We start from the raw sequence: 112,541 nt of genomic DNA on the forward strand, positions 1-112,541 counted from the left end.
AATGAAGTCAAGTTCGTTGACTTCCGTTTCACCGATACCCGTGGCCAAGAACAGCACGTGACCGTGCCTGTTTCGCATTTTGATGAAGACAAGTTCACCTCAGGCCATGCCTTTGACGGTTCTTCTATCGCGGGTTGGAAGGGTATTGAAGCGTCGGACATGCAACTCATGCCGGATCCCAACACCGCCAACATTGACCCTTTCTTTGAAGAAACCACCCTGTTTCTCAGCTGCGATGTGGTTGAGCCAAGTGATGGCAAGGCCTACGACCGCGATCCGCGCTCAATCGCCCGCCGCGCTGAAGCCTATTTGAAAGCCTCCGGTATTGGCGACACCGCCTTCTTCGGTCCTGAACCAGAATTTTTCATCTTCGATAACGTTCGCTGGAATACCGACATGTCGGGCACCTTCTTCAAGATCGAAGAATACGAAGCCCCCTGGAACAGTGGTGCCAAGCTCGAAGGCGGCAACCGCGGCCACCGTCCTACCGTGAAGGGTGGCTACTTCCCGGTGCCCCCAATTGACAGCACGCAAGACATGCGCGCCGAAATGTCGTTGATCCTCGAATCTCTCGGCATCCCGGTCGAAGTGTTCCACCACGAAGTGGCGGGCGCTGGTCAAAACGAAATTGGTACCAAATTCAGCACGTTGGTAGAGCGCGCTGACTGGACCCAAGTCATGAAGTACGTGATCCAGAATGTGGCCAACGCCTATGGCAAAACCGCCACCTTCATGCCCAAGCCCATCGTTGGTGACAACGGTAGCGGTATGCACGTGCACCAGTCCATCTGGAAAGATGGCAAAAACCTGTTTGCCGGTGACGGTTATGCAGGCTTGAGTGATGTTGCCCTGTACTACATCGGCGGCATCATCAAGCACGCACGCGCACTGAACGCTATCACCAACCCGGGTACCAACAGCTACAAGCGTTTGGTCCCTGGCTTTGAGGCGCCAGTGAAACTGGCTTACTCTGCCAAGAACCGTTCTGCCTCCATCCGGATTCCATTTGTGGCAAATCCCAAAGGCCGCCGCATTGAAGCGCGCTTCCCTGATCCGCTGATGAACCCGTACCTGGGCTTCTCCGCTTTGATGATGGCTGGTTTGGACGGCATTGAAAACAAGATCCACCCAGGCGAAGCCGCCACCAAGGATCTTTACCACCTGCCGCCCGAAGAAAACGCATTGATCCCGACCGTTTGCCACAGCCTGGATCAGGCTTTGGAATGCCTAGACGCAGACCGCGCCTTCCTGACCAAGGGTGGCGTGTTCACCGACAGCATGCTGGATGCCTTCATTGAGCTGAAGATGGGTGAAGTCACGCGCCTGCGTATGGCCACCCACCCGATCGAGTTTGAAATGTATTACTCGCTCTGATCGGGCAAGTAGCCTGGGTGGTCAGCCATGACACCCTCGCTCAAAAAAAGGACGGCCGGTGCCGTCCTTTTTTATTATGGGAAACTATGACGATGGGGTGAGCGGCCAAGGTTTGGTTGTGCACCATGTCTGGATACGATTGATAAAGTGAAATTCCTATGAAACACCTGTGGCTGCTGATGGCGTTGGTGGGGGCAGTCGCTGCACCAAGCTGGGCGCAAGACGCGATTTACCGTTGTGGCAACGAATACACCAATACCAAGCCCGATGCGCGCTCCAGCAAAGGCTGCAAACTGGTGGAGGACGGTAATGTCACGGTGGTTCAGGGCACGGCTGTCCCCAAGTCGTCAACGCCGAAGCCGAACGCCGACTCAGTCAGCAAAATGCCGCGAGTGGATACCGCGCAACAAAAGGCACGCGACTCCGATATGCGCCGGATTCTGCAAGAAGAGCTAAACAATGCCCAGGCCCGCCTGGAAGAGCTCAAACGGGAATACAAGAATGGCGAGCCCGACAAGTTGGGCCCGGAAACCCGCAACTATCAGAAGTATCTGGACCGTGTGGCTGAACTCAAGGCCAGCCTAGCGCGCACCGAGAGTGACATAGCGGGCATTCGGCGCGAGATTGATCGCCTGCCTGCCGCCGCTAGGCCCCAATAGGTTCACCTTTTTCTTATGAACGGAGCCGCCCTCACGAACGCCGAGCGTTACAAGGCTTTTGATTTGCTGGCCACGCTGGTCGCCGTTGTGCGCAGCGATGGCATCATTTTGTTTGTGAATGCCGCCATGGAGGATGCACTGGGCATGTCGCGGCGCATCATGGTGGGGGCGCACTTTCCGGATTGCTTTACCCAGCCTGAGTATTTGCGAACCATCCTGAAAGGTGTGGGTGGTAATGACTTTTCGGCCCTGCGTTACGACGCTGCGTTGTTGCGTGTCAATCGCGACGCCCTGCCGGTGCATGTGATCGTGACCTTGAACGAAGGCCCGGAGATCATTGTGGAACTGCTGCCGCTGGAGCAGCAGGCGCGGCAAGACCGCGAGGAACGACTGGCCGAGCAGGCGCTGGCCAATAAGGAACTCATCCGTAACCTGGCACACGAGATCAAGAACCCACTCGGGGGTATTCGCGGAGCGGCACAGTTGCTGGAGATGGAACTGGCCCCGCCCGACCTCCACGAATACACCCAGGTCATCATTCACGAGGCAGACCGCCTGCAGTCACTGGTAGACCGGTTGCTGGCGCCTCACCGCAAAGCGCATGTGGTCGGGGATGTGAATATTCATGAGGTCTGTGCGCGGGTGCGCTCACTGATCATGGCCGAGTTTCCCCAGGGTCTGCAGGTGGTGCAGGACTACGACTCGTCGATTCCTGAATTTCGCGGCGATCGTGAGCAACTCATCCAGGCATTGCTCAACATCGCCCAGAACGCCTGTCAGGCACTCTGTGAGCGCATCATCCAGGGCGATGCGCGCATCACTTTTCGAACGCGCGTGGCACGTCAAATCACCTTTGGCAAACAGCGCTACCGGTTGGCACTGGAATTGCATGTGATCGACAACGGGCCTGGCGTGCCAGACGCGATCAAGGAGCGCATTTTTTACCCGCTGGTGTCCGGACGGGACGGGGGGTCCGGACTGGGGCTGACATTGGCGCAAACCTTTGTCCAGCAACATCAAGGTCTGATCGAGTGTGACAGCCTGCCCGGACTGACGGATTTCAAATTACTGATTCCTCTACCCTGAGCTGCAGAACGGCGCGCCGCAAGGTGGGCTTTACCCGGCCCAAACCTGAGGTACTTAACGAGGTGACCACACGATGAAGCCCATCTGGATTGTTGACGATGACCAGTCGATCCGCTTCGTGCTTGAAAAGGCGCTGCTGCGTGACAACCTGCCGACCCGCAGTTTCACCAACGCGCGCGACGTGTTGACCGCACTCCACGACGAGAACGACTGCGGTCCGCAGGTGCTGGTCAGCGACATCCGCATGCCCGGTGGCTCCGGGCTGGACCTGCTGGAAAAAGTCAATGCCAAGCTGCCCGGCCTGCCAGTCATCATCATGACCGCTTACTCTGATCTGGACAGCGCGGTGTCGGCCTTTCAGGGTGGCGCGTTTGATTACCTGCCCAAGCCTTTTGATCTGCCCAAAGCAGTGGCGCTGATTCGCCGCGCAGTGGAAGAAAGCCAGCGTGAGGAAGTGGCGGAAGAACACCTTGCCGACGCGCCTGAAATGCTCGGCCAGGCGCCCGCCATGCAGGATGTGTTTCGGGCCATTGGCCGGCTGAGCCAGAGCCATGTCACGGTGATGATCACCGGTGAATCCGGTTCTGGCAAAGAGCTGGTGGCCAAAGCACTCCACAAGCACTCACCCCGCGCCAATGGGCCATTTATTGCTATCAATACCGCAGCAATCCCGAAAGATCTGCTGGAGTCGGAGTTGTTTGGCCATGAGCGCGGCGCCTTCACCGGGGCACAAACCATGCGCCGCGGACGTTTTGAGCAGGCCGACGGCGGCACGCTGTTCCTCGACGAAATTGGTGACATGCCATTTGATTTGCAAACCCGCTTGCTGCGCGTGTTGTCGGACGGGCACTTTTACCGAGTCGGCGGGCACAGCGCGGTCAAGACCAATGTGAGGGTGATTGCCGCTACGCACCAGAATCTGGAGCAGCGCGTCAAGGACGGCATGTTCCGCGAAGACCTGTTTCACCGCCTGAACGTGATTCGCCTACGCCTGCCCGCGTTGCGCGAGCGCCGCGAAGATATTCCGGCGCTGACCCGGCACTTTTTGCAGCAAAGTGCTGCGCAACTTGGCGTGGACCCGAAGCGGATTTCCGAGGCAGCGCTGGCGGACTTGAGCGAATTTGGCTTTCCCGGCAACGTGCGCCAGCTTGAGAACATTTGCCACTGGTTGACCGTGATGGCGCCAGCACAGTTGATTGAGCCCAAGGATTTGCCGCCTGAGGTGGAGGTGGCCCAGGGTGTCAACCGGCCTGCGCCCGTGCCCATCAGCCGTGCGAGCGAGATAGCCCAAGCTTTTCCTGCCGGTCTGGCAGAAGTGGTCGCCAAGTTGAGTGGGAATCATGGTGCCAGCCAAGCCCCTTCGCTCACAAGTGCCCATCTGGATGACGTCGAGTTGCGTGTGGGTGAGGCCATGGCAGCGCTCACCAAGCCGTCTGACTGGGAGTTGGGCCTGGAAGCCAATGCCCATGCCCTGCTGGCCACCGATCGTTGCGATGTGTGGGATGAGCTGAGTCGCCGGTTCGAGGCGCGCCTCATCCTGGCGGCCTTGGCCAGCACGCGTGGGCGGCGGATTGAAGCGGCGCAAAAACTGGGTATCGGGCGCAACACCATTACCCGCAAGATTCAGGAACTGGGCCTGGAGTAGCCGCTGGGGCGCTGCGGTACAGGTGCTTTTGGGGTTTCTGCGGATGTGTGCACAATGAAGCTAGTCACCATTCACCCAAACGGAGCATTGCATGACGACACAACATCAAACCATCACGCTGGGCGGCGGTTGTTTTTGGTGCACTGAGGCGGTTTACGTCAAGGTCAAAGGCATCATGGATGTGGAGTCCGGCTACTGCAACGGTCGGGTCGAGCGGCCCAGCTACGAGCAGGTCTGCACTGGCCGCACTGGGCATACCGAGGTGGTCAAACTGGTGTTTGATCCCGCCCAGATCAGCCTGCATGAGATTCTGGAAATATTCTTTGTCATCCATGACCCCACCACGCTCAACGCGCAAGGCAATGACCGGGGCACGCAATACCGCAGCGCAATATATGTCTGCAGCCCGGATCAGCAGCAAGTGGCGCAGCAGGTGATCAGTGAGCTGGCTGCCAGTGGCGTCTACCGCCGACCCATCGTCACCGAGGTGCTGCCCCTGAGCAACTATTCGCCAGCCGAAGACGAGCATCAGGATTTCTTTGCGCGCAACCCGTACCAGGGCTACTGTGTGGCGGTGGCGGCGCCCAAGGTGGCCAAGTTCAAAAAAACGTTTGCCCAGTTGGCGATGGATTAGAGAAGGTGACCCATGGACCTCAAAAGCCTAATTGATGAACCCAGCAAGCTGCCCACCATATCCAAGGTGACCCAGCAGCTTATCGCCAGCTTTGGCTCCGATGATGTCTCGGTGACCGAGATCGGCCATCAATTGGCGGCTGACCCCGCCTTGAGCGCTAAGCTGCTCAAACTGGCCAATTCGGCTTACTTTCAGGTCTCGCGCACCATTGGCACGGTTGATGCGGCGCTGCAGATGCTGGGTATGGTGATGGCTCGCAACCTGGTGCTGGGCAGCAGCGTGGCGGGTGCGTTTCGCAGCACCATCGGCATCGATCTGCCACAGTTTTGGCGCTACAACCTGTATACCGCCTGTGTTGCACGCTGGCTAGCCCAACGCACCGATGTCAGTGCTGACAGGGTCTTTACGCTGGCCTTGCTGCACGCCATTGGGCAGCTGCAAATGCACGCCATCATGCCGCAAGCCATGGTCCCTTTGGACCAGCAAATGAATGTGTTGGACCCTGGCCGTGCGCAGCTTGAGCAGCAGATTTTTGGCTTCAATTACGGTGATGTGTCCGCCGAACTGGCTTTGGCCTGGAAACTTCCGCTACCGCTGACCGAGGCGCTGCGGCACATTGCGCGGCCGCTGGCGGCGCCTGAATTTCTGGAAGCTTCAGCGCTGGTGCATCTGGCTGCCTGGCGCGCCCGCGCCGAGGTGCTGGGCTGGAGCGACGCCGAGCAGGTGGCCAGTTACCCTGGCGAGGTCGGGCAGCGGCTGCACCTGCAGCCCACTTGGACGCCTGCGCTGGCGGCCCTGGCGCAGCTAGATAGCCCCCAGCCAGTATTGCCGCCACTGGGCGAACTGACCGCAGGTCTGGAGGCTATGTTTGACTGAAGGAGCCTGCTGCCGGACGCAGTGTTGACTGGATTAATTGACCTGTATCAACCCACAGCAGTTCTAGAATCGAGCGGCTGGACTGCTCTGCCTGCACCCTCTGCCAGCCAACTTGTTCATCCACCCATCGCGCCCGTAAGATCGGGTTCGACCCTGCCACCGAAAGCTCGCCATGACCACTGTTTGCCTCAGCATTTTTCATTTTGACGCTCCCCTGGACCGACTGTGGGTGATTGGCCAGATGGCCTATGCGCGCGCCCCTTTGTCGCGCATGCCCGACCTGCAGTTCTACAAACTGCTGGGCTCAGGCACTGGCGAGGGCTTCACGCCCAAGCCAAATACTGCCGTCTGGGGCATCTTCACCGTCTGGCCGGATGAGGCCACGGCGCGCCGGCATCTGGCAGATGAGCCGCTGTTCAAAAAATGGCGTGCCAAGTCCGATGAGCACTGGACGGTTTATTTGAACCCCATCGCCTCCAAAGGTATGTGGGGGGGCAAGGTGCCGTTTACTTCAGAAAAATACGAGTCCAACGCCACGCCAGAGGGCCCGATCGTTGCGTTGACGCGTGCGCAGGTGAAGCTGGGTGCGGCCACCCGTTTCTGGCGCCGGGTGCCCAATATCTCGCAGATGGTGGGATCAGACCCCAATGTGGTGTTCAAGATCGGCATGGGCGAGTTGCCGCTGATTTATCAGATGACGTTTTCCATCTGGCCCAACGGTGAGAGCATGTCGGCCTTTGCGCGCGGAAACACCTATCACGGCAATGCCATCAAGTCCGCGTTTTCCGAAAAGTGGCTGGTGGAGTATTTCTTTGCCCGCTTCAGGTTGCTGGGCAGCGAGGGGAGCTGGCAGGGCAAAGACCCGCTGGCTGGGCTGGCCAAGGCGGCGCCTGTCAAAACGGCCCAAGTGGCCAGGGAGCTTGAACCTGCTTGAGCCTTTTTGAGTGTTGCCGAATCACTGAGGGTTTTATAAGCTTTTTAGGCCTCTAGCCCTTATGGATAAAGCGTAGGCAGCTATTAATTAAATAGTGGATGGTGTGGCTGGGTGGTGCGCGTTGCCACCCAAACCGCCGAACTCGGATGGTTGATTCAACCGCCCCAGAGCATGCAAACCCTCGTCATTGCGAGGCGCGTGGCGACGTGGCAACTCACGCGTTGCTCCACCATGGATCGCTTCACTTTGTTCGCAATGACGGCTGTGTTTCACCTTGAATTCAAAGCTTAGAACCCGAACTGTGAACGGCTACCAAAAAGCGCCTAAATCTGGCGGAGGGGAAAAACGGGCACGGAAATCGCCGTTCCGTAGCTGGGTCAAGGGCGGGCGTGAGCCCGGCGAAGCGTACCCTTGAAGCGGCGTAGGAACCCGACGTTTGGACGTGACTGTAAGCGCTGCAGTTTTGCGCTTACAGCCTTGGCAGACTGCGGTTTCTTGCCGCCAGATTTCGGCGGATTTGCGAAGCCGGTAACGCCCAAACCTCAAAACCTTGAGCGTCCTGGCTCAATGGTTCAGCTTCATCCCCGCCACCAGTTGCGTCACGTTGTGGCGCATCATCAACAGATAGCTGCTGCCCGGCTCGGTCGGGCCAGACAAAGCGTCCACATACAGTTTGGGGCCGAGGGTGACGTCGGTGTCCTTGGTAATTTGCGCCAGCAGTTGCGGGTTGCTCATGTTTTCCACAAATACCGCGCGGATCTTGTCCTTTTTGATCTGGCGAATGAGTTGCGCCACCTCTTTGGCGCTGGGTTCGCCGTCGGGATGGATGCCTTTTGGCGCCAGAAACTTGATCTGGTAGCGTGCCCCCAGGTAGCCGAACGCATCGTGTGAGGTGATCACCTGGCGCTGCGCTGCGGGCACAGCGGCAAATTGGGCTTGCGCAAAGGCGTCCAGCGCTTGCAGTTCCTTCAGGTAGGATTCGCTATTACGTTGATAGCTGTCAGCGCCTGCTGCGTCAAGGCTGGAGAGCGATTTGGCGATATTTTTTACATACACCATCACATTGCGCGGATCTTGCCAGGCGTGCGGGTCGGTGTTGCCGTGATCGTGGCCGTGACCGTGGCCAGCTTCTTGCGGCAACGCACGGGTAGCAATGCCGTCGCTGGCGATCAGGGTGGCACCTGTGTAACCGGCTGACTTGGCCAGCTTCTGCGCCCACGGCTCAAAGTGCAGGCCGTTGAGCACCAACAGGCGCGCACCCAGAATGATCTTGGCATCGGCTGGGGTGGGCTCGAAGGCGTGGGCATCGGCATCCACACCGACCAGCGTGGTGACCGTGACGCGATCGCCGCCCACCACTTTCACCAGGTCACCGAGGATGCTGAAGCTGGCCACCACCGGCAGCGGCTCGGCCGCGTGGCTGGCCGTGGGCAGCAGCAGTGGCGTGGTCAGGACGGCGCAGGCCAGCCATTTCAGGGTTAAACGTTTCATTAAAAGATACCTTTCAGGTGAGGTTGGGACAAAAAAAGTTAGCCGACGCGATGCGGGCGCATCATCAGGCGGGGCAGCCAGCCACCGGGCGACACCAGCAGCGACAGTGCATACAGCACCCCGGCGCAGCCAATGATGGTGGGTCCGCTGGGTGTGTTCAGGTGGTAAGACAGCAGCAGGCCCGCCATGCTGGCCACCACCGCCTGGGCGCTGGCGTTGATGAGTTGGGCGCTTAAGTGGTCGTGCCAGAGCCGGGCTGAGACGGCGGGCAGCATCATCAGGCCAACCGCCATCAACGTGCCCAGGGTCTGAAAACCGGCCACCAGATTCAGCACCACCAGCACCAGAAAGCCTTGCTGCCAGATCCAGCCCCGGCTACCGGAGGCGCGCATGAACACCGGGTCAAAGGTCTCTAGCACCAGCCCGCGGTAGCCTGCGGCCAGCACCAGCAGGCTCACGCTGGACACTGCGGCCACCATCAGCAGCCCGGGGGCATCTACCCCCAGCGCACTGCCGAACAAGATATGCAGCAGGTCCAGCTGGCTGCCCTGGCGTGAGATAAGCGCCACCCCAAGGGCCAGCGCCACTAGGTACAGCGCGGCCAGGCTGGCGTCTTCTTTCAGGCTGGTGGCACGGCTGACCATACCGGCAATGCCGGCGACCAGCAGTCCGGCCACCACGCCGCCCAGCGCCATGGCCGGCAGCGACAGGCCAAACAGCATGAAGCCCACCGCCACACCCGGCAGCACCGCATGGCTGAGCGCGTCGCCCAGCAGGCTCATGCGTCGTAGCGTCAAAAACACGCCCAGCGGCGCGGCACTCAGCGACAGCGCCAGCGTGGCCACCAGCGCGCGGCGCATGAAGGCGAATTCTGCGAATGGGCCAACCAACGTGTCCCAAAGGGCGGCCATGGCGCTCATCATGCGGCGCGCCTGAGCGCAGGTGCCGGGGCAGGTGCCTCGCCGATGTGGCAGATGTCGGCGTTGTCGTCCCAAGCTTCGGAAAGGGCACGGGCACGCCGCAAATTGGGTTGGGACAGCGCGCTAGCGGTGTCACCCCAGGCCACCAGCTCGCGTGCCAGCAGCACGGTTTGGGGAAAGTGCTGGCGCACCTGCTCGTCGTCATGCAGCACAGCCATCACCGTGCGGCCCTCGGCGTGCCAGCGGTGGATAAGTGCCAGCAGTGCCTCGGTGGTGCGGCTGTCCATGGCGTTGAAAGGCTCATCCAGCAGGATCAGATCGGCCTCTTGCACCATCAGCCGGGCAAACAGCACCCGCTGCAGTTGCCCGCTGGACAGCGAGCCCACGCTGCGCTGCTCAAAGCCTGCCAGACCCACGCCCACCACCGCCGCCTGCACCCGCTGTAGCAGCGCGGGCGTGACCCGGCCCCAGGCGCCCACCGCGCTCCAGCAGCCCAGCAGCACGCAGTCTTGCACCGACAGCGGAAAACTCCGGTCAATCTCGGTGAGCTGCGCCAGATACGCGATGCGCGCGCTGGGCACCTGCACGCTGACCCGCCCACCCTCCGGGCGCAGCAGGCCCATCACACTTTTGAGCAGGGTACTTTTTCCCGAGCCATTGGGCCCGATCACCGCCGTGAGCGAGCCGCGCGCAAATTCTCCACTGATGTGGTGCAGCGCCGGGTGCTGGCGGTAGCTTACCGTCAGGTTGTCCAGCTTTACCATGGTGTCACCTCGGCGCTGGCCCAGGCCACGGCCAGCCACAGCAGCAGCAGCACCGGCAACACCGCCAGCACCCGCAGCCAGGCCGGCCAGCCCAGCACGCTGGTGATGAGCGGCGCATTTAGCAGGGCCGGGTTGGCTGACGTGCCTTCTGCAAGGGCATGCGCTGCGTGCGTAGGGTGACTTTGGCTATGTGAGTCGTATCCGGGTGCGCCGCGGCTGTGTTCGTTATGGCTGTCTTCGTCGTGTATGTGTCCGCCATACCTGTGACCCGCATGCGCTGTTTCCACAGGCGTGTGCACGGCTGCGCTGGGCGCTGGCTTGGGTGTGAGGTGGGGTTTGTTCATGTTGCAACTCAATTGCGTTATAGTTTATCGCAATCCAGTTGCATCAAATTCTTAACGCAACTGGATTGCGATTAAAAGTTATTTCAAGGCGGTACATCCCCATGGTCAATCCTGCAAACCCAGCGCAACTTGAGCCGATCGATGCCTTGTTGTCGGCACACGGTCTGCGTCGCACCGCCACGGCGCGGTTGGTGCTGAGTTGGTTTTTGGCGCACGTCGACACCAGTTACACCCACGCGCAGTTACTCGCAGCCTTGCAAGGTGCCGAACCTGATGACGGCCTCACGCTGGACCGCGTCACCCTGTATCGCCTGATCGACCGGCTGACGCAGGTGAGTCTGCTGTTGTGCCGGGTCGATGCCAACCGGGTGCGCCGTTACCAGGCGATGCCAGAGAGCGTCAAAGCCATGCCGCATTTTGAGTGCCAAACCTGTCACCGCGACAGCCCGCTGACCGGCGAGTTGCAGGGCAACGCGCTGGACCTGGAAGCGGCTGCGCAAAACGCCTTGCAGACGCTCAAGGCGCTGGGTTACGAAGGCCTGAGCCTGGATTTGGCGGTGCGCGGCGTGTGTGCTGACTGCGCTGCCAGCGCCGCCGCACAAGCCAAGGCGGACACATGATCCACAAATAGCGCCGCCAGACGCGCGCGCCTGCTGCCATGAATATCTGCCAGAGTTGATTCATGTCAGGTTTAATGGGGCCAGGTTGGTGCATAGTTGCACTCTAAAGCCGTATTCATTGACCAGTTGAACTTCAAGGACCCGCAATATGAAAGCATTTCAAGACCTTATTTCTACCGACTACGGCATCATGAGCCTGATTGGCATCCTCATGATGGTGGGCGGCTTGGCCTATGCCTACGTGGTGTTGAGAAGGAAAATGGCCGAAACCAGCGACGAGCCTGGCAAGTAACCCCTGCACCTGACCAGCGGGCAGACTGCCCGTGATGGTCTTCCTGTATCACTAAGAACCACCTTTGTTTGAGCGAAGGTGGTTTTTGTGTTTTCTAAGCCACCTGCCTAATCCAACCGCGCCTGCCCGATGACGAACCCTGTTGTTTCTGCCTTGTTTCCGGTGGTATTTCTAATTGCTATTGGTTTCATAGCTGGAAAAGCAAGATTCATCAGGGCTGAGGCCACCAAAGACCTGTCAAACCTGGTCTTCATGGTGCTCGCGCCAGCGCTGCTGTTTCGCACCATGAGCACGGTACATGTGGAGCAGCTCAACTTCAAGCCGGTGGCCATGTACTTTGTGGCGGCGCTCTTGCTGTTTGCCAGCCTGATGGCCTGGCAGGGTTTGAACCGCCGTGCCGCCGTGCTGGCGCTGGCCGCCACCTTCAGCAATACGGTGATGATCGGCATCCCGCTGGTTGGTCTGGCCTACGGGCAGGCGGGTTTGGTTACGCTGTTTACCTTGGTCTCGGTGCATTCCTTGGTGCTGCTGTCCATTGCCACCTTGGTGCTGGAAATGGTCAGCGCGCGTGAGGAGCGTTTGGCGGGTCGGGGCGGCGCGCGGCACATGGTGCTGACTGTGCTGTCGGCCATGAAGGCAGGCATCATTCACCCGGTGCCGCTGCCGATCATCATCGGCTTGCTGTTCGCGCAGACCGGGTGGGTTCTTCCCGAGGTGGTGGACCGCCCCCTGCACCTGCTGGGCAGTGCCTTTGGGCCGGTGGCGCTGGTGCTGGTGGGGGCAATGCTGACGCAGGTGCGGGTCGGTGCTCACCTGGGCAGCGCACTGGGCATCAGCCTGCTGAAAAATATGGCCCTGCCGACGCTGATGGCTGGCCTGGGCTTGGCTTTTGGCATGACCGGGCTGCCGCTGACAGTGATGATCGTCACCGCCGCACTGCCGATGGGCGCCAATGTGTTTTTATTTGCCCAGCGCTATGAGGTGGCGCAGGCGCTGGTGACCGCCAGCATGGCGGTGTCGACCGTGCTCGGGCTGTTGACCGTGTCGCTGGTGATGGCGCTGGTGGACTGGCTGGGGTGACTCTGGCGGCTAAGTGGGAGCCGGTGGCTGGGATGATTTCCAACGCTTCACAAGTTCAATTTGTCACGGGGGATTGCCAGCTTCCCAGTACTTAGGTTGAATATTAATAGCTGCTCGCGCTTGCTGTGTAAGGGCTGGAGGCCTATTTGACTTGTAAGAGGCTTGTCGGAGGGTGAGGTGGTCGAGGTATTGCTGGCACGGTGCATGGCGTGCGCTAAGGCGGGTGGCGGGGCTTGCGTTCTCCGGCCTGCTCGTGGGTCACGGCTTGAGGTGTGCTACTTGCTGTGTCTCGCTATTGGCGTTGGTGCGCAATCTGTCGCGCCACGCGAATCTTGCCTGCGCCCGCAAACTCTACCACCCGTCTTCAATGACTCTTGATGGGCTGGTGTTCTGAAAATTCAGCAGGCTGATCGTTAAGCTGGCTGGCTACCCGTTCGTTGTTGCAGCCTCATTCAAAGAAGCGAGCCAGCCCGCTGCTAATGAGTCATCAGGTGATAGTATTTACTGATGAGCAAACCCAAAAACGACAAGTCCAACAAGTCTGAAAAGTCTGGCAAATTGAGCAAGAGCGATTATGAAGATCGTCTTGAGCCAATGCAGCATGAGCTCAACGATGTGGCGCGCTGGTTGCAGCACACGGGCAAACGGCTGGTGGTGATCTTTGAAGGGCGTGACACCGCTGGGAAGGGCGGGGTGATTGCCGCCTTGTCGGAAACCCTCAACCCGCGCCAGTGCCGCACTGTGGCGCTGGCCAAGCCCAGCGAGCGCGAGGCCACGCAGTGGTATTTCCAGCGTTATGTGACGCATCTGCCCGCCGCAGGGGAGATGGTGTTTTTTGACCGCAGCTGGTACAACCGCGCCGGTGTTGAAACCGTCATGGGTTTTTGCACCCCGCAGCAGACGCAGGCGTTTTTAAAGCAGGCACCGGTGTTCGAGCAGCAGTTGGTGGCCGACGGCTTGCTGCTTTTCAAGTATTGGCTGACGGTGGACCAGGAGAAGCAGGAAGAGCGCTTTGCCGAGCGCCTGTCAGACCCGCTCAAGCGCTGGAAACTCAGCCCGATTGATCTGCAGGCGCGTGAAAAATACGCGCAATACGGCCTTGCGCGTGACGCCATGTTCCAAGCCACGCATCAACACGAGGCACCCTGGGTGCTGGTGGACTTCAACGACCAGCGCCTAGGCCGCCTGATGCTGATCCGCCACTTGCTGGACCAGATTCCCGAGCGACAAGTGCCCGTGCCTGCGTTCGAGTTTCCACCGCTGGGCCACGCACCGCTGAAAGAACAGTTTGGCACCAAGCTGAAACCGATCTGACCCAAGGCCGCAGCGCCCCAGCCGTTAGTTCAGGGTGCCAAGCGCTCTCGAATCCATAGTGGTTCACCCTTGTCCTGATTGGGCTGCAGGCTATATTTCAGCCTGTCATGCAAGCGGCTTTTACGCCCTTGCCAGAACTGCCAGGTGTCTGGCTTGAGGCGGTAACCGCCCCAGTGCGGTGGGCGTGGCGGTTGCAGCAAAAACTGCGCACCGTAGCGCGCCGCGTTGGCCACCAGCACGCCGCGGCCGCTGATCACCTGGCTTTGCGGGCTGGCCCAGGCGCCGATGCGGCTGTCCAGCGGGCGGCTGTGAAAGTAGGCCTCGCTCTCGGCGACGCTGACTTTTTCCACCACACCTTCAATGCGCACCACGCGCTCCAGCTCTACCCAATGGAATTGCAGCGCGGCATACGGGTTGCCGGCCAACTCCAGGCCTTTCTGCGATTCGTAATTGGTGTACCAGACGATGCCGCGCGCATCCAAGCCCTTGATCAACACCACCCGGGTGCTCGGGCGCAGGTTGCTGCCCACGGTGGCCAGTGTCATCGCGTTGGGCTCAGGAACCTGGGCGGTCATCGCCTCGTTGAGCCATTGTTGGAATTGTTTCAGTGGGTCGGCACGCGAGGCGTCTTCGCTGAGTTCGGCACGCTCGTAGCTTTTGCGTAAATTGGCAAGTTGGGTCATATGGGCAGTATAAAGAGAGCGCACAAGCCAGCCCGCTGGTGCTGGTTAGGGGTGGGTCGGATGCCGCGTGATGCCGCGTGATGCAGGTTTGCCATGTCGCCAGTTCATTGGATCGGCGTGTTCTGACGTCTACAACGGCTGGCGTCCTTTGTAGCCGGACGCGGGCTAAGCTTAAGTCGCCTGCGTTAAGATGATGTAACTTAGTTACATAAAATTTAGGAAATCATGAAACTCAATACCACCGTTCACGCCGTCACCCAGCGCATCATCGAGCGCAGTCAGCCCACACGCGCCGCCTATTTGGCGCAGCTGCACGCCGACGCTGCCCGCCCACCGGGCGCGCAGCGCTTGGGTTGCGCCAATGTGGCGCATGCCTTTGCCGCCATGCCGGCCAACGACAAGCTGCGGGTGGTGGCCGAGAAAGCGCCCAATATCGGCATCGTCACCGCTTACAACGACATGCTGTCCGCCCATGCGCCGCTGGGGCATTACCCGGATCTGATCAAGAGCGAGGCGCGCAAGCATGGCGCCACCGTGCAGGTGGCCGGTGGCGTGCCTGCCATGTGTGACGGTGTGACCCAGGGGCAACCGGGTATGGAACTGAGCCTGTTTTCGCGTGATGTGATTGCCATGGGCACGGCAGTAGCGCTTAGTCACGATGTGTTTGAGGGTGCGCTGATGCTCGGCGTGTGCGACAAGATCGTGCCCGGCCTCTTGATTGGGGCGCTGCAGTTTGGTCATTTGCCCACGGTGTTTGTGCCAGGCGGACCTATGACCACCGGCTTGTCGAACAATGACAAGGCCAAGGTGCGCGAGCTTGCGGCGCAAGGTCTGGTCGGGCGTGAAGAGCTGCTGGCCGCAGAGTCGGCGGCCTACCACGGCGAAGGCACCTGCACCTTTTACGGCACCGCCAACAGCAACCAGATGTTGCTCGAAGCCATGGGGTTGCATGTGCCCGGCACCGCGTTCATCAACCCCGGCGCCGCCATCCGCGACGAGCTGACCCGTGAAGCCTTGCGCACCGTGCTGGGCTCTGCCGACTTCAAGTGCCCGCCGATCGGGCTACTGGTGGACGAGCGCTGCATCGTCAACGCCATGGTGGCCTTGCTGGCCACCGGCGGCTCGACCAACCACCTGATCCACTGGGTAGCGGTGGCACGCGCGGCGGGCATTTTGATTGACTGGAGCGATTTCTCGGCACTCTCAGACGTGGTGCCGCTGCTGACACGGGTCTACCCGAATGGCAGTGCGGATGTGAACCAGTTTCAGGCCGCCGGTGGGCCAGGCTTTGTGATCCGCGAGCTGCTTGATGGCGGCTTCATGCACGCCGATGTGCTCACCGTGCGTGCCGGTGGTTTACGCGAATACACCTGCAAGCCTGAAGCGGCCGAACCGCGTGGCATTGCGGTAGAAAAGTTAGAGGGAAAAGTGCCTCAAGCCCTTGTCTGGCAAGCGGTAGGTGCTAGCAAAGATGAAGCGGTGGTGCGTCCGGCCAGCAACCCGTTCAGCGTCAGCGGTGGCCTGAAACTGCTGCTGGGCAACCTGGGGCGTAGCGTCATCAAGATCTCGGCCGTGCCCGATGACCGACATGTGATCGAGGCACCTTGCCGGGTGTTTGACTCGCAGGATGCGCTACATAAGGCATTTTCCGCCAACGAGCTCAATCGCGACGTGGTCTGTGTGGTGCGCTGGCAGGGCCCACAAGCCAACGGCATGCCCGAGCTGCATAAGCTCACCCCACCGCTGGCGGTGCTGCAAGGCAAGGGTTTCAACGTGGCGCTGGTGACCGATGGACGCATGAGCGGTGCCTCCGGCAAAGTGCCCGCAGCCATTCATGTCTCACCCGAAGCGTCGGCAGGCGGCCCACTGGCCCGTGTGCGTGATGGTGATGTGATCCGGCTGGACGCCCCGGCAGGCACGCTGCAGGTGCTGGTGCCGGATGATGTCTGGGTGGCCCGTGAAGCGGTGACCATGCCCGAGAGCCTGCGCGCTGCCAATGGCGTGGGCATGGGCCGCGCGCTGTTTGCCAGCATGCGCCGCAATGCCAGCAGCGCCGAAGAGGGTGCCTGCAGCTGGTTGTGAGCCTGCCGCCAAGCCAGGCCAGCCTGCGCGGCATCGCTGTACAGTCAACAACGTTTTATCTTTTTGAAAGCAGCCATGAACGCGACAACCCCTTTGACCGCTTTGCAGGTCATGCAAGATTCCCCGATGATTCCGGTGATTGTGTTGAACGACGTGGCGCACGCAGTGCCTCTAGCGCGGGCGTTTCTGGCAGGCGGCATCCGCATGCTGGAAGTGACGCTGCGTACACCGCAGGCGCTGGCCTGCATTGAGGCGATCGCGCGCGAGGTGCCTGAAGCCGTGGTCGGCGCGGGCACGGTGCGCTCCAAGGCAGATGCCAAAGCAGCTGCCAACGCCGGGGCGCGTTTTGCCGTCAGCCCCGGCTACACCGGGGCGGTTGGGCAGGCCTGCCGTGATGCCAGTCTGCCACTGCTGCCCGGTGTGGCCAGCAGCAGCGACATCATGATGGCCACGGAAGACGGCTTCACCGAACTCAAGTTTTTCCCGGCCGTGCAAGCAGGTGGCGTGGGCATGCTCAAGGCCTGGAGCGGGCCGTTTTTTGATGTGAAGTTTTGCCCCACTGGGGGTGTCACTTTGCAAAATGCGCCAAATTTTCTGGCGCTGAGCAACGTGGTGTGTGTGGGCGGTTCTTGGCTGGTACCAGCCAATGTGCAAGAGTTGGGCGACTGGGGCCGTGTCACCCGCTTGGCGATGGAAATCCAGATCTTGCGCAAATAGACCGCCGGTGCTGCCGCGCGGGCAGTTCGGTTGTATTTTGATGCGCCCTCAGGCGGGGCTCAGCGCAAACCGGTGCCCTCGCTGTGGTGTTCTGCGCGCTCGATCAATTCCACCTTGTAACCATCCGGGTCGGTCACAAAAGCGATTACGGTGTTGCCGCCTTTGACCGGGCCCGCTTCACGCGTGATATTGCCGCCGGCCGTGCGGATTTTGTCGCAAGCGGCTTTGGCGTTGGGCACTGCCAGCGCAATGTGGCCGTAGGCGGTGCCCATCACATAGTCCGTCACACCATAGTTGTAGGTCAGCTCGAGTTCGGCGTGATCCGGGTTGCTGCCATAGCCGACGAATGCCAGCGTGTAGCGGTATTCGGGGTTGTCGGAGGTGCGCAACAGAGTCATGCCCAGCACTTGGGTGTAAAAATCAATCGAACGTTGCAGGTTGCCAACGCGCAGCATGGTGTGAAGAAGTCGCATGGTGATGCCTTTTCTGAGAAGTTTTTGGGGGTGCAGCCGCGTTGCTCGCTACGCCGTGACTGGCTGCCACACTGATCATTAAGCACTTTACCGGCCAGCACCTTGGCGGACAAGGCTTGGGGAATAATCCGGGCAATCACTACCAGCCCGAGCCGATCATGCCCACATTCACCCAAGTTGTTTTGCTCACCGACACCGATGGCCGAGCGCGTTTTCGCGAAGAAAGCCTGGCGCTGGACCAGGGCACGCCGCAGTCCGCGCTCACCCGTTTGATGCCCAGCGGCGGTTTTCAGCTGCGTCAAAGTCCGACGGGGTTTCGCAGCAGCTTTCACTGCACCACCGAACCGCAGTGGGTGTTTATTTTGCAGGGGCAGATGGAAATCAGTCTGCAAGACGGCAGCTCGCGCATTTTCAAGCCGGGCGAGCATTTTTATTCGGCAGACACGCTGCCCAACGGACAAAGCTTTGACGCGCAAGTCCACGGCCACTGGAGCCGTCAGGTTGGGCCTGAAGCCTTGGTCACGCTGTTTGTGCTGGGCTAAAGCATTGCCGCTTCAGACAATCATTTGCTATTCATATAGAAGCTACTAGCGCTTGTATTTAAAGGGCTAGAGCACTAAAAAGCTTATGAAATTTGTGGCGCGGCGAAGCGCCACGGCAGCAAGTTTTAGCGGCTGCTGGGCCCCCGCGGACCACCGCTTGGGCCGCCAGAGCGTCCACGGCTGCCAGACCGGTTGCCGCTACCAGATCGGCTCGGACCACTGCCACCGCCAAAGCTGCCACTCGGAGCGCCTGCACTGCGGTTACCCCCGCCACTGAAGCCGCCACTGCGGCGCGCGCCGCGGTCAGCCATCATGTCGACGCTGGTGCGCATCGGATCCGGCTGACCACCCGCACTACGCGAAGGTGCGGGTGCAGGGCCGCCGTAGCCGCCACCATTGCCGCCACCGTAACCACGCGCTTGCCGCTGGCCTGGGCCACGCGCCGCTTGTTCTGCGGCTGACAAATGGCTACGCGGCTCGGCTTCGCGACCACCACCCAGTTCTAGTTCGATACTGCCTTCAGTGCGCAGACCTGCCGGGCGACGCTCACCACCAGCGGGTCGTGGGCCGCGCGCACCGCCACCGCCACCCGTAGAACTGCGGCCTCGGCCTGCACCGCCACCGTTGCCAGCACCGTTGCCGGGTCGGGCTGCGCCCGGGCCCTTGCTTTCGCGCACCCGCGTCAGCATCTCTGAGCGTGCGGCCTTGCCTGCGGCCATCATCACCTCACGGCTCGGCGGCTTGCCGGCACCGCCCCAGATGGTCTGGCGGCCCATGGCGATGGGCTCGGCCTTTTCGCCGGGCTCAGGCATGAAGCCTTCCTTGATTTCAACCGGAATGTCTTGTTTGGTGAAGCGCTCAATGGCCTGCATGAAGCCTTCTTCGTCCAGACTCACCAGGCTGACTGCCTGACCTTCGGCGCCTGCGCGGCCGGTGCGGCCAATGCGGTGCACATAGTCTTCGCAGACGTTGGGAATGTCGTAATTCACCACATGTGGCAGGTCGTCAATGTCGATCCCGCGCGCAGCAATGTCGGTGGCCACCAAGGCGCGAACGTCGCCGCTTTTGAAGTCGGCCAGCGCTTGCGTGCGGGCGGTCTGGCTCTTGTTGCCGTGCAAGGCCATGGCGTTGATGCCGTTTTTGGTTAAAAATTCGGCCACATTGTTGGCGCCAAACTTGGTGCGGGTGAACACCAGCACCTGGCTCCAGTTGTGTTCTTGCACGATGTGGGCCAGCAAGGCCTTTTTCTTGCCGCGACCCACCGGGTGAATCAGCTGGGCAATGCGTTGCACCGTGGTGTTGCGCGGCGTGACCTGCACGCTTTGTGGGTTTTTCAGCAGAGTGGCAGCGAGATCGCGAATTTCGTCGCTGAAGGTGGCCGAGAACAACAGGCTTTGTTTGTCTTTGGGCACCGCGGCCAGCACTTTTTTCACATCATGGATGAAGCCCATGTCGAGCATACGGTCAGCTTCGTCGAGCACCAGAATCTGCACCTGGCTCAGATCGACCATGCCTTGTTGCATCAGGTCCAGCAGCCGACCCGGGGTGGCCACCAGAATGTCCACGCCTTTTTTCATGCGGCTGATTTGCGGGTTCATGCCGACGCCGCCAAACACGGCGGCAGAGGTGATGTCCAGGTATTTGCCGTAGGTTTGCACTGATTCTTCAACCTGCGCTGCGAGTTCGCGGGTGGGGGTCAGCACCAGGGCACGCAGGGCGATGCCGCCAAATTTGTTGCGCGGGGCCTCAGCGCTGCTTAGCTTGTTGAGCATGGGCAACACAAACGCCGCTGTTTTGCCGGTGCCGGTTTGCGCGCCACCCAATAGGTCATGCCCGTCAAGCACCAGCGGTATCGCCTGGGCCTGAATCGGCGTGGGGGTTTCGTAGCCTTGTTCAAGCACGGCTTTGATGATGGCCGGAGCCAAATTGAGTTCTTCAAATTTCATTGTGAAATGCACCCCATCCAGGGCGCCAGGACATCAGCCCGTTTTGCCGCGTTGTCGCGTCAATTCAGTCAAAGGCAGATGGGATCAAAAACGGAACCTCAAAGTGTTAAGGCTCCCAGCAAGGTGCTGACGTCGTGGGTAACTGAAGTCCCACAACAGGTGCATTGTCGCACGGCTGCGTGAAGTCGCGCGGTCAAGGACCGATAATGGTGTTTTTTGACTGACACAACATCACAGGTGCTATGGCTCAATACGTATATTCGATGAACCGCGTTGGCAAGATCGTGCCGCCCAAGCGGCATATCCTGAAAGACATTTCTCTGAGTTTTTTCCCCGGTGCCAAGATCGGGGTCTTGGGGACCAACGGTTCGGGCAAGTCAACCCTGCTGAAGATCATGGCTGGGCTGGACAAAGACATTGAAGGCGAAGCCATCCCCATGGCGGGTTTGAATATCGGTTATTTGCCGCAGGAGCCCCAGCTCGATGCCACGCAAACCGTGCGCGAGAGCATTGAGGCCGGCATGGGCAAACTGTTTGCTGCTAAGGCGCGCCTCGAAGAGGTGTACATCGCCTATGGTGAAGAAGACGCCGACTTTGATGCCCTGGCAGCCGAGCAGGCCGAACTGGAGGCCATCATTGCCACAGCTGGTACCGACTCCGAACACCAGCTTGAAATCGCCGCTGACGCGCTGCGCCTGCCACCCTGGGATGCGGTGATTGGTGTGCTGTCTGGTGGTGAAAAGCGCCGCGTGGCGCTGTGCAGCTTGCTGCTGAGCCACCCCGAGATGCTGTTGCTCGATGAGCCGACGAATCACCTGGATGCCGAGTCGGTGGACTGGTTGGAGCAGTTCCTGCAACGCTACTCCGGCACGGTGGTGGCCATCACCCACGATCGCTACTTTCTGGACAATGCCGCCGAGTGGATTCTGGAAATGGACCGGGGTTCAGGCATCCCCTACAAGGGCAATTACAGCTCTTGGATGGAGCAAAAACAGGCCCGGCTGGAGCAGGAGAAGAAGGGTGAAGAGTCCCGCGCCAAAACTTTGAAGAAAGAGCTGGAATGGTCGCGTCAGAACCCCAAAGCGCGCCAAGCCAAGAGCAAGGCGCGTTTGGCACGTTTTGAAGAACTGTCTGACTTTGAATACCAAAAGCGCAACGAAACCAATGAAATCTTCATTCCGGTGGCAGACCGCTTGGGCCAAGAGGTCATCGAGTTCGTCAACGTCAGCAAGTCGTTTGGTGACCGGTTGCTGATTGACAACTTGAGCTTCAAGGTGCCGCCAGGTGCCATTGTGGGCATCATCGGCCCCAACGGTGCCGGCAAGTCGACGCTGTTTCGCATGATCTCCGGCCAGCAGCAGCCTGACTGTGGTGAGGTCAAGATTGGCCAGACCGTCAAGATGGCTTTTGTGGACCAGAACCGTGATGACCTGGCCAACGAAAAAACGGTCTGGGAAGATGTCTCGGGCGGGCTTGATATGCTCAACATCGGCAAGTTCACCATGGCTAGCCGCGCCTATTGCGGACGTTTCAACTTCAACGGTGCCGATCAGCAAAAACGTGTTGGTACGCTCTCAGGCGGTGAGCGTGGTCGGCTGCATCTGGCCAAAACGTTGATTGCTGGCGGCAATGTGCTGATGCTCGATGAGCCTTCCAACGATCTGGACGTGGAAACCTTGCGCGCGCTGGAAGATGCGTTGCTGGAATTTGCCGGCTCCATTATGGTGATTAGCCACGACCGCTGGTTCCTGGACCGTATTGCCACACACATTCTGGCCTGCGAGGGTGATAGTCAGTGGACGTTCTACAACGGCAACTACCACGACTACGAAGAAGACAAGAAGAAGCGCCTGGGTGAAGAGGGTGCCAAGCCCAAACGCATGCGTTTCAAGGCCCTGAAGTAAGCCCCTAACGAGCTGTCCGGCAAGTTACTGCCCCACCCCACATGGTTGCTCCATCTCTCTACCAACACTTGCTGGAACAAGCCACCCAGGCGGGCGCGTCTTTGGTGTCAAAGGTGGCTTTAGCAGCCCGCCAGTCAATGCGCGTTGAGGTGCAACTTGTGCGCAACGTCATGGAGCGTGATCATTTGGAGCTCAGCTTCAGGTTGCTCGAAACGCAGGCAGCGCAGCTAAGTGAACGTTTTCCGGTGGTTCTGTCGGCGGTTTTTCTGCGCTACCAGGGCTCAGACTCGGGCCTGGGCCAGCTGGTCAGTAGGCCTTTGCGCCTGGACCAACTTGAGCTGATGGATGAGGGCCAGGTTCAGGAGCGGGTAGAGCTTGCGCGCATGCTGCAGCATGTGATGCAGGAGGCCGAAACGGCGTTGACCGACCTCAACAGTTATGTGAGTGCCCTGGTGGGGCTGCAGCGCGTCTGCCCCGAGCGTAATCCGCTGCGCCCGGATTCTTACGTGACGGCGCTACAGCAGGTCATGACTGATTTGATGGTGCCAACCCGGGTGCGTGCCACCTGGCTGCACCACATGGCCTCGGCTTTGGGGCGTGCCTTGGGGGCGGCTTACCAGGTCTGGGTTGATGACTTGCAGCGTCAAGGTGTGCGGCGTGCCGGTTTTACGGTGATCCGTACACCCGATACAGCGTCGGCGGTGACCCAGGGCGGATCCACTCGCGCGCAGCGGGCAGTGTGGACGCAGCCCTACCGACAAACCGTACTTACCCTGGATAAGTTGCGGCGTTTGATGGCGGGTGAGCTTGATGCGCCGCTGGATGATCCCAAAGCGGCATTTGCACAGCAGTTCAGCCGGGAGTTTGAGTCAGGCGCGCCCGAGGTGTCAGCTGCAGGTGCAGCGTCGGTAGATATTGGTTTTCAGGCCACGGTGCCTGCGGCATTAGAGGCTTTACAGGAGATGCAACAAGTAGATGTTGTCATGCAGCGTATGCAGCAGCGGCCCGCCGCGCCCGTTGGACGCGCTGGCCCGCGGGCATCGGCAGACGCTTTGCGCGATGAGTTGGCCCGCGCCGCCACGTCCATGAGCCAAGTGCTTAGTCTTGAAGTGGTGTCGCTGATGGTGGAGACCTTGGTGCATGACAAACGCTTGCTGGCGCCGGTGAGAAAAGTCATTGAGCGGCTGGAGCCCGCGCTGTTGCGGCTGGTGATCATTGACCCGCGTTTCTTCATCGACCAAACCCATCCAGCGCGCCGCTTGTTGCAAGAGATTTCCCAAAGAGGTTTGGCGTTTGTGGCAGAGGAGGGCGCTGAATTTCAGGCCTTTCTGATCGCTTTGCAGCGCCATGTCAGTCCGCTGGCTGTTCTCAATGTCGACAGTGCCAAGCCGTTTGAGGCAGCGCTAAAACAACTTCTACAAGACTGGGACGACCCGAAAGTCCAGGCGAATCTGAGCAGCCAAATCGACAGCGCGGCTGCGGTATTGGGCTATGCCGAAGCGCGAAACCTACGCGCCGCCCAGATGACAGACAGCCTGAAAGCCATTCCCGACATGGGCCGGGTACCTTTGGAGGTGTCTGATTTTTTATGTGGCCCTTGGGCTCAGGTGTTGGCACAGGCCGAACTCAAAGGCAGCGCTGGACTGGACGATCCGGGTGGCTACAAAATGCTGGTCAATGAATTGCTCTGGAGTGCCCAGCCTGGTCTGACCCGGCAAGATGTAGGCCGCTTGACCAAATTAGTGCCCCGGCTGTTATCGGGCTTGCGCGAGGGTCTGCGCCTGATTGGTTACCCATCGACCAAGACCAGCATGTTTTTCGACGCACTGATGAAACTGCATCATCAGGCCTTCAAGGCGCCCGCGCAGGATGCCCCAGTGGCAGCCGCTGTGGAGGCGAGTTTGCTGGGCAATCAAGACCATTGGGTGGCACCATCTGAAGCCAAAGCATCGGGCTTCATGGCGTTTCCCGATGATCAGGCGCAAGACCCCGTGTCGCCTTCGGTTGTCGAGGTGATGCCTGCGCTCGTGCCCGTGACGCTGAAGCTCGGTGCCTGGATCGAAATTCGGCTTAAAGACACTTGGCAGCGGATGCAGTTGTCATGGATCAGCCCGCACCAGACCCTGTTTTTATTCACCACGAATGGTGGCAAAACGCAGTCCATGACGCAGCGATTTTTCGAGCGCATGCTGGCCGAGGGCAAATTGCGGGTGGTGTCCGATCAGGCGTCGATGCTGGACGGTGCGCTGGAAGCGGTGGTACACACCGCCATGCGCAACAGCATCGACAGCAGGGCCTGATCTCAGCCTGCCAGTGCGGTTTTAACCGCTTGGGACACCAGAGTCATGTCTGCCTTACCCGCCAGTTTTGACTTCACTGCCGCCATCACCTTGCCCATATCGCCCGGGCCTTTGGCACCAAGAGCGCTCACAATGGCAGCGACGGCGGCAGTGATCTCCTTGCTGCCCATACGTTGCGGCAGGTAAGCCTCCAGCACCTTGATCTCGTCGCTCTCCTTGTCTGCCAAGTCTTGCCGTTGTGCCTGCAGGTAGGCTGCCACCGAGTCTTTGCGCTGTTTGATCAACTTGTCGACGATGCCTACCAGCATCAAGTCGTCAACCACCACGCGCTCGTCAACCTCTTTCTGTTTGACGGCTGACAGCAGCAGTCGAATCGTGCCCAAGCGGACGCTGTCTCTGGCACGCATGGCGTTTTTCATGTCTTCGGTGACTTGGTCTTTGAGTGACATCGTGGAGCTCCTGATGGCAAAAGGTCAGTGAATTGTGAGTAAGAGAAATCAGTTGGCAATAAAAAAGCCCGCCTGAGCGTCCCCGGCGAGCTTTTTTAAGGTTTAAACCTTCACCGCCTGAAAAAAAACTGGTGCGCTTGGCAATCAGACCTTTAATCAGGCGAAGCGAATGGCTTAAAACAGCTTCTTGGGCAACTGCATCGCGCGAATGCGCTTGTAGTTGCGCTTAACCGCCGCTGCCTTCTTGCGCTTGCGCTCGGCGGTGGGCTTTTCGTAGAACTCGCGTGCACGCAAGTCAGTCAGCAGGCCCAGTTTTTCGATAGTGCGCTTAAAGCGACGCAGAGCGACGTCAAAAGGCTCGTTTTCTTTAACACGAATGGTTGTCATGAAGGTGAAGTTATCCGAATTGTGCAGACTTCAAAAATTGGAAGATCGGGCCAAAATTTGATCTTGCGAATTTCTCCGCTATAAAGTTGATCAGGCAGCGGAGTTTTGCCAGCAAAGCCAAGCATTATAACGACCTGTCCAGTGACGTTGTAGGCCGTGTGGCGCAGAAATCACATGGCCTAACAATGGGTGGCGGAAGGCGCGCGAGTTGCTTTTGTAAAAATGTCGACTCTGGACAGGGGAAAATGTCGTCCGCTGGGCTGCTCTCCTCAGCCGGTCGGGTTGCGATTCTGCACTGTTGGCCGTCGCGGGAGAGCCAAGGGCGCAGATAGACAGCAATTTTTTTTGAATTCAGGAGCATAGTTTTGGAGAAACAAAGAATGCACGTCAAGCAAACCGGACTCAAACGTCTGTTGCTGGCATTTGGTTATTCTGTTCAAGGTTTTCGTTCAGGTTGGTCGGAGCCTGCCTTCAGACAGGAGGCTATGGCGGCGTTCTTTTTGCTGCCTTTGGCCTGGTGGCTGGGCAACACCTGGCTGGAGCGCGCCGTTCTGGCTGGAACCGTGGTGGCGGTGATGGTGGTGGAACTGCTCAACACCGCCATGGAAGCCACGGTGGATCGGGTCGGGTTTGAGTTGCATCCGCTGTCAAAAAAAGCCAAGGACCTGGGTAGCGCTGCGGTGCTGCTGAGCCTGTGTTTTGGTGGCGTGGTCTGGGCGGGTGCGCTTTGGCAGCGTTTTTTGGGTAGCTGACGAACCAGGTCTTGTGGCCGTCAAAGGCGTGAGGCTTAGCTTGGTTGCACGGCGCGCCTAGCTAGCCGCTCGAAAGCCATGTCTGTCGCAACGGCCAGCAAGCCCACCAGCAAGGCGCCCTGCAACACATAGGCGGTGTTAAAGCCGCTCAAGCCGACGATGATGGGAGACCCCAGTGTTTTGGCGCCCACTGTTGACGCAATGGCAGCGGTCCCGATGTTGATGATGACCGAGGTGCGCACGCCCGCCAGCCAGACGGGCCAGGCCAAAGGTATTTCGATCTGGCGAAGCACTTGCCAGGGCGTCATGCCCATAGCGCGCGCCGATTCCAGTGCGGCTTGTGGCACGCCTGCTAGGCCAGCCAGTGTGGCCTGCAAGACGGGCAACAAGCCGTAGAGGGCCAGGGCAATCAAAGCGGGTAGCTCACCAAATCCCACTGCGGGTACCGCCAGCGCCAGCACGGCAATGGGCGGGAAGGTCTGGCCCGCAGCTGCCAGGGTCTGCATCATCGGCTCGAAGGCGCGTCCAGACGGGCGCGTAACGCCGACGCCAACACCGATGCCGATCAGGATGGCAATGCTGCTCGACACCACGACCAGTGCGATATGGCGCCACAGCAGTTCTGAAAAAGGCTCTTGGAGGTAGACAGGGCGATCCTGTTGTGGAAACAGTGCGCCAAACATTGCGCCGGTATGCGGCAGAGCATAGGCAAGGCACAGCAGCGCCATCACCACCCACGGTAAGGGGTTCTGAAACCAGCGGGCTGAAGCCACTGGCTTGGTTTGGGCCTCAGGCAGGCGTGTTGGCATGGCTAACAAAGATGTCGGATGCATACAGGCTACCCACCGGCTGTTGCTGAGCGTTCAGCACCGACAACACACTCGCGCCCTGCGCTGCCAGAATGGCCACCGCTTCGCGCAATGACGCCGTTTGCGGCAGGGTGGGTGACCCGGGGGGCGCTGGATCGTGCCGTACCAGCGGCTCGACCGCTTTGAGTGACAGCAGCTTGATACCCAGGTCGGATCGGCCCACAAAGTCGAGAACAAAATCACTCGCCGGACTCGACAGCAGTTCCAACGGCGTGGCCACCTGCACGATCTGGCCCTGGTTCATGAGGACGATCCTGTCGGCCAGCAGCAGGGCTTCGTCGATGTCGTGGGTGACCAGCACGATGGTTTTGCCAGAGGTCTGATGCACGCGCTTCAACTCCAGTTGCAACGCCGTGCGTGTCACCGGGTCAAGCGCGCCAAAGGGCTCGTCCATCAGCAGCACGGCTGGGTCGGCCGCCAATGCGCGTGCCACCCCCACACGTTGCTGCTGGCCACCCGAGAGCTGGTGTGGGTAGCGCTGGCGAAACAGCTCGGGTGCCATGTCAAACAGGGTTAGCAATTCGGTCACCCGCTGGCTGATGCTCTCCTTGCTCCAGCCCAGCAGGTGCGGCACGGTGGCAATGTTTCGCTCGACCGTCCAATGCGGAAACAGACCGACCGACTGAATGGCATAACCCATGCGCCGGCGCAGGTCACGCACATCAAAGCTGTAAATCTCCCGCCCTTCGAACAGGATGCGACCCTGATCATGGTCAACCATACGGTTGATCATCTTCAGCGCGGTGCTTTTTCCCGAGCCTGAAGGGCCGATCAATACAACGAGTTCACCAAGCTCAATGTGTAAATTCAGGCCCTCGACAGCCCTGACCCCACCGTACGACTTGCCAATGTTTTGAAACTCGATCATCTGATACGCCCTGAAACCTGCGCTAACGGGGTGGCGCTTGCATCAGCTTCAGAAAATCCGATTGGCTGTACCCAGGCGATCATGGCCTTGAAAAGTGCGTCAGCCAGCATCGCCAGCAGCACGATAGGCAGCACGCCCAGCAGAACCAGGTCGTTGGCGGCACTGAACAGCCCGTCAAACATCAGGGAGCCCAGCCCACCGGCGCCGACCAAAGCCGTTACTGCCGTCAAACCAATGGTTTGCACCACGGCTGCGCGCAGGCCTGGCAGCAGCACCGGCAGCGCCAGCGGCAGTTGAACCTGCCAAAAGATCTGGCGCTCTGACATGCCCATGGCCAGCGCTGCCGTTTTGGCGGCAACAGGCACTTGCTCCAGGCCAGCGAGTCCTGAACGGACGATGGGCAGCAGGCTGTACAGCACCAGCGCCAGCACAGCGGGTGCCAGCCCAACGCCGCTGACACCGGCTTTTGCCAGCCCTGGAAACTGCAGCGCCAACCAAGCCAGTGGCGCCATGAGCAGACCAAAAAGTGCGATTGAGGGCACTGTCTGGACAATGTTGAGCAGCGGGAAAAGCCATTGACGCAAGCCTGCGCGCCGTGTACACGCCCAAGCCAGCGGCAGGCCAAGCAGGATTGAGGGCACGATGGCCGTTGCGACAATTTGCAAATGGCGCAGCAGTGCCAGCCAAAAGACCTCTTCGCGATTGACGTACTCTTTGAGAAGCGACAGATCCTTGCCCACGCCCAGCGCCAGCAGCAGCAGGGTGGGCGCAGCCACCAGCGCCAGAACGCCGCTGCGCGCAGTGCTGGAGGCGCTCAGGCGCTGTACAGCGTCCAGGCTCATCAGCCAGGCCAGGGCGACCAGGCACCAGAATCCAGCACCCAAAGAAGTTCGTGTCAGGCTGGATTGGGTTTGTGCCACCTGCTGTGCGTGCGTCGCCGCCAGCCAGAACAGGCTTGCCAGACCAAGTGCCATCAATAAGGGCAGGGCCGCCACCCTGAGCTGGGAGGAAATCGCATTTGGCGGCTGCTTGTTAAAAGTCCCGCCTGTCGAAGACGGCTGAATAAGCAGGACAAACACCGGCAAAACCAGCGACCAGCCCCAACCAGGCAAGACACTGGCAAGGTAAACCGGCTCGCCCGACATCAGCCGATTCGGCGCGACGCGCAATAGGGGCAGCAGCCAAGCCGCACCCAAACCCAGCAAAGCGCAGACCGCCAGAACCGGATGGACTTGCAGCCGCACGTCAGACTACTTGAGGAAACCTTTGCTGCGCAAATAGTCACCGGCCACTTTGCGTGCGTCTACCCCTTCAAGCTGGATGCGGGCGTTGAGCTGCTGCAGCGTTTCGGCATCCAGTGACTTGAAAATAGGCGCCAACGTGGTTGCAACCACCGGGAAGCGTTTCAGCGCTTCTTCGCGGATCAGCGGCGCGGGGGCGTATACCGGCTGGGCGCCTTTGGGGTCTTGCATGATCACCAGACCCAACGCAGCCACCGGGCCGTCCGTGCCGTAAGCCATGGCCGCATTGACCCCCGAGGTTTTCTCGGCGGCAGCGCGGATGGTGGCCGCGGTGTCGCCACCCGCCAGGACCAGGGTTTGGTCTGCCCGCAACTTCAGGTTGTAGGCAGCAGTGAACGCTGGCATGCCGTCTGGGCGTTCCATGAATTCGGCAGACGCTGCAAGCTTCAAAGGGCCAGGGCCAGCGGCGAACTTGGCCAGGTCATCGAGCGTGCGCAGCTGGTTGGCAGTGGCGACGTCTTTGCGCACCGCAATCGCCCAGGTGTTGTTGGCGTTGGCTGGCTCAAGCCAGACAATTTTGTTGCGCTCAAAATCCATCTTTTTGACCAGCTCGTAGCCGGCGCGCAAATCTTTCCAGGCCTTGTTGCTCTCGTCGCCCAGCATGAAGGCGCCGTTGCCGGTGTATTCTGGGTAGATGTCAATTTCGCCCGCAACCAGGGCAGTTCGCACGACCTTGGTGTTACCCAAGGCGACCCGGTTGTCCACCTTCACGCCTTGAGCTTGCAGTGCCAGAACAATGATGTTGCCCAGCAATTTGCCTTCGGTATCGATCTTGGAGCCCACACGCAGAGTGTCAGACTGCGCCTGTGCCATCAGGGGTGCGGCCAGCAGGGCACTCAGGCCGGCAGCCAACAGCAGGGAACGTCGCTGAATCAAAAACATCATGTAACCTTTCAAAAAAGAGACCAACACACACCACCGGCGCCAGGAGCGCGTCAAAGGGCTCAAAGGATAAGCCAAAACCGATTGCCCTGACGAGCCCGGTTGCATGGTGCGCCGTGGTGCAATGCAGGCTCTGAAATCCAAGGAGTTCGTCATGAAAGCAGTTTGGAACGGCGCAGTGATTGCGCAGAGCGACGACACGGTGCTGGTTGAGGGTAACCACTATTTCCCGGCCGCTTCGCTTGACCGCGATCTGGTGCGCTTTAGCAACCATAAAACGTCATGCGCCTGGAAAGGCCAGGCGAGTTATTACTCGCTGATGGTCAACGGCGACGTCAATACCGATGCTGTCTGGTATTACCCTGATCCCAAACCAGGGGCCGAGGCAGTGCGTGACCGTGTGGCGTTCTGGAAAGGCGTCAAGGTGACCGAATGACGCCAGCCTTGCCAGAGGTTGTGGCGCTGTTTCGGGCTTAGCGCTGGCGAACGTTCGCGATGTCGAGCGGGTTGGCCCCGCCGCCTAGGCTTTTGAACAGGGAGATTTGATTTTGTAAAAAAGACAGGCGCGTCTGCACCAGCGCTTGCTGCGCCACAAACAGCGAGCGCTGCGCGTCAAGCCAGTCGAGCTGGCTGGCGGCTCCGTGGTCAAAACGCATTTGGGTCAGATGGGCGCGTTCGCTCTCGGCCTCCAGCAAGGCCTGGCTGGCTTGGAGTTGCTGGTCGAGGGTGCTTTGGCTTGCCAAAGCGTCGGCCACCTCGCGAAAGGCGCTCTGGATCGCCTTTTCGTACTGCGCCACGGCAATCGAGCGCCCGGTTTGCGCTGCATCCAGATTGGCCTGGTTTCGACCCGCATCAAAAATCGGCAGAATCAGCTGCGGTGCCATCGTCCAGCCCCAGGAGCCGCTCTTGAACAAGCCCGACAGTTCGCTGCTGGCCGATCCGGCACCGGCCGTCAGGCTGATGCGCGGGAAAAACGCCGCCCGGGCCGCACCGATATTGGCATTGCTGGCCAGCAGCAACTGCTCGGCTTGACGGATATCCGGCCGATCTGTCAGCAAATCTGAGGGCAGCCCGGCGGCGATGCGGGTCAATTGCACGGTTTCCAGTTGACCCCTGGCGAGTTGCGTACGGGCCGATGCGGGCAGGCTTTGGCCCAGCAGCAAGGCCAGCGCGTTTTCGTCCAGCGCGCGCTTCTGCGTTTGTTGCGCCAGCGTGACGCGGGCGCTCTCCAGCAGGGTCTGAGACAGGCGCCAGTCCAGGTCTGAGGCCGCACCGTTTTCGCGCTTGAGGTTCACCAGCTTCAGCGAATCCTCGCGGGTGGCAAGTGTCTGGCGCGAGGCGCGCAGCAGTTCTTCGTCAGCCAGCAGGCTCAGCCAGCTTTGTGCCACCGCAGACATCAGGGCGATGCGCGCCGTCTGGCTGGCCTCGGCGGTGGCCAGGTATTGCGCCAGCGCCTGTTCCTTGAGGCTGGCAACGCGCCCAAAAAAGTCCAGTTCGTAAGCGGTGAAGGTCAGCCCGCCGGTGTAGGTGCTGCTGATGCCGGCGCCGCTGGCGGGCACGCGCGAGCCTGTGATACCGGCATTGAGCGAGGGGAACTGATCAGCGCGACGCAGGCCCAGTTGTGCCCGCGCCTGCTCGATATTGAGCACTGCTACCCGCAAATCGCGGTTGTTGGCCAGGGCGATCGTGATCAACTCTTGTACTGTTTTATCGGTATAAAAGTGCCCCCAGCCCTTATCGGACAAGCGCTGATAGCTATCTTTATAAGAGCTATCAATACCCGCGCTGGCAGGCCACTGGCTGTCGATAGGCGCAATCGGGCGCTCGTAGGTCGGCATCAGCGAACACGCTGACAGGGCGCTGGCACAGGCCAGCGTCAGGATGGACAACTTAATCATCTGAATGCACTCCCATGTGCGCGGCCTGTTCGGCGTGCACTTGCTGCTGGCGTTCACTGTCCGTGAACAGACCGCGCACCACCACAAAAAAGATCGGCACAAACACCACCGCCAGGATGGTGCCGGTCAGGATGCCGCCAATCACGCCGGTGCCAATTGCCCGCTGGCTGGCTGAACCTGCGCCGGATGACAGGGCCAGCGGCAACACCCCCAGCGTGAAGGCCATCGAGGTCATCACAATCGGGCGGAACCGCAGGTGCGCTGCTGCCAGCGCGGCGGCGATGACTGTTTTGCCTTGCGCCTGCAGGTCCTTGGCGAATTCGATGATCAAAATCGCGTTTTTCGCCGACAAGCCAATGATGGTGATCAGGCCGACCTGAAAGTAAACATCGTTGGCGTAGCCGCGCAGCAGCGTTGCCAAAATCACGCCCAGCACGCCCAGCGGCACCACCAGAATCACCGCCATCGGAATGCTCCAGCTTTCATACAGCGCAGCCAGGCACAAAAACACCGCCAAAATCGCAAAGCCGTAAAGGATCATGGCCTGCGAGCCCGCCAGCTTTTCCTCGCGTGAGGTGCCGGTCCACTCAAAACCAAAGCCCTGCGGCAGTTTGGCTGCGAGTTGCTCCATCTCGGCTAGCGCCGCACCGGTGCTGTAGCCTGGGGCCGCGCTGCCGCTCAGGCGCATGGCCGGGTAGCCGTTGTAACGCAGGGCTTGCATCGGGCCGGTGACCCAGCGGGTGGTAGCAAAGGCAGACAGCGGCACCATCTGACCCCGGCTGTTGGCCACGTTGAGCCGCAGCAGGTCGTCAGGCTGCATGCGCGCTGGCGCATCGGCCTGCACCACAACGCGCTGTAGACGGCCCGCGTTGGGAAAGTCGTTAACGTAGCTGGAACCCAGGGCGGTGGAGATCACGCTGTTGATGGCGTCGAACCCAACTCCCATGGCACTGGCCTTATCGCGGTCGATGTCCACCTTCAGTTGCGGTGCGTCTTCCAGACCTTCGGGCCGAACCTGAGTAATCACCTTGCTCTGAGCCGCCATGCCCAGCATCTGATTGCGCGCTGCCAGCAAAGCCTCATGACCCAGCCCGGCTCGGTCTTGCAATCGGAAGCTGAAGCCGCTGGAGGAGCCCAGCTCGGGGATCGGGGGTGGACTCAGCGCAAAGATGAAGGCATCACGAATGCCGGACAAGGCACCAAAAGCGCGCCCGGCCAGGGCTTGCGCCGAACTGCCTTCACCCTCACGTTCATCCCAATCTTTGAGCGTCACAAATGCCAGGGCCGCGTTTTGCCCTTGACCGGAGAAGCTAAAGCCCAGCACGCTGACCATGCCTTCGACTTCGGGCTGCTTGAGCACGTAACCCTCCACCTGCTGCATCACCGCCAGGGTGCGGTCTTGGGTCGCCCCAGGAGGCAACTGCACATTAACCAGCATGGTTCCCTGGTCTTCACTGGGTAGAAACGAGGTGGGCAGGCGCTGGTACAGCAGTGCTGCCACGCCGACGATGGCCAGGTAAATCACCAGATACCACGCAGCACGCGGCAGGAGCTTGGCCACGCCACGCTCGTAACCTTTGGCGGTGCTGGCAAAACCCCGGTTGAACCAGCCAAAAAAGCCGGTTTTGGCATGGTGGTGCCCGGCCTCAACCGGCTTGAGCAGGCTGGCGCATAAGGCAGGCGTGAGCGAGAGTGCCAAGAAAGCCGAGAAGGCGATTGACACCCCCATCACTGCAGCAAACTGGCGGTAGATATTGCCGACGGAACCGCTGAAAAACGCCAGTGGCACAAACACCGAGATCAGCACCACGGTCACGCCGACAATCGCGCCCTGAATCTGGCCCATGGCTTTGCGGGTGGCCATGAGCGGTGACAAACCTTCCTCGCTCATGATGCGTTCGACGTTTTCCACCACCACAATCGCGTCGTCCACCACGATGCCGATCACCAGCACCATCGCAAACATGGTCAGCACGTTGATGGAAAAACCCATGGCCAGCAAGCTGGCAAAGGTGCCCAGCAGCGCCACCGGTACCACCAGCGTCGGGATCAGCGTGTAGCGCCAGTTCTGCAGGAACAGGAACATCACCAGAAACACCAGGATGATGGCTTCCACCAGGGTTTCAGCCACCTGGGCCAGCGACGTCTCGATGAACTTCGAGCTGTCGTAGGGAATCGACCAAGTCATACCTTTGGGGAAAAACTTTTCCAATGTCTGCATCCGTGCGCGCACTGCTTTGGCAGTGGCCAGCGCGTTGCCGCTTGTGGACAACTGCACACCGATGCCGGTGGCGGGTTTGCCGTTCAGGCGTGCCGAGGTGGCATACGACTGGGCGCCCAGCTCGATACGCGCCACATCTTTCAGGCGCACGCTGGAGCCGTCGGTATTGGCACGCAGCACCACGTTGCCAAACTGTGCCACGCTGCCCAACTGACCGTTGACCACCACGGTGGCCGATATCCCTTGCCCAGCCACATTGGGCAGACTGCCGATTTCACCCGCCGATACCTGGGCGTTTTGTGCCCGGATGGCCGTGGTGACATCGGCCGCAGACAGGTTAAAGCTCACCAGCTTGGCCGGGTCAATCCAGACGCGCATGGCGCGCTCGGTGCCAAAGAGTTGCGCTTGACCGACGCCGTCCAGGCGTTGAATTTCAGGCACGATGGAGCGCGATGCATAGTCACCGAGCGCCACCGGCGTCAGGTCCGGGTCATCAGACGAGAGGATGGCAAACAGCAAAAAGTTGCTGCGCGCCTTGTCCACCCGCACGCCTTGCTGTGTCACCGCAGAAGGCAAGCGCGGGCTGGCGCGAGACAGCCGGTTTTGCACGTCCACCTGCGCCAGCTCGGGGTTGGTGCCCGGCTGAAAACTCAGTGTGATGCTGCCCGAGCCGTTGGACTGGGCAGTGGATTCCATGTAGATCAGCCCTGGCGAGCCGTTCATCTCTTGCTCGATGATGGACAGCACGCTGTCTTCCAGCGTTTGCGCCGAGGCACCCGGATACACCGCCGAGATAACGATGGACGGTGGTGCCACCGGCGGGTACTGCGCAATCGGCAGCTGGGTGATGGACACCGCACCCATAACCACGATAAACAGCGCAATGACCCAGGCAAAAATGGGTCGATCAATAAAAAACTTGGACATCTCAGGCGCTCCTTATTGCGTAGCGCTTGACGCAGCACTGGCTGGGCTGGAGGCCGGTTTTGATACTGAATCTGCAGACGCTGCCGGGCCTGCTGGCAGCCCCGCGCCCGAGCCGCCTGCCGCCGGTGCGCCCGGTTGCCACGGCACGGGCTTGACCGGCCCACCACCGCGCAGCTTTTGGAAACCGTCCACCATCACCTGTTCACCGGCTTGCAAACCACCCAGCACCACCCACTGGCCATTCTGCTGGCCACCAATCTCGATGGGTCGTGGCACGGCTTTGCCGTCAGCGCCCACCACCAGCACCGTATCGCCCTGTGGCGAACGCGTCACCGCTTGCTGCGGCAGGGTGATGGCATTGCTGGCCTGGGCTTGCTCGAGCCGCGCGCGAACAAACAGGCCGGGCAACAGTGCACCGGTCGGGTTGGGCACCTCGGCGCGCAGGGTGATCTGGCCGCTGGTGGCGTCTACCGTCAGGTCTGAAAACAGCAGCTTGCCAGGCAGGGCGTATTCACTGCCGTCTTCCAGCACCACGCGCACGCTGGCGCCCTTTGTGCCTACGCGTTTAAGCTGGTCGGCTTCGAATGCTTGGCGCAGTTTCATCACCTCAATGGCAGACTGGGTGAAGTTCAGGTACAGCGGGTTGGTCTGCTGGATGACTGCCAGCTGCGTGGCTTCACCCTGACCCACCAGTGCGCCTTCGGTCACCAGCGCCCGGCCAATGCGGCCAGAAATGGGCGCTGTGATGCGGGCGTAACCGAGGTTGATGCGTGCGCTCTGCAGCGCAGCACGGGCTACTGCCACGTCAGCCTCGGCCTGCTTTTGCGCGGCTTGGGCGTTGATGAATTCCTGCTGGCTGATGGCCTTGGCTTCAATCAACGGCTTAAAGCGCTCAGCCTGGGCACTGGCCTGCGTCAGGTTGGCTTCGGCCTTGGCCACGCTGGCCTGGGCGCTGGCAGCCGTGGCTTCATAAGGACTGGCATCAATGGCAAACAACGCTTGCCCCGCTTTTACCTCACTGCCTTCGGTAAACAGGCGTTTTTGCAAAATACCGGCCACTCGGGCTCGCACCTGCGCCACGCGTGACGCCTCCAGGCGGCCGGGCAACTCGGTGATCAGCCTTACATCCCCCAGCGTGACAGTGACCACCCCGACTTCAGCCGGTGGCATGGCGCCGCCTGGCCCACCGGCACCTGCGCCGGGCGCGTCACTTTTCCCGCAAGCGGCCAGCACCAATGTCAGGCTCAAAGCCAGCACAGTGGGTTGAAAACGTGCGCGCAAGGCGGGCTGCCGCGCCAGAAACGGTTGAGCAAGCAGGCTGCGAAGATGGGTCATGGTGAGAGTCTCAAAAAGAAGGAACGCGCCGGGAGGTTATCGCGAGCGCGTCGAAGGGGAATTTATTTTTCCAAAATTGTACATACAATCATGAATGTATGTTGATTACCCTTTGAAAGTTTTGTATGGCCCGAAGAACCAAGGCAGACGCCCAAGCCACCCGCCAACAGTTGTTGCAGGCGGCGGTGCGGGTATTTGCCGAGAAAGGGGTGTCGCGTACCTCGCTGCAAGACATTGCCGAGGCGGCGGGCACCACCCGTGGGGCGATTTACTGGCACTTCAAGAACAAGGCCGATTTGTTCAACGCCATGATGGACGATGCCCTGCTGCCCATGGAGCAGGCCATGCAGCACATTGGCCACGACCCGGCCCAGGACCCGCTGGCCGAGCTGGAGTACGCGCTGCTGCAAACCATGCGCGACATCGTCAGCAACGCCAGCACCCGCGCGGTGTTCGAGATTGCCATCATGAAAGTTGAATACGTCGACGAGCTGCTGGGCATCAAGGAGCGCCATATCCAGGCTTTTGCGGACGGCACGCGGGAGATCACCCGCAGCCTGCGCGAAGCTGCCGGGCGCCGGGGCATCCACCTGCCGGTGAACCCCGAGGTGGCGGCCCACGGCCTGCATGCGCTGATGGTGGGCTTGATTCATTCGTGGATGCTCTCGCCAGAGGCGTTTGATCTGGTGGTGGTATCGCAAAGCGCCGTTCGGGCGCAGCTGGCGGGGCTGGGCTTGCATTTGAGCGTTTAAGGCTTGTGCGCCGGCCCTGGGAGCATCGCCTAAACTCGTTTGCTATGTTCAAAGAAGTCTGTGTTCTGGGGATCGAATCCTCTTGTGATGAAACCGGTGTGGCGCTGGTCAACATCCCGGCGCAGGGTCTGCCGGTGTTGCTGGCGCATGCGCTTTACAGCCAGATTGCCATGCACCAGGCCTATGGCGGCGTGGTGCCCGAGCTGGCCAGTCGCGACCATATTCGCCGGGTGTTACCGCTGACCGAAGAGGTGCTGGCCGACTCGGGCCGCTCGCTGGCCGATGTGGATGTGGTGGCATTTACCCGTGGCCCCGGTTTGGCGGGCGCGCTGCTGGTGGGCGCGGGCGTGGCTTGCGCTTTGGCGGCGGCGCTGGGCAAGCCGGTGCTGGGCGTGCACCACCTGGAAGGGCATTTGTTGTCGCCTTTTTTAAGCGCCGACCCGCCGCAGTTTCCGTTTGTGGCGCTGTTGGTGTCCGGCGGTCACACGCAACTCATGCGGGTGGACGGGGTAGGGCGCTACCAAATTCTGGGCGAAACCATTGATGACGCAGCTGGCGAGGCGTTTGACAAGTCTGCCAAGCTGCTCGGGCTGGCTTACCCAGGCGGTCAGGCACTGTCCCAACTGGCGGAGCAGGGCAACCCGAAAGCCTACAAGCTGCCGCGCCCTTTGTTGCACAGCGGCGACCTGGACTTTTCGTTTGCAGGCCTGAAAACGGCGGTGATGGTGCAAACCGGCAAGTGCGCGCAGGCACAAGGCTGCGCCGGGCCAGACTTGCCGCCCGGCGTTCTGGCTGATCTGGCGGCCTCCACCCAGGCGGCGATTGTCGAGGTGCTGGTGAAAAAATCACTCACCGCATTGAAACAAACCGGCCTCAAACGCCTGGTGGTGGCGGGTGGCGTAGGTGCCAACCGCTTGCTGCGCGAGCAGCTCAACGCCGAGTGCGCCCAGCTTGCCATAAAGGTGCATTACCCCGAGCTGCATTTGTGCACCGACAACGGCGCCATGATCGCCATGGCTGCAGCCATGCGCTTGCAGTCGGGCGAGCAAGCGGCCACTCAAACCTATGGGTTTGACGTGAAACCACGCTGGCCGCTGGACGCCATCACCGCCTGAAATATATAAGAAATAAGCCTCTAGCCCTTATCTATCAAGCGCGAGTAGCTATTGTTTTTTAAGTTATGCGGGCGTCGCGATGCGAGACACCTGTGGCATGCGCACCGCTGGCTGCGCGGCAGGACAAGCTGACGTAGCGGCGCGCCGCGTTGGCCCGTTTCAAGTTCAGCGCGTCGTTCTCCACAGGCCAGAACGCCTTGTAAACTGCGCAACCTTCACAACGACCCTGCCGCAAGCCCCTTGGCTGTGAACTGCGGCGCGGCTTTTTTTGAGAAATTCCCTGATGCTTATTCTTCTTCGACGAGCTTTGCAATGCCTGGTTTTCGCGCTGTGTCTGCCCCTTTTGGCTGTTGCACAGCCAGTGCAAGCGCCGATCAAAATCGCGCTGATCGAGGCTTTAAGTGGCCCGTTTGCCAATACCGGTGAGGCGGTGTTTCGCAATCTGCTGTGGGCCACCGAGCGGGTCAACGCAGCGGGCGGGGTCAAACTCGCAGGCGGCGCCAGTGCGCCGCTGCAACTCGAGCGCTTTGACAGCAAAGGCCAGACCGAAGAGGCGCTGACGATGCTCAAGGCAGCAGTGGACCAAGGCGCACGCTTCATCACCCAAGGCAATTCGTCAGCGGTCGCGGCCGGCCTGATCCATGCCATCAACAAGCACAACGAGCGCGAGCCCACCAAGCGGGTGATTTTTCTGAATTACTCGGCGGTCGATCCGATCCTGACCAACGAAAAGTGCAGCTTTTGGCACTTCAGGTTCGACGCCCATGCCGACATGCGCATGAGCGCGCTGATGTCGGTCATCAGGGACGATGCGTCGCTGAAAAGCGTCTACATCATCGGCCAGGACTACAGCTTTGGTCACGCCGTGGCCAGCGAGGCACGCCGCCAGTTAAGCGCTTTGCGCCCAGACATCCGCATCGTCGGTGACGAGTTGCATGCCATCGGCCGGGTCAAAGACTTCATGCCCTACATGACCAAAATCAAGGCCAGTGGCGCCCAGGCGGTCATCACCGGCAACTGGGGCAATGACCTGACGCTGCTGGTGAAGGCGGCGAAAGATGTGGGTTTTGTAGGCCGGTTCTATACCTTCTATGGCAATGCGCTGGGTGCGCCAGCCGCCATTGGCGAGGCTGGTGTCGGCAAGGTTCTGGCGGTGGCAGACTGGTTGCCTAATGTTGCCTCGGCCCCAAGCGAAGCGTTTTACCAATCGTTTCGTCAACGCTTTCCCAAACCCGAGGACGACTATGTGCACATGCGCATGCAACTCATGGTGCAGGCACTGGCGCAAGCGATAGAGGCTGCAGGGACTACGGATTCTGTAGCTGTAGCCACACAGCTGGAAAGGGCTAGCGTCACTTTTCATGCACAAAATGGCAGCATGCGTGCCAGTGATCACCAGTTTCAGCAACCGCTGGTGGTGGGGGTGATGGAGCGCAAGGGCGCCCCCGGCGTGAAGTTTGACGTCGAAGGCTCGGGCTATGGCTTTCGGGTGGTCAAAACCATTTCCGCAGCCCAGGCTCAGCAACCCAGCACCTGCCAGATGCAGCGCCCCTAAACCCAAGACCGAGGTGGCGCTTTGGCACGGATAAATGGCCCCGGCTATACTTGGCGGCTCTGCTCTTTTTGCAGGGGTTGCACGTTAGGGGCAGTTCCAGCGCCTGACGCAAGTTGTTTACACAGGAAAAAATCATGATCGCATCCAGTATCAAGGCCGCTGTCGTCAAAGACAACGCACGTTCTGCCGGTGACACCGGTAGCCCTGAGGTTCAAGTGTCGCTGTTGACCGCCCGCATTAACGAACTCATGCCCCACTTCAAGACACATGCCAAAGACCACCACGGTCGTCGCGGCCTGCTGCGCATGGTGAGTCGGCGTCGCAAGCTGCTGGACTACCTGAAGAGTCGGCACGCTGAACGTTATTTGGCGTTGATCGCCAAACTGGGTCTGCGCAAGTAATTGGTTGCAAAAATTTGACAAACGCCTGAGTTAGGGAACTAGCTCAGGCGTTTCTTACTTCGGAGACGGCAAAAACACGAGCGAAGCTGTGTCATTCCAAAGCCTGCTGCACCCTAAGGCTCGGCATTTTCTGGAATGGCATCGTGTTCTGTTTGGCAGTTTCCAGGCTTAGGTGGGGTGGCCTGCACCCCCCGAATTCTCAGGAGAAAAGAAAAATGACAATGTTCAAAAAAGTTAGCAAAACCTTCCAATGGGGTCAAAACACAGTCACCATGGAAACTGGCGAAATCGCCCGTCAAGCCAGCGGCGCAGTGAAGCTTGACATGGACGGCACTGTGGTGTTGGCTACCGTGGTGGCCAGGACCGAAGGCAAAGCCGGTCAGGATTTCTTTCCACTGACCGTTGATTACCTTGAAAAAGCCTACGCTGCAGGCAAGATTCCGGGCAGCTTCTTCAAGCGTGAAGGCCGCCCCAGCGAGTTTGAAACACTCACCAGCCGCCTGATTGACCGCCCAATACGCCCATTGTTTCCCGAAGGCTTCTTCAACGAAGTGCATGTGGTGGTGCACACCCTGTCGCTCAACCCTGAAGTCGACGCCGACATTGCCGCCATGATTGCGGTGAGCGCAGCGCTGTCGATCAGCGGCGTGCCGTTCAGCGGCCCGATTGGTGCTGCCCGCGTGGGTTACATCAACGGCGAATATGTGCTTAACCCGGGCCAAACCCTGCGCAAATCCAGCCAGATGGAATTGGTGGTGGCAGGTACCGAATCTGCCGTACTGATGGTCGAGTCTGAGGCTGACCAGTTGTCCGAAGAAATCATGCTCGGCGCGGTGGTGTTTGGCCACACCCAAGGTGCGATTGCCATCAACGCGATCCACGACCTCGTGCGTGATGCTGGCAAGCCGGTGTGGGACTGGAAGCCCGCTGCCAAAGACGAAGCGCTGATCGCCAAGATCGACGTACTGGCCAAGGACAAACTGGTGGCCGCCTACCAAATCCGCAATAAGCAAGCCCGCACCCAAGCCTGCCGCGCGACCTACGCTGAAGTCATGGCCGCACTGAAGGCCGAAGGCGTGGCGTTTGATTCGGTGGCTATCGAAGGCCTGCTGTTTGAAATTGAAGCGAAGATTGTTCGTGGCCAGATTCTGGCGGGCGAGCCGCGTATTGACGGTCGTGACACACGCACCGTGCGTGCTATCGAAATCCGCAACGGCGTGCTGCCGCGCACCCACGGTTCCGCCCTGTTCACGCGGGGTGAAACCCAGGCGCTGGTGGTGACCACGCTGGGTACCGAGCGTGATGCCCAGCGCATTGACGCCTTGAGCGGCGACTACGAAGACCGCTTCATGCTGCACTACAACATGCCTCCCTTTGCCACCGGCGAAACCGGCCGTGTGGGCACGCCCAAGCGCCGCGAAATTGGTCACGGCCGTCTGGCCAAGCGCGCGCTGATTGCCGTGTTGCCGAGCAAGGAAGACTTCCCCTACACCATGCGTGTGGTGTCTGAAGTGACCGAATCCAACGGTTCGTCGAGCATGGCCTCGGTGTGCGGCGGCTGCCTGAGTCTGATGGACGCTGGCGTGCCTTTGAAGGCGCATGTGGCCGGCATTGCCATGGGCCTGATCAAGGACGACAACCGCTTTGCCGTGCTGACTGACATCCTGGGTGATGAAGACCACCTCGGCGACATGGACTTCAAGGTGGCCGGTACCACCAACGGCATCACCGCGCTGCAGATGGACATCAAGATCCAGGGCATCACCAAGGAAATCATGCAAGTCGCTTTGGCACAAGCCAAAGAAGCGCGTATGCATATCCTGGGCAAGATGACTGAAGCCATGGCAGAGGCCAAGACCGAAGTCTCCAATTTCGCGCCGCGTCTGTTCACCATGAAGATCAACCCGGAAAAGATCCGCGACGTGATCGGCAAGGGCGGCTCGGTGATCCGTGCGCTGACCGAAGAAACCGGCACCCAGATCAATATCGACGAAGACGGCACCATCACCATCGCATCAAGTGACCCGGCCAAAGCCGAAGAAGCCAAGCGCCGCATTGAGCAGATCACCGCTGAAGTTGAAATCGGCAAGATTTATGAAGGCCCGGTGGTGAAGATTTTGGACTTCGGCGCGCTGATCAACCTGCTGCCCGGCAAAGATGGCCTGCTGCACATCAGCCAGATCGCCCATGAACGCGTCGAGAAGGTGACTGACTATTTGTCAGAAGGCCAGATCGTTAAGGTCAAGGTCATGGAAACCGACGAAAAAGGCCGTGTCAAGCTGTCGATGAAAGCCTTGCTGGAGCGCCCAGTCCAAGGCGGCAACGATAATCGGGCTTGAGCTTGTTATCACTTTAATAGCTGCTTGCGCATATAGGACAAGGGCTAGAGGCCAAAAAGACCATGAAAGTCATTGACATCACTGGGCACGGCGGTACCGACGTATTGCATCTGGGGCAGCGACCCGTGCCCGTGCCGGGCGCGGGTGAACTGCTGATTCGCGTCGCCGCCAGTGGGGTCAACCGTCCGGACGTTTTGCAGCGCTTGGGGAATTACCCGGTGCCACCAGGTGCTTCGGACATTCTGGGTCTGGAGGTGGCGGGTGTGATTGAACAAGGTGACCCGGCTGAACTGGCTGCTGCTGGTTTCAAGCTGGGTGATCGCATTTGTGCGCTGGTGGCGGGTGGGGGTTATGCGGAGTATTGCGTGGCACCTATCGCGCAAACTTTGCCCGTGCCGGAAGGTTTGACAGACGTTGAAGCGGCCAGTTTGCCTGAGACGTTTTTTACCGTCTGGAGCAACATGATGCAGCGGGCTCGCCTGCAGCCGGGTGAATCCGTGCTGATCCAGGGCGGCTCCAGCGGCATTGGTGTGACCGCCATTCAATTGGCTAAATACATTGGCGCCAAGGTGTTCGTCACCGCAGGTAGCGATGAAAAGTGTGCTGCGTGCCTTGAATTGGGTGCAGACTTTGCTATCAATTACAAAGCGTTAGACTTCCAGGAAGAGCTGATGCGCCTGACCGATGGTCAGGGTGTGGATGTGATTCTAGATATGGTGGCGGGGAGTTATGTCGCCAAAGAGGTTCAATGCCTGAAGGAAGATGGCCGCTTGGTCATCATCTCGATTTTGGGGGGATCCCGAAGCGAGTTCAACGCCGGGCTGGTTTTGCGCAAACGCCTGACCATCACCGGCTCGACCTTACGGCCACGGTCCGTGGCGTTCAAGGCGGCAATTGCCCAGGCCTGCCTGGAAAACATATGGCCAGCGCTGACTGCCAAACGCATCAAGCCGGTGATTTTCCGGACCTTCGCAGCAGAGCAGGTTGCACAGGCACACGCTTTGATGGAATCGAGCCAGCACGTTGGAAAAATTGTTTTGACTTGGAGCTAACCATGATGAAAAAACTGATCGCCGGTAACTGGAAGATGAACGGTAGCCTGGCTGCCAATGACAAGCTTCTCAAAGACATCCTTGCCGGCATGGGGCAGGCTACCTGTGAGGTGGCGGTGGGTGTGCCAGCGGTTTATCTGGCGCAGTGCCAAATTTTATTGGCAGGCACGTCGATCGATCTGGCTTCGCAGGACATTTCTGCCCAGGAAAGCGGTGCCTATACCGGTGAAATTTCGGGTGCGATGCTCAAGGAATTCGGCGTACGCTATGCCATCGTTGGTCACTCCGAGCGCCGTCAGTACCACGGTGAAACCGACGAAGTGGTGGCGTGCAAGGCGCAGCGCGCCCTCAAGTGCGGCATCACCCCGATTGTTTGCGTCGGCGAGACTCTGGCAGAGCGCGAAGCGGGCAAAACCGACGAAGTGGTCAAGCGCCAGCTGGCAGCGGTGATTCACACCAATGGCCATTGCATCAGCGAAGTGGTGGTGGCTTATGAGCCTGTGTGGGCGATTGGTACCGGCAAGACCGCGACGCCTGAGATGGCGCAGCAGGTGCACGCGGTGCTGCGAGCGCAGCTCAAGGCGGCCTCGGAGCATGCTGACTGCATCAAACTGCTGTACGGCGGCAGTATGAACGCGGCCAATGCCGCGCAACTGCTGGCGCAACCGGATATTGATGGCGGGTTGATTGGCGGTGCTGCGCTGAAAGCCCAGGATTTTTTAACGATTATTGCTGCAGCCGCCTGAAAATCAGGCGTGTCTTGCTATTAAACGAGGAGTGATGAATGAATGTGATGTTGACAGTTTTGCTAGCGGTACAAATGTTGTCGGCGGTGGTCATGATTGGTCTGATCCTGGTGCAGCACGGTAAAGGTGCCGACATGGGCGCAGCCTTTGGCAGCGGGGGAGCGGGCAGCCTGTTTGGTGCCAGTGGCAGTTCGAACTTTTTGTCGCGGACCACGGCAGTTTTGGCAACGGTGTTTTTTGTCAGCACCCTGGCGCTGGCTTACTTTAACTCGGCGCGCCCTGAGCCGAGCGCTGGCGGTAGCGTGCTTGAAAACGCTGCTTTGGTCGCCCCAGCGTCGGCTCCGGTGGCACCTGCTGCATCGGCATCTGGCGCAGCGCAAATCCCGTCTAAGTGACCTTGGTCGCAAAAGCCCCTGCACCCTCAGTTAGCTGGGTAATTCAGGGTAAACTTCGGGTTCTCTCACCGAGCGAAAGACAACACCTAAGAGTGTGTTCGGTGATGATGTCAAACAGGCCGTCGTGGTGAAATTGGTAGACACGCTATCTTGAGGTGGTAGTGGCGAAAGCTGTGCGAGTTCGAGTCTCGCCGACGGCACCAGGTAAACAACATGAATGCATGTGAATGCATCCATGACACAGGGGATCTCAACTTCTATGATGGACCTTGAACAGTATTTGCCAGTACTTTTGTTTATTCTGGTGGGCATTGCAGTGGGCATTATTCCTCAAGTCCTCGGGTATGTACTCGGTCCCAACCGGCCTGATCCGGCCAAAAATTCCCCTTATGAATGCGGCTTTGAAGCCTTTGAAGATGCGCGGATGAAGTTCGACGTCCGCTACTACTTGGTGGCGATTCTGTTCATCTTGTTTGATCTGGAAATTGCGTTCCTGTTGCCTTGGGCGGTGGCGCTCAAGGATGTCGGCATCGTCGGATTCTGGGAAGTGATGATCTTTCTTTTTATTCTGATCCTGGGTTTTATCTACATGTGGAAAAAAGGTGCCCTTGATTGGGAGTAATTGGGAAAAAAGCATGATTGAAGGCGTTTTTAAGGAAGGGTTTGTCACCACCAGTTACGACTCGGTGATGAATTGGGCAAAAACAGGCTCGCTGTGGCCTATGACCTTTGGTTTGGCGTGCTGCGCGGTGGAAATGATGCACGCGGCTGCGGCACGCTACGACATCAGCCGCTTCGGCGCCGAGGTGTTCCGGGCGAGTCCACGGCAGTCTGATCTGATCATCGTGGCTGGAACTCTGTGCAACAAAATGGCCCCGGCTTTTCGCAAGGTGTACGACCAGATGAGTGAGCCGCGCTGGGTCATCTCCATGGGGTCGTGTGCGAACGGTGGTGGCTATTACCACTACAGTTATTCTGTGGTGCGCGGTTGTGACAGGATCGTTCCGGTTGACGTCTATGTGCCGGGTTGCCCGCCAACAGCAGAGGCTTTGCTGTACGGCATCATCCAGTTGCAGACCAAGATTCGGCGCACCCAAACCATCGCGCGTGCCTAAAAGGGAAGCCATGACTTTATATGCTGTCCATATTCAAACCGTCAAGGCGCGGGTTGATGCCGCCTTGGGCGACCTGCTGCAAAGCAGCAACGTCCGGTTAGATGAGCTGACGGTGGTTGTGTCGGCTGCCAACTACCATCAGGTCGCGCAGACATTGCGCGACCACCCTGATTGCCGTTTTGAGCAGATGATGGACTTGTGCGGTGTCGACTACTCCACCTACAAAAATGAGCCTTTGCAGGGGCCGCGCTATTGCGTGGTGCTGCACCTGCTGTCTGTCAGCCTGAACCAGCGGGTACGGCTTAAAGTTTTTGCCCCTGATGACGCGATGCCAGTGGTGACTTCGGTGTGCAACATTTGGAGCGCCGCGAACTGGTTTGAGCGCGAGGCTTTTGACCTTTTTGGTATTGTTTTTGAGGGGCATGACGACCTGCGTCGAATCCTCACAGACTACGGCTTTATTGGTCACCCTTTCCGCAAAGATTTCCCTTTGTCTGGCCATGTTGAAATGCGCTATGACGCTGAACAGCGTCGCGTGGTGTACCAGCCAATCACAATTGAGCCGCGCGAAATCACGCCGCGCATCATTCGTGAGGAAAACTACGCCGGCATGCAGCAGGTGCACTGAGTCATGGCTGAAATAAAAAACTACACCCTTAACTTCGGACCTCAGCACCCGGCGGCGCATGGCGTGCTGCGCCTAGTGCTGGAGCTCGACGGCGAAGTCATCCAGCGCGCAGATCCACACATCGGTTTGCTGCACCGTGCGACGGAAAAACTCGCAGAAAGCAAGACCTACATCCAGTCATTGCCCTACATGGATCGGCTTGATTACATGTCGATGATGTGCAACGAGGATGCTTATTGCCTGGCCATCGAAAAGATGCTGGGCCTGGAAGTTCCCATTCGCGCCAAGTACATCCGGGTGATGTACTCGGAGATCACCCGCATGCTCAACCATCTGCTGTGGGTGGGTGCGCATGGTCTGGATTGTGGCGCCATGACGGTCATGCTTTATGCCTTTCGCGAGCGTGAAGACCTGTTTGATATGTATGAGGCGGTCAGCGGCGCGCGTATGCACGCGGCTTATTTCCGCCCAGGTGGTGTTTACCGTGACTTGCCTGACAGCATGCCGCAGCACCAGCCTAACAAGGTGCGCAGCGCAAAGTCCATCGAAGAGCGCAACCGCAATCGCAAGGGCAGCTTGCTCGATTTCATCGACGACTTCACCAAACGCTTCCCCACCTACCTGGACGAGTACCACACGCTCTTGACCGAAAACCGGATCTGGAAGCAGCGCACCGTCGGGATTGGCGTGGTGACCCCTGAGCGCGCACTTAATCTTGGCTTCACCGGACCGATGTTGCGTGGTTCGGGTATTGCCTGGGACCTGCGTAAACAGCAGCCTTACGACGCCTATGACCAGATCGAGTTCGATGTGCCTGTGGGTAAAACCGGCGACAGTTATGACCGTTATCTGGTGCGAATGGAAGAAATGCGCCAGTCCAACCGCATCATCAAGCAATGTGTTGACTGGTTGCGGGTTAATCCTGGCCCGGTCATTACCGACAACCACAAGATCGCACCGCCCGACCGTGAGTCTATGAAAACCAACATGGAAGAGTTGATTCACCATTTCAAGTTGTTCACCGAAGGTTTCTGTGTGCCTGAAGGCGAGGCATATGCCGCCATTGAACATCCGAAGGGCGAGTTCGGCATCTATCTAATCAGCGATGGTGCCAACAAACCCTATCGTTTGAAAATCCGCCCACCGGCGTTTGTGCATCTGGCTGCCCTCAACGAAATGGGCAAGGGGCACATGATTGCAGACGCGGTAGCGATTATTGGCACGATGGACATTGTGTTTGGGGAAGTTGACCGATGATTTCTGAAAAGTCCCTTGCTGCTTTCGCAATGGAAGTGGCCAAGTACCCCGCTGACCAGCGGCAGTCAGCAGTGATGGCTTGTTTGAGGATCGTTCAGCAAGAGCTGGGTTATGTCAGCCTTGATTCAGAACGCTTCGTTGCAGACTATTTAGGCATGGCCCCGATTGCGGTTCATGAAGTCACCAGTTTTTACAACATGTACAACCAGAAGCCGGTTGGCAAGTACAAGCTCAATGTTTGTACCAATCTGCCGTGTCAGTTGCGTGACGGTGGCAAGGCTCTGGCGCATTTGAAGAGCCGCCTGGGTATCGATGCCAATCAGACGACGTCTGACGGTTTGTTTACCCTGCAGGAGTGTGAGTGTCTGGGCGCCTGTGCTGATTCACCGGTGATGCTTGTCAACGACACCAGCATGTGCAGTTTCATGACCAATGACAAGCTCGACCAGTTGGTCGGTGGCTTACGCTCTCTGGAGGCCAAGGCATGAATGCGCACAGTTTTCTGCGGCAATTTCAGGCGACGGGGACGCAGACCTGTTTTCATAACCGTCATATCCAACCGCAAATCCTGGCTGGGCTCAATGGAGCCAATTGGCGTCTGAAGGACTACGAGGCGCGCGGTGGCTATCAGGCTTTGCGCAGAATGTTGGGTCAGGACGGTGGCGAAGGGCTGACGCAGGATCAGGTGATTGCTATGGTGAAAGAGTCAGCGCTGCGTGGTCGTGGTGGTGCCGGCTTTCCTACCGGGCTAAAGTGGAGTTTTATGCCACGGCAGTTTCCTGGACAAAAGTATCTGGTTTGCAACACAGACGAAGGTGAGCCTGGGACCTGCAAAGACCGCGACATCATGGAATTTAATCCACATGCGGTCATTGAGGGCATGATCATTGCGGCCTTTGCGATGGGTATCACCGTGGGTTACAACTACATCCATGGTGAAATTTTTCACACCTACGAGCGTTTCGAACAAGCCATCGAAGAGGCGCGCGCGGCTGGGTTCCTTGGAGACAATATTCTCGGGAGCAGCTTCAGTTTCCAGTTACATGCTGCGCATGGCTTTGGGGCCTATATCTGTGGTGAGGAAACTGCTTTACTGGAATCCTTGGAGGGTAAAAAAGGCCAACCGCGCTTCAAGCCACCGTTTCCAGCAAGTTTTGGCCTGTACGGCAAACCCACCACCATCAACAACACCGAAACCTTTGCCGCGGTTCCCTGGATCATTCGCCTTGGTGGCAAGGCCTATCTGGAAAGTGGCAAGCCGAACAACGGTGGCACCAAGATTTATTCCGTCAGCGGCGATGTGGAACTCCCCGGAAACTACGAGGTGCCCATGGGTACCCCGTTCGCGACGCTGCTGGAGCTGGCCGGTGGTGTCCGTCAAGGTCGCAAGCTCAAAGCTGTGATCCCCGGTGGGTCATCCTCTCCCGTGTTACCCGCAGACATCATGATGGACTGCACCATGGATTACGACTCCATCGCCAAGGCGGGCTCTATGCTGGGCTCTGGGGCAGTGATTGTGATGGACGACTCGCGCTGCATGGTCAAGAGCCTGCAGACTTTGAGCTATTTTTATATGCATGAGTCCTGTGGTCAATGCACGCCTTGTCGCGAGGGCACGGGCTGGTTGTTCAGGGTGGTCGACCGGATTGAGCACGGGCTTGGTCGTGAGGCAGATATGGCGCTGCTGAACTCAGTCGCTGAAAACATTCAGGGGCGCACCATTTGCGCTCTGGGTGACGCTGCAGCCATGCCAGTGCGCGCCATGCTCAAGCATTTCCTGCCTGAATTCGAGTACCACGTGGCGCACAAAACCTGCATGGTTCCAGTTTACGTTTGAGCGAGCTCCAGATGATTGAAATTGAACTCGACGGTAAAAAGGTGAGTGTTGCTCAAGGCAGCACAGTGATGCATGCGGCTGAGCAAGTTGGCACCTACATCCCTCACTTTTGTTATCACAAAAAGCTCACCATCGCCGCCAATTGTCGTATGTGCCTGGTCGAGGTGGAGAAAATGCCTAAGCCCATGCCAGCCTGCGCCACCTCAGTCACGCAGGGGATGGTGGTGCATACCAAGACAGTCAAGGCTATCCAGGCGCAGCAGTCAGTTATGGAGTTCCTTCTGATCAATCATCCGCTGGATTGTCCTATTTGCGACCAGGGAGGGGAGTGCCAGTTGCAGGATCTGGCGGTGGGATATGGCGCATCTGCCTCGCGCTACGATGAGGAGAAGCGGGTCGTTCACGTCAAAGACGTTGGTCCTCTGATTTCGATGCAGGAAATGACGCGGTGTATTCATTGCACGCGCTGCATACGCTTTGGGCAAGAGATTGCCGGCGTGATGGAGTTAGGCATGACGCACCGTGGCGAGCATGCTGAGATCGAAACTTTTGTTGGACAGACTATCGATTCAGAACTGTCTGGCAACATGATTGATATCTGCCCGGTGGGTGCGTTGACCAGCAAACCATTCCGTTACAGCGCTCGCACCTGGGAGTTGTCCCGCCGCAAGTCGGTGAGCCCGCACGACTCCACTGGCGCAAATTTGGTGGTGCAAGTGAAGGGTAGCCGAGTGATGCGTGTGGTTCCGTTTGAAAACGAAGCGATCAATGAATGCTGGATTGCAGACCGCGACCGTTTTTCCTACGAGGCACTCAACAGTGACCAGCGCTTAACGGCGCCCATGCTGAAACAAGGTGGTGTTTGGAAGACTGTCGACTGGCAAACTGCCCTGGAATACGTTGCCAACGGGCTTCAGCAAGTCATTCGCGAACACACCGCAACAGGTGTTGGCACCTTGGTCAGTGCGCACAGCACTCTTGAAGAGTTGCATCTCGCCAGCAAGCTGACGCGCGCCTTGGGCAGCGGAAATATCGACTATCGCTTGCGCAACGCTGAGTTTCCGGTCTTTGAGGGCGTGCGCTATCTGGGCACGTCGATTGCATCGCTGTCAGACTTGCAAAGCGTGCTGGTGGTTGGCTCCAATTTGCGCAAGGATCACCCATTATTTGCCCAACGCATACGTCAGGCTGTACGAAAAGGTGGCACCGTAAATGCCATTACCAGCCAGCGTGCTGACTGGGCCATACCAGTAGTCAATACCGTTGTTGCCAGATCCGTACATTGGGTGCGGACGCTGGCAGGAGTGGCGGCAGCGATAGCGCAGACGAAAGGTGTCATAGCGCCTGTTGCCGCCGAAATCACGCCAAACCTTCAGGCTATGGCCGATGCATTGACGAAGGATGGTGAGCGAAAAGCGGTTCTGCTGGGCAATGCTGCTGCTCACCATGCAAGTGCGACCAGTCTTTTGGCACTTGCCAATTGGATTGCCGCCCACACCGGGGCTTCTGTCGGGTACTTGACCGAGGCTGCCAATACCGTCGGGGCGCAGTTGGTTCGGGCGCAACCAGATGCTGACGGGTTGAACGCTGGGCAGATGCTGAGCGGTGGACTAAAGGCGCTGCTGTTGCTCAATACTGAGCCCGAGTTTGACTCGGTAGCTGGTGCATCGGCATCCAGTGCGCTGTCGACTGCAGAGATGGTGGTCACGTTGAGCCCGTTCAAGGCCAACATGGCTTTCAGTGATGTGCTGTTGCCTATAGCGCCTTTCACAGAAACTTCTGGCACCTTTGTCAACGCTGAAGGGTGTGCGCAGTCTTTCCATGCTGTCGTCAAGCCCTTGGGTGAGACCCGGCCAGCTTGGAAAGTGCTGCGGGTTTTGGCCAATACATTGGGCTTGGCGGGTTTTGATTTTGATTCTTCGGAGGCCGTTCGCGCGGATATCGCTGGTTTGGCCCTCCAAGAACATGCTGCATTTGTAGAGCGTGCATTGCTCAGCAACCAGACCGCAGAGCGGGTTCATTTGACCGACGTTTCTGGCACTCCCTGCGTGGCCGACATTTATGCGCTGGACAGTATCGTCAGGCGTGCCAGCAGCTTGCAGATGACAGCCGATGCCCTTCACGAATCGGCTGGTGAAAAGGGGCAGCATGATTGACACGATTTTCAACGCGGGGGCCGGGTTGGTTTCTGCTGACTGGTGGGTGAACGGCGCCTGGCCTGTGCTGTGGGTCTTGATCAAAATTGTTGTGCTGGTGGCGCCTTTGATGGGTGCGGTCGCTTATTTGACCTTGTGGGAGCGCAAACTGATCAGTTGGATACAAAATCGGATTGGCCCGAATCGCGTGGGTCCCATGGGATTGTTGCAACCGATTGCCGACGCCATGAAGTTGTTGACCAAAGAAGTTTTGGCGCCGGCTGCCGCCAATAAGGAGTTGTTTTTTTTGGGTCCGGTGTTGACGATCATGCCGGCACTTGCCGCCTGGGTGGTTGTGCCTTTCGGCCCTGATGTTGCACTGGCTAACATCAACGCAGGCTTGCTTTTCTTGATGGCGATTGTCTCGCTGGAGGTCTATGGTGTGGTCATCGCAGGTTGGGCATCTAACTCCAAGTACCCCTTTTTGGCGGCTTTGCGCGCCTCTGCGCAAATGGTCAGTTACGAACTGGCGATGGGCTTTTGTTTGATTATTGTGATGATGGTTTCGGCCAGCATGAACCTTTCAGAGATCGTCATGGGGCAAGACAAAGGCATGTTCGTGGATAAGGGTTGGAACTTTATGTCCTGGAACTGGTTGCCCTTGCTGCCAATTTTTGTGATTTATTTCATCTCGGGTCTGGCGGAGACCAATCGTCATCCGTTTGACGTGGTGGAGGGTGAATCTGAAATTGTGGCCGGCCACATGGTCGAGTATTCGGGGATGTCTTACGCCATGTTCTACTTGGCAGAGTACGCCAACATGTGGCTCATCTCGATCCTCTGCACTGTGTTGTTTCTGGGTGGTTGGTTGTCACCCATCGACAACGCGGTTTTCAACGCCGTTCCGGGCTGGATCTGGCTAGGTTTGAAAACGTTTGCAGTTGTTACCATGTTCATTTGGGTACGGGCGACGTTTCCACGTTATCGCTACGACCAGATCATGCGTTTGGGCTGGAAAATTTTTATTCCAGTCACTCTTCTTTGGTTGGTCGTCATCGCTGTGTGGATGCAGACGCCCTGGAACATCTGGAACTAACTGAAGCCTGCCATGCCTAATCAAACGCCTTCTGCACCCAAAGGTGCTGTCGAGCCTCCGTTCTCTTTGTCAGACTTCTTGTCCAGCTTCATGCTGTTGGAGTTCTTCAAAGGCTTCGCGCTAACCGGAAAATACGCCTTTCGCAGCAAAATCACCCAAGAGTATCCAGAAGAAAAGACGCCTTTGTCCCCGCGGTTCCGCGGACTCCACGCTTTGCGGAGGTATGACAACGGTGAAGAGCGGTGCATCGCCTGCAAGTTGTGTGAGGCCGTTTGTCCGGCAATGGCGATCACCATTGAGTCGGAGGTTCGCGAAGATGGTTCACGTCGGACAACACGTTACGACATTGACTTGACCAAATGTATTTTTTGTGGCTTTTGCGAAGAAAGCTGCCCGGTAGACTCCATCGTCGAGACCCATATTCTCGAATACCACGGCGAAAAGCGCGGCGATCTGTATTTCACCAAGGAGATGCTGCTTGCTGTTGGCGACCGCTTCGAGCGGGATATTGCAAGTAGTAGGGCGGCGGACGCCAAGTACCGCTAACCCCCTCCTCACAAGAAAGATTTTCTGGCCATGGATGTCAAGACTGGTTTTTTTTACGCTTTTTCAGCGGTACTGCTTTTTTCTGCTTTTAGGGTGATTACCGCGCGCAATCCGGTGCATGCCGTTTTGTTTTTGGTGCTGTCGTTTTTCCAGGCAGCCATGATCTGGATGTTGCTCAAAGCGGAATTCCTTTCCATCGCACTGATCCTGATCTATGTGGGCGCGGTGATGGTGTTGTTTCTCTTTGTGGTGATGATGCTGGACGTTAACGTCAAGAACGCACGCACTGGTTTCTGGAAGAATTTTCCGTTGGCGGCTGTCGTGGGCGTCGTTATTGTCCTGGAGATGACGGCGGTGTTGCTTGGTGCGTTCTCCGAGATTGATCCGATACCCGTGGCCGCCTTGGCGGAGCCAGGCATGTCGAACACACGTGCGTTGGGAAGGTTGCTGTACACCGAGTACCTCTATCCGCTGGAAGTCGCCGCCGCGTTATTGTTGGTGGCCATGATCGCTGCGGTGGCTTTGGCATTGCGCCAACGCAAAGACAGTAAAGCGATTGATGCGGGTCTCCAGATCAGGGTCAGATCGAAAGATCGCCTGGCAATTGTCAAGCTGGCGCCCACCTTGCCGGCCCGGCTCGCGCCTGAAGCCAATGAACCGACACAGGAGAACAAAGCATGACGCTGACACTAGGGCACTACCTGTCGTTGGGCGGCATCCTCTTTGCGCTGTCGGTTGTCGGTATTTTTTTGAATCGCAAGAACCTGATCGTGTTGATGATGGCCATTGAACTGATGCTGCTGGCCGTCAACACCAATTTTGTCGCCTTCTCGCACTATCTTGGTGATTTGAGCGGGCAGATCTTCGTGTTTTTCATTCTGACAGTGGCCGCGGCAGAGGCAGCCATCGGGTTGGCTATTCTGGTTGTCTTGTTTCGCAACAAGGCAAACATCAATGTGGACGAACTTGATTCGTTGAAGGGGTAAGAGGAAATGAGTCAAACCCTATCCGCCCCGGTTCTGGCAGCGATACCGCTTGCGCCGCTTTTCGGTGCATTGGTGGCCGGCATTATGGGTACCAAGTTCGGTGGCAATACTATCGGCAGGCGTGCCTCACACACCATCGCCATCGTGGGTGTTTTCGTATCCTTTATTTTGTCGGCAATTACTTTGAATAGCGTGGTCTCTGATGGCGCACGCTTCAATGACTCGCTTTACACCTGGATGGTGGTTGACGGCCTGAAGATGGAAATCGGATTCATGGTGGACGGGCTTACCGCCATGATGATGTGCGTGGTGACGTTTGTGTCACTGATGGTCCACATCTACACCATTGGCTACATGCAAGAGGATGAGGGTTACAACCGGTTTTTCTCGTTTATCTCTTTGTTTACGTTTTCGATGCTGATGCTTGTGATGAGCAACAACTTGCTGCAACTGTTTTTTGCTTGGGAGGCAGTTGGTCTGGTGTCTTACCTGTTGATCGGGTTCTGGTACAACAAGCCGACTGCCATTTTTGCCAATATGAAGGCGTTTTTGGTGAACCGGGTTGGCGACTTCGGTTTCATTCTCGGTATTGGTTTGATCGCTGCGTATGCCGGCACGCTGGACTACGTGGAGGTTTTTGCCAAGGCCCCTGAGTTGGTGGCGCTGACACTGCCTGGAACTGACTGGATGCTGGTCAGTGTGATTTGTATCTGTCTGTTTATTGGCGCCATGGGCAAGTCAGCCCAGTTTCCGCTGCACGTCTGGCTGCCTGATTCCATGGAAGGTCCCACACCGATTTCTGCCCTGATTCATGCGGCAACCATGGTGACGGCGGGTATCTTCATGGTGGCAAGGATGTCGCCCTTGTTCGAGTTGAGCGAAGCAGCACTCAACTTTGTGATGATCATTGGGGCGATCACCGCGTTGTTCATGGGTTTCCTGGGCATCATCCAGAACGACATCAAACGCGTTGTGGCCTATTCCACCTTGTCCCAGTTGGGGTACATGACCGTGGCTCTAGGCGCATCGGCTTATTCAGTGGCGGTCTTTCACCTGATGACGCACGCGTTTTTCAAAGCCTTGTTGTTTCTGGCTGCTGGATCGGTCATCATGGGTTTACACCACAACCAAGACATCCGCTGGATGGGTGGGGTTCGCAAATACATGCCGATCACTTGGATTACGTTCTTGATCGGCTCCTTGGCACTGATTGGAACGCCTTTCTTTTCCGGGTTTTACTCCAAAGACGAGATCATCATGGCGGTGCACGCCAGCAACCTGCCTGCCGCAGGATTCGCCTATTTTGCGGTACTTGCCGGCGTATACGTGACGGCGTTTTATTCTTTCCGTCTGTACTTTCTGGTCTTTCATGGCAAGGAACGCTTTGATCAAAATCCTGACGCGCATGGACATGGTCACGAAGACGATCATGGGCATGCAGCCGGCGATCATGATCATGGCAATCAAGGTCAAGGTTATGAAACTAAAGAGTCACCTTGGGTAGTGACAATTCCGTTGATCCTGCTGGCGCTCCCGTCGATGGTTATTGGTTACATGACGATTGGTCCCATGTTGTTTGGTGACTTTTTCAAAGATGCCATTTTCGTCAACGCAGAAATCCATAAGGCGATGGAGGTTCTTTCAGAGAAGTTCCATGGTGCGGCGGCACTCGCCCGACATGGTTTCTCTGCCCCGCCTTTCTGGCTGGCGCTTGCGGGCGTGCTGTCATCCTATTACATGTACATGGTCAATCCCGCTTTGCCAGCTGCCATCAAGCGAAGTGCGAAGCCGCTCTATAGCCTGCTCGAAAACAAGTATTACCTAGATTGGTTCAATGAAAACGTGTTGGCCCGCGGCGCACGCGGTCTGGGTGTGGCGCTGTGGAAGGTGGGTGACCAAACTTTGATAGATGGGGCAGTTGTGAACGGTTCTTGGCGCGTTGTCGGCCTGATCTCCGGTGTGGTCAGAAAGCTCCAGACTGGCTATTTGTATGACTACGCGCTGACCATGGTGCTCGGCATCTTTGTGTTGCTGACGTATTTCGTTTGGCTCAAATAGGGGAAATATAAAAATGGGTTTGTTGAGCCTGGCGATCTGGACGCCAATCATTTTTGGCGTGGTGCTTCTGGCGATGGGCCGAGAGGATCAGGTGCGGACAGTTCGCTGGGTTGCCTTGGGCGGTGCGGTGATCAGTTTGCTGGTCACATTGCCGTTGTACGTTTTGTTTGATAACTCGACGGCTGCGATGCAGTTTGGAGAGCTGTCCTCCTGGATAGATCGCTTCAACATCAATTACCGACTCGGCGTTGACGGTATTTCGCTGTGGTTTGTGCTGCTGACAGCGTTTATTAACGTGATTGTCGTGATTGCGAGCTGGGAGGTGATCACCAAGCGTGTCAATCAGTACATGGGCGCGTTCATGATTTTGAGCGGGTTGATGATAGGGGTGTTTTGTGCGCTGGACGGTATGCTTTTTTATGTGTTCTTCGAAGCAACGCTGATCCCGATGTATCTGATTATTGGCATTTGGGGTGGTCCTAACAAAATTTACGCTTCGTTCAAATTTTTCCTGTACACCTTGCTTGGTTCGTTGCTAATGCTGGTGGCGCTGATTTATTTGTACGTCGCCTCTGGTGGCAGCTTTGACTTGTTGACCTGGCACCGTCTGCCGCTGGAAGGGTCGACTCAAACATTGTTATTCTTTGCGTTTCTCGCAGCGTTTGCCGTCAAGGTGCCAATGTGGCCAGTGCACACCTGGCTGCCAGATGTCCACGTGGAGGCGCCAACCGGGGGCTCAGCAGTTTTGGCCGCCATCATGTTGAAGCTTGGCGCCTACGGTTTTCTGCGGTTTTCCTTGCCGATTGCACCTGACGCGTCACATGAATGGGCTGGTTTAATGATCGGTTTGTCTCTGGTTGCTGTTGTGTACGTTGGACTGGTGACCATGGTTCAAAAGGACATGAAGAAGCTTGTGGCTTATTCGTCCGTAGCGCACATGGGTTTTGTTACCCTTGGTTTTTTCCTTTTTAACGGGCTGGGTGTGTCCGGCGGCATTGTGCAAATGATTGCACACGGCTTTGTTTCTGCAGCCATGTTTCTTTGCATTGGTGTTCTTTACGACCGGATGCATTCCAGAGAGATTGCTGCCTACGGGGGCGTTGTCAACACCATGCCAAAGTTCGCAGCTTTCGCACTGCTTTTCTCGATGGCTAACTGCGGCTTGCCGGGTACAGCGGGTTTCGTGGGCGAATGGATGGTAATTCTGGCGGCAGTCAGCGTTAACTTCTGGGTTGGCATGGCGGCAGCCAGTGCGCTGATTTTTGGCGCTGCCTATTCGCTGTGGATGTTCAAGCGGGTGTATTTAGGCCCCGTTGTTAATGAGCAGGTTAAACATCTAACAGATATCAATACACGTGAATTTTTCTTCCTGAGTTTGCTGGCGATTGCAGTGCTCTATATGGGTGTTTATCCAAAACCATTTACCGACGTGATGGACGTTTCAGTGACAGAGCTGCTGAAACACGTTGCTCAGTCAAAACTGCCTTAGGCCGTTCCCCGAATTCCAAGAAAAAGATATTCACATGTTTGACAAACTTAGTTTGCTGGCGGTCGTTCCAGAAATCATCCTGCTGATCATGGCCTGCGCAATCATGATCATTGATTTATGGGTGAAGAGCAAGAATCGCGGTCTCACCTATGGGCTTACTCTCCTGACGCTGGCAGTGGTGGTTGCACTCGAAGCGGCTTCTGCGACGTCAGGGCAAACAGTGTATGCGTTTAGCAACATGGTTGTGAATGATTCGATGGGCGACTGGCTGAAGTGCTTTGCTGCTGCCTCGATGATGGTTGTGCTGATCTATGGGCGTGACTATGCAGCAGAGCGTGACATGCTGCGCGGTGGTGAGTTATTTACTTTGAGTTTGTTCTCTTTATTGGGCATCTTCGTGATGATTTCCGGGAATAACCTTCTTGGCATTTACATGGGCATCGAGTTGTTGACCCTGTCCAGTTATGCGCTGGTGGCTTTGCGACGGGACCACGTCTTGTCGACCGAAGCGGCCATGAAGTACTTTGTGCTGGGTGCCTTGGCTTCTGGTTTTCTTCTGTACGGCATGTCCATGCTCTACGGCGCTACCGGGTCACTGGACCTGCATCAGATCCTCCAGGCGATCAATTCCGGTCAGATCGATCGGCAAATTCTGGTGTTTGGGCTGGTGTTTTTGGTCGCTGGCTTGGCGTTCAAGCTGGGGGTTGTACCTTTTCATATGTGGGTACCCGATGTGTACCAAGGTGCGCCGACGGTGATCACCTTGATGGTTAGCAGCGCGCCGAAGCTCGCAGCGTTTGCGGTGTTCATTCGGTTGCTCGTTGAGGGTCTGCTGCCGTTGGCCGTGGACTGGCAGCAAATGTTGATGGTTCTGGCCGTGGCGTCTTTGCTAGTGGGTAATCTCGCCGCCATTGCGCAGACCAACGTCAAGCGCATGTTGGCCTACTCAACGATCTCACACATGGGCTTTGTTTTGTTGGGCTTGATGTCGGGTGTAGTGAATGCCAACCCGGATGCGGCAGGGGGCGCTTATGGTTCCGCGATGTTTTACGTGGTGACCTATGTGCTAACTACTTTGGCAAGCTTTGGCGTCATCCTGCTTTTGTCGCGGGACGGGTTTGAGAGTGAAGAAATTTCTGACTTTGCCGGTCTCAACCAACGCAGTCCTCTTTACGCTGCCATCATGGCTCTGTGCCTGTTTTCTATGACTGGCATTCCGCCCACAGTGGGTTTTTACGCCAAGCTTGCCATTTTGGAAGCGCTGATAGCCACTGAGGCGACATCGCACATTGTTCTGGCGGTGTTTGCCGTCATGATGTCTTTGATTGGCGCTTTCTACTACCTGCGGGTTGTCAAGGTGATGTACTTTGATCCACCTACAAGCACTGCCCCCCTTACCGCCTCTGTGGAGGTTCGTGCCGTGCTCACGGTCAATGGCGCCTTGCTTCTGGTTTTGGGATTGTTGCCTGGCGGACTCATGACTTTGTGCGCGGATGCAATGATGAAGATGCTGGCAACTTAATCGTGCCCATCTAACGTCACCTGACGCGTTTTTTTGCAGGTTTTAGACTTGGAACATTTGCACGAGCGCAAGGTGTCAGGCACCGTACTGTGCAGGGGAAGTTTCTTACATGTCCTGTGCGATGGTGTGGAACTCCCCAACGGTGCGCCAGCGACGCGTGAGTATGTCGTTCACCCGGGTGCGGTGATGATCGTGCCACTCATCGAAGATGCTCCTGGCCAATTTCGTTTGGTCTTGGAGCGACAGTTTCGTTACCCCGTCAATCGCACCGTCATAGAGTTTCCCGCGGGAAAGATTGACGCAGGAGAGGAGCCCTTTCAGTGTGCTCAGCGTGAGCTGCGCGAAGAGACGGGATACGTGGCGGCTTCCTGGGCCCGAGCGGGAATGTTGCACCCGGCGATTTCTTATTCCACCGAGTTCATCGATATCTGGTTTGCGCGTGGTCTCGTGGCAGGTGAGAGGCGGCTTGACAAAGATGAATTTTTGGACGTTTTTACTGCGACGCCTGCTGAACTGATGTCTTGGTGCCGACATGGTCAGGTGACAGACGCCAAAACGCTTGTTGCGGCATTGTGGTTGGAAAACGTACTTTCTGGTGCCTGGGCACTAGATTGGTCGGATAACCACGCCGAGGAATAGCGCAGCCAGTAGGCGTGTTATCACTGCTTAGGCGCTAAAGCTGACAATACGCCCAGTCGCCCGGCCTTGCTCGTTGAGCACTGACGGCGCAGTTGGATCGTTTTTAAACCAATTTCGGTCAACCCGAAGTCTGGTCAGGCAGTCACATTCAACAGACGACCTGTTGGTTGCCCCAGTATGTTGATCACTGGTTTGGCCGGTTTTGCAGGCTAGGCATCACTTCCGTCTGCTGTTGCTTGGTTTCAGGGCCGCCAATTGGGCTTTTTGGGAAGACATGGGCTGCTGGGTGGACTGAATCTGCGCTGCGCGGGTGCTGGAAACTTCCATGATGAATTCCTGTCAAAGTTACGGCATCGGTTTACAAGCCTTCAGTCAGGTCTACAAGTCCGCGTTTATCAAACCCCTATTCAGGCATTAAATTGCAGGGCCGCCAACCCAGCGTAAACGCCACCCAGGCCCACCAGTTCGGCGTGGGTTCCCTGTTCCACAAGTCGCCCATGGTCGATTACCACAATGCGGTTGGCTTTTTGCACTGTGGCCAAGCGGTGCGCAATCACCAGTGTGGTGCGATCACGCATGGCTGATTCCAGAGCTGCCTGTACCATTCGCTCACTTTCAGCATCGAGTGCGCTGGTTGCCTCGTCCAGCAGCAATAAGGGTGGATTTTTCAGGATGGCACGCGCAATCGCAATTCGCTGACGCTGTCCGCCGCTCAGGCGAACACCGCGCTCGCCAAGAAACGTGTCATAGCCTTGGGGGAGGTCGGTGATAAAACCATCCGCAAACGCCGACATGGCCGCCGCTTTGACCTCAGCATCAGTGGCTTCTGGTCGCCCATAACGGATGTTTTCCAGCGCACTGCTTGAAAAGACGACCGCATCTTGAGGAACGATACCGATATGCTGGCGAAGATCGGACAACGTCATGTCGCGGGTGGGAACGCCATCAAGCAGGAGGCGGCCGTTTTGCGGGTCGTAAAAACGCAGCAGCAACTGAAATACCGTGCTCTTGCCTGCTCCGCTGGGCCCTACCAGCGCCACGGTCTGCCCAGCCGGGATGATCAGTGAAAATTCATGCAGGGCAGCTTGGTTTGGTCTGGACGGGTAGTGAAAGGTAATTGAATCAAATTCAATAGCACTCCCCGCTTTATCTATAAGGGTTTGAGCCGGATTTAATGGGGATTTAATGGGTGACTGACTAGCCAGAAGCTCCATCAGCCGCTCAGTGGCACCTGCAGCACGCAGCACGTCGCCGTAAACCTCACCCAGCACCGCGAAAGCACTGGCCAGGATGATGACGTAAATCACCGTTTGTCCGAGGTGCCCTGCACTGATGGTGCCTGCCAGCACCGCCTGCGTCCCCTGATACAAGCCCCACAACAGGGCAGCACTGGTGGCGATGATGATGAAGGCTACCAGCGCCGAGCGCGTTCCTGAACGCCGCACCGACACCTCAAATGCTGTCTCGGTGGCCTGGGTAAAGCGACTGGTTTCACGCAGCTCTGCGGTGTAGCTTTGCACAACGGGGATGGCGTTCAGAACTTCTGCGGCAATGGCGCTGGAGTCTGCAGCGCGGTCTTGGCTGGCGCGAGAAAGTTTACGCAAGCGCCTACCAAACGCAGCAGTCGGTACCACGATCAAAATTAAAATCAGCAGCACCTGTGCCATGACCACTGGATTTGTCCACACCAAAATCACCAAAGCACCTGACCCCATGACCAGATTACGTAGCCCTTGGCTCAGGGAGGAGCCAACCACCGTTTGCACCAATGTCGTGTCGGCGGACAAACGCGACAAAACCTCACCCGTCTGCGTCGTTTCAAAAAACTGCGGACTCTGCTGCAGTACGTGTGCATAAACTGCGTTGCGTAAGTCGGCGCTAACCCGCTCGCCCAGCCAGCTCACCATATAGAAGCGTGCTGCCGAAAAAACACCGAGGGCAACAGCCACGGCAAACAAAAGCGCAAAGTGACCACGCACGGCCATCATCCCATCACCCGGGCTACCAGGTGTCAGTCCGCCATCGATCAAACTGCGCAGGGCGAGCGGAAAAGCCAGTGTCGTCACCGCAGCCATGATCAGAAACGTCAATGCCAAACCAATGCGTAGCTTGTGGGGCCTAAGAAAGGGCATCAACCCTGACAGTGACTTGGGGTGATGGGCGGGCTTGGAGTCTTCAGACATGTAGGGAGTGTTTTTGGGTGGCACTAAAAGCGCAGAAACTCGCAGGGGTTGCTGCAGCGAGTTTAATCGGGGCACTTTCAAGGTCGTTAGAGTGCCTGTGACATGGCCTGAAAAGGTGACACTCGGTGACGAACGGGCGAACTTGTGGGCAGACGGCGGGCGACAGCGCTACAGTACCTCTGTCGACCCCGATTGCGATGGTCGGACACGAAAAAATCCCCGCAGTACGCGCACTTGTGTTGTCCTGCCTGGGCCATAAACGCTCCTGGGTGGGGTCAACCGACGCACCCGCATTGACAGCGCGCGTTGCTCAAAGCGCAATTTGAAGAAGACGTTCAGCAGCGCGAAGAAGACGCGTTAATGACGATGATTTGAAGAAGACGAGCACCCACGAAAACGCACGCTCAAACCGGAAGAATCAATGCAGATTCAGACCGGCGGCCACAGAACTAAGACCAGTTAGCTATTGACCAACAAGGACGCGATCCGAACACCTTCCAAGGCGTCTGTGGCAATGGCATCTGCCCCAAGGCTTTGCGCACTGATGCCGCCGGAAAAAAAAGCAGGGCCACCAAGGAGTATCGGAATGCTTGGATTACACGACGTCTGCTTCAGGGTTGTGACAAGCTCCAGCAACCCACCGAACTGCTGGGTGAGACTCACTGACAAGCCAATTAAATCAAACCATTCATTTTTTGCGGCAGCATACAGCTCAGAAGGCGTGTTGGCGATTTCGACCACGACTTGCCAGCCACTCTTGCGAAAGAACTCGGACGCCATAGCGAGTCCAAGAATATGTTGCGAGCCTGGTGCCGACGCCAGCATGATCCGCTTGGAAGTGCCGGCATTTTGTGGACCACTCTGATACTCGAAGCCGATTCGGTGCGTGACCTGGTGCATACGCAACAGGCCCAACGTAACCTGGGTGAAATCGGTACGCTCCTGTTCCCACATCAGGCCCAAATGACGGGCGGCAGGTGCAATCAGGTCTAAAAAGATACTGTCGCTGTTGACGCCATTGAGTAGCAAGCCTTCGACGAAGGTCAGCACATCTTCGGGCTCTCGGGACACACAAAGCTCAGAGAAGGTGGCTACATCAGACGCTGCGGGTTTGAAGGACAGATCGAAATTCTGCGAGTTTGCAGCCCCAGCATGCGGGTGAGCTTCCAAAAGTCGCGGGATGATCTGACTTTCAATCAAGCTGCGTAGGGATCCAGCGCACGCATCTTCAGCCGGGATCCCAAACTGTTGGGCTAACACTTTTGAAGAGGCGGAACGAATGGCGCTGTTTTGCATAGCAATCCTTGGGTATAGACGCGCTAGCGTGATCAGGTTGAATGAACTCGCTGGAAATGTTTTGAACGGATCGGTATGGTAACCCCAACGGTTTACAAATCTCGTTCTCGCAAACAACGCTCTTTTTGCTGTCAGCAATGCTGTCTTCGTCCGGTGCAGTCCCGCACTGGTGTAAATATCAGTTGACAACTTGTGGCACTTATATATAGTCACGAACAAATGTCAAGTTGAAGTGACAGAAATAGCGAGGCCCTATGGATTTGTTAAAGCGCGCAGAAAAAGCCCTTGAGTTCCATTTTGAAAGAGCTGCTGGATTGGGCGCACCGCCAAGACTGGTTGAGGCTATGCGGCACGCAGTGTTTTCTGGTGGCGCCAGAGTTCGTCCGCAACTGGTTTTGTCGGTGGCCATGGCCTGTGGTGAGGATGCTCCCGAATTGACCGACGCTGCGGCCTGCGCTGTGGAGTTGATGCATTGTGCATCCTTGGTTCATGATGACATGCCCGCTTTTGACAATGCGGATATCCGTCGTGGGCGGCCTTCGGTGCACAAAGCGTTTGGAGAACCTCTGGCTTTGTTGGCCGGTGATGCGTTGATTGTGATGGCTTACCAAGTGTTGTTGAACGCGGGCAAGTCTGATCCTGAGCGCTTGGTGGCCTTGATGCACGCCTTGAGCGCTGGTGTGGGATTGCCATCTGGTATCGTGGCGGGACAAGCTTGGGAATGTGAAGTAAAGGCCGACCTTGGCCAGTATCAGCGCGCCAAAACAGGTGCACTTTTTGTTGCTGCTACCTGTTCTGGCGCATTGTGTTGCGCCAGCGACGCTGGTCCTTGGGCAACGCTGGGTGCGAGCCTCGGTGAGGCCTATCAGGTGGCAGACGATATTCGCGATGTCATGGGACAAGCCATTCTGCTGGGCAAGCCCTCTGGTCAAGATGTCTTGCATGCGCGCCCGAGTGCCGCTAGTGAACTGGGTCTGGATGGTGCTATGGCGCACTTTCAGTCCCTGATTGAGCTGGCAATTGCTAGCATCCCGGAATGTTCGTATCGGGAGTTGTTGCAGCAGTTGGTTCGCCGTGAAGCCGAGCGGCTGGTTCCCAGCGCTGCCTTCGCTGAGTTCAAGCGCCAGAGTATGCTTGCACCCCAAAGCATGTCTGCTTAAGTAGACCCAAAACAGCATAACCGCGAGTATCGATAGTGGACAATTTGGATGTTGCCAAGGCAGCGCACGCCGGTCTTGAAGGCTCGTCTTGGCTGGACGGATTTTATAAAAAGCTTGACGATTGGATGACCCGGCCGGAGCTTTACCGGAAGTCAATCTCCAACCCCGTGACGCGCTGGTTTACCCAGCGTCGGACCCAACAAATCTTCGACTTAATGTCCGGTTTTGTGCACTCTCAGGTGTTGTTGGCTTGCGTCAAACTCAATATTTTCACTATTGTCAAACAGTCGCCAGCCACATTGGAAGAGTTGTCGTCACGTTGCCGTGTGCCTGCCCCGGTGTTGCAGCGTCTGCTGCTGTCAGCTGTTGCGCTGCGCTTGTTAGAGCACAGGGGCAGCCAACGTTTTGGCCTCGGTGCGTTGGGGGCGCCACTGGCTGCGCATGAAGGAATCAGGGCTATGGTGGAGCACAACAATTTGCTCTACCAAGACATGGCTGAACCTCTGGAATTCTTGCGAGATGCTTGGCGTGGCGACATGGCTTCCTATTGGACCTACGCGCACAGCGAAGCGCCTGCGCAGGACTCCAAGCGGGATGCTGCCCAAGTGGGGCGTTATTCGGCACTCATGGCTGCTTCGCAGAACTTTGTCATTGAAGAGATTCTTGGAGCCTATTCGTTTCACAAACACCATTGCATGATGGACGTGGGCTGTGGCATGGGACGCTTTGTTGCCGCAGTAGCGCAGCGCGAACAGCACCTCACCTGCAAGCTATTTGATCTTCCAGCGGTCCTCGATCTGGCCCAAAAGAGTCACACAGCACTTGGCATTGACAGCCGCATGCACTACTGCCCTGGCAGCTTCTTTGACGACCCGATTCCTCATGGCGCTGACTTGATTACGCTGGTGCGGGTGGCACACGACCATTCAGATGCCGCAGTCATCAAGATTCTGAAGAACATCCACAGTGCACTGCCTGCAGGGGGCGCGCTTTTACTTGCAGAGCCCATGGCCCAAGAGCCAGGCGACAAGCCGCTGGCGGACGCCTATTTCCACCTGTACTTGTTGGCTATGGGGTCGGGCAGATTCCGCACACCCAGTGAGCTTTCCGCCATGCTTACAGAGAGCGGTTTTGCCAGCGTAGAGCAGGTACCCAACGCCATGCCAATCCACACACGTATCCTGCTGGCCCGGAAATCTACGGCCGCCTAAGTAATTACCCTAATAAATTGAATAAACTGTAAATTCAAGTTGACAAATGTGAATGTCAACTTAGAATTAAAATCATGAAAGCCCAAGCGATCGTTTTCCAGCAACCCGAGCATCTTTCGGTGCTATCTTTGGATTTGCCTGAGTTGGCTGATCACCAAATACTGGTGCAAGTTGAGTACAGCGGCATCAGTACCGGCACCGAAAGACTATTGTGGGACGGCAGCATGCCGCCTTTTCCGGGGATGGGCTATCCCTTGGTGCCTGGCTATGAGACAGTTGGCCGTGTGGTCAAGGTTGCAGGCGAAAGTTCTTTGGAGGTGGGTCAGCGCGTATTTGTGCCTGGCGCCAACTGTTTCCAAGGAGTCCGCAATCTGTTTGGCGGAGCAGCATCTGACTTAGTTATTCCTCATGATCGCGCTATCCCTGTCCCTGATGGATTGGCAGAGCAAGCGGTTTTGTTGGCTCTGGCGGCTACGGCCTACCACGCAGTTGCCGGTGGTGGCAAGCGTGAAGTGATTACATCTCCTGATTTGATCGTGGGTCACGGTGTCATGGGTCGATTGTTGGCCCGGTTAACTGTGGCCTCTGGTGCGCCTGCTCCCACAGTTTGGGAGACTCAAAACGTGCGTATGTCTGGTGCTCAGGGCTACAACGTTGTGCATCCTGATGAGGACCTACGGAAGGACTACAAAGCCATTTACGACGTCAGTGGTGACAGCAACTTGCTGGATAAACTTATTTTGCGTTTGGCTCCCGGTGGTGAAGTGGTTCTAGCGGGCTTTTACACCAAGGATCTTCATTTTGCTTATGCGCCAGCCTTTATGCGCGAAGCCCAAATTCGTACGGCCGCTGAGTGGAAGCGTGCGGACTTGTTGGCGGTGACTGAGTTGGTAACCACTGGCAGGCTTTCACTTGAGGGGTTAATCACCCATCACCAGTCTCCACGGAATGCCTTGGCTGCCTATAAGGTCGCTTTTGGTGACCCTCTTTGTTTGAAAATGATTATGGATTGGAGTGCCCACGCATGACCACCTTGGTTACTCCTGCTGAGCAAGCTATCAAATTTGTTGACCGCTTACGCCAAGAGGCATCAGAGCCTTTGGCGGAGGTGTCAACATCCGAGCCGACCAAGGAAACGCAGATCATAGCGATCTATGGCAAAGGCGGAATCGGCAAAAGTTTTACGCTGGCTAACCTGAGTTACATGATGGCGCAGCAGGGAAAAAAAGTTTTGCTGATCGGTTGCGACCCCAAAAGCGATACCACCAGTCTTCTTTTCGGTGGTAAGGCATGCCCAACCATCATCGAAACCTCTTCCAGATTGAAGCTTGCAGGCCAGGCTGTCAGCATCAGTGATGTCTGTTTCAAGCGGGATGGTGTTTTCGCTATGGAGTTGGGCGGGCCGGAAGTTGGCAGGGGCTGTGGTGGCCGAGGCATCATTCACGGCTTTGAAACACTCGAGAAGCTTGGCTTTCACGACTGGGGTTTCGATTTCGTGCTGCTTGATTTCTTGGGTGACGTGGTTTGCGGCGGTTTTGGGCTGCCCATCGCACGCGATATGTGCCAGAAGGTGATTGTTGTTGGCAGCAACGATTTGCAATCTCTCTACGTTGCCAACAACGTTTGTTCCGCTGTTGAGTATTTCCGCAAGCTCGGTGGTAACGTTGGTGTTGCCGGCATGGTTATCAACAAGGATGATGGTACGGGCGAGGCTGCCGCCTTTGCTGCGAATGCAGGCATCCCAGTTTTGGCGGCCATCCCTGCGAATGAAGACATTCGCAGGAAGAGTGCCAGCTACGAAATTATTGGTATTCCTGGCGGTGAGTGGGGTCCCATGTTTGAGGAGCTTGCTACAAACGTCGGCTTAGCGCCGCCAGTGCGGCCCAAGCCGCAGACGCAGGATCAGTTGCTGAGTCTGTTCAGCGCAGATGTTGTTGGGCGCAATGTGGTGCTTCAGCCTGCAACTGCTTTTGACATGGTAGGGCGTCATGATGTCGTCAAGCCCAGTCTGGAAGTCGTCTACGACAACGCTTGAGCCATGTTTTTGAACTCAACTACTGTTCCAGATGCCGTGCCAGAAGTGCAGTTCACTGCGCTTGAAGGTGACGGTATGGGTTGTCACGCGGGTGGTGAAAAGCTGCTGTCAGCTGCGAAAGCCTCGGGTAAAGCTGAAGTGTTACTGCAATACGCCAAAGACTACCCCCGAGATCCAAAGGCGGGTCCACATGATCAGCCGCAAAGCATGTGTCCAGCATTTGGCGCGTTGCGGGTTGGCCTGCGCATGCGCAGAACCGCGACGATTCTGTCGGGTTCGGCATGTTGTGTGTACGGGTTGACATTCACCTCCCACTTCTACGGTGCCCGGCGCAGTGTTGGTTACGTCCCTTTTAACTCTGAGTCGCTGGTGACTGGTAAGTTGTTCGAGGACATCAGAGAAGCTGTCCACGCGCAGGCAGACCCTGAAGTGCTCGATGCTATCGTTGTCATCAATCTTTGTGTTCCCGCAGCCAGTGGCGTTCCGTTGCAGCTGCTGCCCAAGGAAATCAACGGTGTTCGGGTCATCGGTATCGATGTGCCAGGCTTTGGTGTACCGACGCATGCGGAAGCTAAAGACGTACTCGCTGGTGCTATGTTGCGCTATGCGCGGCAAGAAATCCAAAGTGGTCCAGTCCAGGCTCCTCGCGGCGGGGTGGCTAGTATGCCCACAGTTACGCTTCTTGGTGAGATGTTCCCGGCTGATCCGGTAGGTATTGCACAGCTTCTGGCTCCCATGGGGCTAGCAGTTGGACCAGTCGTACCCACCCGGGAATGGCGCGAGCTTTATGCCGCACTCGATTGCGTGGCAGTCGCTGCTATTCACCCGTTTTACATCGCAAGTGTGCGGCAGTTTGAAGCGGCTGGCAGACCTGTGGTCGGATCGGCTCCTGTGGGGTTGGACGGCACTTTGTCGTGGCTGCAAGCAATTGGTCAGGCAGCGGGTATCACACAGGCAAAGATCGATTTGGCTAAGGATCGGGCAGCACTTGCACTGCGGGGCGTATTGGCGACCAGTTCCATCAAAGGCCGCGTTACTCTGAGTGGGTACGAAGGTTCCGAGTTGTTGGTCGGTCGCTTGCTGGTGGAATGTGGAGCTGACTTGAAGTATGTGGGCTCCGCTTGCCCGGCCACACCTTGGAACCAGGCTGACGCAGATTGGTTGCGATCAAAAGGCGTTCAAGTGCAGTTTCGTGCTTCACTTGAGCAGGATATGGCTGCAGTTGAAGAATTCAGGCCAGACCTTGCGATAGGAACAACGCCTATCGTTCAAAAGGCCAAACAGATGTCAATTCCAGCGCTGTATTTCACTAACCTGATCTCAGCTCGTCCGTTGATGGGCGCTGCCGGTGCGGGTTCACTGGTGCAGGTCGTTCAGGCAGCTATTGGAAACCGCGCCCGTTTTGAAGCCATGACAGCTTTTTTTGAGAATGTTGGTTCCGGTGATGCGGCTGGTATTTGGGAGGATGTCCCAGTGGCGCATCCAGAGTTTCGCGCTGAAACTCGTCGGCAGTTGGATCGCTTGCTCAAAAAGCGCAAAGCCGAGGAGATGGGCTGATGTACATCCTCGACCATGATCGTGCGGGTGGCTACTGGGGAGCAGTCTATGTTTTTGCTGCTATCAAGGGTCTCCAGGTTGTTATTGATGGCCCGGTCGGATGCGAGAATTTGCCGGTTACGTCAGTGTTGCATTACACCGATGCACTTCCCCCACATGAACTGCCGATTGTCGTTACCGGTTTAGGTGAAGAGCAACTCGGCCGTGAGGGTACCGAAGGCGCTATGAAACGTGCGCATGCCACCTTGGATCCTGATTTGCCAGCAGTGGTTGTGACGGGGTCTATTGCGGAAATGATTGGTGGTGGTGTCACTCCAGAGGGAACGAACATCTTGCGTTTTCTGCCTCGTACCATTGATGAGGACCAGTGGCAATGCGCTAACCGGGCGATCTTTTGGCTCTGGAGTGAGTACGGGTTACGCAAGATTCCCGAACGTTTGGCCCTGCTAGACCGGCCCAAAAGCGATAAGCCTCGAGTTAATATCATAGGTCCGTCGTACGGAATGTTCAATTCACCGAGCGACCTCGCCGAGGTTCGTCGCTTGGTAGAGGGTATTGGCGCTGAAGTCAATATGGTGTTTCCTCTTGGTAGTCATTTGGCAGATGTCAAAAATCTTGTCAACGCTGATGCCAATATTTGTATGTACCGGGAATTTGGTCGGATGCTTTGCGAAGCCCTCGAGCGGCCCTATTTGCAAGCACCGATCGGTCTGCACAGTACGACTCAATTTTTGCGCACGCTCGGCGAGATATTGGGATTAGACCCCGAGCCATTTATTGAGCGAGAAAAACACACCACGCTGAAACCGCTGTGGGATCTTTGGCGCTCGGTCACACAAGACTTCTTCTCGACTGCAAGTTTCGCAGTAGTCGCTAACGAAACATACGCACGTGGTTTGAAGCACTTCCTAGAAACAGAGATGGGCTTGCCGTGCAAATTCAGCATTTCTCGGACCGCAGGCACGAAGACGGATAACCATAAGATTCGCGAGTTGTGCAAAAAGCAAACGCCGCTCATCATGTTTGGCAGTTACAACGAACGTATGTATCTGAGTGAGCTCTCCGGTGCCGGGCCAATGCGGGCGTCGTTTATACCGGCATCTTTTCCTGGTGCGGTGATTCGCCGGCATACCGGTACTCCTTTTATGGGGTACAGCGGTGCTACTTATGTCATTCAAGAGGTCTGTAATAGTCTCTTTGATGCACTTTTCCACATTTTGCCGCTAGGAACGGATTTGGATCGTGTTGACCCAACACATGCGCGCGGCGTAGTCACTCCAAATGCAGCTTGGCATCACGATGCACAAATGCGGATGCGCGACATTATCCAGAGTCAGCCGGTATTGATACAGATTTCCGCTGCAAAGAGGTTACGAGATTTGTCGGAGAGGTTTGCTCGTGAGGCAGGGCAAGAAACCGTGTCTGACGCTCACGTGCACCATGCCGCAGACGAATTGGGATTAGGAGTTCATGCATGAGTGCGAGCCAGCATGACTTAACGCCAGAGCTTTGTTTTAGCTTTGGACAACAAATGTCAAGGCTCGACGCCTTGGCTACTCAGGTTGCGCGGGTTGTGCGCATCATTGGCCGAAAGGCTATTTTTGTGAAGGAGCATTCGCATGTCGAATCAAACCTCTATTTCCGGACTGACTGACGAGGAAGCCCAGGAATTCCACAAGTTCTATGTTCAAGGTTTTGTGGGATTTACAGCGGTTGCTGTGGTCGCGCACGTTCTTGTTTGGGCTTGGCGTCCCTGGTTTTAATGCTGCTGTTAGGTTTTAAGAGCTAACTGTCATGGATCAAAACCCTCATTTGCAAGGTGAATTTCTGCATGCAGAAAAATCACTGGCTTTTTGGATGATTTTTGCGCCGGTGTTTGTTATTTTTTTTATTGCATCAGTACTGGCTTCGCTGGTGGGTGTGCAATGGAGATCATTATTGCCCGGCGCTGAAAATTCAAAAGGCTTCTTTGAAGGCGTAAGTTCTGCGGTTTATACACTCATGTCATATATTATTTAGGAGAAATGACCATGTGGAGAATTTGGCGTATGTTCGACCCTATCAGGGTTATGGTTGCTCAAGCTGTTTTTCTGTTTGCTTTGGCCGCGATGATTCACCTCATCTTGCTGGGTACCAACAAGTTCAATTGGCTGGATGGCCAAAAAAATGCTGGCGCAGTTGCGGTTCAAAACGCACCGCTGCCCGCACCAATTCCTTCAGCAGGGTCTTAAGGACTTTGTTCACGGATAGCAAACGGACCCATAGTTTTGGGTTTCGTTTGCACAGTTTTTGTAATCAATTCGGAATTGGCGCATAGTCAGTTCCAGTTAGGCGGGTGAAATCATGGCGATGCTCAGCTTTGAAAAGAAGTACAGAGTTCGTGGGGGAACTCTTATAGGCGGTGACCTTTTCGACTTTTGGGTCGGACCGTTTTATGTCGGGTTCTTTGGTGTCACCACATTGTTTTTCAGTGTGCTTGGGACGCTCATGATCCTTTGGGGCGCCTCGCAAGGCCCGACCTGGAATCTTTGGCAAATCAGCATTGCACCGCCAGACCTGTCGTATGGTCTTGGTATCGCGCCACTGATGCAGGGCGGGCTGTGGCAGTTGGTAACTGTCTGTGCCATCGGTGCCTTTGTGTCATGGATGCTTCGAGAGGTTGAAATCTGTCGCAAGCTTGGTATGGGCTTGCATGTACCGCTCGCTTTTGGTGTTGCTATTCTTGCTTATGTGACTTTGGTTGTTATTCGCCCAGTTTTGATGGGCGCTTGGGGGCATGGTTTCCCCTACGGCATATACAGCCACTTGGACTGGGTGTCAAACGTCGGCTACCAGTATTTGCACTTCCATTACAACCCAGCTCATATGCTGGCCATCACGTTCTTTTTTGGAACCACTTTTGCGCTGTCGCTGCATAGCTCGCTGATTGTCTCGGCCTCCAACCCCAAAAAAGGCGACATGGTGTGTGCACCTGAAGCGGAAGACACTTTCTTTCGGGACATTATTGGTTACTCCATTGGCACACTGGGTATTCATCGCCTTGGCTTGTTCCTGGCGCTGGCTGCGGTTTTGTTCAGTGCTTTGTGTATTGTGATTAGTGGTCCATTTTGGACTCGTGGCTGGCCCGAATGGTGGGGCTGGTGGCTGAATATGCCGATCTGGAAATAAGTCAGGAGTTCACATCATGGCCGAATATCAAAATTTATTTACTGCGGTGCAACCCTCAGGTGCTGTACATCATGGCGTCCCTCTGGGCAAGGGTAACGAACCTCGCTTTGGTCAGCCGGTTTTGTTCCATTTGCTGGGCCGGTTAGGTAACGCCCAAATTGGTCCTATCTATTTGGGGACATTGGGTGTAGCAGCCACAGTTTGCTTTTCATTATCATTTTTCATCATTGGTATGAACATGCTTGCTTCGGTAGGCTGGGATCCAGTGCAATTCATTCGCCAGCTATTCTGGTTGGCTCTGGAGCCACCTGCGCCGCAATATGGGTTGAGCATGCCCCCCCTGAATGAGGGTGGATGGTGGTTAATGGCTGGTTTCTTTTTGACAGCATCACTTATGTTGTGGTGGCTCCGTATCTATCGCCGGGCCCGCGAACTTCACATGGGGACGCATGTCGCCTGGGCCTTTGCGGCTGCCATTTGGCTCTTCTTGGTACTAGGTTTCTTCCGCCCAGTTTTGATGGGCTCTTGGAGTGAGGCAGTGCCTTTTGGCATCTTTCCGCACCTGGATTGGACGGCGGCGTTTTCGTTGCGCTACGGTAACTTGTTCTACAACCCGTTTCATGCGTTGTCGATTGCCTTCCTGTATGGGTCAACTCTGATTTTCGCGATGCACGGTGCCACTATCTTGGCGGTGACGCGTTTCGGCGGTGAGCGTGAAATTGAGCAAATTTTCGACCGCGGTGGTGCTTCCGAGCGCGCTGCACTGTTCTGGCGCTGGACGATGGGCTTTAATGCCACGATGGAATCGATTCACCGTTGGGCTTGGTGGTTTGCGGTTCTGTGTCCACTGACTGGCGGAATCGGTATCTTGTTGAGCGGTACGGTTGTTGACAACTGGTATCTGTGGTCGATGAAGCACGGTGTTGTGCCGCCGTACCCAGCGGTCTTCCCTGAGGTTCTCGATCCCGCTCTCATGACTGGAGTGAAACCATGAGCAAGATTTCTATTTCTTTTAAGCTGTTGACGTTGGGCGGCTTGGCGGTGTTGGCTGGGTGTGAGCGCCCAGTGCCAGATTCGGTTCAGTGGGGTTATCGCGGAACAGGGATGGTGCAGGTCTACAACCCCAGGCTGGTTGAAGCGAGAAGCGCAATCAACATCGTTCCTGTAGCCCTTGCTCCCGCTAGTCCAGATGGTCCTAGGGCAAGCCAGGTCTTTCAAAATGTCAAAGTTTTGGGTGATACCAGTGTTGCCGAATTCACCCGTTTGATGACTGCGATGACTGAGTGGGTGTCGCCCAAAGAAGGTTGTAACTATTGCCACAATCCCGACGATTTCGCAGACGACAACATTTATACCAAAGTAGTGTCTCGACGCATGCTGGAGATGACCAGGCACATAAATTCCGATTGGACGACGCACGTTGCAGCGACCGGTGTGACCTGTTATACCTGTCATAGGGGGCAGCCTGTACCCAACGAGATTTGGTTTAAAGAGGTTCCCCAGGCAAACGTCACAGCTTTGCTCGGTAATCGTGCTGGTCAAAATCTGGCGGTGACCTCTGTGAAATACGCGTCGTTGCCGAGTGATCCATTCACGCCCTTCCTGTTAGAGGCGCAACCTATTCGTGTCATCAGTTCGACCGCGTTGCCAGCTGGAAATAGGGCGTCCCTCAAGCAAACGGAGTGGACGTACAGCTTGATGACGCACATGTCGTCGGCGCTGAACGTTAATTGCACATACTGTCATAACACACGCTCATTCGCAGAATGGGAAGGACCTCCCCAGCGAGCCACGGCTTACCACGGTATCCGCATGGCGAGAGACCTGAATGTTGCTTACATGGAGCCACTGACAGGCGCGTTCCCGGCCAATCGGCTTGGTGCTCTGGGTGATGTCGCGAAGGTTAACTGCGCCACGTGTCATCAGGGTGCCTACAAACCGCTGAATGGCGCGCCTATGTTGAAAGACTATCCAGAGCTGGTGGGGCCACGTCCACCCGCAACGGCAGCAATGGCTTCGAATTAGGCACGCTGAAACCAGGGGTGATCATGTGCGAACCACTCAAGCGCGCTCTTCTCGGATTTGTCAGTTGTGCCGCTATTGGATGAGAGCATCGTAGTATGAACACAATGGTAAATCCTGCTAAAGAGATTTCTGGTGTCGTGGTGGTCCTATTGGTGGACTACCTGACTCAGCATCGCGCGTGGGGTTGGATGCGGCTTGTTCAGGGAGCCGTCGCACTCAAAGATGTCCCTGGATTGCTGTTTGTTAAAGTGATGGGAAGCGGCCACGGGGGCGGATTTGGGCTGCGTCCCAGCGGTAGTCACCAGGGTTTAATTTGTCTTTTTGAGGATCAACGCAAGGCATCTGATTTTTGTGACGGCGAACAGGTTCGCGGCATCATCTGTCATGCGCGCGAGCATTGGTTGGGTATGCTGTCAGTTACCTCCGCCAGAGGTCATTGGGACCAACAGGCGTGGGGAGTAACTCCTGATAGTTGTTTATCGACAACTATTGCTTATCACGAACTTGAAGTTGCGTCCGAGCCCGTTGCTGTGTTAACCAGAGGCGCGATCCGGCCGGCCAAGGCTCTCGCTTTCTGGCGTTATTCCCCCGCTGCCCAAGAACAGTTGAGCAAGTCTTCAGGCTGCCAGTTAGCAATGGGACTGGGCGAAGCGCCCCTGCTACGTCAGTGCACCTTCAGCCTCTGGACCGATACGGAATCGATGCAAGCGTATGCCCATTCAGGTGCACACAAGCAAGCCATTGGTGCCGTCTACAAAAATGACTACTTCGCTGAGTCCATGTTTGTGAGGATGCACGTTTTGTTTATGTCTGGTCAGTGGCAGGGAAAGTCGTACGACCAAGCGCTTGAGGTTCACCATGGCTGATAAGCGCGTTGTTGTGGTTGGCGCTGGCATGGCGGGGCTGGTAGCCGCTCTGCGGTTGGCACACCAAGGGCTGCAAGTTACGGTGATCGAACGTAGTCAGGTGGCCGGGGGAAAGATTCGTGCGCAAGAGATCGATGGACAGTTCATAGACGCGGGTCCTACGGTGTTCACCATGAAGTGGGTCTTTGCTGAGCTGATGGCGTCAGTAGGTACTGACCTTGATCGCGAACTCCAGCTAAGCCAGCTCTCCGTGATTGGGCGCCATTTTTGGGACGACGGTAGTGCGCTTGACCTGTTCGCTGATGCGAAGGCGAGCGAAGCCGCCGTCGAGATGTTTGCTGGCGCTGCTGAAGCAGAACGTTTCAGAAAGTTTTGCGAAATGACATCGGCGCTTTACAAGCACTTAGAGGCGCCTTTCATCCGTTCGCAGGTAAAAAATTTGCCTAGGTTCATGCTGTCTCTTGGTCCAAAAGGGTTGGCGTTGATGGCCAGCGTTGGTCCAACGCGCACGATGTGGGATAGTTTGGGCCGTCATTTTTCTGACCCACGTCTTCGCCAACTGTTTGGTCGGTATGCAACCTACTGCGGCTCGTCGCCTTGGCAAGCGCCAGCCACTCTGAATTTGATCGCTCAGGTTGAAATGGACGGAGTTTGGTCGGTGCAAGGCGGAATGACAGCCTTGGCGCAGTGTCTTGTTCGCCTTTGCAAGCAAAACGGTGTTCAGTTTAAGTACAACACCGAGTGCCAAGAGATCCTTGTCAAGGATGGCAAGGCGGTCGGTGTTCTGTTGCCAGATGGCGAAGTTGAAAAAGCCGATGTGGTCATTTTTAATGGTGACGCGGCTGCACTGCGTCAGGGTTTGTTGGGTGAAAAAACCTGCCGCGCTGTGCCGCCCCGAACTGGCCAGCGGTCATTGTCGGCAGTTACCTGGTGTGTGTCGGCCAAGGCAAGAGGCATCAAACTGGATCGCCACAATCTGTTTTTTGGGCGGGACTACGCATCCGAGTTCAATGATATTTTCACGCGAAAGCGTTTGCCCGAAGACCCAACCTTGTACGTGTGCGCCCAGGATCGAGGAACAGGACTAGATTTCGAAGGGCCTGAAAGAATGTTGTGTTTGGTCAATGCACCAGCCGTTGGAGACGACGATGATGGGGCATTAGCGCCCGAGTTTCTGGACAAATTGCAAGAGCGTTCGTTCCAGCGGGCAAAAGACTGTGGTTTGCAGATGTCGCTAGAAACGCAGCATGTGGTTCGATCGACACCTCGTCAATTTCATCAACGTTTTCCCGGTACCGGGGGAGCACTTTACGGACAGGCAACACACGGATGGCTGAGCATATTTTCGAGACCCGGGTCGATCAGCCCGATACCCGGACTGTATTTGGCGGGCGGGAGTGTTCATCCGGGGCCGGGAGTTCCGATGGCAGCAATGTCAGGGCGTCTTGCGGCAGAGGCGATCATGGAGAACCTCGGTTTGACCAGTCGGTTCCACATGGAGGGTACCTCTGGTGGTACATCGATGCAATGAGTGACGACGGCAAATTCGGTCTGAGCATCATTGCTTTCGTTGGTAGCGTTTTTTCGCCTTATTACGCCTGGGCCAATCGAAAAACTGCTGCTGACCCCGAAAATTTTTGCGCGTTGAACGTCGCTTTGTATAGTCGGCACCACAAGCGGTGGTGCATGACGGAGCGTGGTCGTAAGTACACAACACGTGACGCGAGCCGGTTTGTGGTTGGCCCAAGTCAGCTTGAGTGGGATGGTACAAGCTTGAATATCAGTGTCAAAGAAATATCTGCCCCGATACCGCATCGGATTACTGGTCATATCCGCGTCGAGCCGCTGCGTCTGTCTAAATTTAGCACCCCTTTGGATGCCAATAGCAAACATCATTGGGGCCCCTTGGCGCCTTCAGCTCGCATTGAGGTTGACTTGGCTGAACCAGGCCAAAAATGGAGTGGTACGGCTTATCTCGACTCTAACGAGGGAGTTGAGCCGATTGAAAACGCTTTTCACGAATGGGATTGGTCTAGGAGTGCGATGCGCGATGGTAGTACGGCTGTTTTATACGATATGACGTACAAAGATCGCAGCAGTTCTTTGCTGTCGTTGTTGTTCCGCCCAGACGGTACGGTGGAGCCTTTTGAGGCACCATCTCGTAAAGTGCTGCCGCGCACAGGTTGGCGTGTATCTCGCGGTATTCGCAGCAGTTCAAGCGTCGATATTCACGAGCAGCTTGAAGATACTCCTTTTTATCAGCGTTCCCTTTTGCGTAGTGAATTACTTGGCGAACGTGTCACCAGTTTTCACGAGTCACTGTCAATTCCCCGGCTTGTTTCCCCAGTTGTACGCGCTATGCTGCCTTGGCGCATGCCTAGGAGGTTTTGATGGACATCATTCATCTGGCCGCCAATTCAGATTATTTAATTACGTTGTCATCTTTTGACTTAGATCATCAAAAGAGGGTTGTTGAGAGCAGCAACATCAGAGACAATAAAGCAGAATTTTTAGCCATTCCGGCTTTAAGTAACCCTCGTGCGGGTTTTGCACGTTGCAAGGAGAATAACCATGTCTGATATAGACAAAGTATACCCAACGGGATTGACCATCGCCGAATCTCAAGAGATTCATTCAAGTCTCATCCAAGGCACGCAGATTTTCGGCATGATCGCCGCATTCGCCCATCTGCTCGCCTACATTTACTCACCTTGGCTCAAATAAGGAGATAAGATCATGATTTACAAAAATATGTGGATATATGTGAAGCCCTCAACAGGTGTTCCACTTTTTCTAGCGGCAGTCGCCGTTGCCTCATTCTCTGTTCACTTGGCGCTCGCTATTAATGCGCCATGGATTAAGGTTTTCTTCGGCGACAAGGCGGCGGTAGCTGCTACTGCTGATGCAGTACCTGCTCTGCCAGCTGCGGTCGTGGCGAAGATTTAATTCATTCGCACCGTCATTCGATCGGGATCTTCGGATCCCGTTCCTTTTAAGATGAGCCGCTTCAGTCAAAAATTGGTTTCAGCAGTAGTTACTGCAGGGCCCCGCTTTCTTCCTTTTGCGGATGCAGCAACGGCAGACTTGCCGTTATCTCGGTTGCTCCGGCTTTCTCTTTTTCAAATTTCAGTCGGCATGGCTCTGGTCATGTTGGTGGGTACGCTGAATCGCGTGATGATCGTTGAACTGGGTGTGCCAAGCGCACTGGTTGCAATCATGGTCAGCTTGCCTTTGCTTTTCGCGCCACTCAGGGCTTTGATCGGGTTTCGCTCCGATAAACACCGTTCGGCGCTGGGCTGGCGGCGTGTCCCCTACATCTGGATGGGCACCTTGCTGCAGTTTGGTGGTTTTGCCATCATGCCGTTTGCTCTATTGGTTCTGTCAGGTGGTGGAGAGTCTGCAAATGCCCCAGCCTGGATTGGTCAGCTAGGTGCTGGTGTGGCTTTCCTCCTAGTAGGTGCCGGTCTTCACACCACTCAAACGGTTGGTTTGGCGCTGGCTACAGATCTTGCACCCGTCGAATCACAGCCCAAGGTGGTTGGACTGATGTACGTCATGCTGTTACTTGGCATGATCGGCAGTGCTTTTGTGTATGGGCAACTGTTGTCGGATTACAGCCCTGGGCGGCTTGTTCAGGTGATTCAGGGGGTCGCTTTAGTCACCATGATTTTGAATGTGACGGCACTCTGGAAACAGGAAGCGCGGCACTCGGGACGCTCCAGCCAAGTGGACCTAGATGAGAGTTTTACAGATGCGTGGAAGAGCTTTGCCAGTGGTGGCCAGGCCATGCGCCGTTTGTTCGTCTTAGGCGTTGGAACGATTGCCTTTCAAACGCAAGACGTTTTGCTTGAACCCTACGGCGGGGACATTCTTGGGCTAAGTGTCTCTTCTACCACAACGCTCACCGCAACCATGGCCTTTGGCAGCTTGATTGGTTTTAGCTGGGCCTCCAAGGTTCTGAGTCGCGGCGTAGACCCTTTTTTGATGGCCGCTGGTGGTGTTTTGGTCGGCATTCCAGCGTTTATGGCGGTGATTGCGTCCGGACTTTTCCAGATACCATGGCTGTTTGCGCTGGGTGCGTTCTTGATTGGTTGTGGCGTCGGGCTGTTTGCACATGGCACGTTAACCTCCACCATGAACCTGGCACCGAAAGACAGGGCCGGTTTGGCGTTGGGGGCATGGGGTGCCGTGCAGGCTACCGCAGCTGGCGCAGCGATGGCATTCGGGGGGATCCTTCGGGACTTGGTTGCCAGTCGTCACGGCTCCCTGGCTGGCTACAATACAGTATATTTGCTTGAATTAGCGCTGCTTCTTGTCACGCTAGTGGTCATGATTCCGCTGATTAGAAGAACCAAAGCGGTCTTGGTTTGATTTAGTTTGTTTGTTGAGTAGTTTGGTCGTTAAATTTAACCTGAAGGAGTTCTTATGTTCAAAATTAGTTCTGTATTGATTTTCATGTTTGTGGTGTTCATCTTGTTTCTTGTCGCAAATTGGTTTAATCGTCCGGACGATAAATAAACCATTAAGGTATCTTGAAAGGCTTGGGATTGAGTTTCTCATTCTCAAGCCTTTCAAGTAGCGCTAATACTCTTTCGACACGGTGGGATACCGTTCTGTTGGGGAAATATTTCCGGTTAGCGCAGCCAACCATCTCTGATTGACAGCCATCAACTAAAAAACGGATCGCCTCAAGTGGATCGGGTTGTTCAGGGTCCGCGTAAACCCACCTCACTTGTGTCCATGCTCCTGCCAGCAAAACCAGCTTTCGCCTGGTACTGACGACTGTGCGCCGACTGATCGAGTCGAGTCCCTCTCGGCGAAGTTGGCGCCCAATTTCTCCATAAATTGAACTTGCAGCAAATATTGCAGCGCGGCAATCGGGTGGCAGTTCGGCGATGCCTGGCTCTGCCCGTTGGTACAAGGCGTCAGCTTCGTCGAGGAGTCGACCTATCTGTGACTTAACGATCTCTGTGGCCTGCGGGTCATCCAGCCATTGCAGAGCGTCTAGACCGGCCCCCTGCATCCAATCTAGTGGCAAATAGATTCGCCCATTGCGGGCGTCCTCTCCAACATCACGCGCTATATTGGTCATCTGCATGGCCACGCCAAGTTCACATGCACGGGCAAGAGTTGCGACGGACTGTGATCCCATGATCCAGCACATCATTGCGCCAACGGTCCCAGCAACTCGCGCGGCATAAGCGTGCAGATCTTCAATCGTCTGATATCTGCGTCCGAGCGCGTCCCACTCAAATCCCTCCAACAGGGCATCCAGAAATAACCTAGGCAAGTTGTGCTGCTGAACGACGAGTGACAACGCGTGATCTTCAACGAAATCTGCGGGCGTACCTGCGTAAATCAGATCAAGTCGATGTCGTAGGATTGCCAAGTTGGCGTGTACGTCGCCACCTTGGTCAACCATGTCATCGGCGACCCGACAGTAAGCGTACAACGCAGTTGCAGCGGCTCGAACACGCATTGGCAACAAACGGCTAGCTGCAAAAAAAGTTTTTGACCCCCCCTTCATCATGGCAATACATGACTTAAGGTCGTTTGATTCGTAGTCAAGCAAGGCTGTTGGCATGGGGAGTAACTCGGACAAGTGATTTGGATGTTGTTAGGAAAACGAAAGCACCCGATCCGGAATGGGTGTCGACACCCATTGAGTACAGGTCGGCAATGTCTTCGCTAAGGCTACATGGGCCAAAGAGGGTGCTTTTTGCTGGCGGCGGCTTAAGGTCACACGTCAGGCCTCTGTAAAGCAGTATCGGATCGGTGTGCCTTCGTGGCGCGCCGAGAAGAGTTGCATCGGCTTGCGTTGTGACACCAGCAAGCTTACAAACTTCATTCCGGTCGTCTGGGCGGCCTATCTGACTGAGCATTTGAGAGCTATAGCATCCGAAACTTACTCGGGGCGCTGCTTTCTGCTCGGCATAAACCTCATCAATAATGATAGCTACTGAAGCAAAGCTATCAAGGGCTTCTAGGCTTTTTGGCATAATTTCTACGGATTGCGTTTTCATCATCAATCCAAGCCCGGTTTATCGAGCATCGGATTGCGTTTTGGGCTGAGCGCCCAGCCCCAAAGCCGCTCCAGGGGCCAGGGCAGAACCATCATGGCGTGTTCCAAAATACCCAGCCCAAGCAGACTGGCCAAGAGGACCCAGCCAGTCGTGGCTTCAATCAGCCCTAATTGGGTCTGGGTAAGTATCCAAAGCCACACGGCCATAGCAGACGTGAATGAGAAAACAAACCAGGTGGTCACGCTTCGGGTGGGGAAATAACTTCCAAGGTAGCTAAGGTGACTCGGCAGGTATTGCGCGCCGTTTTGGGGAACACCGAAATACAGGTTGAGCTTGCCGCTGACGCGCATAAACCATAGCACTGAGAATGTGCACAAAGCGAGATGGTTGGGATGGTCACTTTGGATTAACCACAACAAAGCAAGATTGATAAGCAAGGCGACTTCGTGGTACAGGATGACATCCAATGACTGCTTGAATCGTGCCCAGCCCGTTGTACCAGGGCGCTGTGCAACCTTTCTTGGCCCTGTTATCCAGCCCGTGAGGAAAGTGAGTTCGTGCCATCCCCACATCACGATCACGCTACCAAAACCGAGATAGGCGTTGGCGACACTGACCTCTTGCATGCTCTCGTAGATGCCCCAAAAACTCAGCAAGAGCAGAACAGTCCAGCCGGTCAAACTCCACTTGAAGGTTTTTGGAGGGAGCCGATCCAGCCAAAGGATGACCCCTGTGCCAACCCACCAGCACATCGCAGCGTAAGCACAAGCCAGCAGGGTCTCACTTACCACGCAGGTTCCATGCGAACGTTGGTGGTCAATTGCTGCCTTTTGACGGGAAGAAGGTAGAGCCGACCAAATACCAATGCGGCATTCGACACGTGCCAAGCTTGTTTGAGTTTCCCTGCGACGCCCCCTTGCTTTTTAGAAAGATCAATATTCTTGGAAATCTCAAAAAGCTTTTCCAAACCTACCCGAAATTTGGGGTTATCAGTATCCAAGGCGATAGGAAAGACTTGCTTGGTGATTTGTGTGGTGATTCGGAAGACCTCAAAGTCATAAGACGCCGAGTCCAGGCCCATGGCCTCGTGAAGCATGGGGCGCGTATGGTCACGCACGAACATGGTTGCATACACAGCGAGCAGGAAAAATCGTACCCACAGCAAGTTGGGGCCGCGCAACAGATGTGGGTTAGCGCGCATGATCAGAGCAAATGATTCGCCATGACGGAATTCGTCGTTACACCAGCGCTCAAACCACCGGAAGATTGGGTGAAATCGTTTTTCTGGGTGGCGTTCAAGCTGACGGTAAATGGTGATGTAGCGAGCGTAGCCAATTTTTTCTGATAGATAAGTCGCGTACAAAATGTATTTGGGTTTGAAGAAGGTGTAGGCCTTTTCCCGCTTCAAGTTTCCCAGATCAATGCCAAGATCAAAATCACGCAATGACTGATTGATAAAACCGGCGTGACGCGATTCATCTCGCGCCATATAGGTCATCAGTTGCTTCAGATCCGGATTAGTGATGTTCTTGCGTATTTCGTTGTAAAGGATGCAACCTGAGTACTCGGAAGTCAGGGAACTCACCAAGAAGTCGATGAATTCCTGGCGCATCTCTTTGGATAAAAGCGGCATGGTCCGCGCGAACTCTTCAGCAAAAGCAGCATCACGCTGGAAGTGGTCGTGATTGTTGTCACCTTCATACTCGCGCATCATGATGTCCCACTCTTGGCGTAGCGGTTCAATGTTAATGCGATCGATCGCAGCGAAATCAGTGGTGTAAAACCTGGGGCTGAGCATGCTGCTCTGCACAGCTTTTTTATTGGCGTCTTTTGCTGTCTCGATGGTTTGTACGACTGTGTTCATAGTGTGTGCCCAGGATTGCTTACTTTTTTTTGAACTGCCGAAATATAGCTGAATTGGTCGGTCCAAAGGATTCGAGGTCTATTCGTTGCGATGTACTGGGGTCTGTCAGAGTGAGCCTGCCATCCGTGCGGGCAAGCACCACAAAAGGAGCCTCTGAACCTATGCCGCGCACCCTTCGCTCACGCGCCAACGCACGAAGAGTTCCACGTAAAAAGCCTTGTTCACCCTTGAAAACCGCTACTTCTTTGCTATCAGAAAAGTCTCGTGCCGAAATATTGCCCTCAGGCGTATCGACAAAAACCAGTGCCCGCTCCCAAAGCACGGGCGCGTCAGGGACTGTCCAACCTAGCCCTTGAAACCGGGCGAACGCCACCAACGCTAAGACCAAGATTAAAAAGCCGATCAAGACGCTGATGGGCTTGTTGATCGGCGGGCGTTTAATTTTGGGCGCCTTGGCTTCAATCATGCGGGTTGACCTTGTTGTTCTGCTTGAGTTTCGCGAGGTTCATAAGCGGCTTCACGTTGCCTTTTATCGAACTGGTTCACCTGCTGCCATGCGGATAACAAAATGCTGCTCACCTTGTCAACTTGTGCGATGCACCGCAGTGCGGGCTCTGGTTGCCCCACTTTCCAAGGTCTTGCATGCGGCCACAGGTGCAGCCAGGCAATGCGATCAGTGGGGTATAGGCTAAGAGCAAGGTCTCCAGAGCCGCCCTTGTAGTTTTTAATAGATGCACTTGCAATGCGCTGATGCGGCAAGTTAAAGGTTAGCGTCAAAACAATGCCTATACGCATGATCACACGCTTGTCCGTAATGGTGTACATCGTGGTTTTGGTTGAAAACCAGACCACTGCACCCAGCATGCTGAGCGCCAATGCGGCTATCAGCGAGCTTTTGACCAAAGCAGTGAAGATCTCACTGCTGGTTACGCCGTCGTTGACCAAGAAAATCCATTCCAGCGCAATCAAGCATAAGAAATAGATGCCTATTTTTCGCAGATGGAAAGCCTGTATAGCCAGGATAGACCAGCTAGGTGCACCTTGCCACAATATTTTTTCGTCCGAGGGCAAGAGTTCGGGCAGTCCAGGTGCTGCCTCGAACTCGTGCTCATGGGTTGCCTTCACAAGAGCGGTTCCGATCGGCTGGGATGCGCGTATAGCAGACCGGCTCCGAAATAACCCATGATCTTCTCTTCTTCAAGCAGCGTGATTTGTTCTGGGTTACGTGTTTTAGGCACATTGGCGAACTGATGCGACATCAGGGCGTTGACATGAACGCCCTTTTTGTTGATCCGAGCAAAGTTCATTGGGATCAAGATCCGGGTGCCCGTGTCCTTCAGCGCCACCTCAATGTAGCGGAAGATGGATTCCGATTGATCCACCCACATATCGCAAACTTCACCCGCGCTCTCTTTGTCTGCACAAAGCACTTGCATACCCCGCGGATCAACGTTTTGCTTGGCAACGTTATATTCTTTGGCTACCCGCAGCGGAACAATCTTGGCCGTACCTTCATAGGTCAGGTCAGGTTCATCAGCACGCATAGCCCACCCACCAGGTCCGACGCCTGCCAAGAGCGGATCGCCTTTGGGGACAATGGTGCCGCTATTCCAGCGGCTCGTCGGTTCAAAAGAATACTCGCCGTCCGGACGCTGCGGATCGGGCGCCACCATGTCGGGCCCATGACGCATCTTGTAAGTTTTGGGTTGTACCAGAGGCCATCCCGTCGTGATAGGTCCATTGGGTCGGCCCGGGTCCATAGGGTAACCCTCGCGGTGCTGTTCACGCTGAAGGTAATAAATCACCCCAGCAAAAAAAGCCCAGAAAACGTAAAGCACAAGCTGTGCAACGTCGAAAGATTTTGTAAAACCACCGAATTCCATGGCTAACTCCTTCAAAAAAATTATTGGGTGACCGAAACGATCTGACAAGAATCTGTACTGTGCTTCGCATACTTGACCAACGGCCCTATAGCAACCAGTGTGACGAACAATAAAAACATCTCAACGTGATAAACAACACTGTAGCTTGTGGACGGCACCGCAAAGGCACTCCCCATCCAACCATTAGCTGTCCATTGTGTAACAAGGTCGCGCAAAGCACCACCAAAAAACATGGAGAGGCCAGCAGCCATAGACTGCACTGCTCCCCAAGCCCCTAGTGCCAGTCCCACGTAGCCTCCACTTTCCATGCGCATAGCCGCAAACAGGGTCCCAACAGCGAATAGGCCACCGCCAAAACCAATGCCCATGGCGCCCATCCGGAACAGCCATCCTGCTTCCAACGGTGCAGAGAAAATAACGGCAGAGAAAGAGGGTAAGCCCAGCATCAGACCAAACGCAGCAATCAAAAGCGGATCTACACCACGCGCCAGTTGGCGGCCTGCAAGCAAGAAACCGACTAAACCGCCACCGGCCAGCATGGCAGTAAGAGCGCTCGTAGCACCCACACTCAAATGCAAAATTTCACCACCGTACGGTTCAAGAATGATGTCTTGCATATTGAAAGCCATGGTTCCCAGTCCGGTGGTCCACAGAAATCGCCTTGCGTTGGGCTTATTAATGAATGCTATCCAGACCTCTTTGAAGGAAGGGGTGATGACTTTTTTTCTGTCAGCAGCGCGTTGTGGGTTTCTGCCTTCTTGTTTCCAAAGGGCAAAAGCGTTGACAAACAAAACGAACACGGCGGTTCCCTGGATCACCTGAACCAAGCGATTGGGGCTGAAATCGGCCAGTACAAAACTAAAAACTAAGCTGCCAGCGACCGCTCCCAGTAATAGCATGATGTACATCATGGCCACCACGCGGGGGCGAGTTTCTTCGCTGGCCAAATCTGTGGCCAGAGCCAAACCTGCAGTTTGTGAAGTTTGTAAACCTGCGCCGACCATCAGGAATGCCATAGCGGCCACGCCTTGGGAAACCCACCACGGCAGTGGAATCTCACCTTGGCCAGAAAGCGCAAGCAGTGCAAAGGGCATAAACGCCAAGCCAAGAAACTGCATCAAGGTGCCGCCCCACATGAAGGGCACTCTCTTCCATCCAAAAGCTGACAGGTGTGTGTCTGATTGGTAACCAGTGATGGCCCGAAAGGGCGCGACCAAGAGAGGAAGCGCGAGCATCAAAGAAACCAAAGAAGCGGCCACACCCAGTTCAACGATCATGACCCGGTTGAGGGTGCCGATCAATAAAGCCGTGGTGACGCCCATCGTGACTTTGAACAACGAAAGACGAAGAAGGCGGGGCAGGGGAAGACCTGCGCTGGCGACATCCGCAAAAGGCAACCATTGCGCAGGAATGCGCTTGGCCAGGCTTTTGAAGGTGTTGGCTCTCACGATTTCACCCACTCCATAGCCTGTGATTGGTAAAAACCGCTCGAAATACGCTGTGTGCGTGCTGAAGACCATGGCGTCAGCGTAGCGTGCGTTTTCATGAGGGCAGAGATCTTTTCCTCGGCCATGGGTTCCAGCCAAGGCGCACGGTCACCCCTGGGGAAAATGCGACCAATAGATATCATGAGCGACAGCAGTGGCGTGCGCGGTGCGAACGTGAAAAGTATAGAGGTAGACGTGCGCTCAGCCAGCTTGGACAGCGCGCTGACAGCGTCGTCGGTTTGGTAGTGAATGATCGAGTCCATGGCCACCACGTGGTCGAAACGCCCAAGCTCCGGATCCAACATGTCACCACTACGAAAGTCGATTTTGCTGGCGACCTCTGGTGCCAGGCGACTCCGCGCCAAATCTACCAAAGTGGGCGACAGGTCGATCGCAACCACTTCTGCTCCTCGGCGTGCCGCTTCGACGGACAGAGCGCCAGTGCCACACCCAGCGTCCAGCAAACGCAACCCGTGCATGTCTTGAGGAAGCCAGGACAGCAGCGTGTTTCGCATGTTGTCCCGGCCTGCACGAACTGTGGTCCTGACGCGGCCAAGCGGTGCGTCGGATGTCAACTTTTCCCAGGCAGAGACAGCCGTTCTATCGAAATAGGTTTCGATCTGACCGCGCCGCTCTTGGTAAGTGTTTTCGTTCATGGGTGTCTTCAGTCGAAACCCAGCAGGTCAAAAATATCTCGATCTTTCATGGGTATGGCCGGCAGCGGATCAGAGCCAATCCACAGGCTAGCGGCCAAGCGCATGTACTCATCTTGCACCGCTTTTACCGCTGGTGTGGCTTCCATTTCAAACAGCGTCGATTTTTTTAGTCGGCTACGGCGGATCTCGTCCAGATTTGGAAAATGTGCCATGGTTTTTAGCCCGACAACCGCGTTGAACTTGTCAATCTGGTCAGTTGCATCACTGCGGTTGGCTATAACACCTCCGAGTCGCACCTTGTAATTCTTGGCTTTCGCGCCAATAGCCTGAACAATGCGGTTCATGGCAAATATGGAATCAAAATCATTGGCTGTGACGATCAGTGCGCGGTCTGCGTGTTGCAGCGGTGCAGCAAATCCACCGCAGACCACGTCGCCCAACACATCAAAAATCACGACATCTGTTTCCTCCAGAAGGTGGTGCTCTTTGAGTAACTTGACAGTTTGACCGACGACGTAACCGCCGCAACCTGTACCAGCGGGAGGCCCGCCAGCCTCAACACACATTACACCACTGTACCCCCGGTATACGAAGTCTTCGACGCGCAACTCTTCAGCGTGAAAATTAACAGCCTCCAACGCATCTATGACCGTCGGCATCAGCTTTTTGGTCAAAGTAAACGTTGAATCATGCTTGGGGTCGCAACCAATCTGAAGAACCCGCTTGCCCATCTTGCTGAAGGCCACCGACAGGTTGGATGAGGTGGTGCTCTTGCCGATTCCACCTTTCCCATAAACGGCAAATACTTTTGCGGTTCCAATTTTCAGGGAAGGGTCGAGTTGCACCTGCATACTCCCCTCGCCGTCAGGCGGACGTCCACCATGCCTTATTGAGGACACCGGTATTGACGCGGTTTCATTCATGCGGGAACTCCTTCATAAACACCTTCAAGCCGATCTTCTAACTCTTCGCCAGCCAGTCGCAGCGCGTCCAAGGTTTCAGTACTGGGTTGCCAGTACTGACGGCGTGATGCTTCAAGCAGCCGGTTGGCGAACTTGGTAGACGCTACCGGGTTGAGCTGAGCAAGTCGCTCTCTCATCTCAGGGTCGAGAATAAAAGTTTGAGCCAATTGCTGGTAGACCCATGGCTGAACTTGTCCAGTGGTAGCAGACCAACCCATAGTATTTGTCAGGTGGACTTCGATTTGCCGAACGCCCTCGTAACCATGCTGCAGCATGCTCTCATGCCACTTGGGATTCAACATCCGGGTTCGGGTTTCCAGCGACACCTGTTCGGTCAGGGATCGAACGACACCCTCTCCTTGGGTCTGGTCACCGATATACACCGGCGGTGCACTGGCTTGACTACCTTCAACTTTGTGTTTAGCTTGCAGAACAGCTCGACTCACACCACCCAGGGTGTCAAAGTAGGTATCGATGCTGGTGACTCCCAATTCAACCGAGTCCAGATTTTGATAGGTGAGCGATACGCTGGCCAAGGCGCTTTGCAGCACGGCGTTGTTACGAACTGGGCGACCTTCCCGACCATACGCAAAGCCTTTTCGTTGCGTAAAGCAGTTTCCCAATTCGTCTTCGTCCTGCCAAACACTACTGTCAACAAGCAAATTGACGTTTGAGCCGTAGGCACCTTCAGCATTGCCAAAAACGCGCAAAGAGGCAGCGTCCATATCGCATCCATTCTCCGCCATGAAGGCTAGCGCATGCTTACGTATGTAGTTCTGTGATTCTGGCTCGTCAGCGGAGGCAGCCATGAAAGATGCCTCGGCCAGAAGTCTGATCTGCATGGGGAGCAGATCGCGGAAAATCCCAGAAAGGGTAATGACCACGTCGATCCGTGGTCGCCCAAGGTCTTCAAGTGACAACAACGCAGCGCCAGCGAGTCGACCATAGGTATCGAACCGTGGAACTGCACCCATCAATGCCAACGCCTGTGCCAGCGGACCACCCTCAGACTTCAGGTTGTCGGTACCCCACAGCACCATCGCGACGGTTTCAGGTAGCACACCATCGTCATGAACGTAACGGGCAATCAGCTTGTCACTCTGCTTCTGTGCGTCTTTTACGGCGAAAGCAGACGGAATATGAAAGGGATCGATGCCGTGAATATTGCGTCCTGTGGGCAAAATATTGGGGTTTCTCAACAAGTCGCCACCTGGTGCGGGTGCAATGTAGCGGCCATCCAGCGCCTTGAGCAAACCTTCAATTTCACTGTCTTGCCCCAGAAGATAGTTCGTCATGACCAATTGCTTGAGAGACTCAAGCTGGGCAGGGTTCAAATCTGTGGACAGCGGCATCAATGCCTTTTCTGAGGCCCCATCCACCAAGCTTTCGAGCAGCGCCGGATTTTCAATGCCCATGGCCTGCGCCAACGCGTTGAGCGTTGACAGGCGTTGATCGCGGGTTGGCTTTCTGCCAATCACATGCAAGCCTTCGGGGATAAGCGCGTATTCCAATTCCAGAATTTGCGCTTGCAAGGTGTTGATCCAAGCGATATTTCCCCCAACGGCCTGAGCTTCTACAAGTTCGGGGGTTAGTTCAGGCACGCTTAGGTCCATGGCGGCAGCCTGCTCATGCAGCATCAATGCAAGCTCTGGCCGTTCTTTATCGGCACCAGGCTCAATAGCCCGCCAACGTTCTAATGACTGTTTAAGTTCAACCAAGCCCTTGTAGAGGCCCGCCTGAGCAAGGGTAGGAGTCAGGTAGCTGACCAAGGTTGCTGCAGCACGACGTTTCGCCAAAACACCTTCAGAGGGGTTATTTGCAGCGTAAAGATAAACGTTGGGTAGAGCGCCAATCAGCCGCTCTGGCCAACAATTGCCAGACATACCCGCCTGTTTGCCCGGCATGAACTCCAGTGCACCGTGCGTGCCAAAGTGCAAAACACAATCTGCATTGAAATCTTGTTTCAGGTAACGGTAAAACGCGCTGAAGGCATGTGTTGGTGCTGACCCAGACTCAAATAGCAAGCGCATCGGATCACCCTCGTACCCGAAACCGGGCTGCAAGGCAACCAGAACTTCACCAAACTGCGCACCAAGCACGAAGATATTCTGTCCGTTGGTCAAGTGCTTGCCCGGAGCGGGGCCCCATTGCGCTTCTATTTCATTCAACCATGTCTCTTGCCTGACATGCTGCTCTGTGGGAATCAACGCATGTACATTGGCGTCTGTTCCATACTGGCTCGCGTTGCCTTTTAACAAAGCATCACGCAAGGCATCGACGCTGGCAGGAACTTCCACCCGATAACCCTGCTTTGAAAGAGAAGTCAGTGTATTAAACAAAGACTCAAAGACCGATAAAAACGCGGCGGTACCAACAGCACCGCCATTAGGCGGGAAGTTAAACAAAATAATGGCCAGTTTGCGACTCTCGCGTTTGGTACGGCGCAAGGCGACCAACTTTGAAACTCGGTCGGCGAGTTTCTCCACTCGCTCAACGCAGGCATACATATCTTCCGTTTTGTTCTCGGCGGTGAATTTGCACAGGCGAACGCAGCCGGCACAAACAGCGCCCTCCGCGCCCGGACGGCCGCCATAAATCATGGGAACTGTGGAGCCGTCAAGTTCAGGGATGGCGACCATGATGGTACTTTCCACCGGCAGCAGTCCCCGGTTGGATCCGCCCCATTGGTCCAAAGACTGAAACTCCAAGGGGTGGGCGGCCAGATAGGGTACATCTAGGCTGGCCAGCACAGATTCAGCTGCTTTGGCATCGTTGTAAGCAGGGCCTCCAACCAAAGAAAACCCAGTCAGGGAAACCAATGCATCAATGTTGACCTTGCCACCTGATTTGAAGAACTGCTCGATGGCTGGTCGTGCGTCAAGGCCACTCGCATAGGCTGGTATCACGCGCAGGCCCCTAGTTTCAAGGGTGCTGATCACGGCGTCGTAATGCGCCGCGTTTCCTGCCAGAACATAAGAGCGCAATAGCAACAAACCGACGGTAGGTTGCTGCTTGGATGCCGCTGGTAAATCACTCAGTTTGTCGGAAAGCTGGTATTTCATCCGCGGGTGGTAAACACCAGTGTCGGGGTATTCCACCGGATCTTGCGGGTTCACAAGGTCGCGCAGACCCTGGCGTGGCCCATGAGCGTAGCGCTTGATGAGCATCTGAACCATGTTGTTCACGTTTTGCTCAGAACCAGCTAGCCAGTAGCGCATGGTCAGGAAAAAAATTCGCAGGTCTTGGGCTGTGCCTGGGATGAATCTAAGTAACTTTGGCAGCCGTCTGAGCATGGCCATCTGTTTGGCTCCAGCATCGCTGCTGGACTCTTCTTTCTTCAAACCTTCCTTGGGCGTGGGGCGCAATTTTTTGAGCAAACCAACCAGGCCGCCTGATTGACCTCCCATGGTGAATTTCCCCATGCGGGTCAATTGCATCACCGGTGGCGCAGACATGATGCAAACCATGGCGTCGCAGTGGTCGCGCCGTGCTTTAAGTGCGTCCAGTACAGGTAAAAAATGGTCTTCCATGAACAACATGGAGACGATGACCAAATCCGCGCTGCCAACATCCGATATGCTGCTCGCCAATGCGTCAGAGCTATCCCTCCAAGCGGCTGCGCTGTGTATACGGAAACTCAATCCAGGGATGCTTTTCCGTAATGCCTTGGACGATCGCTCTGCCGCACTTGCCAGATGGTTGTCCATGGTCAGCAAGACCACTTTCATGGGTGTCTGCGACATAGTTCGCTCAACGGCTGTAGTGTGCTTTTGCGTCATATAGTGTCTCCACCGTAATGGTACTCAGGCCATGTTCCATAGCGAAACGCTCCGTATTTCTGCGTGCTTTACCGCGTACAAAGAACGGTATTTTTCCAAGCTCTTTCTCAGCATCTGTGCTCCAGGCGGTCGCAGTTATTGGTGCAACCGCTGTGCTCGGGACCAGAATTTGATCACTTACCGATTTTTGAGGCGGTGGTGCTTCTGTTGGTTGAGCACGAACCGAGCCCAGGTGCGATGGGGCTACACCATCATGAAACTCAAAATCTTCCCGGAACATGCCCAGCAAATGCTCTTCCAGCCCCATCATCAGCGGGTGCACCCATGTGTCGAATAAAACATTGGCACCCTCGAAACCCATCTGAGGCGCGTAACGCGCCGGATAGTCTTGGATATGCACAGGTGCAGAGATCACCGCACAAGGGATTCCCTGTCTTTTGGCAATATGGCGCTCCATCTGAGTGCCCAAAATCAACTCAGGGTGAAGGTTCTTGATTTGCTCTTCCACCAACAAATAGTCATCGGTGATCAGCGGCTCAACGTTGTACTTCTTGGCTGCATCCCTGACTTCACGTGCAAACTCCCGGCTGTACGTGCCCATGCCAACAACTTCAAACCCCATTTCTTCCGTGGCAAACCGGGCTGCAGCAACGACATGCGACGCATCTCCAAACAAAAACACACGTTTGCCAGTTAGGTAAGTTGAGTCAACTGATCTGGAGAACCACACCGAGCGGGCGTTCTTTTCGAGGTCAGGGGGAATCTCCACACCGGCCAAGGTGGCAACTTCTTGGATGAATTCACGCGTCGCGCTGACCCCAATGGGCATCACTCGGGTGTAGGGCTGATTGAATTGACGCTCCAACCAGAGTGCAGTGGTGTGTGCCACTTCCGGATACAGGACAACGTTGAAGTCGGCACGGGCCAAATTCTGAAGATCCTCTACCGACGCAGCCCAAGGCGCTGTCACTGCAACTTCTACGCCTAATGCCTGCAAGAGCTGAGAGATTTCGCGCACGTCGTCTCGGTGTCTGAAACCAAGTGCGGTAGGGCCCAAAATATTGCAGCAGGGCTTGTGCGGTGTTGCGGCCGCGCTCTTGTCTGGTGGCTTCACCAAATGCCTGGCGAGTTGGTAAAAAGTCTCTGAAGCGCCCCAGTTTTCTTTACGCTGGTAGGCAGGCAACTCCAGGGGAATCACCGGCACTGGCAAACCCAGCGCCAGGGCAAGCCCACCGGGATCATCCTGAATGAGCTCGGCCGTGCAAGAGGACCCAACCAAGACTGCCCGTGGCTTAAATCGATCAAAAGCACTTGCCACGGCGTCTTTGAACAGCTGCGCTGTGTCACCACCCAGATCCCTGGCCTGAAAAGTGGTGTAGGTCACCGGCGGCCGCCTGGGCAAGCGCTCAATCATGGTGAATAACAGATCCGCATACGTATCGCCTTGCGGCGCATGCAGCACATAGTGAATATCCGTCATGGCCGTCGCCACACGCATTGCGCCCACGTGAGGTGGGCCTTCGTAAGTCCAGAGGGTAAGTTGCATGTGCGTGATGTCTAGGCAACAAGTTTGAGTTTGCGAAGCAAGGGCCGGCTGAACAGGCCAGCCAAGTCGCCTGCCTGTTCGTACCCTTGAATCGGCGTGAACACCAGTTCAATCGACCATTTGGTGGTAAAGCCTCGTGCCTCTAGAGGATTGGCCAACCCCAGCCCACAGACAATCAAGTCGGGCTGATCAGCGTCACACCGGTCCAATTGCAGTTCAAGTGATTGACCTTCGCTCAAGCGCGTGCTGCTCGGCAACTGTTCAAGTTCTGGCGCCATGATTTGGCGGTGAAGGTAAGGCGTCCCTACCTCCAGTAGTTTCATATGCAGTTCTTGGTAAACGAACCGTGCAAGCGGAATTTCAAGCTGTGAGTCAGGGAGGAAGGTGATGCTTTTGCCTTCCAGTTGAACCCGGTGTCGCGCCACTGATTGCTCTGCACGCTGTCTTGGCGCGCGGGTAGCGTTTTCAAAATGCTGCGCATCAATGCCAAACGCTTGGGCGGCGACTTGTAGCCATTGGGTGGTGCCCTCTGCGCCTAGCGGAAAAGGCGCACTGAGGCGCTTGATGCCTTTGGCTTCCAGTTGCTTGGCGGTATCTGCCAAAAAAGGCTGAGCCAGCATGCACACAGTTTCGGGGCCTATGGCGGGTAGCGCTGTGCTTTTGCGAGGGGGGAAGAAATCGAATTGTTCGATGCCCATTTTGCGAAGTAGTGCGCCCAATTGATCTTCCACGACATCGGCCAATGTGCCAACAATCAGCAGGTGCTTGCCGCGAATGCTTCGAGTCGCAAGCGTGGGAACCAGCGCGGCCAGGCAAGCGTCCTCGCCTTCAGTGAAAGTGGTTTCAATGCCACTTCCCGAATAGCTGAGAACCCGCGTTTGTGGCATGTGCTGTCGACCCAGTCTTTCTGCCGCTCGAGTCAGATCAAGCTTGATCACTTCTGAGGGGCAAGAACCAACCAAAAAAAGCAACTTGATGTCCTGACGGCGGGCCAACAATTCGGACACGACCCGATCGAGTTCATCGTTTGCATCGGCAATACCCGCCAGATCGCGCTCGTCGATGATCGCGGTGCCGAAGCGTGGCTCGGCAAATATCATCACGCCCGCTGCTGACTGAATCAAATGTGCACAGGTTCTGGAGCCCACCACTAGAAAGAACGCATCCTGAATTTTGCGGTGGAGCCAGATGATGCCTGTCAGGCCACAAAAGACTTCCCGCTGTCCTTTTTCAGATAGCACGGGTGTATTCGTGCAGCCGAGCGCTTCTGCGTTTTGAATAGGAATCATGGTGCTCATGCAGCACCTCCTGGTTGCACGTGAAGCCGAGTTTTTTCGGCGTTGTCCAATGACATGCTTTGAGCTTGTAGCCGCGCAGCGCGCAGCTTGAGTACGAATTGCCCAGCGTTGATGCAATAAGCGGCATACGCAGCAATGGCCAGCCAAAGTTGCTGCGTTGGCTGGAGCGTGCCGGTCCACCATACATATAAGTAGGTGGTGTGCAACGCAAGTACCAACATGCTGAAAACGTCTTCCCAGTAAAAAGCCGGTGCAAACAGGTACTTACCAAACACTACTTTTTCCCAAATGCAACCAGTCACCATGATGGCGTACAAGGTCAAAGTTTTGACCACCACCGAGATCAGCGCCGCAGATTCACCTTCTCCAGTGACCAGGCAGCGAATGACCAGGCCAAGACTGATGAGAAAAATCAAAAATTGAACAGGAGCCAGCACGCCTTGCACCAATGTCCATACGGACTCGTCCCGACGGCGTTTCTGCTCAGGGGTGTACAGCATGCTGGGGCTTGAAACTGAATGGGTCATGTGAACAAGTGGAGCAAGTGAGGGGAACTTCAGACATTCACTGTAGCTCCTGACAGCGAAAGTGTCAACATAACTTGACGTTCTTTATTTTTTTACATTGATTGGGTTTACCAGTAGAATGAATTGCAGGTAGCAGTTAAAACTTGCAGATCCACAGTTGCGAGCAAGGTTGCATGGAATCTCTTACCTCACGCATGTCCACGGGTGCGGTCAAATTGATTTTGGAGCGGATCGGTTTCAGCAGGAAATTATGTCTTCAATTCAGGCTAGCTTAGGCCTTAGTGTTTTTGACTTTACGAGAGTTGAAGCTTTTGCTCAGTCCTGCTGGTGCCGGCAAGCACTAGGATTAGGGCAGGTGCAGGGTTTGCCGGGCGAAGGCTTACCGCTAGGTGAAATCTATCTAGATGAATTGGTGTGCGTCGGCCGTGTTTTGGGAAAGCAGTGGTCTTCTAACCAGATCGACTTGACCGAAGTAACGTTCGAAATCCATTGTTTGCAGCAGATTCTCTACCAATTCAGCCTGCAATTCATGCGACAAACCGCTTATAAGAGCAACGATTACCGAGTCATCTTCTTTGCGACACCCAAGCCGCGACATAGCTTTGCCATCGTTGTATTGGTCACTCAGGGTGCTGATTTGCTGTGTGGTTATTCCTGGTACCCACCGCTCTTCGTGTTTCAACATGTTTAAGAGTTGCAGTCTGTCAACGGAACACCCTAAGCTGAAAAAATATCGAACCGACGACATCAACCCACTTTGACGCGCCCACATGAAGCTAGGTAACTTGACCGAAGATGCTTTTACACGTTTGGTCCGTGCGGCATTCGATATTGCGTTCGTTCTTGACAAGGATGGTGTGATTGAAGATGTTTCGGTCCGTAAAGCGGAGTTACTGGCTTTAGGTTGCCAGTCTTGGGTGGGACGTTCCTGGGTTGACACCGTGACCAGCGACAGCCATATCAAAGTTAAGGAAATGCTTGCTGCATCACAAGATGACAATGAGGGCTTGCGCTGGCGTCAGGTTAGTCACGCCATAGATAAAGGTGCTGATGTACCCGTTCAATACGCAGTGTTGCGCTTGGGTGATGGTGGCAGGTTTCTGGCGCTGGGTAGTGATATGGAAGCGATCGCAGTATTGCAAAGAAGGCTGATAGAGACGCAGCAATCGATCGAGCGAGACTATTTGCGTTTGCGTCACATCGAAACCAAGTACCGCATTCTGTTTGAAACCGGCAGCGAAGCCGTTTTGCTGGTTGATGGCTTAAGTTTCCGGGTGCTAGATGCGAATTCCAGTGCCCAGGTGTTCGTGAAGGACAGCAATAAAAAGCTCATTGGTCGCGACATCACAGACTGTTTCGAACCCGCATACAGGGATGAGATTCAATCTCTGTTGCGTATGGCCCACGCTACCGGTCGTGTGGAGACGTGCTGTGCCAGATTTGTCGGTGCTAGCGGCGACTGCACCGTATCGGCATCCGTGTTCAGGCAGGAGAGTGGCCCGCATTTTCTGCTTCGTCTGCTGCCGCACGGCCTGGTGGCTAAGCCCACATCAGCAGCGAATCAAGAATTGCTTTTCAGTGAGGCGATGGAGCATTCTCCTGACGGGTTTGTGCTCACAGATAGGGCTGGCGTTATCAAGTCTGCCAATGCCGAAATGATGACCATGCTGGGCGTCACCGCCATGTCGCAGTTGCACGGTCAACCTCTTGAGAATTGGCTGGTCCGTGGAGGCGTTGACTGGGGCGTGTTGCTGACCAATTTGCGCGCACAAACCGTTGTCAAGGATTTCTCGACGGAACTCAGGGTGATGGCGGGATCGACGATTGCGGTGGAGATTTCGGCACTCACGCTGAACACCGATCAAGCCTACTATGCTTTCTACATTCGCGACGTTGAACTCGCCCGGGTAAAAGAGACGCCCGTTGTCGGCGGCATGGTGAATTCGGTGGCAGAACTCTCCAAACTGGTGGGCCGCATGCCGATGCGTGACATTGTGGGTGAAACGGTTGACATGATTGAAAAGATGTGTATTCAGTCTGCACTGGAAATGACCCGAAACAATCGGGCGTCCGCTGCCGAGATGCTCGGTTTGTCCCGGCAAAGTCTCTATGTCAAGCTTCGGCGGTTCGAAATGGTCAGTGACATGGAAGTCAGCAGCATTCACTGATGACTATTTCGCCAGTAAAGTGTAAGTATTAGTTGACATATTTTTTGGGTAAGTCAAAATCCCGGGATGGCTCGACCCTCGCTTTCTACAGTTGCTGAACTGCTCAAACCGATCACCTGGTTTCCACCCATGTGGGCCTTCAGCTGTGGCGTCGTTGCCTCTGCGCAAAGTTTTAGTGCCAATTGGACGCTGATTGTTCTTGGCTTGGTTCTCACTGGGCCGCTGGTGTGCGCCAGCAGCCAAGCAGTGAATGACTGGTTTGACCGTCATGTGGATGCCATCAATGAGCCCAACCGGCCGATTCCCTCCGGGCGTATGCCTGGGCGGTGGGGTTTGTACATTGCGATTCTGTGGACGGTGTTGTCACTGGTTTGGGCCTGGGGTCTGGGCACTTGGGGGTTTTGGGCCTGCGCTTTGGGGTTGGCGCTGGCCTGGGCCTACAGCGCGCCCCCGTTTCGTTTAAAACTTAATGGCTGGTGGGGCAATAGCGCATGTGCCTTGAGTTATGAGGGATTGGCTTGGGTGACTGGTGGAGCAGTCATGCTGGGTGGCGCTTTGCCAGCGGGTGAGTCACTGCTCTTAGCCTTGCTTTACAGTGCGGGTGCCCACGGCATCATGACGCTCAATGATTTCAAGGCGATTGAAGGCGACAAGCAGATGGGCGTGCGTTCACTGCCTGTGCAACTTGGGCCAACAGGTGCAGCCAAGGCCGCGTGCATCATCATGCTTGTGCCGCAGTTTGTGGTGGTTGGCATGTTATTGCAGTGGGGTCAACCCTGGCATGCGGCTGGCGTTTTGGCACTCGTGCTGGCGCAATTGCCGCTGATGCTCGCGTTTGTCAGGCAGCCCATTGAAAAGGCATTGATGCTCAGCGCCTTTGGCGTTCCCCTGTATGTCTCTGGCATGATGGTCAGCGCTTGGGCCTTGCACTTTCTTCATCGAGTCACTTTATGAGTTCTGCGCGCGTTTTTGGTTGGGTTGATATTGCACGCCTGGGTTTGGTGCAGGCTTGCATGGGGGCCGTGGTGGTGGTGACAACCTCTACGCTCAACCGGATCATGGTGATCGAACTGGCTTTGCCAGCATTGCTGCCGGGGTTGCTGGTGGCCTTGCACTATATGGTGCAGATGGTGCGACCACGTATGGGTTTTGGCGCGGATCAGGGTCGACGTTGCACGCCCTGGATGCTGGGTGGTGTGGTTGTGCTGGCTATGGGGGGGCTGCTCGCCGCGGTAGCCACTGTTTTGATGCAAACTGAATTTGTACCCGGGCTATTGCTTTGTATTCTGGCATTTTCGTTGATCGGACTCGGTGTGAGTGCTTGTGGCACCTCGTTGCTGGTACTGATGGCCAAGCGCGTTCCCGATGGCAGGCGAGCGCCTGCTGCAACCCTGGTCTGGATGATGATGATTTTGGGTTTCGCCGTGACAGCCATGACCGTGGGCAAATTGATCGATCCATACACACCCGAACAGCTGATTCGTGTTACAGCTGGTTTGTCTGTCCTAGTAATCTGCGTCGCTGCCCTGAGCCTGTGGGGTTTGGAAGGACGGGACTCCCGTGGCTCAGAGGTCAACGTCGCAGGTGATGCTGCGCGCGCGCGCTCCCCCGGCAAATTCAAGGAAACGCTGCTGCAGGTGTGGCGTGAGCCACAAGCTCGCACCTTCACTATTTTTGTTTTTCTGTCCATGCTGGCGTACAGCGCCCAAGACCTGATTCTTGAGCCATTTGCAGGTGATGTCTTTGGCATGAGCCCGGGTCAGACCACTCAGCTTGCGGGCTTGCAACATGGTGCCGTGCTGATTGGCATGTTGTGGGTGGCATTGGTGGGCTGGGATCGGGTGAAAGGTCGTCTTGGCAGCGTGCAAAGCTGGATGGTGTGGGGATGCCTGCTGTCGGCGGTCGCCATGGTGGGTTTGTCAACCGCCGGAATTCAAGGGCAAAACTGGCCACTTAAAGCCAACATCGTGCTGCTGGGTGTGGCGAATGGGACTTTCTCTATTGCCGCTATCGCCACGATGATGCGCCTGTCGACACAGGGTGCGCAGGGCCATGAAGGCACGCGCATGGGTTTGTGGGGCGCCTCGCAGGCCATTGCCTTTGGTTTGGGCGGAATTCTAGGCACGGGTGCCAGCGACATTGCCCATTGGGCGATGGCATCCAGTGGTCTTGCCTACGCATCAGTTTTCGGTTTTGAAGCTTTGATGTTTGCTTTGTCGGCGTGGTGCGCCATTTTGGTGAACCGCAAGGGTGATGTGGCTGCACAGCCAAAGGTCTATTTTTCTACGGAGTTACAAAGGGCGCAGTCATGAATACGAGCCAATACGATGTGGTGGTTGTGGGGGGCGGACCCTCGGGTGCAACGGCAGCTGACGACTTGGCGCGTCAGGGCTGGTCGGTGTTGTTGATAGACCGACAAGGTCGAACCAAACCTTGCGGGGGCGCCATACCTCCGCGCTTGATCAAGGACTTTGAAATTCCCGACCATTTACTGGTGGCAAAGGTGCGTTGCGCTCGCATGATTTCACCCAAAAATAACCAGGTGGACATGCACATTGAAGACGGTTTTGTCGCCATGGTCAATCGGGATAGCTTTGATGAATGGCTGAGGGAGCGAGCGCACTCCCATGGCGCAACCCGCTTGCGGGCCGTGTGCGACAAGATCACCCGCGACCCCGACGGCGTTTCACGTGTGCACTTCAACTCGGTTCAGGCCCAAGGTGTTGGCGAGCCAGACAGTGTGCGCACACGCATGATTGTGGCCGCCGATGGCGCAAGGTCAGAGATCGCCCGCCAGCACATCGAAGGGTCTGAGAAGACCAAGTATGTGTTTGCGTACCACGAGATCATTCGTGCGCCGCTGCAGGACCCATCGTATGACCCGCATCGGTGTGATGTGTATTACCAGGGCATCATCTCCCCCGATTTTTATGGCTGGGTTTTCCCGCACGGTGACACGATGAGTGTTGGCACCGGTAGTGCTGACAAAGGTTTTTCGCTGCGCGGGTCGGTGGGCAAGCTGCGCGAAATTGCAGGCTTGAATCAGGTGGAAACGCTTCGCCGTGAAGGTGCGCCTATTCCGCTGAAGCCGCTGCCCCGGTGGGAAAACGGGCGCGACATCGTGCTCACTGGTGACGCTGCAGGGGTGGTGGCGCCAGCCTCCGGGGAGGGCATTTATTACGCGATGGCTTGTGGGCGCATGGTGGCAGAAGCCGTTCAGAACGCTCTGAAGACAGGCGACGCTACCTGCCTGAAGCAGGCTCGTAAGCAATTTCTCAAAGAGCATGGTCAGGTCTTCTGGATTCTGGGTTTGCTGCAGTACTTCTGGTACCAGAACGACAAGCGCCGGGAGCGATTCGTCAAGGTCTGTGAAGACCCGGATGTGCAGCGCCTGACCTTTGAGTCGTATATGAACAAGAAGCTGGTTCGCAAGAAACCCATGGCCCACATTCGGATCTTCTTCAAGGACTTGGCACACCTGCTGGGTTTTGCCCGCGTCTGACCTCTTTTCAGGACTTTGAGGCGGACCTCGGTCCGCTTTAGGCGTCCGGTCCTACGCGACGCGCTCTTTGCTCAAGCGTTTGTCTGCTTGACCCATTCCAGGATTTGCAGGCACACCGCGTCTGGTGCCTCTTCGTGGGCCAGATGGCCCAGGCCAGCAAACGTGCGGCTGATCGCTTTGGGCATGAGTTTCAAAGACTCTGCGCTCAAGTTAGCGGGAATGGTCCGGTCATTACCGCCCAGAAGCATGAATACTGGCCCCTTCAACAGGGGCAGTTGTTGCGACAGCCGGTTCAGCCGCCAGGCGGCCATCATGGCCAGTACACCTCTGACATGCGCGGGTGTCTGCAAAAGTCTCTGGTAGTAACTCAGCGCTGCGTCGTCCAGCTGGGAGCCAGTGCTTTTGAGCAAATTGCGCACAAAGGCGGGTTTTGCCGCCTGTTTGGCAAGAAGAACGCCTGACAAGGGGTTGAAGGCCAGCAACTTGGCAACCGGTGGAAATAGCCAATTGGCCACACCCGGTAGAGGTAGCCAGGCTGGATTGAGGCCAATCAAAGCCATTTCTGGTGCATTGGCATGCTTGAGGATCAGTTGTGCGCCCACTGCAGCCCCCGCCGAATGCCCAATGATGGCGCTGGGCCACACATTCAGATGTTCCAGCAGTGCGGCCAAACCAGAAGCCATATTGCCCAGGGAATTACTTTTGTGGGTGTTCCAGTAGCTAAAGGCATGTCCGGGCAGATCTGGGCAGATGACCGTGTGGTCTTGGGCCAGCGTCAAAACCAAATCGCGCCAGGAATGGGTTGACGCCCCAGTGCCGTGCAGCAGCAGCAAGATCGGGCCGTGACCAAAAGTTTGCACATGCCAGGCTTGGCCATGCACGCTCACAAATCGGCTGTGTGCCGCGTGTGGCCAAGTCTTGCGGTTGGCCTCCCAATCCATCGGCGGGTAGAGGGTGTCCCAAAGAGCCATTCAGGTCCTGCGCGTCTGCGCCGTCAGATCTTGGACGACGCAGGCCATGCGCTGTGCCTGCACATAAGGCATAGGAAAGTAATTGGCGCCCATCACATTGGCCAGTGTCTGCGCTTGCGGCTCTGGCTGGGGCGCGGTGTCGATCCACAGCGACGGGTAGCCGCTCAGGCGCCACTGTTGCGCCCAAGCTTGCGCATCCTCGCGGGCTTGCACCCGCCCGCCAGTGCCTGCCAGGCTGACATTGGCGCGGCCATCGCTCAGAATCACCAGCATGGGTGTTGACCCGGCGCGGTGCAACATCTGCGCTTGCAGCAAAGCCGCCTGAATGCCGCTGGCCAAAGGGGTGCCGCCGCCGCCGGGCAAGCCGCTCAGCGCGCGCTTGGCACGCACCAGCGAGCGGGTGGGGGGCAGCAGTACCTGGGCACCTGCCAGTCGAAAACCAATCACGCAGACACTGTCGCGCCGCGCGTAAGACTGCTGCAGCAGCAGTTCCACCGCGCCTTTGGCTTCAGCCAAGCGGTGCTGCGCGGCTGAGCCTGACGCATCCAGCGCAAAAATCAGACAGGAAGGCGTCTGCTGTGCATAGCGCTGCACATGAAAGTCGTCACTGCGAATCACCACCCGTCCGGAGCCCGGTGCGTTCTGGCGAATCCGTTGTTTGGGCGCGGCGTTGACCAGGGTGGCCAGCACATGCAACCGTGCCCCCGCGCTGGGCTTGCCGGGGCGCGGTGTCAGTGGTCGGCCACGCAGTTTGCTGGTTTTGGCCTGGCCGCTGTTGCCCAACCCGTGCGCCGCTTTGGTGCTGGCTTTGCCCATCAGCAGGCGGTCCAGCAGTTTAGGGGGCAGACTGGCGATTGCAGCTGCCAGCAAAACGTCTTCCAAAGCTTCTTGCGGCGGCTCGGGTTCCTGTTCGTCTTCAGGCGGCGGCTCAGGCGGCTCGTTTTGGGGTTCTTCCTCGGGCGGTGGTTCTTCCGGCTGCTCGGGGGGCGGTGGTTCCTGGTCTTCGTCCGGCTGGGCGGGCATGCGGGTGGCGCGCGGGCCCAGCACCAGGCGGGCGGCCAACTGCAGATCGCTCGGCTCGACCGCATCACGCCCTTCCAGTGCGGCGCAGACGCAGGCCAGACGTAGCGCCATCAGCGGTGCGCGCAGGCTGTCCACGCCTAAAGCCCAGGCAGTCTGGCACAGTGCCTCGACCTGTTCAGGGCTGGTTTCCATGCGCTCAAGCAACGCCATCGCTTCCTGGCGTTCAACTTGTCCGAGTGCTTCCAGCGTGGCATCGCTTTGGGCCATGGACACATCGCGCAAATCCAGCCACAGGCCCAGGCGCTCGGTCAGGCCTTGGGCGGCACAGGCTTCGTCTTCCTCGGATTCGTCCAGCGCGATCACGGAAAACTGCGCCTGGCTGGTGATATGCGCATGGGTGGCATGCACCTGACCGCAGTCCTGCGCTTGGGCGATGTGCGCTGCGACCTTGGAGGGCAGGCGCTCGGCCATGGGCAGCACTATCACGCCGCCATGCGCTTGCGCCAGCAGCCCCGGCTGGTGGATGACGCGCCCGCTTTGCAGCGTGGCGGCCAGATCCATGCCGCCTAGCAGGCGTTCATCGTCAACCTGGCCAGGAACACGGAAGGTCTTGAGGGTGGAGGCCTTGAGCAGAGCAAGCCAGTTGTCACGCACCGGCCCGTGCGAAGCCCGCAACCAGATGCCGCCCAGGCGCACCGGGTCGACCTGCAGCGCCATCAAGGCCAGCTGCGCATCCTGCCAAGCCTGGCTCGCTTGTGACAGGCCGGGCGGGTTCATGCAGGCATCACCTCGTCCATGGCGCGCTGCACGCGTGCGCCAGAGCCAGTGTCGTCGAGCGGGTTGCGGCGCAGCCGGTGGCGCAGCGCCAGCGGGGCAATGGCACGCAAGTGTTTGAGTTCGGCCACCGTGTCACCCTGCAAGGCGGCATAAGCGCGGGTGGCGCGCAGCAGGGTGAGCTCGGCGCGCAGGCCGTCGGTGCCGAGCTTGTGGCACAGGGTGGCGCACTGCAGCAGCAGGTCGTCTGACACCTGCAGATCGTGAATCAGCTTCTTGGCACGCACGATGCGCTGGCGCAGTTTGGTGTTGGCGGCTTCCCATTCGTCGCGGAAGGCCTGCGGATTGCGCTCAAACGCATCGCGGCGGCGCACCACCTGCACCCGCATGTCCAGGTCTTGTGGGGTGCGTACTTCTACTGACAGGCCAAAACGGTCCAGCAACTGCGGGCGCAGTTCGCCTTCTTCCGGGTTGCCGCTGCCCACCAGCACAAAGCGCGCCGGGTGGCGCACGCTCAGGCCTTCACGCTCCACCAGGTTTTCGCCCGAGGCGGCCACGTCGATCAACAGATCAACGATGTGGTCTTCCAGCAAATTGACTTCGTCGATATACAAAAAGCCACGGTTGGCCTGGGCCAGCAAGCCCGGCGCAAACTTCTTGATGCCTTGAGACAGGGCCTTTTCCAAATCAAGTGCGCCAACCACGCGATCTTCGGTGGCCCCCAAAGGCAGGTCAACCACCGGCACGGCACGCATTTCGGTCTTGAGCTTGTGACCACTTTGTGCCGTCTGGCATGACTCGCACAGCGTGCTGCCAAGTGGGTCGCAGCCGTAGGGGCAGTCTTTGACGACCTTGATCGGGGGCAACAGGTCAGCCAGCGCCCGCACGGCGGTGGATTTGCCGGTGCCGCGGTCACCCAGCACCAGCACGCCGCCGATGGTCGGGTCCACCGCCAGCATCTGGATCGCCAGCCGCATTTCTTCTTGTCCGACGATTGCTGCAAAAGGGAAAGTTAGTGCCATATTTTTTCCAAAATAGAAACGGTTGCCTGCCTCACTATCAGCCTGCAATCATATGTCAAGCTGGGTTGACAGGTGTCGGCGCTTGGCAGCTTGAAAAGTCTTTTAAAAAGCTGCGTCTGAGTGGCTGGAGGCGTCATCTGGTGTGGCGGTTTCAGGGGTAGCTGTGGCAGTGTTGGCTTGCACCGCTTCTGCTAGTGAAGCGCGCACACCAGCCTTCTCTCCAGCGCCAGCAAACTTGCTGTATTTGCCCAGCAGGCTCACCATCTGGCCGTAAATACGCGGGTTGGCCGCCAGGCATTCGTGCTGCTCCAGAAAGTCTGCATCACCCGACAGGTTACCCACCAAGCCACCGGCTTCGGTGATCAGCAAAGAGCCCGCGGCCACGTCCCAGGGTTGCAGGCCTTTTTCGAAAAAGCCGTCGGTAAAGCCAGCTGCCACATAGGCCAGGTCGAGCGCGGCTGCACCCGGGCGGCGAATACCAGCGGTGCGCTGAATGATGTCACCCAGCATCTGCAGATAGCTGGGCAGGTCGTCATCCATGCGGTAGGGAAAACCAGTTGAAATCAGGCATTCTTGCAGCCGGGTGCGCTTGGCGACGCGCAGGCGCCGGTTGTTCATGAACGCGCCACGGCCTTTGGTAGCGGTGAACAGGTCGTTGCGGCTGGGGTCGTAAATGACGGCTTGCTCCACCTTCCCACGCACCGCCAACGCGATGCTCACGCAGTAGATGGGCAGGCCGTGGATGAAGTTGGTGGTGCCGTCCAGCGGGTCGATGATCCAGACAAATTCGGAGTCACGCGCGCCATGCTCGTGGCCAGACTCTTCAGCCCAGATGGCGTGGCCGGGGTAGGCACCCAGCAGGGTTTCAATGATCATTTGCTCAGAGGCCTGATCGACCTCGGTGACAAAGTCGTTGACCTGTTTTTGCGACACCCGCACCGACTCCACATCAAGTGCAGCGCGGTTGATGATGGCCCCCGCTGCGCGCGCGGCTTTGACCGCCACATTGATCATTGGGTGCAGATTCGGAGAGTTCATGGTCGCCTGGTAGTGTCCACACAGGCGTCGAAGCAGCTGCATGGCGAGTTGATGAATGGCGCAGTACCCCCAAAAGGGGCAGCGACAATCGGCCTATTTTAACGGCCCCCCATGAAGACCCGATTCATCCTGATCAACACCAGCCACGCCGGTAACGTGGGCGCTGCCGCACGCGCCATGAAAACCATGGGGTTTGATGACTTGGTGCTGGTGGCACCCCGCTGGGCGAATGTGTTGCGCCGCGAGGAAACCATCCAGCGTGCCAGCGGTGCCACCGATGTGTTGAAGCAGTGCCGCATCGTCGACACGCTCGATGAAGCCCTGGGCGGCATTACCCACCTGTGCGCCACCGCCATGACGCCGCGCGATTTCGGCCCACCCACCGTGACGCCACGCGCGCATTTCGATGCACTCTTAAAAAAAGAGCTAGTGACGCAATCAGGACAAGGGCTAGAGGCCGAAAAAGCATCTAACTCCGGCATCGCCTTCCTGTTTGGCTCAGAGCGTTTTGGCATGACCAACGACGATGTGTACCGCTGCCACGCGTGTCTGAGCATTCCCAGCAACCCGCAATTTGGGTCGCTGAACTTGGCTGCCGCCCTGCAGGTGATTGCCTATGACTGGCGTGTGGCACTGGGTGGCTACCCGGTGAGCCAAGCCACTGCTGTGCCCACTTTGGCAGACGCGGCGCAAGTGGCGGGCTTGCTGGCGCATCTGGAGCAAGCCCTGGTGGCGATCGATTTTCTCGACCCGCAAGCGCCCAAAAAGCTCATGCCGCGGCTCAACCAGCTGTTCAACCGGGCCGAGGTCACGCAGGAAGAAATCCACATCTTGCGTGGTATGGCCAAGGCGATGCTCAAAGTGGCTGGCGGCAGTGTGGCTGGGGCCGCGTCGCAGGCTGTATCACCGCACGGCAATACCGCGTCACCCAAGGTGTTGCCCGAACCAATTTAGACTCCCACCATGTTTTCCCGAATCCGCTCCGACGTTCAATGCATTCTTGAGCGCGACCCCGCTGCGCGCAGCACCTGGGAGGTGCTGACCTGCTACCCCGGTTTCCATGCGGTGCTGCTGCACCGTCTGGCGCACGCCTGCTGGACGCGCGGTTTCAAGTGGCTGGGGCGCTTCATTTCCCACACCACGCGGTTTTTGACCGGCATTGAGATTCACCCCGGTGCCTGCATCGGCAACCGTGTCTTTTTTGACCATGCCATGGGCGTGGTGGTGGGTGAAACCGCCGAGATTGGCGACGACTGCACCATCTACCAAGGCGTGACGCTGGGCGGTACCTCGCTCTATAAAGGCACCAAGCGCCACCCCACGCTGGGGCGTGGCGTGGTGGTGGGGGCGGGCGCACAGGTGCTGGGCGGTTTCACGGTGGGCGACGGTGCCAAGGTCGGCTCCAACGCGGTGGTCACCAAGCCGGTGCCCGCTGGTGCCACCGCCGTGGGCAACCCGGCGCGCATCATCCAGGCCGAGCTCGATGTGAAACGCGAAGAGGCGGCCTCCAAAATGGGCTTTTCAGCCTACGGTGTCACCCAAAGCGACGACCCGTTGAGCCAGGCCATGCGGGGCCTGATCGACAACGCTGGCGGCCACGAGCACCAGATCGCCATGCTCTGGAAGGCGATTGAAACCCTGCAAGCCAACCGCCATGAGCCAGACTGCGTGCCCGGTGATGCCGCGCTGAGCGAGCACTTTGAGGCTGAAAAACTCAATCAGCTGGTGGGTAAATAGCTATTTTAAAGATAGCTACTAGCGCTTATTGCATAAGGGCTAGAGCCCTATTTTATATATAAGCGTGATCAGATCAAAGCTTGCAGCTTGGCGGCTAGAGTTTGCAGGTTGACAAAGGTCAGCTCGTACATGGCGCAGAGCCCGGCGGCCTGCTCGTCGCTGAGGTCACTGGCGCAGATGATGAATTGCTGGCGCGGAATGCCCAGGCGCTTTTTGAGCCGCAGAAACTTGTCAATCTCGCGGCGGAACTCGCCGGTCTTGCATTCGATGTAGATCGGTGTCTGGCCGCTTTGGGTCTCCACCAGCGCCATCACATCAATCTCGTGCAGGTCTTCGTTCGGGAAAACCACCTTCACACCCCGGGCGCATGAAAACGCACATTTTTTCGCCTTGAGCTGCTCCAGCAGCTCGACCAGTACCAGCCACTCCAGCCAACCGCCCTCGAAAAACTGGCGCACCGTGGTGGCGGTTTGCAGGGTGAGGTGCACGATCTTTTCAGGCTTTTGGTAGTTGTAGCGGGCAAACAGCGTATGGCTGTAGAACTGGCGGCACAGCGTGGTGAGCGCCTGCGCGTCTTTCTGGCTCACGTTGGCCAGCTCCAGATTCAGGCCGCTGTGGCTGTTGCGGTAGGCGTAGCGGATGCGTTCCAGCAGTTCGGCAAAAAGTGCAAAGTTGTCACCCAGCGCGCGGGCCGCATCGTCAAAAAAGCCGGTGGTGTCGACGTTGTTGTAGTCAAACTGGGCTTCGATCTGGCGCGTTTTAAACCACTGCTTCAGGGGCTGGTGCTGCTCCGGTGTGGCCAGACTGGCGGTGTTGTGCAGGTCGAGCTGGTCCAGTGCAATGGCGGGCGGGGCGGGGGCAGGCTTTACCGCTGAGCTGGTGGCGGTAGCGGCACCGGGTGTGGCTGGATCAGAAAGTGCCGCAGACTTGTCGCCAACTTTGAGTGCCTCAATTTCACGCAAGGCGGCAAAGTAGCGCTCAGCCAGCTTTTCGGCAAAAAAAACCGTCTCATAGACGGTACTTGGATGGGTGCAGCGCGTGCAGGGGATTTTGCTGCCGGGCAGCATGGGAACGGTTTCAGCAATGAATCCGCACTTGTTGCAGCGGTAAATTGGCATGGTGACTGAGTCTGTTGATGGGTTGTGACAGCAGCGAAAGGGTGATCGCTTTACTATTTTTATAGGAGCTACCCGCGCTTATTCTATAGGGGCTAGAGGCCTATTTCTTATAAAATCGTTTGGATAGCTGTTTTGGGGCGGAAGGCCTTGCACACTGCCGTATCCGTTTCCAGATACGGCCCACCAATCAGGTCGATGCAGTAAGGCACCGCGGCAAAGATACCGTTCACCAGCGGTTTGCCATCGGCGTCTTTCAGCCCTTCCAGGGTTTCGGCAATGGCTTTGGGCTGGCCCGGCAGGTTGACGATCAGCGTTTGGTCACGGATCACCGCCACTTGGCGCGACAGAATCGCGGTGGGCACAAAGGCCAGGCTGACCTGGCGCATCTGCTCGCCAAAGCCCGGCATCACCTTGTGCGCCACGGCCAAGGTGGCCTCAGGTGTCACGTCGCGCAGTGCCGGGCCGGTGCCGCCAGTGGTCAGCACCAGGGCGCAACCGGCCTCCACCAGCGCAATCAGGGTGGCTTCAATGGTGGCTTGCTCGTCGGGAATCAGCCGCGCTTCAAACTGCAGCGGGTTTTTCAGAGCGCGGCTGAGCCAGCTTTGCAGCGCCGGCAGGCCCTTGTCTTCATAGATTCCACCGCTGGCGCGGTCACTGATGGAGACAAGGCCGATCTTGACGGCCGGATAGCGGCTGCCCATGGTCAGGAGGCTTCGCGGGAAGGGCTGAAAGTGCTGGGGTGGATGGCGGCATCAGGCTCAGGGATAGCCATCAGCGCCTCGCGCACCATTTGGAAAATCTCGCGGTAAGGGCGGCCGTGGCGCACCGCGGCGCCCGCTATCTCGGGCACGGCATCTTTGCGCGCCTGGCGAATCAGCGCGCGCAACTGCTGGGTGTCGGTGGTGGGGTACAGCGCGATCCACTGGCCTGCAGCGTCGTCCTGCGAGATCAGCCGGTCGCGCCAGACTTCGGCCTGGTGCAGCGCCAGGTTGTCAGCGGCTGAGCCGTTGGACTGCTCGTCCAGTGCGGCACGAACCTGGTCGACCTCGGTCGTTTCGAGCTTGCGCATCAGCTTGCCGATGAACTGCATCTGGCGGCGCTTGCCCTCGAAGTTGGTGATGCGTTTGGCCTCGGCAATCGCGTCTTTGAGCTTGTCGGTCAAAGGCAGGCGCTCCAGCAAATCAATGCGCAGGGCGAGCAGCGCCTCGCCGAGCTTTTGCAATTCGGTGCTTTCGCGCTTGAGATCGGTGCGGCTTTGGTCGTCGGTACCCTTGAGCTCGGCCTTGAGCTCGGTATCGCGCTCGCTGCCCTCGGCCACGAACTCGCCGCGCACAAAATAGCCTTTTTTCAGTTTTCTTGACATAGCCAAGTATCATAGCCGCCGCTATGAACAACCCCCAAGTCCCCAAGCGTGCCAGCCACGCAGGCGCCGCCACTATGCCTTCCAAAGCTCCCCAAACCGCCCCCCGCAAACGTGCCTCTACTGCATCCACCACGCCACCAGCGGCGCAGGCCGACGCAGGTTTTGCCTACAGTCGGACTTTTTTTGAGGATCTGGTGGACAGCGCTTTGCGCCACGCCAAAAAGATTGGTGCCACGGATGCCGCCGCGCACGCCAGTGAAGGCTGCGGCCTGAGCGTGTCGGTGCGCAAGGGCGAGCTGGAAAACGTCGAGCGCAACCGCGACAAGTCGCTGGGCATCACCGTGCACCTGGGCCAGCGCCGGGGCAATGCCAGTACCTCGGATTTTTCACAGCGCGCCATTGAACAAACTGTGCAGGCGGCGTTTGACATTGCCCGCTTCACCGCCGAAGACCCGTTTGCCGCCTTACCCGGCGAGGCCGACATTGCTCAACCCGCCGAGCAGCGCACCGATCTGGCGCTGTTTTTCCCCTGGGCCATCACCAGCGAGCAGGCCGCACACTTGGCCTTGCAGACTGAAAACGCGGCCATGAGTGTGGACAAGCGCATCACCAACAGCGAGGGCGCGGGCGTGTCGGCGCAGCAGTCACACTTTTTCAGCGCCCACACCCACGGTTTTCGCGGCGGTTATGCCAGCTCACGCCATTCAGTGTCGGTGTCGCCGATTGCCGGCAAGGGCGCCAACATGCAGCGCGATTACTGGTACAGCTCACAGCGTGACGCAGCCGATTTGGCCTCGCCCGAGGCGATTGGCCGCTACGCCGCCGAGCGGGCGCTGAGCCGCCTGAAGGCGCGCAAGATTGCCACCACCGAATGCCCGGTGCTGTTTGAATCGACCCTGGCCGCCGGGCTACTGGGCAGTTTTGTGCAGGCAGTGAGCGGTGGCGCGCTGTACCGCAAAAGTTCGTATTTGCTCAATTCGCTGGGCAAGCCCGTGTTTCCGAAACACATCGACATCCTGGAAGACCCGTTTGTCAAACGCGGCAAAGGCAGTTCACCGTTTGACGATGAAGGTGTGCGCGTGCAGGCGCGCAGCGTGGTGGAAGCGGGCAGGGTGCAGGGCTACTTTCTGGGCAGCTACTCGGCACGCAAACTGGGTATGACCACCACCGGTAATGCCGGCGGCTCGCACAACCTGACCCTGACCTCGCGCCTGACCCGTGCCGGTGACAACCTAGATGCGATGCTGCAGCGTCTGGGCACCGGGCTGTTTGTCACCGAACTCATGGGGAGTGGCGTCAATGCGGTCACTGGCGACTATTCGCGCGGCGCCAGCGGCTTCTGGGTGGAAAACGGCCGCATCGCTTATCCGGTGGAAGAGATCACCATCGCCGGCAACATGAAAACCATGCTCAAGGACATCGTCGCCGTGGGGGCTGATACCTATAACCAGGGTGCCAAAACTGTTGGCTCGGTGCTGATCAAGAAGATGAAGGTTGCGGGCAGTTGAGATAGATACATAGCGGTCCGCACCGACCTGTCGTGGCAGTCCTGTTGCGGTTGCAATTTGAGCCTGCGTTGACGCTAACGCACTGAAAGACGCCTAACCAAACTTCGACCGGCTAGGCCCACAAAATTGTGCGTGCCATGAGGTGGTTGAAGCGTCTACTTTGATAAAACCGCTTTTGTCAAAGTTACCAGACTTTTCGAGTCGTTGACCCAAATGGCAACCGCTTGAGCGGCGGCCTTTTTGGGGAGGTCTGCGTCGGTCACAGGTGCGGTGTCGGGAGCCTTGGCATTGTCGTCCCACACCCAAGCATTACAGAGCAATTTCGGGCCGCAGGCGGCTTCGCCAGCGGCCCGCCATACTTCTGCACTGGCATTTTCTGGGCACACCAAAATCACCACCGCGTCACTTCGCACCTTAATTCTGCAGCCGTTTTCTAGTTTGCCTGTCTGGGCATAAGACAACTGCGCCAGAGATAGGAGAGCACATGACATAAAAAGTTTGTGATAAAACATCCAAAACCTCCGAGTGAATAAGTGAAACCCAAAAAAGCAATCCCGCC

General features: G+C 56.8%; 108 protein-coding genes and 1 tRNA gene (1 of these 109 cut by a window edge). 69 read left to right on the forward strand and 40 right to left on the reverse strand.

Annotated features, from left to right (window positions below):
• From glnA to crtA, 7 genes are all read left to right on the forward strand, one after another.
• Positions 1 to 1,374, forward strand: the 3' portion of a protein-coding gene (gene glnA / locus BLL52_RS10315; RefSeq protein WP_075586584.1) for a type I glutamate--ammonia ligase. 42 nt of this gene lie to the left of the window's left edge; only the last 1,374 of its 1,416 coding nucleotides appear in the window; its start codon lies beyond the left edge, outside the window; it ends in the stop codon at positions 1,372 to 1,374.
• Between the two features lie 158 nt (positions 1,375 to 1,532).
• Positions 1,533 to 2,033, forward strand: coding sequence for a hypothetical protein (locus BLL52_RS10320; RefSeq protein WP_075586585.1), 501 nt, complete (start codon positions 1,533 to 1,535; stop codon positions 2,031 to 2,033).
• Positions 2,034 to 2,048: 15 nt separating this feature from the next.
• The gene (gene glnL / locus BLL52_RS10325; protein WP_075586586.1) at positions 2,049 to 3,119 is read left to right on the forward strand and encodes a nitrogen regulation protein NR(II); all 1,071 of its coding nucleotides are present in this window, start codon (positions 2,049 to 2,051) and stop codon (positions 3,117 to 3,119) included.
• Positions 3,120 to 3,192: 73 nt separating this feature from the next.
• Positions 3,193 to 4,764 (forward strand): nitrogen regulation protein NR(I), encoded by a 1,572-nt coding sequence (gene ntrC, locus BLL52_RS10330; RefSeq protein ID WP_075586587.1) that lies wholly within the window; start codon positions 3,193 to 3,195, stop codon positions 4,762 to 4,764.
• A gap of 91 nt (positions 4,765 to 4,855) precedes the next feature.
• Positions 4,856 to 5,398 carry a peptide-methionine (S)-S-oxide reductase MsrA gene (msrA, locus tag BLL52_RS10335; RefSeq protein ID WP_075586588.1) on the forward strand — a complete coding sequence of 181 codons (543 nt, stop codon included), beginning with the start codon at positions 4,856 to 4,858 and terminating at the stop codon, positions 5,396 to 5,398.
• Between the two features lie 12 nt (positions 5,399 to 5,410).
• Complete coding sequence (locus tag BLL52_RS10340; RefSeq protein ID WP_075586589.1) at positions 5,411 to 6,274, forward strand: HDOD domain-containing protein; 864 nt, start codon at positions 5,411 to 5,413, stop codon at positions 6,272 to 6,274.
• Positions 6,275 to 6,446: 172 nt separating this feature from the next.
• On the forward strand, positions 6,447 to 7,208 hold the full coding sequence (gene crtA / locus BLL52_RS10345) for a spheroidene monooxygenase (RefSeq protein ID WP_075586590.1): 762 nt from the start codon (positions 6,447 to 6,449) through the stop codon (positions 7,206 to 7,208).
• Between the two features lie 564 nt (positions 7,209 to 7,772).
• Here the strand turns inward: crtA and BLL52_RS10355 are convergent.
• The 4 genes from BLL52_RS10355 to BLL52_RS10370 are packed head-to-tail and all read right to left on the reverse strand — an operon-like array spanning position 7,773 to position 10,727.
• Positions 7,773 to 8,699, reverse strand: coding sequence for a metal ABC transporter solute-binding protein, Zn/Mn family (locus BLL52_RS10355; protein ID WP_075586592.1), 927 nt, complete (start codon positions 8,697 to 8,699; stop codon positions 7,773 to 7,775).
• 38 nt (positions 8,700 to 8,737) lie between these two features.
• Positions 8,738 to 9,619: a metal ABC transporter permease gene (locus BLL52_RS10360; protein ID WP_075586593.1), complete on the reverse strand. Its 882-nt coding sequence runs from the start codon at positions 9,617 to 9,619 to the stop codon at positions 8,738 to 8,740.
• The gene (aztA, locus tag BLL52_RS10365; RefSeq protein ID WP_075587184.1) at positions 9,619 to 10,383 is read right to left on the reverse strand and encodes a zinc ABC transporter ATP-binding protein AztA; all 765 of its coding nucleotides are present in this window, start codon (positions 10,381 to 10,383) and stop codon (positions 9,619 to 9,621) included. Before aztA ends, BLL52_RS10360 begins: the two co-directional genes overlap by 1 nt.
• Entirely contained in the window at positions 10,377 to 10,727 is a 351-nt protein-coding gene (locus BLL52_RS10370) for a hypothetical protein (RefSeq protein WP_075586594.1), read from the reverse strand. Before BLL52_RS10370 ends, aztA begins: the two co-directional genes overlap by 7 nt.
• A gap of 101 nt (positions 10,728 to 10,828) precedes the next feature.
• Here BLL52_RS10370 and BLL52_RS10375 point away from each other — a divergent pair, with 101 nt between their 5' ends.
• The 4 genes from BLL52_RS10375 to ppk2 all read left to right on the forward strand — a co-directional run bounded on the left by BLL52_RS10375 (position 10,829) and on the right by ppk2 (position 14,033).
• A complete protein-coding gene (locus BLL52_RS10375) occupies positions 10,829 to 11,347 on the forward strand; it encodes a Fur family transcriptional regulator (protein WP_075586595.1) in 519 nt (172 codons plus the stop codon).
• Between the two features lie 148 nt (positions 11,348 to 11,495).
• Positions 11,496 to 11,639 carry a DUF3149 domain-containing protein gene (locus BLL52_RS19980; RefSeq protein ID WP_083633893.1) on the forward strand — a complete coding sequence of 48 codons (144 nt, stop codon included), beginning with the start codon at positions 11,496 to 11,498 and terminating at the stop codon, positions 11,637 to 11,639.
• 129 nt (positions 11,640 to 11,768) lie between these two features.
• Complete coding sequence (locus tag BLL52_RS10385; RefSeq protein ID WP_075586596.1) at positions 11,769 to 12,719, forward strand: AEC family transporter; 951 nt, start codon at positions 11,769 to 11,771, stop codon at positions 12,717 to 12,719.
• A 507-nt stretch (positions 12,720 to 13,226) separates the two neighbouring features.
• The gene (gene ppk2, locus BLL52_RS10390; RefSeq protein WP_075586597.1) at positions 13,227 to 14,033 is read left to right on the forward strand and encodes a polyphosphate kinase 2; all 807 of its coding nucleotides are present in this window, start codon (positions 13,227 to 13,229) and stop codon (positions 14,031 to 14,033) included.
• Positions 14,034 to 14,062: 29 nt separating this feature from the next.
• Here the strand turns inward: ppk2 and pdxH are convergent, their stop codons facing one another.
• Complete coding sequence (gene pdxH / locus BLL52_RS10395; protein ID WP_075586598.1) at positions 14,063 to 14,716, reverse strand: pyridoxamine 5'-phosphate oxidase; 654 nt, start codon at positions 14,714 to 14,716, stop codon at positions 14,063 to 14,065.
• Between the two features lie 225 nt (positions 14,717 to 14,941).
• Here pdxH and edd point away from each other — a divergent pair, with 225 nt between their 5' ends.
• Complete coding sequence (gene edd, locus BLL52_RS10400; RefSeq protein ID WP_075586599.1) at positions 14,942 to 16,798, forward strand: phosphogluconate dehydratase; 1,857 nt, start codon at positions 14,942 to 14,944, stop codon at positions 16,796 to 16,798.
• A 75-nt stretch (positions 16,799 to 16,873) separates the two neighbouring features.
• Positions 16,874 to 17,515 carry a bifunctional 4-hydroxy-2-oxoglutarate aldolase/2-dehydro-3-deoxy-phosphogluconate aldolase gene (gene eda / locus BLL52_RS10405; RefSeq protein ID WP_075586600.1) on the forward strand — a complete coding sequence of 214 codons (642 nt, stop codon included), beginning with the start codon at positions 16,874 to 16,876 and terminating at the stop codon, positions 17,513 to 17,515.
• A 59-nt stretch (positions 17,516 to 17,574) separates the two neighbouring features.
• On the opposite strand, the gene gloA is transcribed toward eda, so the two are convergent.
• Positions 17,575 to 17,988 (reverse strand): lactoylglutathione lyase, encoded by a 414-nt coding sequence (gene gloA / locus BLL52_RS10410; protein ID WP_075586601.1) that lies wholly within the window; start codon positions 17,986 to 17,988, stop codon positions 17,575 to 17,577.
• 158 nt (positions 17,989 to 18,146) lie between these two features.
• Here gloA and BLL52_RS10415 point away from each other — a divergent pair, with 158 nt between their 5' ends.
• Positions 18,147 to 18,530 (forward strand): cupin domain-containing protein, encoded by a 384-nt coding sequence (locus tag BLL52_RS10415; RefSeq protein ID WP_075587185.1) that lies wholly within the window; start codon positions 18,147 to 18,149, stop codon positions 18,528 to 18,530.
• A 125-nt stretch (positions 18,531 to 18,655) separates the two neighbouring features.
• On the opposite strand, the gene BLL52_RS10420 is transcribed toward BLL52_RS10415, so the two are convergent.
• Positions 18,656 to 20,476 (reverse strand): DEAD/DEAH box helicase, encoded by a 1,821-nt coding sequence (locus tag BLL52_RS10420; protein WP_075586602.1) that lies wholly within the window; start codon positions 20,474 to 20,476, stop codon positions 18,656 to 18,658.
• Between the two features lie 242 nt (positions 20,477 to 20,718).
• On the opposite strand from BLL52_RS10420, the gene ettA reads away from it, so the two are divergent.
• A complete protein-coding gene (gene ettA, locus BLL52_RS10425) occupies positions 20,719 to 22,380 on the forward strand; it encodes an energy-dependent translational throttle protein EttA (RefSeq protein WP_075586603.1) in 1,662 nt (553 codons plus the stop codon).
• Between the two features lie 41 nt (positions 22,381 to 22,421).
• Positions 22,422 to 24,680: a DUF1631 family protein gene (locus BLL52_RS10430; RefSeq protein WP_083633894.1), complete on the forward strand. Its 2,259-nt coding sequence runs from the start codon at positions 22,422 to 22,424 to the stop codon at positions 24,678 to 24,680.
• Between the two features lie 2 nt (positions 24,681 to 24,682).
• On the opposite strand, the gene BLL52_RS10435 is transcribed toward BLL52_RS10430, so the two are convergent.
• Together BLL52_RS10435 and rpsU are read right to left on the reverse strand one after the other, a co-directional pair.
• Positions 24,683 to 25,129, reverse strand: coding sequence for a GatB/YqeY domain-containing protein (locus tag BLL52_RS10435; RefSeq protein WP_075586605.1), 447 nt, complete (start codon positions 25,127 to 25,129; stop codon positions 24,683 to 24,685).
• Between the two features lie 174 nt (positions 25,130 to 25,303).
• Entirely contained in the window at positions 25,304 to 25,516 is a 213-nt protein-coding gene (rpsU, locus tag BLL52_RS10440; protein ID WP_075586606.1) for a 30S ribosomal protein S21, read from the reverse strand.
• A 380-nt stretch (positions 25,517 to 25,896) separates the two neighbouring features.
• Here rpsU and BLL52_RS10445 point away from each other — a divergent pair, with 380 nt between their 5' ends.
• The gene (locus tag BLL52_RS10445; protein ID WP_075586607.1) at positions 25,897 to 26,268 is read left to right on the forward strand and encodes a diacylglycerol kinase; all 372 of its coding nucleotides are present in this window, start codon (positions 25,897 to 25,899) and stop codon (positions 26,266 to 26,268) included.
• 35 nt (positions 26,269 to 26,303) lie between these two features.
• On the opposite strand, the gene BLL52_RS10450 is transcribed toward BLL52_RS10445, so the two are convergent.
• From BLL52_RS10450 to osmF, 4 genes are read right to left on the reverse strand one after another with little or no spacing between them, the layout of a single operon-like run.
• Positions 26,304 to 27,077: an ABC transporter permease gene (locus tag BLL52_RS10450; protein ID WP_075586608.1), complete on the reverse strand. Its 774-nt coding sequence runs from the start codon at positions 27,075 to 27,077 to the stop codon at positions 26,304 to 26,306.
• Entirely contained in the window at positions 27,058 to 28,005 is a 948-nt protein-coding gene (locus BLL52_RS10455; protein WP_075586609.1) for an ABC transporter ATP-binding protein, read from the reverse strand. The genes BLL52_RS10450 and BLL52_RS10455 overlap by 20 nt, the downstream gene beginning before the upstream one ends.
• The gene (locus BLL52_RS10460) at positions 28,002 to 29,249 is read right to left on the reverse strand and encodes an ABC transporter permease (protein WP_075586610.1); all 1,248 of its coding nucleotides are present in this window, start codon (positions 29,247 to 29,249) and stop codon (positions 28,002 to 28,004) included. The genes BLL52_RS10455 and BLL52_RS10460 overlap by 4 nt, the downstream gene beginning before the upstream one ends.
• 6 nt (positions 29,250 to 29,255) lie before the next feature.
• On the reverse strand, positions 29,256 to 30,191 hold the full coding sequence (gene osmF / locus BLL52_RS10465) for a glycine betaine ABC transporter substrate-binding protein OsmF (RefSeq protein ID WP_075587186.1): 936 nt from the start codon (positions 30,189 to 30,191) through the stop codon (positions 29,256 to 29,258).
• A gap of 151 nt (positions 30,192 to 30,342) precedes the next feature.
• Between osmF and BLL52_RS10470 the strand changes: the two genes are divergently transcribed.
• Entirely contained in the window at positions 30,343 to 30,624 is a 282-nt protein-coding gene (locus BLL52_RS10470) for a DUF427 domain-containing protein (RefSeq protein ID WP_075587187.1), read from the forward strand.
• 37 nt (positions 30,625 to 30,661) lie between these two features.
• On the opposite strand, the gene BLL52_RS10475 is transcribed toward BLL52_RS10470, so the two are convergent.
• From BLL52_RS10475 to BLL52_RS10485, 3 genes are read right to left on the reverse strand one after another with little or no spacing between them, the layout of a single operon-like run.
• Positions 30,662 to 32,086, reverse strand: coding sequence for an efflux transporter outer membrane subunit (locus BLL52_RS10475; RefSeq protein ID WP_075586611.1), 1,425 nt, complete (start codon positions 32,084 to 32,086; stop codon positions 30,662 to 30,664).
• Positions 32,079 to 35,234, reverse strand: a complete 3,156-nt coding sequence (locus tag BLL52_RS10480) for an efflux RND transporter permease subunit (RefSeq protein ID WP_075586612.1) — start codon at positions 35,232 to 35,234, stop codon at positions 32,079 to 32,081. Before BLL52_RS10480 ends, BLL52_RS10475 begins: the two co-directional genes overlap by 8 nt.
• A 12-nt stretch (positions 35,235 to 35,246) precedes the next feature.
• Positions 35,247 to 36,569 (reverse strand): efflux RND transporter periplasmic adaptor subunit, encoded by a 1,323-nt coding sequence (locus tag BLL52_RS10485; protein WP_075586613.1) that lies wholly within the window; start codon positions 36,567 to 36,569, stop codon positions 35,247 to 35,249.
• A 125-nt stretch (positions 36,570 to 36,694) separates the two neighbouring features.
• Between BLL52_RS10485 and BLL52_RS10490 the strand changes: the two genes are divergently transcribed.
• The 24 genes from BLL52_RS10490 to BLL52_RS10605 all read left to right on the forward strand — a co-directional run bounded on the left by BLL52_RS10490 (position 36,695) and on the right by BLL52_RS10605 (position 60,232).
• On the forward strand, positions 36,695 to 37,321 hold the full coding sequence (locus BLL52_RS10490) for a TetR family transcriptional regulator (protein ID WP_075586614.1): 627 nt from the start codon (positions 36,695 to 36,697) through the stop codon (positions 37,319 to 37,321).
• A 44-nt stretch (positions 37,322 to 37,365) separates the two neighbouring features.
• Positions 37,366 to 38,436 carry a tRNA (adenosine(37)-N6)-threonylcarbamoyltransferase complex transferase subunit TsaD gene (gene tsaD / locus BLL52_RS10495; protein ID WP_075586615.1) on the forward strand — a complete coding sequence of 357 codons (1,071 nt, stop codon included), beginning with the start codon at positions 37,366 to 37,368 and terminating at the stop codon, positions 38,434 to 38,436.
• A 283-nt stretch (positions 38,437 to 38,719) separates the two neighbouring features.
• Complete coding sequence (locus BLL52_RS10500) at positions 38,720 to 39,991, forward strand: branched-chain amino acid ABC transporter substrate-binding protein (protein WP_075586616.1); 1,272 nt, start codon at positions 38,720 to 38,722, stop codon at positions 39,989 to 39,991.
• A gap of 134 nt (positions 39,992 to 40,125) precedes the next feature.
• Complete coding sequence (gene rpsO, locus BLL52_RS10505; protein WP_075587188.1) at positions 40,126 to 40,392, forward strand: 30S ribosomal protein S15; 267 nt, start codon at positions 40,126 to 40,128, stop codon at positions 40,390 to 40,392.
• 215 nt (positions 40,393 to 40,607) lie between these two features.
• Complete coding sequence (gene pnp, locus BLL52_RS10510) at positions 40,608 to 42,731, forward strand: polyribonucleotide nucleotidyltransferase (protein WP_075586617.1); 2,124 nt, start codon at positions 40,608 to 40,610, stop codon at positions 42,729 to 42,731.
• Between the two features lie 62 nt (positions 42,732 to 42,793).
• Complete coding sequence (locus BLL52_RS10515; protein ID WP_075586618.1) at positions 42,794 to 43,783, forward strand: NAD(P)H-quinone oxidoreductase; 990 nt, start codon at positions 42,794 to 42,796, stop codon at positions 43,781 to 43,783.
• A 2-nt stretch (positions 43,784 to 43,785) separates the two neighbouring features.
• Positions 43,786 to 44,529 (forward strand): triose-phosphate isomerase, encoded by a 744-nt coding sequence (gene tpiA, locus BLL52_RS10520; protein WP_075586619.1) that lies wholly within the window; start codon positions 43,786 to 43,788, stop codon positions 44,527 to 44,529.
• A 38-nt stretch (positions 44,530 to 44,567) separates the two neighbouring features.
• Positions 44,568 to 44,924 carry a preprotein translocase subunit SecG gene (gene secG / locus BLL52_RS10525; protein WP_075586620.1) on the forward strand — a complete coding sequence of 119 codons (357 nt, stop codon included), beginning with the start codon at positions 44,568 to 44,570 and terminating at the stop codon, positions 44,922 to 44,924.
• A 118-nt stretch (positions 44,925 to 45,042) separates the two neighbouring features.
• Positions 45,043 to 45,127: transfer RNA gene (locus BLL52_RS10530), tRNA-Leu, on the forward strand.
• A gap of 59 nt (positions 45,128 to 45,186) precedes the next feature.
• Positions 45,187 to 45,546, forward strand: a complete 360-nt coding sequence (locus tag BLL52_RS10535) for an NADH-quinone oxidoreductase subunit A (protein WP_075587189.1) — start codon at positions 45,187 to 45,189, stop codon at positions 45,544 to 45,546.
• 13 nt (positions 45,547 to 45,559) lie between these two features.
• Positions 45,560 to 46,039 carry a NuoB/complex I 20 kDa subunit family protein gene (locus BLL52_RS10540; protein WP_075586621.1) on the forward strand — a complete coding sequence of 160 codons (480 nt, stop codon included), beginning with the start codon at positions 45,560 to 45,562 and terminating at the stop codon, positions 46,037 to 46,039.
• A 10-nt stretch (positions 46,040 to 46,049) separates the two neighbouring features.
• Entirely contained in the window at positions 46,050 to 46,667 is a 618-nt protein-coding gene (locus tag BLL52_RS10545; RefSeq protein WP_075587190.1) for an NADH-quinone oxidoreductase subunit C, read from the forward strand.
• A 3-nt stretch (positions 46,668 to 46,670) separates the two neighbouring features.
• The gene (locus tag BLL52_RS10550; protein ID WP_075586622.1) at positions 46,671 to 47,924 is read left to right on the forward strand and encodes an NADH-quinone oxidoreductase subunit D; all 1,254 of its coding nucleotides are present in this window, start codon (positions 46,671 to 46,673) and stop codon (positions 47,922 to 47,924) included.
• Complete coding sequence (gene nuoE / locus BLL52_RS10555) at positions 47,921 to 48,412, forward strand: NADH-quinone oxidoreductase subunit NuoE (protein ID WP_075586623.1); 492 nt, start codon at positions 47,921 to 47,923, stop codon at positions 48,410 to 48,412. Before BLL52_RS10550 ends, nuoE begins: the two co-directional genes overlap by 4 nt.
• Entirely contained in the window at positions 48,409 to 49,761 is a 1,353-nt protein-coding gene (gene nuoF / locus BLL52_RS10560; RefSeq protein WP_075586624.1) for an NADH-quinone oxidoreductase subunit NuoF, read from the forward strand. Before nuoE ends, nuoF begins: the two co-directional genes overlap by 4 nt.
• An 11-nt stretch (positions 49,762 to 49,772) precedes the next feature.
• Entirely contained in the window at positions 49,773 to 51,917 is a 2,145-nt protein-coding gene (gene nuoG / locus BLL52_RS10565) for an NADH-quinone oxidoreductase subunit NuoG (protein WP_075586625.1), read from the forward strand.
• A complete protein-coding gene (gene nuoH / locus BLL52_RS10570) occupies positions 51,910 to 52,992 on the forward strand; it encodes an NADH-quinone oxidoreductase subunit NuoH (protein WP_075586626.1) in 1,083 nt (360 codons plus the stop codon). Before nuoG ends, nuoH begins: the two co-directional genes overlap by 8 nt.
• A 12-nt stretch (positions 52,993 to 53,004) precedes the next feature.
• Positions 53,005 to 53,538 carry an NADH-quinone oxidoreductase subunit NuoI gene (gene nuoI / locus BLL52_RS10575; RefSeq protein ID WP_075586627.1) on the forward strand — a complete coding sequence of 178 codons (534 nt, stop codon included), beginning with the start codon at positions 53,005 to 53,007 and terminating at the stop codon, positions 53,536 to 53,538.
• A gap of 30 nt (positions 53,539 to 53,568) precedes the next feature.
• The gene (locus BLL52_RS10580) at positions 53,569 to 54,219 is read left to right on the forward strand and encodes an NADH-quinone oxidoreductase subunit J (protein WP_075586628.1); all 651 of its coding nucleotides are present in this window, start codon (positions 53,569 to 53,571) and stop codon (positions 54,217 to 54,219) included.
• Positions 54,216 to 54,524 carry an NADH-quinone oxidoreductase subunit NuoK gene (gene nuoK / locus BLL52_RS10585; protein ID WP_075586629.1) on the forward strand — a complete coding sequence of 103 codons (309 nt, stop codon included), beginning with the start codon at positions 54,216 to 54,218 and terminating at the stop codon, positions 54,522 to 54,524. Before BLL52_RS10580 ends, nuoK begins: the two co-directional genes overlap by 4 nt.
• A 6-nt stretch (positions 54,525 to 54,530) precedes the next feature.
• A complete protein-coding gene (gene nuoL / locus BLL52_RS10590; protein WP_075586630.1) occupies positions 54,531 to 56,582 on the forward strand; it encodes an NADH-quinone oxidoreductase subunit L in 2,052 nt (683 codons plus the stop codon).
• Positions 56,583 to 56,595: 13 nt separating this feature from the next.
• Positions 56,596 to 58,071: an NADH-quinone oxidoreductase subunit M gene (locus BLL52_RS10595; RefSeq protein WP_075586631.1), complete on the forward strand. Its 1,476-nt coding sequence runs from the start codon at positions 56,596 to 56,598 to the stop codon at positions 58,069 to 58,071.
• A gap of 34 nt (positions 58,072 to 58,105) precedes the next feature.
• The gene (nuoN, locus tag BLL52_RS10600) at positions 58,106 to 59,593 is read left to right on the forward strand and encodes an NADH-quinone oxidoreductase subunit NuoN (protein WP_075586632.1); all 1,488 of its coding nucleotides are present in this window, start codon (positions 58,106 to 58,108) and stop codon (positions 59,591 to 59,593) included.
• Between the two features lie 48 nt (positions 59,594 to 59,641).
• A complete protein-coding gene (locus tag BLL52_RS10605) occupies positions 59,642 to 60,232 on the forward strand; it encodes an NUDIX domain-containing protein (RefSeq protein ID WP_241839115.1) in 591 nt (196 codons plus the stop codon).
• A 407-nt stretch (positions 60,233 to 60,639) separates the two neighbouring features.
• On the opposite strand, the gene BLL52_RS10610 is transcribed toward BLL52_RS10605, so the two are convergent.
• The gene (locus BLL52_RS10610) at positions 60,640 to 62,415 is read right to left on the reverse strand and encodes an ABC transporter transmembrane domain-containing protein (RefSeq protein ID WP_075586634.1); all 1,776 of its coding nucleotides are present in this window, start codon (positions 62,413 to 62,415) and stop codon (positions 60,640 to 60,642) included.
• Positions 62,416 to 62,874: 459 nt separating this feature from the next.
• Positions 62,875 to 63,900: a cobalamin B12-binding domain-containing protein gene (locus BLL52_RS10615; RefSeq protein ID WP_241839117.1), complete on the reverse strand. Its 1,026-nt coding sequence runs from the start codon at positions 63,898 to 63,900 to the stop codon at positions 62,875 to 62,877.
• A gap of 65 nt (positions 63,901 to 63,965) precedes the next feature.
• On the opposite strand from BLL52_RS10615, the gene BLL52_RS10620 reads away from it, so the two are divergent.
• From BLL52_RS10620 to BLL52_RS10705, 19 genes are all read left to right on the forward strand, one after another.
• Positions 63,966 to 64,871, forward strand: coding sequence for a polyprenyl synthetase family protein (locus tag BLL52_RS10620; protein WP_075586635.1), 906 nt, complete (start codon positions 63,966 to 63,968; stop codon positions 64,869 to 64,871).
• A 215-nt stretch (positions 64,872 to 65,086) separates the two neighbouring features.
• The gene (locus BLL52_RS10625) at positions 65,087 to 66,082 is read left to right on the forward strand and encodes an acetylserotonin O-methyltransferase (RefSeq protein ID WP_241839119.1); all 996 of its coding nucleotides are present in this window, start codon (positions 65,087 to 65,089) and stop codon (positions 66,080 to 66,082) included.
• 74 nt (positions 66,083 to 66,156) lie between these two features.
• Positions 66,157 to 67,110, forward strand: coding sequence for a chlorophyll synthesis pathway protein BchC (gene bchC, locus BLL52_RS10630; RefSeq protein WP_075586637.1), 954 nt, complete (start codon positions 66,157 to 66,159; stop codon positions 67,108 to 67,110).
• Positions 67,107 to 68,117, forward strand: coding sequence for a chlorophyllide a reductase iron protein subunit X (locus tag BLL52_RS10635; protein WP_075586638.1), 1,011 nt, complete (start codon positions 67,107 to 67,109; stop codon positions 68,115 to 68,117). Before bchC ends, BLL52_RS10635 begins: the two co-directional genes overlap by 4 nt.
• Positions 68,118 to 68,120: 3 nt before the next feature.
• The gene (gene bchY / locus BLL52_RS10640) at positions 68,121 to 69,674 is read left to right on the forward strand and encodes a chlorophyllide a reductase subunit Y (RefSeq protein WP_083633897.1); all 1,554 of its coding nucleotides are present in this window, start codon (positions 68,121 to 68,123) and stop codon (positions 69,672 to 69,674) included.
• A complete protein-coding gene (gene bchZ / locus BLL52_RS10645) occupies positions 69,674 to 71,152 on the forward strand; it encodes a chlorophyllide a reductase subunit Z (protein WP_075586639.1) in 1,479 nt (492 codons plus the stop codon). Before bchY ends, bchZ begins: the two co-directional genes overlap by 1 nt.
• A 141-nt stretch (positions 71,153 to 71,293) precedes the next feature.
• Positions 71,294 to 71,437, forward strand: coding sequence for a light-harvesting antenna LH1, beta subunit (gene pufB / locus BLL52_RS10650; protein ID WP_075586640.1), 144 nt, complete (start codon positions 71,294 to 71,296; stop codon positions 71,435 to 71,437).
• A gap of 31 nt (positions 71,438 to 71,468) precedes the next feature.
• A complete protein-coding gene (locus tag BLL52_RS10655; RefSeq protein WP_075586641.1) occupies positions 71,469 to 71,693 on the forward strand; it encodes a hypothetical protein in 225 nt (74 codons plus the stop codon).
• Between the two features lie 11 nt (positions 71,694 to 71,704).
• Entirely contained in the window at positions 71,705 to 71,905 is a 201-nt protein-coding gene (gene pufA / locus BLL52_RS10660; protein ID WP_075587193.1) for a light-harvesting antenna LH1, alpha subunit, read from the forward strand.
• A 112-nt stretch (positions 71,906 to 72,017) separates the two neighbouring features.
• Positions 72,018 to 72,842 (forward strand): photosynthetic reaction center subunit L, encoded by an 825-nt coding sequence (pufL, locus tag BLL52_RS10665; protein WP_075586642.1) that lies wholly within the window; start codon positions 72,018 to 72,020, stop codon positions 72,840 to 72,842.
• Positions 72,843 to 72,858: 16 nt separating this feature from the next.
• Positions 72,859 to 73,836 (forward strand): photosynthetic reaction center subunit M, encoded by a 978-nt coding sequence (gene pufM / locus BLL52_RS10670; RefSeq protein WP_075586643.1) that lies wholly within the window; start codon positions 72,859 to 72,861, stop codon positions 73,834 to 73,836.
• On the forward strand, positions 73,833 to 74,867 hold the full coding sequence (gene pufC / locus BLL52_RS10675; RefSeq protein ID WP_075586644.1) for a photosynthetic reaction center cytochrome PufC: 1,035 nt from the start codon (positions 73,833 to 73,835) through the stop codon (positions 74,865 to 74,867). Before pufM ends, pufC begins: the two co-directional genes overlap by 4 nt.
• 95 nt (positions 74,868 to 74,962) lie before the next feature.
• Complete coding sequence (locus tag BLL52_RS10680; RefSeq protein WP_083633898.1) at positions 74,963 to 75,733, forward strand: hypothetical protein; 771 nt, start codon at positions 74,963 to 74,965, stop codon at positions 75,731 to 75,733.
• Positions 75,726 to 77,264 (forward strand): 1-hydroxycarotenoid 3,4-desaturase CrtD, encoded by a 1,539-nt coding sequence (crtD, locus tag BLL52_RS10685; protein WP_075586645.1) that lies wholly within the window; start codon positions 75,726 to 75,728, stop codon positions 77,262 to 77,264. The genes BLL52_RS10680 and crtD overlap by 8 nt, the downstream gene beginning before the upstream one ends.
• Positions 77,261 to 78,124: a carotenoid 1,2-hydratase gene (locus BLL52_RS10690; RefSeq protein ID WP_075586646.1), complete on the forward strand. Its 864-nt coding sequence runs from the start codon at positions 77,261 to 77,263 to the stop codon at positions 78,122 to 78,124. The genes crtD and BLL52_RS10690 overlap by 4 nt, the downstream gene beginning before the upstream one ends.
• Positions 78,124 to 78,312 (forward strand): hypothetical protein, encoded by a 189-nt coding sequence (locus BLL52_RS20365; RefSeq protein WP_139313366.1) that lies wholly within the window; start codon positions 78,124 to 78,126, stop codon positions 78,310 to 78,312. The genes BLL52_RS10690 and BLL52_RS20365 overlap by 1 nt, the downstream gene beginning before the upstream one ends.
• The gene (gene pufB, locus BLL52_RS10695; protein WP_075586647.1) at positions 78,305 to 78,457 is read left to right on the forward strand and encodes a light-harvesting antenna LH1, beta subunit; all 153 of its coding nucleotides are present in this window, start codon (positions 78,305 to 78,307) and stop codon (positions 78,455 to 78,457) included. Before BLL52_RS20365 ends, pufB (BLL52_RS10695) begins: the two co-directional genes overlap by 8 nt.
• A 12-nt stretch (positions 78,458 to 78,469) precedes the next feature.
• On the forward strand, positions 78,470 to 78,679 hold the full coding sequence (locus BLL52_RS10700; protein ID WP_075586648.1) for a light-harvesting protein: 210 nt from the start codon (positions 78,470 to 78,472) through the stop codon (positions 78,677 to 78,679).
• 51 nt (positions 78,680 to 78,730) lie between these two features.
• A complete protein-coding gene (locus BLL52_RS10705) occupies positions 78,731 to 80,104 on the forward strand; it encodes a PucC family protein (protein WP_075586649.1) in 1,374 nt (457 codons plus the stop codon).
• Between the two features lie 151 nt (positions 80,105 to 80,255).
• Here BLL52_RS10705 and BLL52_RS10710 read toward each other — a convergent pair whose 3' ends face one another.
• From BLL52_RS10710 to bchF, 14 genes are read right to left on the reverse strand one after another with little or no spacing between them, the layout of a single operon-like run.
• Positions 80,256 to 81,317 (reverse strand): phytoene/squalene synthase family protein, encoded by a 1,062-nt coding sequence (locus BLL52_RS10710; RefSeq protein WP_075587195.1) that lies wholly within the window; start codon positions 81,315 to 81,317, stop codon positions 80,256 to 80,258.
• Positions 81,298 to 81,756, reverse strand: a complete 459-nt coding sequence (locus BLL52_RS20370; RefSeq protein ID WP_139313367.1) for a hypothetical protein — start codon at positions 81,754 to 81,756, stop codon at positions 81,298 to 81,300. Before BLL52_RS20370 ends, BLL52_RS10710 begins: the two co-directional genes overlap by 20 nt.
• A gap of 2 nt (positions 81,757 to 81,758) precedes the next feature.
• Positions 81,759 to 82,547, reverse strand: coding sequence for a putative photosynthetic complex assembly protein PuhE (puhE, locus tag BLL52_RS10715; RefSeq protein WP_075586650.1), 789 nt, complete (start codon positions 82,545 to 82,547; stop codon positions 81,759 to 81,761).
• On the reverse strand, positions 82,541 to 83,620 hold the full coding sequence (gene acsF / locus BLL52_RS10720; RefSeq protein ID WP_075586651.1) for a magnesium-protoporphyrin IX monomethyl ester (oxidative) cyclase: 1,080 nt from the start codon (positions 83,618 to 83,620) through the stop codon (positions 82,541 to 82,543). The genes puhE and acsF overlap by 7 nt, the downstream gene beginning before the upstream one ends.
• A gap of 19 nt (positions 83,621 to 83,639) precedes the next feature.
• Positions 83,640 to 84,086 (reverse strand): photosynthetic complex assembly protein PuhC, encoded by a 447-nt coding sequence (gene puhC, locus BLL52_RS10725; RefSeq protein WP_075586652.1) that lies wholly within the window; start codon positions 84,084 to 84,086, stop codon positions 83,640 to 83,642.
• Positions 84,083 to 84,745, reverse strand: coding sequence for a photosynthetic complex putative assembly protein PuhB (puhB, locus tag BLL52_RS10730; protein ID WP_075586653.1), 663 nt, complete (start codon positions 84,743 to 84,745; stop codon positions 84,083 to 84,085). The genes puhC and puhB overlap by 4 nt, the downstream gene beginning before the upstream one ends.
• Positions 84,742 to 85,503 carry a photosynthetic reaction center subunit H gene (gene puhA, locus BLL52_RS10735; RefSeq protein WP_075586654.1) on the reverse strand — a complete coding sequence of 254 codons (762 nt, stop codon included), beginning with the start codon at positions 85,501 to 85,503 and terminating at the stop codon, positions 84,742 to 84,744. Before puhA ends, puhB begins: the two co-directional genes overlap by 4 nt.
• 20 nt (positions 85,504 to 85,523) lie before the next feature.
• On the reverse strand, positions 85,524 to 86,951 hold the full coding sequence (locus BLL52_RS10740; protein ID WP_241839123.1) for a PucC family protein: 1,428 nt from the start codon (positions 86,949 to 86,951) through the stop codon (positions 85,524 to 85,526).
• Positions 86,948 to 87,646, reverse strand: coding sequence for a magnesium protoporphyrin IX methyltransferase (gene bchM / locus BLL52_RS10745; protein ID WP_075586656.1), 699 nt, complete (start codon positions 87,644 to 87,646; stop codon positions 86,948 to 86,950). The genes BLL52_RS10740 and bchM overlap by 4 nt, the downstream gene beginning before the upstream one ends.
• 8 nt (positions 87,647 to 87,654) lie before the next feature.
• Positions 87,655 to 88,569, reverse strand: coding sequence for a ferredoxin:protochlorophyllide reductase (ATP-dependent) iron-sulfur ATP-binding protein (gene bchL / locus BLL52_RS10750; RefSeq protein WP_075586657.1), 915 nt, complete (start codon positions 88,567 to 88,569; stop codon positions 87,655 to 87,657).
• Positions 88,566 to 92,387, reverse strand: coding sequence for a magnesium chelatase subunit H (locus tag BLL52_RS10755; protein WP_075586658.1), 3,822 nt, complete (start codon positions 92,385 to 92,387; stop codon positions 88,566 to 88,568). The genes bchL and BLL52_RS10755 overlap by 4 nt, the downstream gene beginning before the upstream one ends.
• Complete coding sequence (gene bchB / locus BLL52_RS10760; protein WP_075586659.1) at positions 92,359 to 93,933, reverse strand: ferredoxin:protochlorophyllide reductase (ATP-dependent) subunit B; 1,575 nt, start codon at positions 93,931 to 93,933, stop codon at positions 92,359 to 92,361. The genes BLL52_RS10755 and bchB overlap by 29 nt, the downstream gene beginning before the upstream one ends.
• 11 nt (positions 93,934 to 93,944) lie before the next feature.
• Positions 93,945 to 95,231 (reverse strand): ferredoxin:protochlorophyllide reductase (ATP-dependent) subunit N, encoded by a 1,287-nt coding sequence (locus tag BLL52_RS10765; protein ID WP_075586660.1) that lies wholly within the window; start codon positions 95,229 to 95,231, stop codon positions 93,945 to 93,947.
• Positions 95,228 to 95,758 (reverse strand): 2-vinyl bacteriochlorophyllide hydratase, encoded by a 531-nt coding sequence (gene bchF / locus BLL52_RS10770; protein ID WP_075586661.1) that lies wholly within the window; start codon positions 95,756 to 95,758, stop codon positions 95,228 to 95,230. The genes BLL52_RS10765 and bchF overlap by 4 nt, the downstream gene beginning before the upstream one ends.
• Positions 95,759 to 96,008: 250 nt before the next feature.
• On the opposite strand from bchF, the gene BLL52_RS10775 reads away from it, so the two are divergent.
• The 5 genes from BLL52_RS10775 to BLL52_RS10795 all read left to right on the forward strand — a co-directional run bounded on the left by BLL52_RS10775 (position 96,009) and on the right by BLL52_RS10795 (position 101,428).
• A complete protein-coding gene (locus BLL52_RS10775) occupies positions 96,009 to 96,449 on the forward strand; it encodes a hypothetical protein (RefSeq protein ID WP_075586662.1) in 441 nt (146 codons plus the stop codon).
• Between the two features lie 94 nt (positions 96,450 to 96,543).
• Positions 96,544 to 97,926, forward strand: coding sequence for a transcriptional regulator PpsR (gene ppsR, locus BLL52_RS10780; protein WP_241839124.1), 1,383 nt, complete (start codon positions 96,544 to 96,546; stop codon positions 97,924 to 97,926).
• 66 nt (positions 97,927 to 97,992) lie between these two features.
• A complete protein-coding gene (gene chlG / locus BLL52_RS10785; RefSeq protein ID WP_075586664.1) occupies positions 97,993 to 98,880 on the forward strand; it encodes a chlorophyll synthase ChlG in 888 nt (295 codons plus the stop codon).
• Positions 98,877 to 100,238, forward strand: coding sequence for a BCD family MFS transporter (locus BLL52_RS10790; protein ID WP_075586665.1), 1,362 nt, complete (start codon positions 98,877 to 98,879; stop codon positions 100,236 to 100,238). The genes chlG and BLL52_RS10790 overlap by 4 nt, the downstream gene beginning before the upstream one ends.
• Positions 100,235 to 101,428 (forward strand): geranylgeranyl diphosphate reductase, encoded by a 1,194-nt coding sequence (locus BLL52_RS10795; RefSeq protein ID WP_075586666.1) that lies wholly within the window; start codon positions 100,235 to 100,237, stop codon positions 101,426 to 101,428. Before BLL52_RS10790 ends, BLL52_RS10795 begins: the two co-directional genes overlap by 4 nt.
• A gap of 71 nt (positions 101,429 to 101,499) precedes the next feature.
• Here BLL52_RS10795 and bchO read toward each other — a convergent pair whose 3' ends face one another.
• The 4 genes from bchO to BLL52_RS10815 all read right to left on the reverse strand — a co-directional run bounded on the left by bchO (position 101,500) and on the right by BLL52_RS10815 (position 106,256).
• On the reverse strand, positions 101,500 to 102,399 hold the full coding sequence (gene bchO / locus BLL52_RS10800) for an alpha/beta fold hydrolase BchO (protein ID WP_075586667.1): 900 nt from the start codon (positions 102,397 to 102,399) through the stop codon (positions 101,500 to 101,502).
• Positions 102,400 to 104,199 (reverse strand): magnesium chelatase subunit D, encoded by a 1,800-nt coding sequence (locus tag BLL52_RS10805; RefSeq protein ID WP_075586668.1) that lies wholly within the window; start codon positions 104,197 to 104,199, stop codon positions 102,400 to 102,402.
• Positions 104,196 to 105,218, reverse strand: a complete 1,023-nt coding sequence (gene bchI / locus BLL52_RS10810; protein ID WP_075586669.1) for a magnesium chelatase ATPase subunit I — start codon at positions 105,216 to 105,218, stop codon at positions 104,196 to 104,198. Before bchI ends, BLL52_RS10805 begins: the two co-directional genes overlap by 4 nt.
• 102 nt (positions 105,219 to 105,320) lie before the next feature.
• Entirely contained in the window at positions 105,321 to 106,256 is a 936-nt protein-coding gene (locus BLL52_RS10815; RefSeq protein ID WP_075587196.1) for an inositol monophosphatase family protein, read from the reverse strand.
• Positions 106,257 to 106,367: 111 nt separating this feature from the next.
• Here BLL52_RS10815 and BLL52_RS10820 point away from each other — a divergent pair, with 111 nt between their 5' ends.
• Positions 106,368 to 107,210, forward strand: coding sequence for an RNA methyltransferase (locus tag BLL52_RS10820; protein WP_075586670.1), 843 nt, complete (start codon positions 106,368 to 106,370; stop codon positions 107,208 to 107,210).
• A 9-nt stretch (positions 107,211 to 107,219) separates the two neighbouring features.
• The gene (gene cysE / locus BLL52_RS10825; RefSeq protein ID WP_075586671.1) at positions 107,220 to 107,993 is read left to right on the forward strand and encodes a serine O-acetyltransferase; all 774 of its coding nucleotides are present in this window, start codon (positions 107,220 to 107,222) and stop codon (positions 107,991 to 107,993) included.
• Positions 107,994 to 108,061: 68 nt separating this feature from the next.
• Here cysE and BLL52_RS10830 read toward each other — a convergent pair whose 3' ends face one another.
• From BLL52_RS10830 to yjgA, 3 genes are all read right to left on the reverse strand, one after another.
• Positions 108,062 to 109,111 (reverse strand): hypothetical protein, encoded by a 1,050-nt coding sequence (locus BLL52_RS10830; RefSeq protein ID WP_075586672.1) that lies wholly within the window; start codon positions 109,109 to 109,111, stop codon positions 108,062 to 108,064.
• A 107-nt stretch (positions 109,112 to 109,218) separates the two neighbouring features.
• On the reverse strand, positions 109,219 to 109,812 hold the full coding sequence (gene mog, locus BLL52_RS10835; RefSeq protein ID WP_075586673.1) for a molybdopterin adenylyltransferase: 594 nt from the start codon (positions 109,810 to 109,812) through the stop codon (positions 109,219 to 109,221).
• Positions 109,813 to 109,814: 2 nt separating this feature from the next.
• The gene (gene yjgA, locus BLL52_RS10840) at positions 109,815 to 110,474 is read right to left on the reverse strand and encodes a ribosome biogenesis factor YjgA (protein WP_075586674.1); all 660 of its coding nucleotides are present in this window, start codon (positions 110,472 to 110,474) and stop codon (positions 109,815 to 109,817) included.
• A gap of 74 nt (positions 110,475 to 110,548) precedes the next feature.
• On the opposite strand from yjgA, the gene pmbA reads away from it, so the two are divergent.
• Positions 110,549 to 111,982 (forward strand): metalloprotease PmbA, encoded by a 1,434-nt coding sequence (gene pmbA / locus BLL52_RS10845; RefSeq protein WP_075587197.1) that lies wholly within the window; start codon positions 110,549 to 110,551, stop codon positions 111,980 to 111,982.
• A 155-nt stretch (positions 111,983 to 112,137) separates the two neighbouring features.
• On the opposite strand, the gene BLL52_RS10850 is transcribed toward pmbA, so the two are convergent.
• Complete coding sequence (locus tag BLL52_RS10850) at positions 112,138 to 112,494, reverse strand: hypothetical protein (RefSeq protein WP_083633900.1); 357 nt, start codon at positions 112,492 to 112,494, stop codon at positions 112,138 to 112,140.
• Between the last annotated feature and the right edge of the window lie 47 nt (positions 112,495 to 112,541).

Origin of the sequence: Rhodoferax antarcticus ANT.BR (genome assembly GCF_001938565.1) — a bacterium.
Lineage (GTDB): Bacteria > Pseudomonadota > Gammaproteobacteria > Burkholderiales > Burkholderiaceae_C > Rhodoferax > Rhodoferax antarcticus.

Excerpts from the sequence above, each read along its gene's own strand:
- nuoL (WP_075586630.1), top strand. The coding sequence starts at position 54,531 with ATGAGTCAAACCCTATCCGCCCCGGTTCTGGCAGCGATACCGCTTGCG.
- pnp (WP_075586617.1), top strand. The coding sequence starts at position 40,608 with ATGACAATGTTCAAAAAAGTTAGCAAAACCTTCCAATGGGGTCAAAAC.
- secG (WP_075586620.1), top strand. The coding sequence starts at position 44,568 with ATGAATGTGATGTTGACAGTTTTGCTAGCGGTACAAATGTTGTCGGCG.
- BLL52_RS10500 (WP_075586616.1), top strand. The coding sequence starts at position 38,720 with ATGCTTATTCTTCTTCGACGAGCTTTGCAATGCCTGGTTTTCGCGCTG.
- BLL52_RS10455 (WP_075586609.1), bottom strand. The coding sequence starts at position 28,005 with ATGATCGAGTTTCAAAACATTGGCAAGTCGTACGGTGGGGTCAGGGCT.
- BLL52_RS10805 (WP_075586668.1), bottom strand. The coding sequence starts at position 104,199 with ATGAACCCGCCCGGCCTGTCACAAGCGAGCCAGGCTTGGCAGGATGCG.
- bchB (WP_075586659.1), bottom strand. The coding sequence starts at position 93,933 with ATGCAACTTACCCTCTGGACTTACGAAGGCCCACCTCACGTGGGCGCA.
- BLL52_RS10545 (WP_075587190.1), top strand. The coding sequence starts at position 46,050 with ATGACTTTATATGCTGTCCATATTCAAACCGTCAAGGCGCGGGTTGAT.
- BLL52_RS10815 (WP_075587196.1), bottom strand. The coding sequence starts at position 106,256 with ATGAACTCTCCGAATCTGCACCCAATGATCAATGTGGCGGTCAAAGCC.
- BLL52_RS10490 (WP_075586614.1), top strand. The coding sequence starts at position 36,695 with ATGGCCCGAAGAACCAAGGCAGACGCCCAAGCCACCCGCCAACAGTTG.
- BLL52_RS10790 (WP_075586665.1), top strand. The coding sequence starts at position 98,877 with ATGAGTTCTGCGCGCGTTTTTGGTTGGGTTGATATTGCACGCCTGGGT.
- BLL52_RS10820 (WP_075586670.1), top strand. The coding sequence starts at position 106,368 with ATGAAGACCCGATTCATCCTGATCAACACCAGCCACGCCGGTAACGTG.
- pufB (WP_075586647.1), top strand. The coding sequence starts at position 78,305 with ATGTCTGATATAGACAAAGTATACCCAACGGGATTGACCATCGCCGAA.
- BLL52_RS10620 (WP_075586635.1), top strand. The coding sequence starts at position 63,966 with ATGGATTTGTTAAAGCGCGCAGAAAAAGCCCTTGAGTTCCATTTTGAA.
- pufC (WP_075586644.1), top strand. The coding sequence starts at position 73,833 with ATGAGCAAGATTTCTATTTCTTTTAAGCTGTTGACGTTGGGCGGCTTG.
- BLL52_RS10700 (WP_075586648.1), top strand. The coding sequence starts at position 78,470 with ATGATTTACAAAAATATGTGGATATATGTGAAGCCCTCAACAGGTGTT.
- nuoH (WP_075586626.1), top strand. The coding sequence starts at position 51,910 with ATGATTGACACGATTTTCAACGCGGGGGCCGGGTTGGTTTCTGCTGAC.
- BLL52_RS10755 (WP_075586658.1), bottom strand. The coding sequence starts at position 92,387 with ATGACGCAAAAGCACACTACAGCCGTTGAGCGAACTATGTCGCAGACA.
- ntrC (WP_075586587.1), top strand. The coding sequence starts at position 3,193 with ATGAAGCCCATCTGGATTGTTGACGATGACCAGTCGATCCGCTTCGTG.
- BLL52_RS10635 (WP_075586638.1), top strand. The coding sequence starts at position 67,107 with ATGACCACCTTGGTTACTCCTGCTGAGCAAGCTATCAAATTTGTTGAC.
- rpsU (WP_075586606.1), bottom strand. The coding sequence starts at position 25,516 with ATGACAACCATTCGTGTTAAAGAAAACGAGCCTTTTGACGTCGCTCTG.
- crtD (WP_075586645.1), top strand. The coding sequence starts at position 75,726 with ATGGCTGATAAGCGCGTTGTTGTGGTTGGCGCTGGCATGGCGGGGCTG.
- BLL52_RS10375 (WP_075586595.1), top strand. The coding sequence starts at position 10,829 with ATGGTCAATCCTGCAAACCCAGCGCAACTTGAGCCGATCGATGCCTTG.
- osmF (WP_075587186.1), bottom strand. The coding sequence starts at position 30,191 with ATGATGTTTTTGATTCAGCGACGTTCCCTGCTGTTGGCTGCCGGCCTG.
- BLL52_RS20365 (WP_139313366.1), top strand. The coding sequence starts at position 78,124 with ATGGACATCATTCATCTGGCCGCCAATTCAGATTATTTAATTACGTTG.
- nuoE (WP_075586623.1), top strand. The coding sequence starts at position 47,921 with ATGATTTCTGAAAAGTCCCTTGCTGCTTTCGCAATGGAAGTGGCCAAG.
- BLL52_RS10625 (WP_241839119.1), top strand. The coding sequence starts at position 65,087 with ATGTCCGGTTTTGTGCACTCTCAGGTGTTGTTGGCTTGCGTCAAACTC.
- glnL (WP_075586586.1), top strand. The coding sequence starts at position 2,049 with ATGAACGGAGCCGCCCTCACGAACGCCGAGCGTTACAAGGCTTTTGAT.
- BLL52_RS10710 (WP_075587195.1), bottom strand. The coding sequence starts at position 81,317 with ATGCCAACAGCCTTGCTTGACTACGAATCAAACGACCTTAAGTCATGT.
- eda (WP_075586600.1), top strand. The coding sequence starts at position 16,874 with ATGAACGCGACAACCCCTTTGACCGCTTTGCAGGTCATGCAAGATTCC.
- crtA (WP_075586590.1), top strand. The coding sequence starts at position 6,447 with ATGACCACTGTTTGCCTCAGCATTTTTCATTTTGACGCTCCCCTGGAC.
- BLL52_RS10430 (WP_083633894.1), top strand. The coding sequence starts at position 22,422 with ATGGTTGCTCCATCTCTCTACCAACACTTGCTGGAACAAGCCACCCAG.
- tsaD (WP_075586615.1), top strand. The coding sequence starts at position 37,366 with ATGTTCAAAGAAGTCTGTGTTCTGGGGATCGAATCCTCTTGTGATGAA.
- acsF (WP_075586651.1), bottom strand. The coding sequence starts at position 83,620 with ATGAACACAGTCGTACAAACCATCGAGACAGCAAAAGACGCCAATAAA.
- bchF (WP_075586661.1), bottom strand. The coding sequence starts at position 95,758 with ATGACCCATTCAGTTTCAAGCCCCAGCATGCTGTACACCCCTGAGCAG.
- pufM (WP_075586643.1), top strand. The coding sequence starts at position 72,859 with ATGGCCGAATATCAAAATTTATTTACTGCGGTGCAACCCTCAGGTGCT.
- ettA (WP_075586603.1), top strand. The coding sequence starts at position 20,719 with ATGGCTCAATACGTATATTCGATGAACCGCGTTGGCAAGATCGTGCCG.
- mog (WP_075586673.1), bottom strand. The coding sequence starts at position 109,812 with ATGGGCAGCCGCTATCCGGCCGTCAAGATCGGCCTTGTCTCCATCAGT.
- BLL52_RS10610 (WP_075586634.1), bottom strand. The coding sequence starts at position 62,415 with ATGTCTGAAGACTCCAAGCCCGCCCATCACCCCAAGTCACTGTCAGGG.
- BLL52_RS10830 (WP_075586672.1), bottom strand. The coding sequence starts at position 109,111 with ATGCCAATTTACCGCTGCAACAAGTGCGGATTCATTGCTGAAACCGTT.
- yjgA (WP_075586674.1), bottom strand. The coding sequence starts at position 110,474 with ATGTCAAGAAAACTGAAAAAAGGCTATTTTGTGCGCGGCGAGTTCGTG.
- BLL52_RS10765 (WP_075586660.1), bottom strand. The coding sequence starts at position 95,231 with ATGAGCACCATGATTCCTATTCAAAACGCAGAAGCGCTCGGCTGCACG.
- BLL52_RS10370 (WP_075586594.1), bottom strand. The coding sequence starts at position 10,727 with ATGAACAAACCCCACCTCACACCCAAGCCAGCGCCCAGCGCAGCCGTG.
- bchY (WP_083633897.1), top strand. The coding sequence starts at position 68,121 with ATGTTTTTGAACTCAACTACTGTTCCAGATGCCGTGCCAGAAGTGCAG.
- BLL52_RS10535 (WP_075587189.1), top strand. The coding sequence starts at position 45,187 with ATGGACCTTGAACAGTATTTGCCAGTACTTTTGTTTATTCTGGTGGGC.
- BLL52_RS10515 (WP_075586618.1), top strand. The coding sequence starts at position 42,794 with ATGAAAGTCATTGACATCACTGGGCACGGCGGTACCGACGTATTGCAT.
- BLL52_RS10340 (WP_075586589.1), top strand. The coding sequence starts at position 5,411 with ATGGACCTCAAAAGCCTAATTGATGAACCCAGCAAGCTGCCCACCATA.
- BLL52_RS10445 (WP_075586607.1), top strand. The coding sequence starts at position 25,897 with ATGCACGTCAAGCAAACCGGACTCAAACGTCTGTTGCTGGCATTTGGT.
- BLL52_RS10595 (WP_075586631.1), top strand. The coding sequence starts at position 56,596 with ATGGGTTTGTTGAGCCTGGCGATCTGGACGCCAATCATTTTTGGCGTG.
- aztA (WP_075587184.1), bottom strand. The coding sequence starts at position 10,383 with ATGGTAAAGCTGGACAACCTGACGGTAAGCTACCGCCAGCACCCGGCG.
- BLL52_RS10415 (WP_075587185.1), top strand. The coding sequence starts at position 18,147 with ATGCCCACATTCACCCAAGTTGTTTTGCTCACCGACACCGATGGCCGA.
- tpiA (WP_075586619.1), top strand. The coding sequence starts at position 43,786 with ATGATGAAAAAACTGATCGCCGGTAACTGGAAGATGAACGGTAGCCTG.
- BLL52_RS10435 (WP_075586605.1), bottom strand. The coding sequence starts at position 25,129 with ATGTCACTCAAAGACCAAGTCACCGAAGACATGAAAAACGCCATGCGT.
- edd (WP_075586599.1), top strand. The coding sequence starts at position 14,942 with ATGAAACTCAATACCACCGTTCACGCCGTCACCCAGCGCATCATCGAG.
- BLL52_RS10775 (WP_075586662.1), top strand. The coding sequence starts at position 96,009 with ATGTCTTCAATTCAGGCTAGCTTAGGCCTTAGTGTTTTTGACTTTACG.
- BLL52_RS10655 (WP_075586641.1), top strand. The coding sequence starts at position 71,469 with ATGGATCAAAACCCTCATTTGCAAGGTGAATTTCTGCATGCAGAAAAA.
- bchC (WP_075586637.1), top strand. The coding sequence starts at position 66,157 with ATGAAAGCCCAAGCGATCGTTTTCCAGCAACCCGAGCATCTTTCGGTG.
- BLL52_RS10680 (WP_083633898.1), top strand. The coding sequence starts at position 74,963 with ATGAACACAATGGTAAATCCTGCTAAAGAGATTTCTGGTGTCGTGGTG.
- ppk2 (WP_075586597.1), top strand. The coding sequence starts at position 13,227 with ATGAGCAAACCCAAAAACGACAAGTCCAACAAGTCTGAAAAGTCTGGC.
- pufB (WP_075586640.1), top strand. The coding sequence starts at position 71,294 with ATGTCGAATCAAACCTCTATTTCCGGACTGACTGACGAGGAAGCCCAG.
- bchL (WP_075586657.1), bottom strand. The coding sequence starts at position 88,569 with ATGAATGAAACCGCGTCAATACCGGTGTCCTCAATAAGGCATGGTGGA.
- BLL52_RS10690 (WP_075586646.1), top strand. The coding sequence starts at position 77,261 with ATGAGTGACGACGGCAAATTCGGTCTGAGCATCATTGCTTTCGTTGGT.
- pdxH (WP_075586598.1), bottom strand. The coding sequence starts at position 14,716 with ATGACCCAACTTGCCAATTTACGCAAAAGCTACGAGCGTGCCGAACTC.
- BLL52_RS10355 (WP_075586592.1), bottom strand. The coding sequence starts at position 8,699 with ATGAAACGTTTAACCCTGAAATGGCTGGCCTGCGCCGTCCTGACCACG.
- BLL52_RS10540 (WP_075586621.1), top strand. The coding sequence starts at position 45,560 with ATGATTGAAGGCGTTTTTAAGGAAGGGTTTGTCACCACCAGTTACGAC.
- bchO (WP_075586667.1), bottom strand. The coding sequence starts at position 102,399 with ATGGCTCTTTGGGACACCCTCTACCCGCCGATGGATTGGGAGGCCAAC.
- gloA (WP_075586601.1), bottom strand. The coding sequence starts at position 17,988 with ATGCGACTTCTTCACACCATGCTGCGCGTTGGCAACCTGCAACGTTCG.
- nuoI (WP_075586627.1), top strand. The coding sequence starts at position 53,005 with ATGCCTAATCAAACGCCTTCTGCACCCAAAGGTGCTGTCGAGCCTCCG.
- pufL (WP_075586642.1), top strand. The coding sequence starts at position 72,018 with ATGGCGATGCTCAGCTTTGAAAAGAAGTACAGAGTTCGTGGGGGAACT.
- puhA (WP_075586654.1), bottom strand. The coding sequence starts at position 85,503 with ATGGAATTCGGTGGTTTTACAAAATCTTTCGACGTTGCACAGCTTGTG.
- BLL52_RS10385 (WP_075586596.1), top strand. The coding sequence starts at position 11,769 with ATGACGAACCCTGTTGTTTCTGCCTTGTTTCCGGTGGTATTTCTAATT.
- BLL52_RS10485 (WP_075586613.1), bottom strand. The coding sequence starts at position 36,569 with ATGACCCATCTTCGCAGCCTGCTTGCTCAACCGTTTCTGGCGCGGCAG.
- bchZ (WP_075586639.1), top strand. The coding sequence starts at position 69,674 with ATGTACATCCTCGACCATGATCGTGCGGGTGGCTACTGGGGAGCAGTC.
- BLL52_RS20370 (WP_139313367.1), bottom strand. The coding sequence starts at position 81,756 with ATGAAAACGCAATCCGTAGAAATTATGCCAAAAAGCCTAGAAGCCCTT.
- BLL52_RS10705 (WP_075586649.1), top strand. The coding sequence starts at position 78,731 with ATGAGCCGCTTCAGTCAAAAATTGGTTTCAGCAGTAGTTACTGCAGGG.
- nuoG (WP_075586625.1), top strand. The coding sequence starts at position 49,773 with ATGATTGAAATTGAACTCGACGGTAAAAAGGTGAGTGTTGCTCAAGGC.
- nuoN (WP_075586632.1), top strand. The coding sequence starts at position 58,106 with ATGTTTGACAAACTTAGTTTGCTGGCGGTCGTTCCAGAAATCATCCTG.
- BLL52_RS10320 (WP_075586585.1), top strand. The coding sequence starts at position 1,533 with ATGAAACACCTGTGGCTGCTGATGGCGTTGGTGGGGGCAGTCGCTGCA.
- BLL52_RS10850 (WP_083633900.1), bottom strand. The coding sequence starts at position 112,494 with ATGTTTTATCACAAACTTTTTATGTCATGTGCTCTCCTATCTCTGGCG.
- BLL52_RS10580 (WP_075586628.1), top strand. The coding sequence starts at position 53,569 with ATGGATGTCAAGACTGGTTTTTTTTACGCTTTTTCAGCGGTACTGCTT.
- chlG (WP_075586664.1), top strand. The coding sequence starts at position 97,993 with ATGGCTCGACCCTCGCTTTCTACAGTTGCTGAACTGCTCAAACCGATC.
- BLL52_RS10475 (WP_075586611.1), bottom strand. The coding sequence starts at position 32,086 with ATGATTAAGTTGTCCATCCTGACGCTGGCCTGTGCCAGCGCCCTGTCA.
- cysE (WP_075586671.1), top strand. The coding sequence starts at position 107,220 with ATGTTTTCCCGAATCCGCTCCGACGTTCAATGCATTCTTGAGCGCGAC.
- nuoF (WP_075586624.1), top strand. The coding sequence starts at position 48,409 with ATGAATGCGCACAGTTTTCTGCGGCAATTTCAGGCGACGGGGACGCAG.
- BLL52_RS10420 (WP_075586602.1), bottom strand. The coding sequence starts at position 20,476 with ATGAAATTTGAAGAACTCAATTTGGCTCCGGCCATCATCAAAGCCGTG.
- BLL52_RS10795 (WP_075586666.1), top strand. The coding sequence starts at position 100,235 with ATGAATACGAGCCAATACGATGTGGTGGTTGTGGGGGGCGGACCCTCG.
- msrA (WP_075586588.1), top strand. The coding sequence starts at position 4,856 with ATGACGACACAACATCAAACCATCACGCTGGGCGGCGGTTGTTTTTGG.
- BLL52_RS10360 (WP_075586593.1), bottom strand. The coding sequence starts at position 9,619 with ATGAGCGCCATGGCCGCCCTTTGGGACACGTTGGTTGGCCCATTCGCA.
- puhC (WP_075586652.1), bottom strand. The coding sequence starts at position 84,086 with ATGATTGAAGCCAAGGCGCCCAAAATTAAACGCCCGCCGATCAACAAG.
- BLL52_RS19980 (WP_083633893.1), top strand. The coding sequence starts at position 11,496 with ATGAAAGCATTTCAAGACCTTATTTCTACCGACTACGGCATCATGAGC.
- pufA (WP_075587193.1), top strand. The coding sequence starts at position 71,705 with ATGTGGAGAATTTGGCGTATGTTCGACCCTATCAGGGTTATGGTTGCT.
- bchI (WP_075586669.1), bottom strand. The coding sequence starts at position 105,218 with ATGGCACTAACTTTCCCTTTTGCAGCAATCGTCGGACAAGAAGAAATG.
- rpsO (WP_075587188.1), top strand. The coding sequence starts at position 40,126 with ATGATCGCATCCAGTATCAAGGCCGCTGTCGTCAAAGACAACGCACGT.
- bchM (WP_075586656.1), bottom strand. The coding sequence starts at position 87,646 with ATGAACGAAAACACTTACCAAGAGCGGCGCGGTCAGATCGAAACCTAT.
- BLL52_RS10470 (WP_075587187.1), top strand. The coding sequence starts at position 30,343 with ATGAAAGCAGTTTGGAACGGCGCAGTGATTGCGCAGAGCGACGACACG.
- pmbA (WP_075587197.1), top strand. The coding sequence starts at position 110,549 with ATGCCTTCCAAAGCTCCCCAAACCGCCCCCCGCAAACGTGCCTCTACT.
- BLL52_RS10550 (WP_075586622.1), top strand. The coding sequence starts at position 46,671 with ATGGCTGAAATAAAAAACTACACCCTTAACTTCGGACCTCAGCACCCG.
- BLL52_RS10480 (WP_075586612.1), bottom strand. The coding sequence starts at position 35,234 with ATGTCCAAGTTTTTTATTGATCGACCCATTTTTGCCTGGGTCATTGCG.
- BLL52_RS10450 (WP_075586608.1), bottom strand. The coding sequence starts at position 27,077 with ATGCCAACACGCCTGCCTGAGGCCCAAACCAAGCCAGTGGCTTCAGCC.
- nuoK (WP_075586629.1), top strand. The coding sequence starts at position 54,216 with ATGACGCTGACACTAGGGCACTACCTGTCGTTGGGCGGCATCCTCTTT.